This window comes from Streptomyces sp. NPDC026673, from assembly GCF_040638135.1.
Lineage (GTDB): Bacteria > Actinomycetota > Actinomycetes > Streptomycetales > Streptomycetaceae > Actinacidiphila.
Genome location: NZ_JBEZXR010000016.1, coordinates 1 through 114,784, shown reverse-complemented (window position 1 = coordinate 114,784; position 114,784 = coordinate 1). Strand labels below are relative to the sequence as shown.

Sequence of the window (114,784 nt, the reverse complement as noted above, 5' to 3'; positions counted from 1 at the left end):
CACACCGAGATCGCCGAGGTGGCCAAGGGCCTCGCCGACCGGTACACGGAGGACAAGATCGGCCTGTCCCTCCCCTCCACCCGCGTCGACGCCTTCAACATCGACCTGGCCAACGAGCTGACCCGCAACGGCCGCCGGTCCGGACTCACCTTCGCCCCCGAGGGCGGCTCCGAGCGCATCCGCAAGGTCATCAACAAGATGGTCTCGGAAGAGGACCTGATCCGCACCGTCGCCACCGCCTACGGCAACGGCTGGCGCCAGGTGAAGCTCTACTTCATGTGCGGTCTGCCCACCGAGACCGACGAGGACGTGCTGCAGATCGCCGACATGGCGAAGAACGTCATCCAGAAGGGGCGCGAGGTCACCGGCCAGAACGACATCCGTGCCACGGTGTCGATCGGCGGCTTCGTGCCCAAGCCGCACACCCCGTTCCAGTGGGCCCCGCAGCTCGGCGTCGAGGAGACCGACGCCCGACTGGAGAAGCTGCGCGACGCCATCCGCGGCGACCGGAAGTACGGCCGGAACATCGGCTTCCGCTACCACGACGGCAAGCCCGGCATCATCGAGGGCCTGCTCTCCCGTGGTGACCGCCGCGTCGGCGCCGTCATCCGCGCCGTCTACGAGGACGGCGGCCGCTTCGACGGCTGGCGCGAGCACTTCTCCTACGACCGCTGGATCCGCATGTGCGAGGAGGCGCTCCCGGAGCAGGGCGTCGACCTCGCCTGGTACACCACGCGCGAGCGCACCTACGAGGAGGTCCTGCCCTGGGACCACCTGGACTCCGGCCTGGACAAGGACTGGCTCTGGGAGGACTGGCAGGACGCCCTCGACGAGACCGAGGTCGAGGACTGCCGCTGGACGCCGTGCTTCGATTGCGGGGTGTGTCCTCAGATGCAGACCTCCATTCAGATCGGGCCTACGGGGAAGAAGCTGCTTCCGCTGACCGTGGTGAAGTAGCCGGGCGCCGCACCCGCGCTTCGGCCCCGGCCGAGGCCAACGAGCAGAGACCGCGACGACGCCGGTCCCGCCTCCGGGCGGGACCGGCGTCGCCGTTGTTCGGGAGACCGGGCCGGAGCGGGGGAGCGGCAGCGTCCCGACCGTCCGGGTGCGCGCCTCGTACGTCGAGGCCGTGGAGGAGTGGCGCGCGGAGGGCCGCGGCGGGGGCCGGTGAGGATTTCCTCGGGCGGCTCTCCGGACGCCGCCATCTCGCGCCGCCCTGGGGCGAGTTGCTCGGCCACATCGGCGCGGGCACGCCGCGGGGCTGCCGCCGGCGCGTGAACCGGGCCTCGGGCGGGCGTTGGTCACCTGCGACGGCGGCAACACCGCGCCCCGGAAGGTCATCGGGGCCCGCGGCGGAATACGCGCCGACCGGCGGGAGGGCAAGTTGCGCTTCTGGGCGTAACGTTCAGGCATGCAGGAGCGGGGGAGCGCCGGGGGGTACGGCGGTGAGGGAGACGGCTGCCTGACGGTGGCGATCAGGATGCCGGTGCGCATTGTCGCGCTGGTGGTGGTGTTGCCGCTGCGGATGGCGTGGGACGCGCTCCGTGCGGCGGGCCGTTTGGCGGGGCGTGTGCTGGGCCGCGTTGGGGGGTGGCTGGTCCGGGTGCTGCTGGTCGTCCCGGCGGTGGCGTTGTGGCGGTTCGTGCTGGTTCCAGTGGGTCTTGGGGTGGTGTGGGCGGCGCGGGGGCTGTGGCGGTACCTGGTGGTCGTGCCGGGGGTGGCGCTGTGGCGGTATGTGCTGGCTCCGGTGGGCCGGGCCGTGGGCGTCGCCGTGGCGTGGGCGGTCTCCGTGCTGGTCGTGCTGCCCGCTGTGGCGCTGTGGCGGTATGTGCTGGCCCCGCTGGGCCGGGCGGCCGGTGCCGGGGCGGTCTGGGTCGTGCGGGTGCTCCTCGTGGTGCCGGTGGCGGCGCTGTACCGCCATGTGCTGGTGCCGGTGGCCGCCGGGGCGGTGTGGCTGGCCCGGTGGGCGGTGCGGCTCCTCTTCGTGATCCCGGCCGTCGCGGTGTACCGGTATCTCCTGGTACCGGGCGCGGCCGGTGTGGTGTGGCTGGTGCGGTGGCTGGTCGTGGTCCCGCTCGTCTTCCTCTGGTGCCGGGTCGTCGTGCCGGTGGCCCGGGAGGTCTGGGCCGCTCTGGTGGTCGGCTGGCGGGTGGCCGGGTATGTCTCGCGGGCCGTGGGCCGCGCGCTGAAGTGGCTGGGCACCGTGGTTCTGGTGCTTCCGGTGGTCTGGGTGTGGCACACCGTCGTGCTGCCGGTGTGGCGGCCGGTGCGGCGTGTGGCGGCCGAGGCGGGCCGGGCGGTGCGTGGTGCGCTGGCCGTGGCGCGGGAGACGGTGCGCGGAGTGCGGGCCGATATCCGTACCGCGTTGTTCGGCGCGCCGCGACCGGTGGAGCGCGGTGGGCCCCGTACGGAACCGGAAGGCCGGAACCCCAGTAACCTGGAAGACGACAGGCAGCCCCATCCGGGGTGACCAGACGTACGAAGGACTGAACGACACTGGGCAAGCGACAGCCCGAAGGCCCGCCGCCCGCACCCGCGGTGCAGCGCATCCGACTGCGCTACACCAAGCGCGGCCGCCTCCGGTTCACCAGCCACCGCGACTTCCAGCGCGCATTCGAGCGGGCCCTGCGCCGCGCCGAGGTGCCCATGGCCTACTCGGCGGGTTTCACCCCGCACCCCAAGGTGTCGTACGCCAACGCCGCACCCACCGGCGTGGGAAGCGAGGCCGAGTACCTGGAGATCGCGCTCGCGGAGGCCCGCGAGCCGGAGAAGCTGCGCCTGCTGCTGGACGAGTCACTGCCGGCCGGCCTCGACGTGGTCGAGGCCGTCGAGGCCCGTACGTCGGGGCTCGCCGAGCGGCTGGAGGCGTCCGTGTGGCAGCTGCGGCTGGACGGTGTGGAGCACGCCGAGGCCGAGCGGGCCGTGGCGGCGTTCCTCGCCGCCGGGGCCGTCGAGGTCCAGCGGATGACGAAGAACGGCGTGCGGACTTTCGACGCGCGCGAGGCCGTGACCCGGCTCGAAGCGGTCGATCCGCAGGTGGCCGGGGCCCAGGACGGCATTCTCGAACGGGATGCCGATAGGCCGACACCAGGAGCTTGTGCGATACTGCGGCTGGTTGTTCGGCATGTGACACCTGCTGTACGACCCGACGACGTCCTGTCCGGCCTCCGCGCGGTGGCCGACCTCGCGCCGCCGGTCCCCGCTGCGGTGACCAGGCTGGCGCAGGGGCCGCTCGATGAGGAGACCGGCACGGTGACCGATCCGCTCGCGCCTGACCGCGATGCCGCGGCGGCGCCGGAGGGTTCCGCCTAGGAACGTCGTCGTTGTGCGGCCGACGCATCCGGGGAAACCCGGGTCCGGCAGCACGCATCAGACGAGACTTTCGTCGGCCCGTCAATGCGGTGCCGACGAGCTACACGACAGTTCCCGTGTGGCGCCCGCGCCCCCGGGCGGCGGCCCCGCTGAGACGCGGGCCGTCGCGTACCGGACCAGGACGCGGCGCCCGGGAGCGCGACGGGAGAAATGCCCGCATGCTCGAGACCAACGAGCCGAACGAGGCGCCCGAGAGCGGCGCCACCGAAGCCGCCTCCGGCGGCACCGACACGGAAGGCACGGCCGCTCCGCGCCGCCGTCGCCGAGCGGCCAGCCGCCCCGCGGGACCGCCCGCGGCAGGCGAGGCCGCCCCGGACGCGATCTCCGAGGCCCCCGCCCGGTCCGCCGAGGCCGCCGAATCGCCGGCCATACCGGCTGAAGCCCCCGCGGCCGAGGCCGCGCCCGCGCGCACGCGTCGCCGGGCCACCCGCAAGGTCTCCGCTCCGGAGCCGCAGACCGGTGACACGGCCGACGCGACGGCCGAGGGCGCTCCCGCCCCGGCGCGCCGTCGCGCGACGCGGAAGGCGGCCGCCGCCGCGACCGCCCCCGAGGCCCCCGCCGCCGAGACCTCCCCGGCCCCGGAGGCGGAGCAGGCCGAGCAGCCGGCCACTCCGGCGCGTACCCGGCGCCGTGCCACGCGGAAGGTCGCCAGCCCCGAGCCGGTGCCGGCCGAGGCGGAGTCCGGTCCCGCGGCCGCCGCCGACACGCAGGCGAAGGAACTCCAGGCCGACCTGCCGCTGCACGCCGAGGCCGCGCCCGAGGCGGAGCAGGCCGAGCAGCCGGTCGCTCCGGCGCGTACCCGGCGCCGTGCCACGCGGAAGGTCGCCAGCCCCGAGCCGGTGCCGGCCGAGGAGGTGGCCGCGGCCGCCGCCGACGTCCCCGCGAAGGCGCTGCAGGAGGAGCCCGCACCGAAGCAGAGGCGGGGGAAGACCGAGCAGTCCAAGGCCACCCGTTCGCGCGGCAGGCGTACCGCTCCGTCGGCGTCCTTCCTGGCCGCCGACGACGGTTCGCGCCGTCTGAAGCCGGGCGCGCTCGCGCCGCGCGACGAGGAGTCGGCCCAGGCGCCCGCGGAGGGCGCTCCGGAGCGGCGCAGCTACTCCGCCAAGGCCGTCCCGGACGGTTCCGGCTGGGCCGTGGAGGTCGAGGACGCCTACGAGATCCGGGGCTACGGCGACACCGTCGACGCGGCCCGCGCGGCCGCGGTCGTGGCCGTCGCGGAGGCGTTCGGCGTCCCCGCGGACTCGGTCGTCATCGAGGTGCAGGAGGCGCAGGGCGCCGAGACCGCCCCCGAGGTGGAGCCCGAGCCCGAGGCCGAGCCCGAGGCCGCTCCCGCGCGGGGCCGCCGCCGGGTCGTGCGGCCGCCCATGGCCGTGTTCCAGGCTCCGGTGTTCCAGGCCCCCGGCGTGGTGCAGGCGGAGCAGCCCGCCGAGCGCGAGCAGCCCGCCGAGCGCGAGGAGCCGGAGGAGCCCGAGGCGGACGAGTACGCCGCCGAGACCGGTGGGCGCCGTCGTCGTCGCCGTCGGCGGGGGGAGCCCGTGGAGGCCGCGGAGGCGGCCGTGACCGAGCAGGTCCACGAGGAGCCCGAGGCCGCGCAGGAGGACGAGGCGGAGGCCGAGGCCGAGGCCGAGGAGTTCGAGGCCGACGAGCACGAGGGCGAGGGCGGCGAGCGGCCGTCGCGCCGTCGGCGCCGTGGTGGCCGTCGCCGTCGTCGTGGCGAGGCCGTCGACGGCGAGGAGGGCGCGGTCGGCGAGGACGAGGAGGCCGAGGGCGAGGGCGCCGGCGAGGAGTCCGAGGAGGACGAGGACTCGGCCGAGAGCAGCAGCACCAGCCGTCGCCGTCGCCGTCGCCGCCGTCGTGGTGGCGAGGGTCCGGCCGAGGAGAGCCTGGGCGAGGACGCGCCGGAGCGCACGGTCGTGAAGATCCGTGAGCCGCGCAAGGCGTCCGAGCCGGTCGACGAGGTGCAGTCCATCAAGGGCTCCACGCGCCTGGAGGCCAAGAAGCAGCGCCGCCGTGAGGGCCGCGAGCAGGGCCGCCGGCGTGTGCCGATCATCACCGAGGCCGAGTTCCTGGCCCGCCGCGAGGCCGTCGAGCGGGTGATGGTCGTCCGCGAGAACGGCGACCGGACGCAGATCGGCGTGCTGGAGGACGGCGTCCTCGTCGAGCACTACGTGAACAAGGAGCAGGCCACCTCGTACGTCGGCAACGTCTATCTGGGCAAGGTCCAGAACGTGCTGCCGTCCATGGAGGCCGCGTTCGTCGACATCGGCAAGGGCCGCAACGCGGTCCTGTACGCCGGTGAGGTCAACTTCGAGGCGCTGGGCATGGGCAACGGCCCGCGGCGTATCGAGGCGGCCCTCAAGTCCGGCCAGTCCGTGCTGGTCCAGGTCACCAAGGACCCGATCGGCCACAAGGGCGCCCGCCTGACCAGCCAGGTCTCGCTGCCCGGCCGCTACCTGGTCTACGTGCCCGAGGGCTCGATGACCGGCATCAGCCGCAAGCTGCCCGACACCGAGCGTGCCCGGCTGAAGCAGATCCTCAAGAAGATCGTCCCCGAGGACGCGGGCGTCATCGTGCGCACCGCCGCCGAGGGTGCGAGCGAGGACGAGCTGCGCCGCGACGTCGAGCGGCTGCAGTCGCAGTGGGAGGACATCCAGAAGAAGGCCAAGAGCGGCAACGCCCCGTCGCTGCTCTACGGCGAGCCGGACATGACCGTCCGCGTGGTCCGCGACATCTTCAACGAGGACTTCGGCAAGGTCATCGTCAGCGGTGACACCGCCTGGGAGACCATCCACGGCTATGTCTCGCACGTCGCGCCGGACCTGGCGGACCGGCTGAGCCGCTGGACCTCCGAGGTCGACGCCTTCGCCACGTACCGGATCGACGAGCAGCTGCTGAAGGCGCTGGACCGCAAGGTCTGGCTGCCGAGCGGCGGTTCGCTGGTGATCGACCGGACCGAGGCGATGGTCGTCATCGACGTCAACACCGGCAAGTTCACCGGCCAGGGCGGCAACCTGGAGGAGACGGTCACCAGGAACAACCTGGAGGCGGCCGAGGAGATCGTGCGCCAGCTGCGGCTGCGCGACCTGGGCGGCATCATCGTGATCGACTTCATCGACATGGTGCTGGAGTCCAACCGCGACCTGGTCATGCGGCGGCTGCTGGAGTGCCTGGGGCGGGACCGCACCAAGCACCAGGTGGCCGAGGTCACTTCGCTGGGCCTGGTCCAGATGACCCGCAAGAGGGTGGGCCAGGGCCTGCTGGAGTCCTTCTCCGAGACCTGCGTGCACTGCAACGGCCGTGGCGTGATCGTCCACATGGAGCAGCCTTCGGCGGTCGGCGGTGGCGGCAAGCGCAAGCGCCGTCGCGGCGGCGCGGCGGAGGAGCCGGCGGTCGCGGAGACGGTCGCCGTCACCGAGGCCGAGGAGGCCGCGGAGGAGGTTCCGGAGCTGGAGCCGGTCGCGGTCGCCGAGGCGGAGCTGGTGCCGGCGGTCGGCGGGGACGAGGAGTGGTACAGCAGCCCGGCCGAGGCCGAGGCGGCGGCCGGGCGTCGTTCCCGGCGGCGTGCCTCGCGGCGGGTCACCGCGCCGGTGAGTTCGCCGGACGCGACGGCCGAGATCGTCACGGTCGTCCCGTCGGTCGCGCCGGTCACCGAGCCCCAGGCGGCGGAGTCCGCGACGGCCACCGCCGTCGAGGTGCCCGAGGTCGTCGTCGGTACGGCCGAGGTGGCCGAGGAGCCGGTCGCCCCGGTCCGCACCCGGCGCCGGGCGACCCGCAAGGCCACCGCGCCGAGCGCTCCGGCGGGCGAGGCGGCGACCGTGGTCGTGCCGGCCGCGGCGGAGCAGGCCGCCGAGGCGCCGGCCCCGGCCCCCGAGCCGGAGCCCGTCGCCGAGGTCGAGGAGCCGGCGCGGCCGGCCCGCCGCCGGGTCACGCGCAGGGTGTCCGCTCCGGCGGGCGCGCCGTCCTCGGCCGAGGAGGCCGCGGTCGTGGTCGTCGCGGGTACCGAGGCGCAGCCGGCGGAGGCCCCGGCGGCCGGTGAGCCGGAGGCCGTCGAGGAGGAGCAGGCGGAGCCGAAGAAGCGGGCGCCGCGCAAGACGGCCGCCAAGAAGGCGCCGGCCAAGAAGGCGGCCGCGAAGAAGACGGCCGCGAAGAAGACCGTGGCCAAGAAGACCGCCGCCAAGAAGACGACGGCGAAGAAGACCGCGGCCAAGGCCACCGCCGAGGCGCCCACCGAAGGGTCCTGACCCCGGGTCACCGCACGCGGGCCGTCCCCCACCGGGGGGCGGCCCGCGGCGCGTCCGCCGGTGGGCCCACCCCGGTTTGACCCCATCGGGGCGGCCCCGTAACCTTGACCTTCGGCGTTTTAGCGCCCATTCCTGAGCAGATCCCTTCCGGCCCCGGCCGGGAGAGGCCCCCCACGCACCACAGGGACGGCTGGCGTCAGGAGTGACGATCCGAGCGAGAGAGTGAGTTCCGCGTGTACGCAATCGTGCGCAGCGGTGGCCGCCAGCACAAGGTGGCCGTCGGCGACATCGTCGAGGTTGACAAGATTTCCACTGGCAAGGTTGGCGACGCGGTCGAGCTCTCGACGCTGCTCGTCGTCGACGGCGACGCCGTCACCAGCGACCCGTGGGTGTTGGCCGGGATCAAGGTCCAGGCCGAGATCGTGGACCACCACAAGGGCCAGAAGATCGACATCCTGCGGTACAAGAACAAGACCGGCTACCGCCGTCGTCAGGGTCACCGCCAGCAGTACACGGCGCTGAAGATCACCGGCATCCCCGCCGCTGCGAAGTAAGGGACTGAGGAGAGATGGCACACAAGAAGGGCGCATCGTCCACCCGGAACGGTCGCGACTCCAACGCCCAGCGGCTCGGCGTCAAGCGCTTCGGCGGCCAGGTCGTGAACGCCGGTGAGATCATCGTCCGCCAGCGCGGCACCCACTTCCACCCCGGCGCGGGCGTCGGCCGTGGCAAGGACGACACGCTGTTCGCCCTCGCCGCCGGTGCGGTCGAGTTCGGCACCAGCCGTGGTCGCAAGGTCGTGAACATCGTTCCCGTCGCCTGAGCGATCGGCGGCGATACGACTTCACCGAGGGCGGACCCTGTTTCCCGGACCGGGAAGCAGGTCCGCCCTCGGCGCGTTAACCCACAGACATTCCCGTACGCATCAGGAGGAACATCCGCATGACCACCTTCGTGGACCGCGTCGAGCTGCACGTCGCCGCGGGTAACGGGGGCCATGGCTGCGCCTCCGTGCACCGGGAGAAGTTCAAGCCGCTGGGCGGACCGGACGGCGGCAACGGCGGCCGTGGCGGCGATGTGACGCTGGTCGTCGACCAGTCGGTCACCACGCTCATCGAGTACCACCACCACCCGCACCGCAAGGCCACCAACGGCAAGCCCGGCGAGGGCGGCAACCGTTCCGGCAAGGACGGCACGGACCTGATCCTGCCGGTTCCGGACGGCACCGTCGTCCTGGACAAGCACGGCAATGTGCTCGCCGACCTCGTCGGCCACGGCACCACCTTCGTCGCCGGACAGGGCGGCCGCGGCGGCCTCGGCAACGCGGCGCTGGCCTCCGCCCGCCGCAAGGCGCCGGGCTTCGCGCTGCTGGGTGAGCCGGGCCAGTCCGGGGACGTCGTCCTGGAGCTGAAGACCGTCGCCGACGTGGCGCTGGTCGGGTACCCGAGCGCGGGCAAGTCCTCGCTCATCTCGGTGCTGTCGGCCGCCAAGCCGAAGATCGCGGACTACCCCTTCACCACCCTCGTCCCCAACCTGGGCGTCGTGACGGCCGGTTCGACCGTCTACACCGTCGCCGACGTCCCCGGGCTCATCCCGGGCGCCAGCGAGGGACGGGGCCTGGGCCTGGAGTTCCTGCGGCACGTCGAGCGCTGCAGCGTCCTGGTCCACGTCCTGGACACCGCCACCCTGGAGTCCGAGCGGGACCCGCTGACCGACCTCGACGTCATCGAGGCGGAGCTGCGGGCGTACGGCGGTCTCGAGGACCGGCCGCGGATCGTCGTCCTCAACAAGATCGACATCCCGGACGGCCAGGATCTGGCGGACATGGTCCGCCCCGACCTCGAGGCGCGCGGCTACCGGGTCTTCGAGGTGTCGGCGGTGGCCCACAAGGGCCTCAACGAGCTCTCCTACGCCCTCGCGGGCATCGTCGCCGAGGCCCGCGCGGCCCAGCCCGTCCAGGAGGCCACCCGCATCGTCATCCGGCCCAAGGCCGTGGACGACGCCGGCTTCACCGTGACCGCCGAGGACGGCTTCTACCGGGTCCGCGGCGAGAAGCCCGAACGCTGGGTCCGCCAGACCGACTTCGCCAACGACGAGGCCGTCGGCTACCTCGCCGACCGGCTGGCCCGCCTCGGTGTCGAGGAGCAGTTGGTCAAGGCCGGTGCCCGGGAGGGCGACGAGGTCGTGATCGGCGACGAGGACGACGCCGTCGTCTTCGACTGGGAGCCGTCCGTGGCGGCCGGCGCCGAGATGCTCGGACGCCGTGGCGAGGACCACCGCTTCGACGAGCCCCGGCCGGCCGCACAGCGCCGAAAGGACCGGGACGCCGAACGGGACGACGTCCAGAAGGAGTTCGAGGGCTTCGACCCCTTCGACTCCTGATCCGCGAGCGCCACGGACAAGGGCCGGCCCCCTCACCGAGGGGGCCGGCCCTTGTCCGTGCACGGCCGGCCGGGGGGACCGGCCGGCGTGCGGTTCAGCTCATGGACGTCTGCAGGGGCGGCGCCGCGCTGTCGCTCTCGTGGTACGACCGGGCCTCCTCCTCGAGGTCGGCCATCACGTGCTCGAAGTCGCGCGTGGAGAGCAGCAGCTTGTAGATGATGGCGAACTCGAAGATCAGCAGCAGTGCGGCCGCGGCGATGGTGGTTCCGATGATGGCGCCGGTCAGCGGCGCGATGATGAAGACCGCCATCTGGAACTCGATGCCGCTGATCAGGTGCGGCCGGACCCGGTGGCTGATCAGGAAGTCGCGGAAGGCCGCGTAGGGGCCGAAGCGCTTCTTGAAGGTCTCCTGGAGGTCGATGACCCGCCCGGGCGCGGGGTCGGCGTCCTGGGCGTCCTGGGCGGCCTGGTCGGCCGGGTCCGCGGCGTGCGCCGTGACCGTGGCGGCCGGCCGGACGGCGTCGGGACCGGTCCACTGCGCGGGGAGGATCCGCGGGGACGCCCCGGTCTCCGCGTCCGCCTCGGCCTCCGTCTCCGCCTCGGCCTCGCTCCTGGCCTCCGCCTCGGCCTGCGTCTCGTCCTCGGACCGCTCGCGCAGCAGGTCCTCCATGAAGGCGTGGGGCTTCGCGGAGTCGACCGCCTGGAGCCGCTTCTGGATCTTCTTCCGCATGCCGTGCCGCACCTTGAAGATCTGCAGCGCGTCGAGATACCGCAGCGCGTCGAGGAAGATCACCGCGAGGGCGAGCCACATGTAGACGGGGTTGTCCGTGCGATAGAACTGCCCGCCCATAAGAGCCGCGGCGCAGCAGACCACGCGAACGCGGTCGAAGATGTAGTCGAGCCAGCCGCCGAATTCGGAGCCCTTTCCGGTGAGTCGGGCCAGCTTTCCGTCCATGCAGTCCAGGATGAAACTGAAGTGGTACAGCACGGCGCCGATGATCAGCCATTTCCAGTCGGCGAGCGCGAAGCAGGCCGCGGCTCCCAGGCCGAGGAAGAGGGCACCCCAGGTGATCTGGTTGGGGGTGAGCCGGGTCCGCATGGCCGTCCAGCGCACCAAGGGGGTCGCCACGGGGTCCACCAGGAAGACGGTCCACCAGGCGTCCCGCTTCTTCTCGGTGAGGCGCCGTACTTCCGCGAGCGGCGGTATTTCCATGGACCAGAACCCTTTCGACGCGAATGGAGAGAACACCGAACCGGCTTCCGGTTCGGTGTTGGCGGGAGAGAGATGCGCCATTGCGGACGGCTGTCACATCCACCGCTGGTACGACCCGCGGCGACCGGCAAGGGTTGTACGGATGAATGGAAAGCAAACAGAAAGTTCGCGGACGGTATCTCTCGGCTCCATCCGTCGCGGGCGGGGCCGCGGAACCGTTCCGGAAGCGGCGGACCGTGCCGGCCTGGCAGGTTCTCGTTCCCTCCGCCGGGGAGGTCCTCAGGACGCCGGGCGGCGAACGTGACAGAGGACACCCCGTGCGCGACGTCGTCCGCGTCGGGGGCGGGGGCGGGGGCGGGGGCGGGGGTGTCGGCTTCGCCCGGGACAGCCCTGTGCCCGCCCCCCCGGAACGGGCGGCGGGCACAAAGAAGGAGGCCCCCGGCGGAACGTGGTCGTTCCGCCGGGGGCCTCCTCGGTGGTTCAGCGTGCCCCGGTCACAGGGCGCCGGCCCGCTGCCGCGGGACGACCTGCGCGGTGCCGCGCGCGGCCTTGGCGCGCCGCTCGTCCACACGCGCCGCGAGGGCGTGCACGGCCACCTGGAAGCGCTCCGCGGAGGTCGGCACGGCCGGGCCCAGCAGATACTCCCGCAGCTCCTCACGCGCCGTGGCGAGGGTGTCCTCGGCGGTGCCCCGCGCCACCTTCAGCAGCCCGTCGAGCCCCTTGCCCTTCGGGGTCAGCACGGTGCCGGCGCGGACGGTCGGGAAGGTCTCGCGGAAGCCCTCCTCGGACAGGTCCGTGGTGTTGGTGACCGCGTAGGGCTTGCCGCTCACCATGAACTCGGAGATCACGCTGGACACGTCCGTGATCAGCACGTCGGAGTGGTTGAAGCAGGAGTAGAGGCCGGGCTTCTCCGCGGTGAGCACCTGGTGCTCGGTCGCGGGGCGCGCCGTCCAGTAGACGGCCTCCCATTCCTCTGTCGCGCGCCTGATGGCCTCGGTGACGCTGAGTCCGCCGGTCACGCCCTGGTCGGCCACGGGCTCCAGGTCCTCCGAGGCGCCCAGCGACCAGGCGGCGGTGAGCCGGTCGAGCTCGCGCTCGGTCCGCTCCAGCAGGGCGAGCTGCTCGGGCGACGCGCCCGCCTGCGGACGCGACTGGTTGGCTTCCTCGATGAGCTTGATGATGCGCTGGTTGGCGGCGCCGGCCCGCGGGTCGACGGACCCGGTCAGGGGGTGCGGCCGGTAGAGGAGCCGGACCCCGGGGTCGGCGATCAGCTTGCTGACGAGCTTCTCGCCCGCCAGGACGATCGAGGTGTTGCCCGGGTCGTCGGTCCATCCCTCCCAGGTGGGCGCGTACAGGACCGTCACCGGCTCCCCGTCCCGCACCGGACCGGAACCGCGCTCGACCCCGGCCAGCTGGGGACGGCCGACCTCCACGATGTCCTCGTCCGCCACGCCGACGGCGGCGAGGGCGTACCGCTCGCGGGCGGCGGGTCCCGCCACCCAGACCTCGTCGTAGGCCTTCGCGTACGGGTTGCAGCTGGACAGCTTGTCGCTCTCGCCGTGGTTGACGAAGGCGTGCATGATCGACGGGATGCGCAGCACCTGGGAGGTCTTGGGCGCGTTGGCCGGGTGGAGCAGCACCTTCAGGCTGGTGTCGCCGAGCCGCATGAGGTCGGCGACCTTCGGCAGGCACACGATGGGGAGGTCGGTGGGGCCGATGCGCGCCACCATGCCCCGTTCACGCAGCACGATCACGGGCCGGCCGTCGAGCTTGGCCAGCGCGGACAGCCACATGTTGGCCTGGTACGCGGAGCTGCTGCCGCCGGAGAAGTACATGCCGACGGTGGGCTGGTAGTCCCGCAGCCACGCGTCGAACCACTCCATGACCTCTTCCGGCTGCGGGGCGCGCCGGCCGCGAAGGACGGCGGCGGCGAGGACCGCCAGGGCCACGGCCGCGATCACCACGGACAGGGCGACGCCGGCGAGGGCCCACACGGTGTGCCCGGTGGCCGCGGTGACCGACAGCCCCGCGACGGCGGTGAGCTGGATCAGCAGCATCCGCAGCCCGGGCCGGCGGGTGATCACCGACGGGGGCGGGGACGGCAGGCTGAGGGCGGAGGTGTCGATGTTGCGGGTGACGACCGGCAGCCTCCGGCCCCGCTGCACCAGGACGACGCCGGCCTGCAGCGCGATGTGCGCGCCGTGCACGGTCAGCAGACCGCCGAGGCAGAGCAGGAGGAACGACGTCGACGGCCCGTCGTCCAGCCGCAGCAGCCCGATCACGAGGAGCAGGTCGCGCAGCGCCTGCCGGGTGACCGCCTCGGCCTGCAACTGGCCGAGGATCTTCGGAGGGGCGCTCTTGCCGGAGTGCAGGCAGAGGTCGGCGGCGTAGCCGATCACCGCGGCGCCGACCAGTAGCGCCGTGCCGGGGAGTGCCACACCCACGATCTGGGCGATCAACGCGCAGGCCTGCAAAAGCAGCAGCGCGAAGTGGATGGTCTCCGTCCTGGTCCCAATGGTGCGTTTCACAGCGGGCAACCTACCATTCAAAACGATGAGGTCATTTGGCTCGAACGGCCGTGCAACTTCCCTGCTGGGGAGGTGCGGTGGCCGGGGAGCGCAAGCCGTGTACACACTGTCCCGTGTGAGATGTCACAAGCGAATTGCTCCTCTTGATCGCATAGGCCGCCTGCGCGCGGTCTGAGCGCTTCGGCGGCAATGGTTCATGCTATGCGGATTTCCCGCCCCTCCCTCCGGGCCTTTGGTCCCGGGGCGGCGGTGCTTCCGTCCCGTCCGGTGGGTGGAAGCCGACGGCGCCGGTCCGCCCGTGTGACGTAGATTGCGGAGCCGGGAGAGGAAAGGGACGGACGTGGCGAGCGCGAGGCAGGACGTGGTGGACGCCCGACGGGTCGTGGTCAAGGTCGGTTCGTCCTCGCTGACGACGGCGGCCGGGGGACTGGACGCCGACCGGGTGGACGCCCTCGTCGACGTGCTGGCCAAGGCGCGCGGGGCACAGGACGGCGCCGCCGCCAAGGAGATCGTCCTGGTCTCCTCCGGCGCCATCGCCGCCGGCCTCGCACCGCTCGGGCTGGACCGGCGGCCCCGGGACCTGGCACGGCAGCAGGCCGCCGCCAGCGTCGGCCAGGGCCTGCTCGTCGCCCGTTACACCGCCTCCTTCGCCCGGTACGGCGTGCGGGTCGGCCAGGTGCTGCTCACCTCCGACGACATGAGCCGCCGGGCGCACTACCGCAACGCGTACCGCACGCTGGACAAGTTGCTCGCGATGGGCGCCATGCCGATCGTCAACGAGAACGACACGGTGGCCACCGACGAGATCCGCTTCGGCGACAACGACCGCCTCGCCGCTCTCGTCGCCCACCTGGTCCGCGCCGACCTGCTCGTCCTGCTCTCCGACGTCGACGGGCTCTACGACGGCGACCCCGGCATCCCGGGCAGCGCGCGGATCGAGGAGGTCCACGGCCGGAAGGACCTGGAGGGGGTCTCCATCGGCAGCGCGGGCAAGGCCGGTGTCGGCACCGGTGGCATGGTCACCAAGGTCGAGGCCGCCCGGATCGCCGCCGGGGCCGGGATCCCCGTCGTGCTCACCTCCGCCTCGCAGGCCGCGGACGCCCTTGCCGGACGGCGCACCGGAACCCACTTCCACGCCACCGGCAAGCGCTCCGCCGACCGGCTGCTGTGGCTGGCCCACGCCTCCACCCCGCTCGGCGCGCTCATCCTCGACGACGGCGCCGTCCAGGCGGTCGTCAAGCGCCGCACCTCACTGCTGCCGGCGGGCATCGCGGGGGTCGAGGGGCACTTCACGGCCGGCGACCCGGTCGAACTGCGCGACACCTCCGGCCACGCCGTCGCGCGCGGCCTGGTGAACTTCGACGCCAACGAGCTGCCCCGGCTGCTCGGACGCTCCACCCGCGAACTGGCGCGGGAACTCGGCCCCGCCTACGAACGCGAGGTCGTGCACCGGGACGACCTCGTACTCCTGCACCACTGAGGCCAACCTCCTTCGTGGTTACTTCGTGAAAACCGCCCCGCGGCCGCACGCGGACTGCTGGACTTTGAGGGCGGGGCACGACATCCGGCCAGGGACGCGACGACAGGGACGACAGGGAGGCCGCCGGTGAGACGAGGGCGCCCAGGGGCATCGTCGTCCCGAGGGACGGCGGAGCGGACGCTGGTGAGCGTGGCGAGCGACGACACCGCCCCGCAGACGCGGGAGCGCCCCGTGTCCCGGCTCTGGCACGTGACGCTCAGTGTCTCCGGGCCCGAGGCCCCGCTCGCGGAGGTGCGGCGCGCGCTGGAGCAGCTGGCCCACGACCACCCCTTCCTGCTCACCAGCCGGTACGCGGCCGACCACGCCGAGATCCGGTACTGGGAGGAGGCCCGCGACCTGCACGACGCGGCCGCCATCGCGCTGCGGCTGTGGGGCGAGCACCGCTCCTCCGCCAAGCTGCCGCCCTGGGAGACGGTCGGCCTGGAGGTCATCGACCGGGACACCTACCACCAGCGCCTCGCGGAGGGCTACGGCCCGCCTCCCGCGGCGCCCGTCGGCGTGCACCCCTACTGAGCCGCTCCCGCTCCCGCGCCGCTCCCGCTCCCGCGCCGCACCCGTGCCCGCTCCCGCTCCCGTTCCTGCAGCCGCTCCCCGGCCGCGTCCGAGGCGGGTCCGGCCCTCGCCCCGTCCGGGTCTCACCCGGTGGAAAGCCGACCCGCCGGCCGGCGCCCACGCCGTACCCTGGCGGCTATGAGCAGCCGCAGCCACAGCAACGACCTCGCCGCTTCCCTGCCCTCGCCGTGGCCGAAGAGCCCGGTGCTGCAGGCCGCCTACCGGGCCCGCGCGGCCGCCGAGGACCTCGCGCCGCTGCCGCGCTCGGTGAAGGACGACGCGCTGCTGGCGGTCGCCGACGCCCTGGAAGTCCGTGCGCGGGAGATCGTCGAGGCCAACGCCACGGACGTGGCTCGCGCCCGTGAGGCGGGGACCAGCGAGGCGATCGTCGACCGGCTGACGCTGACCCCCGAGCGGATCCGCGCCATCGCCTCCGACGTGCGCGACGTGGCCGGGCTGCCCGACCCGGTCGGCGAGGTGGTGCGCGGCTCCACCCTGCCCAACGGGCTGGACCTGCGCCAGGTCCGCGTGCCGCTGGGCGTGGTGGGCATCATCTACGAGGCCCGGCCCAACGTGACCGTGGACGCCGCCGCGTTGTGCCTGAAGTCCGGCAACGCCGTTCTGCTGCGCGGTTCCTCCTCCGCCTACCACTCCAACTCCGCGCTGGTGACGGTGGTCCGCGACGCGGTCGGCGGTGCCGGACTGCCCGCCGACGCCGTCCAGTTGGTGCCGGGGGAGAGCCGGGAGTCGGTGCGCGAACTGATGCGCGCCCGCGGCATGGTCGACGTGCTCATCCCGCGTGGCGGCGCCTCCCTCATCAAGACGGTGGTCGAGGAGTCCACCGTCCCGGTGATCGAGACCGGCACCGGCAACTGCCATGTGTACGTGGACGCGCAGGCCGACCTCGACATGGCCGTCTCGATCCTGATCAACTCCAAGGCCCAGCGGCCGAGCGTGTGCAACGCCGCCGAGACGCTCCTGGTGCACCAGGACATCGCCGCCGACTTCCTGCCGCGCGCCCTGGACGCGCTGGCCGGGGCCGGGGTCACCGTGCACGCCGACGAACGGGTGCGGGAGCTGGCCGAGAAGTGCGGCACGAAGGCCACGGTCGTCCCGGCCACCACGGAGGACTGGGAGACCGAGTATCTGAGCTACGACATCGCCGCCGCCGTGGTGGACTCGCTGGACGCCGCGGTGCGGCACATCCGGCTGTGGTCCTCGGGGCACACGGAGGCCATCGTGACCACCTCGCAGCCGGCCGCCCGGCGATTCACCCGGTTGGTGGATTCCGCCGCCGTCGCCGTCAACGCCTCGACCCGCTTCACGGACGGGGGTCAGTTCGGCTTCGGAGCGGAGATCGGGATCTCCACCCAGAAGCTGCACGCGCGCGGCCCCATGGGGCTGCCGGAGCTGACCTCGACCAAGTACGTCTTCACCGGGGACGGGCAGATCCGCGGCTGACCGTCCCGCGCGGACGGACTTTCCCGAGCGGCCTGCCCAATCCGAGTCATCGGCCCTATTCTGGACGGGTGCCGGACGAACTGGGGGGCAAGCCGTTTCCGGACGGCGAGGACCACGGTGGCGCGGATGACGAATTCGCGTCCGTGGTGCTCGACGAGGCCTTCATACGGGCGGCCGCCTTCCACGAACCCAGCGCGCACGAGCGCATGCTCGCCGCCGCCACGGCGCAGGCCGAGGCGGAGGCCGCGTCGCGCCCCCGCGTCCTGGGCGGCGAGGACGGCACCGGTCCGTACGACGACGAGGACGACGAGGATGCCGAGCGCTCGGCGGAGGACGAGGAGTACGAGGACCTCTACGCCCAGCGCCGGCCCTACCAGGGCCACGGTCGCTGGCATCGCACGGTGGCCTGGGTGCTCGCCGTGGTCATGGGCATCGGCGTCGTCGCACTGACGTTCGCGGCGGTCTACCGCGGCGCCGGTGGGGCCCGCCAGCCCTCCGTCCCGCCCGCCCCGACCGGCCGTATCGGAGCTCCCTCCCTACCCCCGGTGGCGGTCAGCCACACCCCCTGAGCCCGGCCGTAACTTGTCTCGTACCAGGACGTTTTAAAGGGCCCTGACAGACCTACGCTTGTTGTATGGCAGGGCCTGGTGACCCACCGGAGGGGAACCCCGAGGGCTCCCCGGGAAGTGGTGAGGACGAGTACCGATCCGTCGTCTTCGACGAATCGTTCGTCCGCGCTGCCCGAATACAGGAGTTCTCCGCGCGGGAGCGGCTGGACGGCTCCGCCCGCTCGGTCCGCACCCGCCGCTTCTGGGCCCGCGGCGGGGCCCCGCGGCAGGCCCTGGTCCTCGTCCTCCTGATCGCCGTGGCCTTCGGCACCGCCGTCTACCTGGGCATACGCAATCCGTACGCCCCGCCCGCCCCGCCTGTGGCGGAACCGCTGCGGATCACCCTGCTGCCGCTCACCCCCACGGCCGCGGTGGCCGCCGTGGACCGGTCGCAGCCCTTCGCCGGACAGCGCGCCGACACCTACCGGGCCGGCGGCGCGGGCTACACGCTGCCGCCCGCGCGCCGCACCGCTCACTTCAGCGAGAGCCAGGTCATGCAGGCCCTGCTCTCCGCCAAGGAGTACCTGGTCGCCTCCTCCGCCGTTCCCGCCGCCCTGACCGGCGGGGACATCCGCACGGTGCGCACGATGCTGGACCCGGGGCAGCTCGACCAGTTCGACCACAGCCTGGAGCGGCCCGCCGACGACGGGCGCCACGCGGCGACCGGCTGGCTGGTGCGCTTCGACCCCACCCGCGTCGCCCTCGCCGACGACGAGGTCAAGGTGCGCGGCACCATGGCCGTGGCCGAGGCGGGGGAGGCGCTGGAGGTCGTGACCGACCACACCCTGGTCTACGTCGTGCAGGCCGCCACCGGGGGCAGCGGCCAGGCCTCCCTGTTCACCGTCCGGCGCGAGATGCGGCTGCGCTTCGACCGCGAGGACCTGCGCGACAAGCACGTCGAACTGCTGCAGGCGGCCGTCGAGGCCGGCCCGCTGTCCTGCGTGAGCGCCCCGGTGGCGCACTTCCTGCCGCTGCTGGCCGGGCAGCGGCCGCCCGTGCAGCCGGGAGTCGACCCGTACGACCACGGCCACCCGATCGGCTCGGTGTGCGGACTGCTCGCCCCGGCTCCGGCCGGGCCGGGGCTCAGTTCTCCGGCGGGGAGTCCGGCGAGTCCTTCGGCGAGCGCGCCGACGACCCGGAGCCTGCGCCCGAGCCCGACGTCCCGGTGAAGCGGTCGCGCAGCCGGCCGCCCATGTCGCCGGCCCCCGACCCGATGTCGGAGAGCAGTTTCATCAGCGGATCCTTGCTCGTCTTCACCGTTTCGGCGTAATGGCTCGCGGATTCCTTGAAGGAGTCGTAGACCGAGGTGTCCCGGTCCTCGCTGCGGCGCGGGTAGTGGCCGTCCATGATGCGCTGGTGGTCGCGGCTCGCGGCCCACTTCTTCAGCTCCGCGGCCCGCACGGTGGTGAAGGGGTGGCTGCGCGGCAGCACGTTGAGGATCTTCAGCACGGAGTCGCGCAGGTCGCCGGACTCCTCGTACTCCTCGGCCTGCTTCAGGAAGGCGTCCACGTTCATCTCGTGCAGGTGGTTGCCGCCGGCGATCTTCATCAGGCCGCGCATCGAGGCCTGCAGATCCTGGCCGACCAGGAGTCCCGCGCGGTCCGCGGACAGCTCCGACTTGCGGAACCACTCGCGCAGCGCGGTGACGATCGCCATGATCGCGAGATTGCCGAGCGGTATCCAGGCGACCCGCAGCGCCAGGTTGGTGAGGAAGAGCAGGATCGTGCGGTAGACGGAGTGGCCGGACAGGGCGTGGCCCACCTCGTGGCCCACGACGGCCCGCATCTCCTCCTCGTCCAGCAGCTCCACCAGCCCGGTGGTCACGACGATGATCGGCTCGTCCAGGCCGATGCACATCGCGTTGGGCCGCGGGTCCTGGGTGACGTACATCGCCGGGACCTTGGGCAGGTCGAGGATGTAGCAGGCGTCCCGCAGCATGTCGTGGAGGTGCGCGAACTGCTGGTCGCCGACGCGCACCGAGTCGGAGAGGAACAGCAGCCGCAGCGAACGCTCCGGCAGCAGGCCGCTGAGCGCCTTGAAGACGGTGTCGAATCCGCTGAGCTTGCGCAGCGCCACCAGCGCGGAACGGTCCGCCGGGTGTTCGTACGCGCGCGAGGAGATGCCCTCGAAGCGCCGCCGGTTGCGCCCGGGCAGCCGCTTCCCGCCGTCCGCTCCGCCGTTCACACCGCTCGAATCGTTCGGACCGGACATATGCGTCCCCGCCCCCCTGCTCGCCCGTCGCGTCCTCAGTAAGGACGCGCGGAGCCACCGCGAAGTTCCGCCCCGACCGCCCGTACGATGTTGCCGAGTTCTTCCGCCCGCCGACATTCCTCAAAGCCATCAAGGGATCAGCCGAATGACCTCCTACGCGACCGCAGCCGTCCTGACCACGCTCGCCGAGGGCGAGGGTGGCGGCAACCACGAGAGCCTCAGCCCGTACCTCACGGGCGGCGGTGCGCTCTTCGCGCTGCTGCTCCTGCTCTTCATCACCACCCGCTTCAACCGCGACCGCTGAGCGCGATCAGGCGATGCGGGTAGGGTCTATCCGCATGAAGAAGCGAATCGGTGTGATGGGTGGGACGTTCGATCCCGTCCACCACGGCCACCTCGTGGCGGCCAGCGAGGTGGCGCACCTTTTCCAGCTGGACGAGGTGGTCTTCGTGCCCACCGGCCAGCCCTGGCAGAAGAGCGCCCAGAAGGTGTCGGCGGCCGAGGACCGCTATCTGATGACGGTGATCGCCACCGCGTCGAACCCGCAGTTCTCGGTCAGCCGCAGTGACATCGAGCGCGGCGGCCGCACGTACACCATCGACACGCTCCGCGATCTGCGGGCCGAGCACCCCGAGGCGGAGCTGTTCTTCATCACGGGGGCGGACGCGCTGGCCCAGATCTTCTCCTGGCGCAAGGCCGAGGAGCTGTTCTCGCTGGCGCACTTCATCGGCGTCACCCGCCCCGGGCACACCCTGTCCGACCCCGGCTTCCCGGCCGGCGGGGTCTCCCTGGTGGAGGTGCCCGCGCTGGCGATCTCCTCGACCGACTGCCGTCATCGGGTCGCCAAGGGGGAGCCGGTCTGGTACCTCGTGCCCGACGGCGTCGTGCGCTACATCGACAAACGCAGGCTGTACCGGTAAGTGATCAGCGGCTGATCGGCAACTGGAGGGGTCCCCAGTGAACGACTACCCCCGATGGCAATACGCCGAGGGAACACCCGAGCAGGGCGGTCAGGACCCTTACGGAGAGGACCCCTACGCACAGCAGCGGGGTGACTACGCAAACGATTACGCGGGTGAGTACGGCAACGAGTACGGCTCCTACGACCCGTACGCCCAGCAGTCCCCCCAGCAGCCCTACCAGGACCAGCAGGGGTACCAGGGGCAGCCGTACTACCCGCAGGAGCCGCAGCAGTACCAGCCGCCGCCGCAGCAGCCGGCCCAGCAGGCGCAGCAGACCCAGCAGTATCAGGGCTGGATCCCGCAGCAGCCGCAGTACCAGGAGCCGTACTACGAGCAGCAGCAGTACGGCCGGCAGCCCGCGGCACCGGATCAGGCCGCGCCTGCGCAGGCCGCTCCGCAAGCCCCTCCGCAGGCGCCTCCGGCCCAGCGGCAGCCCGCGTACGAGGAGCCCCCGGCCCGGCCCGCCGCAGGGCATGCCCCGGCGGCCGAATCCGACTACCACACCGGCCAGTTCTCCTTCGTGGACGAGGAGGCCGAGGAGTCGGAAGAGGTCATCGACTGGCTGAAGTTCACCGAGTCGCGCACCGAGCGCCGCGAGGAGGCCAGGCGCCGCGGCCGCAACCGCGTGGTCGCCCTGGTCGTCGTCCTGGCGCTGGCCGCCGTCGGCGGGGTCGGCTACCTGTGGAAGGCCGGCAAGATCCCGGGCCTCGGCGGGGACGCCGGGACCGCCCAGCAGGCCGCGGGCGGCCAGAAGCGCGATGTGATCGTGCTCCACCTGCGCCCGGTGGGCAGTGACACGACTTCGACCGCGCTGCTGGTCAACAACTCGACCACCAAGAAGGGCACGACGATCCTGCTGCCCAACTCACTCGCCGTGAGCGCCGACGACGGGGGCGGCACCACGCTCGGCAAGTCCGTGGTGGAGAACGGCTCCGCCCCGACCCGGGAAGCCCTCGAGAGCCTGCTCGGCACCAAGATCAGCGGCACTTGGCGGCTGGACACCCCCTACCTGGACAACCTCGTCGAGTCCCTCGGCGGCATCCTCGTCGACACCGACGCCACGGTGAAGGCCGGCAAGAAGAAGGACGACAAGACCCTCGTCAAGCCGGGCAGGCAGCAGGAACTGGGCGGCCAGGCGGCCGTCGCCTACGCCACGTACCGGGGGCCGGGCGAGGCGGCGGACAAGCAGCTGGCCCGCTTCGGGCAGGTCGTCCAGGCCATGCTGAAGAAGATGTACAGCGACTCGGACCTGGCCACCAAGACCATCGAGGGACTCAACCAGGTCATCGAGCCCCCGCTGACCGAGAAGGACCTCGGCAGCAGCCTCGCCGCGCTGTCGGAGGAGGCCAAGGGCGGCGACTACGCCACCGAGACGCTGCCGGTCCAGCCCGACGGGACGCTGAGCGAGAAGGCCACCGATGAGGTGGTCAAGAAGGTGCTGGGCGGTACCGTCACCAACACCGACTCCGACGGCATCCCCCGGGTCGTCCTGCGGAACGGCTCCGGCGTCGCCGACAACACCGGCGAGGCCCAGGTCCAGATCGTCGGCGGCGGCTACACCTTCGTCTCCGGCGCCACCGCGGGCACCCAGGCCGCCTCGCAGGTCCTGTACGCCGACGCCGACCAGAAGGCGAACGCGGAGGAGCTGGCCAAGACGCTGGGCCTGTCCGCCAAGGTGGCCAAGAAGGGCACCGTCCCCTCCAACGCGGACATCACGGTCGTCCTCGGTCAGGACTACGCCCCGCCGAAGATCGGCTGACCGGGGCGGCGCATAACCGGTCGGGGACCGCGGGCGGTCCGTGAGACCCTGGACGTACGACGTCCCCGACCGGAAAGCCGCACCTGTGACCGCCACGGACCGCTCCATCGAGCTCATCCAGACCGCCGCCCAGGCGGCAGCCGACAAGCTCGCGCACGACATCATCGCCTACGACGTCAGCGACGTCCTCTCCATCACCGACGCGTTCCTGCTGGCCTCCGCGCCCAACGACCGCCAGGTGAAGGCCATCGTCGACGAGGTCGAGGAGCGGCTGCTGAAGGAGCTCGGCGTCAAGCCGGTGCGCCGCGAGGGCGAGCGCGAGGGCCGCTGGGTCCTGCTCGACTACATCGACATCGTGGTGCACGTCCAGCACTCGGAGGAGCGGGTCTTCTACGCGCTGGAGCGGCTGTGGAAGGACTGCCCCGAGCTGGAGCTGCCCAAGGACGCCGTCGCCACCCGCGGCAAGGCCGATGAGCACGCCCGTGCCACCGCGGCCGCCGACGAGGACGGAGAGCTGATCTGAACGGGCACGCGCGAGGTCGCGGCCGCCGCGTCGTCTTCTGGAGGCACGGCCAGACCTCCTGGAACGTGGAGGGCCGCTTCCAAGGCTCCACGGACATCCCGCTGACCTCCACCGGCGTCGCGCAGGCCAAGCGCGCGGCCCGGCTGCTGGCCGCCCTGCAGCCGGACGCGATCGTCTCCTCCGACCTGCAGCGGGCCGCCGACACCGCCGCCGAGCTGGCCGCCGTCACGGGCCTGGACATCTCCTACGACGAGGGGCTGCGGGAGACCTACGCGGGCGTCTGGCAGGGCCTGACCCACGAGGAGATCACCGAGCGGTACGCCGAGCAGTACGCGGCCTGGAAGCGCGGCGAGCCCGTGCGCCGCGGCGGCGGCGAGCTGGAGACCGAGGTCGCCGACCGGGCAGCCCCCGTGGTGGTCGCCGCGGCCGACAAGCTGCCCGACGGCGGTGTCCTGGTCGTCGTCAGCCACGGCGGTGCCATCCGCACCACCATCGGGCGGCTCCTCGGGCTGGACCCGCGCAGCTGGGAGGCGCTCGGCGGGCTGTCCAACACCTGCTGGTCGGTTCTCGGCGAGGGCGCCCGCGGCTGGCGGCTGCTGGAGCACAACGCCGGCACCCTGCCCGAGCCGGTGCTCGGCGACGACGACTGACGGGTCCCGGACGCCCGGGGCGGGGCCGGTCCGGAGCCGGCCCGGAGCCGATTTCAGGAATCCGGCCCCGACCGGCTAAGCTTCTTCTCGTTCGGAGGGCGGAAAGCCCGAGGACAGCGGGGCTATAGCTCAGTTGGTAGAGCGCTTGCATGGCATGCAAGAGGTCCGGGGTTCGAATCCCCGTAGCTCCACAGAAGCACCGGATCCCGTCTCCCCCAGGGGAGGCGGGATCTTCGCGTTCCACCCGCCGCCGTGCCGCGCGCGGGCCGGTGAACGACCGAGGCGGCGCGAAGTGGCCTGCCCCATGGTCCTGTTGGGGGCCGGCCCCGCGCCGGACGGCTCAGGCGGGGGCCGGGGCGGGGTCTCTCCGGCCGCGCCACGCGACGACCGCCGCGAGGCCCAGGAACGCCGCCCCGGCGGCCGGGTAGACCGCGGAGAGGGCCATCTGGGCCGCGGACTGGTGGAGTTCGGGACGTGAGACCCCGTCGCCGTGCGGCGTGAGCCACAGCGCGTACGAGCAGAAGACCAGGCCGAACAGCGCGGCTCCGCCCCACCGGAGCGCGGGCCGGCGGCCGCGCGGGGCACGTCCGGCGAGGAACACGGCCAGGGGAACCGCCCACACCCAGTGGTGCGACCAGGAGACCGGGCTGACCAGGAGCCCCGTCACGGCACAGCACAGCACCGCCCAGGCGTGCTCCCCGGCCCGCAGGTGCGCCGTGGCGACGGCCAGGCCCGCACAGGCCGCGACAACGGCCGTGACGAGCCACCAGCCGCCCGGGTCGCCGGTGTGCAGCGCCCGCGCGAGCACTCCCCGCAGGGACTGGTTGGCGGTGTCCTCGGCATGGCCGGCGCGGTCGGCGGAGAAGACCACCCCGGTCCAGAAGCGACCCGAGTCGCGCGGCAGCACGAGCGCGGAGACGCCCACGGTCGCCGCGAAGGTGACGCACGCCACGGCGGCCTGCCGCAGCCACGGGTTCCACCGTTCCCGCCGCCGCCAGGCCACCGCCGCTCCGCCGACGGCCAGGAAGACCACGAACAGCAGCGGGGTCAGCTTGATCCCCGCGGCGATGCCGATGCCGATCCCGGCCGCCCGGTTCCCGCGCCGGGTGAGGTCCCACAGCACCAGGACCGCGAGCAGCAGGTTGATCTGCCCGTACCGCAGCGTCGTCCACACCGGCTCGCACCACACGGCCGCCGCCGCCACGCCGAGGGCGGCCGCCGCCGGGGGGAGCCGCCGCGGCAGCCCGGCCAGCCGGAGCGACAGATGGCCGAGCGCCGCCAGCAGGCCCAGGTTGAGCAGGGTCGCCGCGATCCGGCAGGCACCGGTGCCGAGCAGTGTCAGCGGCGTGAAGAGCAGCGCGGCGAACGGGGGGTAGGTGTTGGGCAGCTGGGCGTGGGTGACGCGCATCGCGTACAGGTCCCCGCCCTTGCGCACCGTCCAGCCCTCGGCCCGGTAGACGGTGAGGTCGATCATCGAGACGTGCGCGGCGCGTTGGGCGGCCCAGAAGGCCGTGAAGGAGACCAGGCAGGCGAGTGCCGCGACGAGGACGGCCCGCCGCGCCGGAAGGGTCCGGGGCGCGTCCTCGGCGGCGGCCCTGGGCTGTGTCGCGGTCACGGCGGCCTGCTCCGCTCTCGGTCGGGGAGGGGTCAGCCGACAGTACCGGGAGCCCTGTCGCGTCGGCCAGGAATGGATTTGGCGAACCGCCCCCATGGCCGTGTAATGTATGCCAGGTCGCCGGGGGAACCCGGGGGAACGACAGCACGGGGCTATAGCTCAGTTGGTAGAGCGCTTGCATGGCATGCAAGAGGTCCGGGGTTCGAATCCCCGTAGCTCCACTTCCACAGTGTGACGAGAGCCCGTCCGATCGCCTCGATCGGACGGGCTCTTCGCGTTCCGCGGCGGCGGTCTCAGCCGGCGGCCGCGCGCCCGGCGAAGGCCAGCACCCTGCGCCAGGCGTCGGCCGAGGCGTCGACGTGGTCGCCCTGCTTCACGTCGAAGAAGCTGTGCGGGGCTCCGGGGTAGGTGACCACCTCGTGCTCGATCCCCGCCTCGGCCAGGGCGCGCTCGAAGGCGTCGACGTGCCCCTGCGGGATGCCGGGGTCGTCACCCGCCATCAGCGCGAGCACCGGAGCGGTCAGCTCGCCCGCCCGCTGGGTGGGGCCGGGCGCGCCGTCAGGGCCGGGGGCGGGCCAGCAGTAGAACCCCACCGTCCCGGCGAGGCCGTGGCCCGCCCTCTTGGTGCCCGCGAGTACGGCCAGCCGGCCCCCGATGCAGAAACCGGCGGTGACGATCCGGCGCCGCTCGCCGCCCTCGGGGGAGCGCAGGTGCGCCACCGCGGCGGACAGGTCGTCGTACAGGCCGCGCGGGGTCAGCCGCACCATGTGCTCGCTCACGGGGAAGTCCGCGTCGCGCTCGCCCACCCCCGCGGTGCGGCCGTAGTAGTCCACGACCACCGCGTGGTGGCCGTGCTCGGCGAAGCGCCGGGCCAGCTCGATGTAGAAGCGGTAGAGCCCGCGCACATCGGGGAGGATGACGACGCCGAGGCCGGAGGGGTTCTCCGGTACGGCCTCGAAGGCGGCGAAGCGGGTTCCGTCCCGCGCGGTGAGCGTGATCCGGTGGTCCCGGGCGAGGGCCTGCGGCCCGTGGGGCACCGGAGGCGCGGAATCGGCGTCGAAGCACATGGTGCGGCTCCCTGGGGGTTCTCGCGGGTCAGTTCTCGAGGCCGGGCGTGGCCATGGCGGTGAAGGGGGGCGTGCTGGTGCCCTCGACCCGCATCCGCTGCCACAGGTCGGGGTCGGAGAGCTCGCCCTCGGCCCGGCCGTGCGGGGTACACACGGTGACCGGGACCGGCCGGCCGGCCACCAGCGCGGACAGCCGCGCGTCGGGGGCCAGCCGGCCGTACCAGTGGTAGCGGCCGTCGAGGGGCTGGAAGTAGCCGGTCAGCCGGATCTCGACGTCGAGGGTCCGGCCGGCCACCAGCAGGGTGGCCGGTCCGGCGTAGCCGTCCTCGTCGTGGTCGTGGTCGGGCACGTTGTCGTGGTCGGGGCCGTGGTCGTGGTGGGGCCCGTGGTCCGACTCGTGGCGGTGGGCGGTCACGACAGCCAGCCGGCCTCGCGCCAGACCTTCTCCGTCGGGCCGCCGATCAGCCCGATCTGCCGGTAGTACGCGGCGATCCGCTGGCCCCCGTACTTCGCGTTCTCGATGTTGTTGGGGTTGGCGCGGGCCGCCGCGATCGCGGTCTTCGGGTCGAGCCCGGCCCGCTGGTACATCAGCGGGTTGTAGCGGTCCTTGCGCATGCCGGCGACGATCCCCGCGAGCAGCCTGCGCAGGGCGCCGAGCCGGGCTTTGGACAGGGTGGGCACGAACCGCTCGAGCTCGGTGCGGGCGAAGGAGATGTGCCGGGCCTCCTCGACCACGTGGATGCGGGCGACCGCACGCACGACGGGCTGGATGGTCTCGTCATTGGACTGCTCGCGCTGGAAGCGGTCGAAGAACTCCTCGGTGAGCAGGATCAGTGCCCACAGCGCCGGCACCGGCGCGAAGGTCTTGAGCAGCAGGCCGCTGCGGAGGGTCTTCGGCGGGGTCGGGTAGATCTCGGCGCCGATCTTCTCCACCAGCTTGGCGAACATGATCATGTGCCGGACCTCGTCCGCGACCTCCGTCAGGGCGAACTGCACCTGCGGGGTCGACACGTCGCGCTTGTAGACGTACCGGGAGACCAGGTGGAGCAGGACGTGCTCGGTCCACACCCCGACGGCGACCGAGGCGGCCAGCTCCTCGCGGCTGAGCAGCATCCGCTGCTCGGCGCCGAGCGAGTCCCACAGCTCGGTGCCGTAGAGCGAGCAGCGCTTCTCCGCGAGGAACCACTTGCCCTCGACGAGCGGCGCGTCCCAGTCGATGTCCACCATGGGGTCGTACGAGTGCCGGGCGGACGCGACGAGCAGCTGGGCCGCCTTCTTCGTCTGGCGGGCGACCGGATCGGCCTTGAGATCGGGCTTGAGCAGTTCGGACGTCATCTCTTCCTCCTAGGACTGCGGTCGGACAATCTGGTGGACGTCCAGCGACAGCGCCTCGCGGACGGGACGGCCGGCCAGCACCTCGACGACATAACGGGCCGTCAGAACGCCGAAGAGCAGCGAGGTGTAGACCAGCTGCGGAACGCTGTAGTCCGGCTCGTCGCGGTGGGCGCGCACATCGGCCAGCAGGTCCTCGGGCACCAGCTCGCGCGGCACGATCCGCAGCAGCAGCTCCCACACCGACTCGGCGGCGACCTGCTCCGCGGTGACCTCGCCGGCCAGCGGCGGCAGCCCGAGGCGGTAGTCGTAGTAGCGGATGTACTGGGTGCCGGACATGTCGTAGCCGGAGACGACGGGCCGGCCCTGGGCCGCGGCCTCGGCGTGCAGGGCGTACTTGGCGTGCCAGCCCTCCGGGGTGGTCACGTCGACGCCGTCGACGACGATGTCGCAACCGCCCAGCAGCGCCGCCACGTTCTCGGGCCGGATCCCCTCCGGGCGCACCTCGGCGACCGCGTGCGGATTGACCGCGCGGACGCGCTCGGCGGCCACCTCGGCCTTGTTGCGGCCGATGTCGGCGTGCGCGGCGTGCTGGCGGTTGAGGTTGTTCAGCTCGTACGCGCCGGGCTCGGCGAGGACGAAGTGCTGGACGCCCAGCCGGGTCAGCGGATCGACGGCCGCCCCGCCCGTCGATCCGCACCCCGCGACGAGGACCACGGCCGTCCGCAGCGCCCGCTGCGCGGCGTCCGGGATCAGCCCGCGGTTGCGTTCGGTGAACGCGGCGTAGAACGCGTCGGGGGCGCCGTCCGTCCCCGTGGCGGCGGTCGCCGCGCCGACCGGGACGGGCGCGGTCGTGTGGATGCCGGTCATACGTGAACCCTCCGCAGGCGGCCGCCGACCGTCTCCACCAGGCCCTTGAGGGCGTTCAGCGGATCGCGGTCGGACAGGGCGCGGTCGATGTGTCGGATCAGTCGCTGCAGTTCCTCGCCGTGCGGAGCCCGCGCCACGAAGGGCTTCACCACGTCGCGCTGCGTGTAGAGCGGGAACATCAGGTCGTCGGCGGGCAGCGAGGGCCGGGTGCCCTCCAGCACCGTGATGTCCTTCAGGCTGCGCAGCAGCCTGCGGATCGCGATGCCCTCCTCGCCGTCCCCCACGAGCACCTCGGGGGCCGGCTCGATCCGGCCGAGCGCGGTGTAGAAGCCGAGCATCAGCTCCAGCGTCAGGCGGAGCCGCGCATCAGCGCTGGAACGATTCTCCTCGGCGCGGTGCACCAGCCGCTTGACCTCCCACACACGGCTGGTGTCGAGGTCCCCGTCGCACTCCACGTGCTCGAAGAGATTGACCCCGTGGGCGACCTCGCACGGGAAGAGCGCCCGTGCCGGGTCCTTGAGGTGCCGGGGCACCGGGTCGGTCGAGCCGACCAGCGAGAGATAGCGCAGGATCGCGCCGCTCGGCGCGTCGAGGGCGAGCACATGGATCTCGTTCCGGTGGCCGCCGTGGGGCTCGGTCACCAGTGAGCGCTGGAAGGCGAGATCCGCGCTGGCGAACCTCAGGCGGAGGTACTGGGCGAGCCGGAAGCCGTAGATGCCGTGGCGGTACGGCTCCGGCAGCCCGTCGTTGCGCACGGCGAGGACGGTCGGGCCGCCGGGCCGCTCGCAGTGGTAGAGGAGGCTGTCCGCGGGCACCTGGGCGGCGAGCCCCGTGAAACTGGTCAGGCTGTGCACCATCTGCACCTCGGAGGCGTAGACGTCGGTGCTCCGGGCCCGTTCGATTGTGCGTTCCATCGCGATGACTCCCCCCTGGCGGATCGTGGATCAGGCGCGGTGGCCGTAGAGCGCGCCCGTGACGGCCAGCGCGAGGACCTCGGGGGTGCCCTCGTAGATGCGGGCCCCGAAGGACTCGCGGACGAACTTCTCGACGTTGTACTCGCGGCAGTAGCCGCGGGCGCCGAGCATCGACATGGCCTCCTCGGCCACCTCGATGGCGATCCGGTCCGCGTAGAGCTTGGCGGCGGCCGGGCCGTAGGTGGGGGCGGGCAGCATGTTGTCGGCCTGGTGGGCGGCCTGGAGGTAGAGCAGCCGGGCGGCGTCGATCTTCACGGACATCTCGGCGAGCTTGCGCGCGCTGAACTGGTGCCGGTACAGCGGCACCCCGGCCTGGACGCGCTCGCCGCACCACTGCCTGGCGATCTCGAACGCGCCCCGAGCGACGCCGGTGGAGATCGCGGCGACGGTGGTGCGGGCCTGGTTGGACTGCATGGTGAGGAAGTTCCAGCCGTTGCCCTCGCCGTGCACCACGTTCGCGGCGGGCACGCGGACGTCCTCGAAGACCAGGGTGGTGCCGAGGCAGGCGCGGTAGCCCATCTTGTCCGCGACCGGGCCGCGGGTCACGCCCTCGCTGTCCAGCGGGACGACGAAGGTGGTCAGGCCGTCCGCCCCGGCATGTCCTTCGAGGTTGGCGAAGACGGTGCACCACTGCGCGACCTTGCCGTTGGTGATGAACCGCTTGACGCCGTTGAGGACGTAGGTGTCGCCCTCCCGGCGGGCGGTGGTCACCTCCTGCGCGTGCGGGGAGTTCTCCGGGATGAGCAGGTCGCAGCCGGCCACCTCCTCGGTGATGGCGTTGCAGGCGAGCACCGGCTCGGTGCCGAGGAACCCGGGGATGAACCGGGCCTGGAGGTCGGGGTCGCCGGAGGCGAGGACACTGCTCTGGCCGAGCAGCGACGCGCCGAAGATCAGCGCGGTGCTGGCGCAGACGGCGGCGAGCTCCTCCAGGGCGACGGCGACACCGAGCACCCCCACGCCGCGGCCGCCGAACTCCCGGGGCAGGGTCATCCGCAGCAGCCCGAGCTCGTGGCCCTCGCGGACGATCTCCCAGTCGAAGTCGTCGTGCGGCGCGAGGTCGTTGTCGAGCACCCGGGGCTGCACGACGGTGCGCGCGAACTCGCGGACCTCGTCGCGCAGCCGTTCCACCTCGGGCGGCAGCGTGAACAGGGAGGGCATGGCGGCCGCGCTGAGGGCGGCCGCGTCGGACAGGGTCGGCGCATTGGTCACGATGCCGGTGCTGACGGCGGCGGTCATGGCGGTCATGCCTTTCTTCGGTGTCGTACGGTCGTCGAACGCGTCACGGAGGGGGTCAGGCGGACAGCTCGGCGTACTTGGCGCCCACCGCGGGCAGCAGGTCGGCCAGCTGCCGGACCTGGGCGACCGGGCCCTTGATGGTCAGCCGGCGCTCCACCACGGCGTTCATCAGCGGCAGCCGGCCGCTCCACACCTCGTGGGCGGTGTCCGGCCCCATCTCGAAGCGCAGGGTGGGAGGGAAGGGCGGCTCGCCCGTCACCACACCGTCGGAGGAGACGAAGACGGCGGCGCCGGGCTCGGGCTGGACGAAGAACAGCGAGAGACCGCGGTCCTTCAGCTTGGCGGTGAAGTCGTCGTCGGCGAGCAGGGCGCCGAACAGCGTCCGGTGGTCCACGGTCATGGCGGATGGCCTCTCGGTTCGTCGGGCTCGGATCAGGCGGTGCGCAGCAGGTCGGCCGCGCGCTCGGCGAGCATCACGGTCGGGGCGTGGGTGTGCGCGCGGGGGACGACAGGAAGTGCGCTGGCATCGACGACGCGCAGTCCCGCTGTCCCCCGCACGCAGAACAGGGGATCCACGACCGACGCCTCGTCCGCCCCCATGCGGCAGGTGCCCACGGGGTGGTAGAGCGTCTCCGCGTGGCGTCGCACGAGGGCGGCCACGGCGTCGGCGGAATCGTCCAGGACCCCGGCCACCAGCGGCTCCCCGAGCCACGGTGCCAGCGGTTCCCGGCGGAGGATGTCCTGGGCCCGGCGGACGCCCGCGGTCAGCGTGGCCAGGTCGGCCCCGCCCGGGTCGGTCAGATAGCCGGGGTCGATCAGGGGCGCCGCGGCCGGGTCGGCGGAGCGCAGCGTGATCCGGCCGCGGCTCTGCGGCTGCAGCAGGACGACGCTGAGCGTCACCCCGTGCCCGGGGTCGCCGCGTCCGTGGTCGAGGAACGGCACCGGCATCCACAGCAGTTCGACGTCCGGGGCCCCGGGCCGCTCGTCGGTGCGCAGCCAGACCACGGCCTCGGCGAGGTTTGAGCTCAGCTTGCCGGTGCGGTCGCGGAAGTACCGCATCACGTCCTCGGCCTGGTCGCCGATGCCCGGCGAGACCGGTTCGCGGGCGGCCAGCGCGAGCGGCGCGAAGAGGTGGTCGCTCAGCCCCCGGCCCACCGCCGGCAGTTCCACGGCGACCGGGACGCCGTGCGCGCGCAAGTGCTCCGGGTCGCCGACGCCGGACAGCATCAGCAGGTGCGGGCTGCCCACCGCGCCCGCGGAGAGGATCACCTCGCGGGCCGCCGCCACCGTCCGTACGCCCTCCGGCGTGGCGACCTCGACGCCGACCGCGCGGGTGCCGTCGAGCACGACCCGCCGGGCCTGCCCGGCGGTGAGGACGGTCAGGTTGTCCCGGCCGAGGGCGGGGCGCAGATAGGCGTCGGCGGTACTCCAGCGGCGGCCGTTGCGCTGGGTCACACGGATCGGCCCGCAGCCCTCGGGCGCCGTCCACTCGGTGTCGCCCATCGGGGGGACGCCCGCCTTGGCGCAGGCGGCGAGGAAGTCCGCGGTGGTCGGGTTGGGATCGCGCAGGTGCCGGACGCCCAGGGTCTCCTCGGCCCGCCGGAAGTACGGTTCCACCTCGGCGAAGCCCCAGCCGGTGAGGCCGGCGGCGGCCCAGTCGTCGTAGTCCGCGCGATGACCGCGCGTCCAGATCTGGGCGTTGAGCGAGGAGGAGCCGCCCAGGGTCCTGCCCCGCGGCCAGAAGACCTCACGGCCGCCCAGGGCCGGCTGGGGGGCGGTGGAGAACGCCCAGTCGTACTCCGTGCCGAAGAGCTTGGGGAACGCGGCCGGGATGCTGATCTCCGCCTTGCGGTCGGGTCCGCCCGCCTCGACGAGGACGACCCGCACCGAGGGGTCCTCGCTCAGCCGCGCGGCGAGGACGCAGCCGGCCGAGCCGGCGCCGACCACGACGTAGTCGGCGCCGGCGACCGAGGCGGCGGGCCCGGTCACGCGATGTCCTGCGCGAGGTTGCGGACGATCTCGGACGCGAGCACCGCGTGCCCGTGCATCGAGAAGTGGATCCCGTCCCCGCTCATCAACGTGGGCTCGTTCCGGACCGGATGCCGCTCCATCTCCACGACGGTGGCGCCGTAGCGGCCGGCCACGGCCCTGATCCGCTCGTTCAGCGCGGCGATCCTGGTGCGGAACTCGGCCAGTTCGGGGAAGGCGTCGAAGATGTCGGCGACCGTGAAGGCGAAGATGTGCGCCTTCTGTTCGCGCAGCGCCCGGTAGATGGCGTCGAGGTCGGCCTCGACCGCGTCCAGGTCGGGCTCCGGCACGAAGAGGTCGTTGCCGCCGGAGGCGACGTTCACCAGGTCGGGGCGGAACGCCAGCACCCGCTCCAGCTGGGTCTCGCGCACCTGGGCGGTGCGCAGCCCCATCTCGCCGGTGTTGAGGTACTCCAGCCCCGGCCGGGTGGCCCGCAGGGCGCCCGCGACCCGCTCGGGCCAGGGCACGTCGGCGTAGCCGGGGCACGGGCCGCCCACGCCCTGGGCGAAGCTGTCGCCCATCACGGCGAACCGCTGCCAGGGCGCGGGGCGCAGCAGCTCCGCGGCCGCGTCCTCCGCCAGGCAGTGCCGGTCGGCGCGTTCCCTCGTCGGTGTCACGGCGGCGCTCACGCGGCGTCGATGGGGGTGGCGAGGGCCTGCACGACCAGCTCCTCGACGTCCTGGACGGTGGTGATGTCGGGCACCGTCCCCTGGCTCACGGAGCTGAGGCCGAAGGCGGACTCGATCTGCAGCGACAGCTCGATCACGGCGAGGGAGTCATAGCCGAGGTCCTCCACCAGGAGGTCCGAGGGGGCGACGTCCCGCTTGCCGCTCGGGCTCATCTCGCCGACGATCTCGCGGACCTTGGCGCGTGTGGACTCGTTGGACATGCCGAACTCACTTTCTGAGAGGGGTACTGACGGGTGGGTCACCGGGCGGCGGCGCGGGCCGCGGCGGCACGGATCGGGTGCGGCGCCGACCACCGCTCCTCGTAGGCGGACAGCGCCTTGTCGATCTCCTCGCGCCAGGCCCGCCGAGCGCGCTCGGCCAGTTCGGGCAGACCGATCAGGCGCAGCTGCTTGACCAGCCGCTCCTCGCCGATGTCGACGGAGCCCTGCAACTGCGCGGCCCGGCTGGCGAGGGCGGCGGGGATGGCGGGCGAGGGGTTGTGCCGGGCCGGGCCGACGAGCACCCAGGCCGCCATCCCTATCGCCTCGAAGTGGGCGTCCTCGACCACCCGGCCGAAACCGCGCGCCACGCCGTCCTCGGCGGCGCGCAGCCCGAACGAGACGTGCCGGGACTCGTCCCGCGTGACGTTGGTGAGCCCCTCCTCCAAGGCGGCCAGCCGCAGCCGACGGGCGAGGAAGCGGGTGGTGCGCAGCGCGGTGGCGGCCAGCACGCCCTCGGTGATCAGGTGGTAGTAGACCAGGGCGCGGTACCAGGACTCGGTGTCACCGCTGCGCCGGACCTCCGAGGTGACCCTGGTGAGCTCGGGGGCGAAGACCTTGGCGTAGTCGGCCGCCGCCTCCAGGTCGCCGCCCTCCGCGGCGTCGAGGTCGATGCCGCAGGCGTCCTCCAGGTAGGTCTGGAAGAACCGGACGTGACGGGCCTCGTCGGCGAGCTGGGTGCACAGGTAGATGCGGTCGTCCTCGGTCGGCGGGCTGTCGATCAGCGTGCCGAGGGTGTGGGTCACCGCGACCTCGCCGACCTCCAGTTCGGCCAGCGCGCCCAGCATCTGCTGCCGCATGAACGGGGTGAGGGCGTTCCAGCGCTCGGTGTCGCGGGCCGGCCTGACCTCGGCGACGCTCCACTGCTGCCGTTCCCAGCGGCGGTAGAGGTCGGCGGAGGTGGCGAGCCGGCCCTGCCGCTCCTGGCCGGTTCCGTGCTCGTCGGTGCCGGATTCCGCGGTGATGTCGGGGACGTAGCCCTGGCCGGGGCCGGTGTCCGTGGTGGCGGCGGTGGTCATTGCACTCGTCTCCTTGTGGGAACTCACGTCGTCAGGGCATGCGTGACCGCGGCGGGAACGCGGCGGAATTCACGGATGACGGAAAGGAATTGCTGCGACTTTGACGGCGACTGCGGCTGCGGCTGCGGCTGCGGCTGCGGCTGCGACTGCCCCTGTGGCACGCGTGCCGGGAACGCCGGGCGCGCCGGATGCGTGGGACGCGCCGGGTCAGCCGGTGACGGGGGCGGCGGGAGCCGTGCCGTGCACGACCTCCCCGATGGCCTCCCCGTCCTGGAAGCGGCGCCAGAGCAGGCGCCGGCGCGGCTTGCCGCTGGAGGTGCGGGGGATGCCGCCCCGCGCGGCGCGGACCACGGTGACCCTGACGGTGTCGTCGGTGGCGGCGCGGACCACGGCGAGCGCGCCGTCGAGCCAGCCGGCCTGCCCCGATTCGACGACGGCCACCACGTGGTGGGCCTCACCGGTCGTGCCGAGGGCGACGGCACAGCGCCCGGACGGAATGCCGTCGATCCCGGTGAGCGCGGTCTCGAGGTCCTCCGCGTGCACCTTCCGGCCGCGGACCTTGATGCTGTCGCCGACCCGGCCGACCACGAACAGCTCGCCGTCCAGCAGGAATCCGGAGTCGCCGGTGCGCAGGCCGCCGTCCGTGAAGTTGGAGGAGGCGTCCGGTACCGAGGACCGGTAGCCGCCGGCCACGGACGCCCCCCGGACACGGATCTCGCCGAAGTGCCCCTCGGGGAGCGGCGTGCCGTCCTCGTCGACGATGTCCACGCCGGCGCCCGGCACCGCCGGGCCGCAGGACGTCAGCCAGTTCGCCCCGCCGTCGGGGTGCGCGGTCCCGAGCCGTCCCCGGTCGGTCGCCACGACCGGCCGGCCGGTGTGCAGTCCGCCCTCCAGCCGTACGGTGCGCGCCCCGGTGCCCGGCGTGACGCCCGAGACGGCGAGGGTGGCCTCGGCGAGTCCGTAGCAGGGGGCGAAGGCCGTGGCCCGGAAGCCGTGGGGGGCCAGCAGCGCGTCGAACGCGGTGGCGGCCCGGGGGTCGATGCGCTCCGCGCCGTTCATGGCGACCCGCCAGCCGGAGAAGTCCATTCCCTCCAGATCCCGCGGACGGACGCGTTTGGCGGTGTAGCCGTACCCGAAATTGGGGGCGGTGGTCACGGTCGCGCCGTGCCTGCCGTGTGCCTCCAGCCAGCGCAGCGGGTCCCGTACGAAGTCCAGGGGCGACATGAGCCACAGGTCGATCTGGGCCGTGAGCGAACCGAGGAACGTTCCGATGAGCCCCATGTCGTGGTAGAGCGGGAGCCAGGAGGAGCAGGAATCGGCGGCGGTTATCCCCAGCCACTCGTGAATGCTGCGGACGTTCGCCGCCAGATTGTCACGGGAGACCCGGACCCCCTTCGGGGTGCCGCTGGAGCCCGAGGTGAACTGCAGGAGTCCGAGATCCGCCGGGGTGCGTCGGGCGGAATCCTCGATCGGTAATTCGGCCGATCCCTCGAGAAGTACCACGGATCCGCGGCCCAGTTGCGCGGAGGTTTTCTCCGCTATTTCCGCGAGGGGCGCGTCGGACAGTACCAGGGCCGGTTCCGCGACCTTCAGGATGTCCGTGACGTGCTCGGTGTACCGGTCATTCCCCTGGAAGGTGAGGGGCGAGGCGATCGGTGCCGGTGTGAGGCCGGCGAGCATGGTGCCCAGAAAGGCGGGCGCGAAGTCACGTACTTCGCTGACCAGCAGAGACACCACGTCGCCGGGCTGTGCGCCGTGGGCGTGGAGTAAGGAGGCCACTCGGTGCGCCTCGCCGGCCAGTGTGGTGTAGGAGACGAACGACCAGCCGGTACCGGAATCCGAGAAATGGATTCCGCGATCGTCGGCGGCATGGTCGAGCCAATCGAGAACGGTGTGCACCAGGTCCCCCCGCGGTCACTGATCTACGAGCCGGAACATGGTCGTTTTCGAAGTTCCGGCCCTGCCGCGACCGAGTCTGCCATGGGGAGGGGTTGACTGCAAGAAAATTATTTGAGTCGACCCGCCGGTAATGATCGGCGAGAGCGGATTGGTTTATTCCTTGAATTCTTTCCGGAATGATTGGATCCGCCGTGCGGTGAGTATTCGTGGGGAATGTTGGCGGAAAACGGGAGGGCGACGGCCGGGAGAACGATTCAACGTTCTCCCGGCCGTCGTTTCTCCCGGCTCCGGGCGGGGGTGTCAGGAGCCGGAGACCTCCGCCGGTGCCGGCGTGCCCGCCTCCTGCCGCGGGGCGGCCGCGGGAGCCCGGTCGGTGAGCCCGAGGGCGGCGAGCGCCGCCACGACGGTCACGGCCGTGCACACCCGGTACAGGTCGTGGAAGGCGTCGATGCCCGGCGCCGAGTGCGCGGCCATGACGGCGGCCAGCGTCGCCGTCCCCAGGGCGCCGCCGATCTGGCGCGCGGTGAGGTTCATGCCCACGCCGGCCGCGAATTGCAGCGGCGGGAGCGCGGTGGCCGCGATGGATGACAGCGAGGTGACGGCGAAGCCGAGGCCGCCACCGCCCAGGAGCCCGGTCGGGACCCAGGCCCCCCAGAAGTCGGGCTCGGCGCCGAGGAAGTCACTGCCCATCAGCGCGGTGCACGCGGCGAACATCAGCGCGCCGAGGACCACCAGCCAGCGGTGCGTCGCCGGTTGGGAGACCCGGCCGGCGATGGTCGAGGTGATCATCGAGGCGACCGCGCCGACGCTCATCGCCCCGGCGGCCTCCATGATGCTCCAGTGCCACACCCCGGTGGCGAAGAGCGCGCCCGCCAGCAGCCAGGCGAACATCGACACGCCGAAGACCGCGGAGACGCCGTTGACCACCGCGTACTTCCGGCTCTTCCACAGGTCGGTGGCGATGGCCGGGGACGCGTGCCGCCGCGACCTCAGCACCGCGAACGCGCCCAGGGCCAGTCCGCCGGCGAGCAGGCCGAGCGTGCGGGCGCTCGTCCATCCCCAGGAGTCGCCCTCGGTGAGCGAGGCCACGACCAGTCCGATGCCGAGCGCGAGCGCCGCGGTGCCCACGATGTCGGGAAGCCTGCTGCCCGCCGCGGGCTGGTGGCGGGGGAGCGCCCTCAGTCCGGCGACGGCCAGCAGGACGCCGATGGGCACATTGATGTAGAAGACCGCGCGCCAGCCGAACTGCTCCACGAGCACGCCACCGATGGCCGGGCCGACGACCGCGGAGAAGCCCGCCACCGCCGACCAGGTGCCGATCGCCTTGATCAGCTTCTCCAGCGGGGTCGAGGACATGATGAGGCTGAGCGCCGAGGGGATCATCCCCGCCGCGAGCGCGCCCTGCGCGAACCGCGCCACGATCAGCCACTCCGGGCCGGTGGCCGCGCCGCAGGCCAGTGAGGCGAGCGTGAAGCCGGTCAGCGACCAGAGGAAGACCTTGGTGCGTCCGACGGTGTCGGCCAGCCGTCCCGCCGGGGTCAGTACGGCGGCGAACATCACCGCGTAGCCGCTGACCACCCAGGTCAGCGTGGTCATCCCGGTGTCCGGGAACTTTTCGATGATCTTGGGGAACGCGATGTTCACGACGGACAGGTCGAGGAACGCCATGAAGGTCGCGCCCGAGCAGAGGAGCAGCACCAGGCCCGGATTGACCTCGGGCTCTCCCTGCCCACTCCTTAAGCGATCGGACATAGTGCGGCACACCTCCGGTGAGCGGGTACGACGGAACTGCTGCGGACCGGCCGTCTCGGGTAAGATGGACAGGGTCCTTACGTTCTCAGCCTGCCAAGAACGTAAGGTTCCTGTCAATGCGAGGGGAGACCTGGGTGGACGCCGACATCGATGAGCTCTGCCTGAGCTTCCTGGTCCGTCAGGCGTGGCTGAACATGCGCGGGGCCATGGACGGCGCGTTGTCGGGGCTCGGGCTCTCCGTCGCCCAGTACGCGTCGCTGCTCGTGCTGGCGGACCAGCCGGGCATCACCATCGCCGACCTGGCCCGTGCCGTCGCCAGCACCCGGCAGTCGGCCAACGAACTGCTCGCCGGGCTCGCGGACCAGGGCCTGGTCGAACGCCGACGGCACCCCACGGACGGCCGCAGCCAGCAGGTCTTCCTGACCGACGCCGGGCGCGAACGCCTGGACGAGGCCCGGCCCGTGGTGCGCGAGCGCGAACGGGAACTCGAGGCCGGATTCAGCGACGAGGAGCGCCGGCTGGCCCGGCAGTGGCTGCGTCGCATGACCGGAGACCGCGCGGAGTGAGCGCGGGGTGCCGGCCCGGCGGCCGGCACGGACGTACGAGGGGCCCGGCACCGTGATGGTGCCGGGCCCCTGGTGTGACCGCGGTCAGCGGCGGCCGCCCTCGTCCATGCGCAGCGCCAGCGCCGGGCAGCGGGCCACCGCGCGCTGCGCGGCCGCGTCCAGGTGCGGCGGGACGGGGGTGCCGGCGATGTCGGGGTAGCCGTCCCGGTCCAGCCGCACGATCTCGGGCAGCACGCCCGCGCACAGGCCGTGGCCCTTGCACAGCGTCCAGTCGACGTTCAGCCGCTTGGTGCTGGTCTGTGCGGCCGCGCCGGCGGGGGCGCCGCCGCGCAGCCCCGGCGGGTCGGACTTCAGCAGCGGCAGCACGCCCACCGTGGGGCGGCCGCAGCCGCCGCCGAGGACGTGGGCGGCGAGGTCGTCGGTGAAGGCGTTGATGGAGGACATCACGAAGCGCATCGAACCGTCGGGGTGCTTGCACACCCCGCGCCCCTTCACCGCCACCGCGGTCTGCCGCAGTTGCTCCAGCGCGGCCTGGCCGCCGCCGTTGAGCACGTCCTGCAGCAGTCCGGCCATGCGGGGCAGCCCGAGGCGGCACGGCCCGCACTGCCCGGCCGTCTCGGCGGCCAGCCACTGCGCGACCCGCAGCGACTCGCCCAGCGGGCACAGGCCCGGGTCCAGCGGGAGCAGGGCGCCCGCGCCCAGGGTGGCCTTGTGGGCCTCCAGGCTCTCGCGGGCGATGGTCACCATCGAGGCGACGCTGGGGTCGATCCAGTTGCCGTGGTAGCCGCCGACGAGCACGCCCTGCCCGGGATTGCCGCCGCACATCTGCAGGATGTACGACATCGGCACGCCGGTCGGGGTCTCCACGACCGTCTGCCGGGGCACCGAGCCGGACACGGTCAGCATGGCGGTGCCCGGCTCGCCGGGTGCGCCCGCGGAGCCGAAGCGTATGGCGCCCATGCGGGCGCCGATGGCCAGCTGGGTGAAGGTCTCGGTGTTGGAGAAGAGCGTCGGCAGCCCGCCGATGCCGGACTCGCTCGCGCTCACCTTCTTGCCGGGCGGCAGCGGCAGTCCGCCGTTGGCCGCCGAGATGATGCCGGAGGACTCGCCCGACACGAAGCGCTCCGGCATGCGCACGATCCGGGCCCTGAGCTGGCGGCCGCGCTTGGTGCCGAGACCGCGTTCGGCCAGGGCGTCCCGGACGGACTGCTCATTGGTGTCGCGTGTGACGCTGATGACCAGTTCGCGGGCGCCGAGGATCTCGGCGCACAGCAGGGCCCCGTCCAGCATGAGGTGCGGGGCGCGGCGCAGGATGACCGCGTCCTTTCGGCAGGCGGGCTCGCCCTCGCAGCCGTTGACCACCACCGCGGTCGGGGAGCCGCGCCGGCGGGCGGCCTCACCGACGGCCTTGAGCTTCTTGTAGAACGGGAAGCCCGCGCCGCCGCGGCCGCGCAGTCCCATCAGCTCGGCGAGGTCGAGGAGTTCGCCCTCGGTCATGCTCGGCATGGAACCGTGCACATTGAGGTGGGTCACCCGGTCCAGGCGCTCCACCTCGTCGAAACCCGCGGTGACCCGGGGCAGCCCGACGGTGCGAACGTCGGGGAGCACGTCACCCGCCCCTGAGCGAGGGGCGGGTGAGCGGTCCGGTATGGCGGGAACGTTCATCGTTGTCCTTCATAGGGCCCGGGCGTGGACTGCTGCCAGGCGATCGGCTGGAGCCGGTCGGCCCCCAGTGGGTCCGCGTCCTGTGCGCCGCCCGGCATCGGAGTACCCCATGCGGGGGTGCCGTCCCAGGTCTGCTGGGGCTGTTGCTGGTACGGCACCTGCGGCTGCTGCTGGTACGTCGCCTGGGGTTCGGCGGGTACCTGCGGCAACTGCATCGTGGCGGCCGCGGGATCCATGCCGAGGGTACGGTCCGGGGCCGGGGGAGGAACAGCCGTGTACTGCTGGCCGGTGGGGAAGTTGGGCAGCGGCGGCAGCGGTTCGCTGTAGGCGCTGGCCAGGCTGGGCCCGTTCTCCTCGCGCGGCACGGCACGCCGGCGCCCGCCCGAACCGCCCCGGGACGCGGCCCGTTCGCCGCCGAGCTTGCGGAAGGAGGCCGAGCGCTCCCGGGTCTCGGGGAAGAGCGCCTCGCCGCGGGTCCTGCGGAGCCGGTAGATCAGGCCGATGGCGACACCCACCAGGCAGATCCCGTAGGCCACGATGATCCAGGTCTTGGCGGAACGACCCGACTGCAGACCGTGGATGAGCGCCATGCACCATGACGCGTAGGCGGTGCTGTGCAGGATGCGCCACCGCACCGGGTGGCGGTTGGCGGCGAAGACGCTGCGCATCGCGCCGGTGGCCGCGGCGAGGATCATCAGGTAGGCCGCGATCACGCCGAGCGAGATGAGGCCGTCCCGGCCGGTGACGCCGAGGGGGAGGAAGGCCCCGGCGGTGACGACCCGCGCCTCGACGACCTTCGTCGTCACGTGCAGGATCAGGAATCCGATCGCGGCGACGCCCAGACCGCGGTGGATGCCCTGGGTGAGCAGCCGTTCGCGCGGCCCGAGGAAGACGGTGTCGGTGGACACCAGGCCCCAGATGACGGTGCAGCTCAGGGAGACGAGGGTGAGCACGCCGGCGCCGAAGTCCAGGAAGGCCCGCAGGTACGGGCCCGCGGTGACGGCGAGGACGAGCAGGGCGGCGGCGGTGCCGGCGATCGCCCAGGCGCGGGGCGACCGTGCGGCGCGAAGGGCCCCGGACAGGATGTCGGCCGCCGGGACGGGGGGAGTCCGGCGACTGTCCGAGGACTGACGGTTGGTGCGCATGCGCCAGACGCTAACCCGTACGGGTACCCAGTTCGATCGTCTTTCGACAACCCGGGATGCGGATCATTACGAACTGCTAACGTTGGTTTGTTCGGGCTCCGTTCGGCAAGGATGATCGCTCCTTCGCCGGGAGTGTCCGCCCTCCGGCACCTTATGTCCGCATTCCGGAGCGGATCGCCGCCCCAATGGGCCTTTCGTGGCGCTTCCTTGGGTCCTTCTTGGCGAACGCATGTACCTGGCATGAGCTGTTCACCGCGAGAGTGGCGTGGCGGTCTACGCGCGCTGCCGGTTCCGGCGCGCCGCCATTCCGCGAGAACTTCACACAGCAGGGGGTTACATGAGCTCAACCCGCTCCAGAAAGCGGGCCGGCCTGGCCCTGGCAGCGACACTGCCACTGGTCGCCGGTGCCTTGGCGATGGGCATACCCGCCGCGCAGGCCGACGCCCCGCACGGGCGCCACAGCCTCGCCGGCAGCAAGCCGGTCTGGGCCACCGCCAAGGCCGACAAGGGAGCCACCGCCGACTCGGCCAAGGTCACCCTCCGGGTGTACCTCGCCGGCCGTGACGCCCAGGGCCTGGCGGAGTACGCCAAGGCCGTGTCCGACCCCGGTTCCGTCTCGTACGGCACGTTCCTCTCGGCGAAGCAGGCCAAGGCCCGCTTCGGCGCCACCGCGCAGCAGGTCGCGCAGACCCGGCAGTGGCTGGAGTCCTCCGGGCTGAAGGTCACCGGCGCGAGCGACCACTACCTGACGGTCACCGGCGACGTCGCCGACGCCGAGAAGGCCTTCGGCACCCAGCTCCACAACTACGCCAAGGGCGCCAAGACCTACCACGCCCCGAGCGCCACCGCCTCCGTCCCGGCCTCCCTGGGCGGCGCGGTGCTCACGGTCACCGGCCTGGACAACTCCCCGCGGCGCGCCCGGCACCAGGACACGCTTCCGCCGCCCGGGGCCGTCTTCAAGAACTCCGGCCCCTTCTCCACCTATTACGGGTCGAAGACGAACAAGAGCCTCCCGGTCGCCTACGGCACGCACGCGCCGTACGCCATCAAGGGCTACACGGGCAAGCAGCTGCGCGCCGCCTACGGGGCGGGTTCGTACAACGGCAAGGGCGTCACCGTCGCCATCACCGACGCCTTCGCGTCGCCGACGATCGTCGCCGACGCCAAGAAGTACGCGGCCCGCAACGGCGACGCCCCGTACAAGCGCGGCCAGCTCTCCCAGGTGCTGCCGGCCGACTACCGCTACACGAGCCCGGACGAGTGCGACGCGTCCGGCTGGTACGGCGAGGAGACCCTGGACGTCGAGGCGGTGCACGCGGTCGCCCCGGCCGCCGACATCACCTACGTGGGCGCCTCCTCCTGCACCGACGACGACCTGCTCGACGCGCTCGGCAAGATCGTCGACCACCGGCTCGCCGACATCGTCTCCAACTCCTGGGGCGACCTCGAGAGCAACGAGACGCCGGACATCGCCGCCGCGTACGACCAGATCTTCCAGCTCGGCGCGGTCGAGGGCATCGGCTTCTACTTCTCCTCCGGCGACGCGGGCGACAACGTCGCCAATCCCCTGGGGACCGGGGCGAAGCAGGTCGACACCCCGGCGAACTCCCCCTGGGTCACCTCGGTCGGCGGCACCTCGCTCGCCGTCGGCAAGGGCGACACCTACCAGTGGGAGACCGGCTGGGGCACCCTGAAGACCACGCTCGCGGCCGACGGATCGAGCTGGACGGGCTTCCCCGGCGGCTTCACCTCCGGTGCGGGCGGCGGCACCAGCAAGCTCTACGGGCAGCCCTTCTACCAGCGCGGCGTCGTCCCCGACTCGCTCGCCCTGGCCAACGGCGGCAAGGTCAAGCAGCGTGTCGAGCCCGACATCGCGGCCGTCGCCGACCCGAACACCGGCTTCCTGGTCGGCCAGACCCAGGCCTTCCCGGACGGGTCCTTCCAGTACAGCGAGTACCGGATCGGCGGCACCTCGCTGGCCGCGCCGGTGATCGCGGGCGTCCAGGCGCTGGCGCAGCAGGCCCGGCACGGCGTGCCGATCGGCTTCGCCAACCCGCTGATCTACGACCGCTACGGCACGCGTGCCTACCACGACGTGACCGACCACCCGCTGGGCCGCGGCAAGGACCTCGCGGTGGTCCGCGTGGACTACGCCAACGGCTTCGACGCGGCGGACGGCACGATCACCTCGCTCCGCAGCCTCGGCAAGGACAGCTCGCTGTCCGCGGTCGTCGGCTACGACGACGTGACCGGCGTCGGCACCCCGGCGCGCGGCTACCTCGACTCGTACAAGCCGCACCACCGCTGAGCACGGCCGGAAACGGCACGGAAGGGCCCGCACCGGGGGGAACCTCGGTGCGGGCCCTTCCCGCTCTGGGGTAACCTGACCCCATGCGTGCCGTACGCCTTCTGCTTAGCAAGCCGCGCTGACCACGATCGATGTCAGTGCGGCGCCCCTCCTGTGCGAGGGGCTTTTTCGTTTCCGCGGTACCGCGGTTCCGCAGGCAGATGTCCGTACGGCGGCCGGGCCGCAGGCCGTCATGACAGCGATGGAGTACGAAGGACGATGAGCGAGACCACCCCCGCCGCCGAGGCGGCTGCGCCCCACCGCTACACGGCCGCCCTGGCCGCCGACATCGAGAGCCGCTGGCAGGACTTCTGGGACGAGAACCAGACCTTCGCCGCCCCGAACCCCACCGGCGACCTGGCCGGGGACGGCGAGCTGGCCAAGCCCAAGAAGTTCATCATGGACATGTTCCCGTACCCCTCGGGCGCGGGACTGCACGTCGGCCACCCCCTGGGCTACATCGCCACCGACGTCTTCGCCCGCTTCCAGCGGATGACCGGGCACAACGTGCTGCACACCCTGGGCTTCGACGCCTTCGGCCTGCCCGCCGAGCAGTACGCGGTGCAGACCGGCACCCACCCGCGGGTGTCCACCGAGGCCAACATGGAGAACATGAAGCGGCAGCTGCGCCGCCTGGGCCTGGGTCACGACACGCGCCGTTCGTTCGCCACGATCGACCCGGACTACTACAAGTGGACCCAGTGGATCTTCCTGCAGATCTTCAACTCCTGGTACGACGAGCAGGCCGGCCGGGCCCGCCCGATCGGCGAGCTGATCGAGCAGTTCGAGAAGGGTGAGCGCGCCGTGCCCGGGGGCACCTCCCAGGCCGGAGGCTCTGGGGAAGGGCGCGCCTGGGCCGGGCTGAGCCCCGCCGAGCGTGAGGCCGTGCTGGGCGAGTACCGCCTGGCCTACGCCTCGGAGTCCCCGGTCAACTGGTGCCCGGGCCTGGGCACCGTGCTGGCCAACGAAGAGGTTACCGCCGACGGCCGCTCCGAGCGCGGGAACTTCCCGGTCTTCAAGGCCAAGCTGCGCCAGTGGATGATGCGCATCACCGCCTACGCGGACCGCCTGCTGTCCGACCTGGACGCGCTGGACTGGCCCGAGGCGATCAAGCTGCAGCAGCGGAACTGGATCGGCCGCTCCGAGGGCGCCAAGGTCGACTTCGCGGTCGAGGTCCCCGCCGGACGGGCAGACAGCCCGATCACCGTCTTCACCACGCGTCCGGACACCCTGTTCGGCGCCACCTACATGGTGCTGGCCCCCGAGCACCCGCTGGTCGACACCGTGGTGCCGGCCGCCTGGCCGGAGGGCACCAAGGACGCCTGGACCGGCGGCGCGGCCACCCCGGCCGAGGCCGTCGCGGAGTACCGCAAGCAGGCCCAGGCCAAGTCGGACGTCGAGCGGCAGACCGAGGGCAAGAACAAGACAGGCGTTTTCAGCGGCGCGTACGCGGTCAACCCGCTGACGGGCACCCGCATCCCGGTCTTCGTCGCCGACTACGTCCTGATGGGCTACGGCACCGGCGCGATCATGGCCGTCCCCGGCCAGGACGAGCGCGACTGGGAGTTCGCCACCGTCTTCGACCTGCCGATCGTCCGCACCGTCCAGCCCCCGGAGGGCTGGGAGGGCGAGGCGTACACCGGCCAGGGCCCGGCGATCAACTCCGCCAACGACGAGATCGACCTGAACGGCCTGGAGGTCGCCGACGCCAAGCGCAAGGTCATCGCGTACCTGGAGCAGCGCGGCATCGGCGAGGGCACCATCAACTTCCGCCTGCGCGACTGGCTGTTCAGCCGCCAGCGGTACTGGGGCGAGCCCTTCCCGATCGTCTACGACGAGGACGGTGTCGCCCACGCGCTGCCCGAGTCGATGCTGCCGCTGGAGCTGCCCGAGGTCGAGGACTACTCGCCGCGCACCTTCGACCCGGACGACGCGAACACCGAGCCCGAGACCCCGCTGTCGCGCAACGCGGAGTGGGTCCACGTCGAGCTGGACCTGGGCGACGGCCGCGGCGTGCGCCCGTACCGCCGCGAGACCAACACCATGCCCAACTGGGCCGGTTCCTGCTGGTACGAGCTGCGCTACCTGGACCCGCACAACGACCGGCAGATGGTCGACCCCGAGATCGAGCGGTACTGGATGGGCCCGCGCGAGGGGCAGCCGCACGGTGGCGTCGACCTGTACGTCGGCGGCGCCGAGCACGCCGTGCTGCACCTGCTGTACGCGCGCTTCTGGTCCAAGGTGCTGTTCGACCTGGGCCACGTGTCGTCGGTGGAGCCGTTCCACAAGCTGTTCAACCAGGGCATGATCCAGGCGTACGTCTACCGCGACAGCCGCGGCTTCCCGGTCCCGGCCGCCGAGGTCGAGGAGCGGGACGGCGGCTGGTGGTACGGCGGCGAGCAGGTCAAGCGCGAGCTGGGCAAGATGGGCAAGTCCCTGAAGAACGCCGTCACCCCGGACGAGATCGCCGCCGAGTACGGCGCCGACACCCTGCGCCTGTACGAGATGGCGATGGGCCCGCTGGATGTGTCCCGCCCCTGGGACACCCGTGCCGTCGTCGGCCAGTACCGGCTGCTGCAGCGGCTGTGGCGCAACGTCGTCGACGAGGCGACGGGCGAGGTGACGGTGACCAGCGCCGAGCCGGACGAGGACACCCTGCGCGCCCTGCACAAGGCGATCGACGGCGTCCGCCAGGACCTGGAGGGCCTGCGCTTCAACACCGCCATCGCCAAGATCACCGAGCTGAACAACCACCTGACCAAGTCGGGCGGCGCCGTGCCGCGCTCGGTGGCCGAGCCCCTGGTGCTGCTGATCGCGCCGCTGGCGCCGCACATCGCCGAGGAGCTGTGGCGGCGGCTGGGGCACGACGGGTCCCTGGCGCACGAGGACCTGCCGGTGGCCGACCCGGCGTACGTGGTGGACGAGTCCGTCACCTGCGTCGTCCAGATCAAGGGCAAGATCAAGGCCCGGCTGGAGGTGCCGCCGACGATCTCCGACGCCGACCTGGAGGCCCAGGCCCTGGCCGATCCGGCGGTCGTCGCCGCGCTGGCCGGGGCGGGCGTCCGCAAGGTGATCGTGCGGGCTCCGAAGCTGGTCAACATCGTTCCGGCCTGATCGCCGCATCGGGTGATCACCTGATCGTTCGACCGCCCGGTCGTTTGACCGCCCGGTCGTTTGATCACCGGGCCGTTCGACGTCCGGGTCGCCCGATGGATGTCAGGGGCGGGTAAGGGTTCTCCCGGAACCCTCGCCCGCCCCCGTCCGTTTACGGTGGGCATACAGCCGATCGAGACAGATCGGGCCGGTCGGACGGACCGGCCCGGCCGGGCAGAGGAGCCGCCGTGGATGTCGCCGTCGCCGTGATCCTGCTGCTCTTCGCCTCCTTCGTGGCCCTCGGCGTCGTCGCCACGGTCAGGACCGCGCGGGCGGTCAAGCGCGGGGTGGAGCGCACCAGCATCGAGGCCCGCCGGGTGGTCGAGGAGACCGGTCTCAAGGCCCGCCGCTACAGCCGGCCCGGCCCCGCCGGGAAGCTCGCCGAGCTGCGCCTGGCGCTGCGGACGTCCGTCACGAGCACGGGAGAGGCGCTGGAGGGGCAGGCCGCCGCCGACCCCTCGCTGAGTGAGGCCGTGGCCCTCCTCGGCCGCCTGCGCTCGCACGCCAAGGAGCTCGACGCGGAACTGAGGCTGCTGGAGCGCGAGCCCGACCGCGCCCGGATCGCCGCGCGGATCGGCGAGCTCGAGGAGCGCACACGGCGCATCACCCACTCCGCGGACTCGCTGCGCTGGGCCGCCCAGGACCGTGCCCGCCGCTTCGCCGACGACGACCTCGCGGCCCTGGGGCGCGACATCGACCTGGAGGCAGGGGCGTTGCGGCACTGGGCACCGGCGGCGCTGCCCGAGCCGGAACCGGAGCGCGAGCGGACACCGGAGCCCGGCGCGGGCCAGCCGCCCAAGGCTCTGTGAGGGGCCGCGCCGAGCCGGTGGTGATCACCCCGGTTCACCTCAGGGGAGCCGTACTGTCGTCCGGCCTTCGGCGCGGGTAACCTCCCGCACATGTCGTCCCATGTCGCTATCGTCACCGATTCCACGGCCTACCTGCCGCAGGAGGCCCTGACCCGGCACCGCATCACCGTGGTGCCCCTGGCGGTGGTGATCGGCGACGAAGCGCTGGAAGAGGGCACCGAGGTCTCGGCGCCCGCGGTCGCCCGCGCCCTGCAACGCCGCAAGCCCGTCACCACGTCGCGTCCGAGCCCCGAGGAATTCGCCGCGGCCTACCGAGCGGTGGCCGCGTCGGGCGCGACCGAGATCGTCTCCCTCCACCTGTCGGCCGAATTCTCGGGCACGTACGACGCCGCGCTGATGGCGGGGGCACAAGCGCCGGTACCGGTCCGCGTCGTGGACACCGCGATGGTCGCGATGGCGCTCGGCTTCCCGGTGTTGAGCGCCGCGGAGGCGGCGGAGGCGGGCGGGTCCCCGGACGAGATCGTGGCGGCCGCGGAGAAGCGGGCGTCGGACACGTCGGCGTACTTCTACGTGGACACGCTGGACTACCTGCGGAGGGGCGGGCGCATCGGAGCGGCGCAGGCGCTGCTCGGGTCGGCGCTCGCGGTGAAGCCGCTGCTGCAGCTGGACGAGGGCCGTATCCAGCTGCTGGAGAAGGTCCGTACCGCGTCGAAGGCGCTGGCACGGCTCGAGGAGATCGTCGTCGAGCGCGCGGGCACCCGTCCCGTGGACATCGCCGTCCACCACCTGGCGGCCGCGGACCGCGCCTCGGCCCTGGCGGAGCGGCTGCGCGCGCGGGTTCCGGGGCTCAACACCCTGATCCTCAGCGAGGTCGGCGCGGTCATCGGCGCCCACACGGGCCCCGGGCTCCTGGGGGCGGTCGTCTCCCCGCTGTGACGGGGTGCCGGGCGGGCACCGGTTTCCCGGTGTTCCCGGTGTTCCGGGTGCTCCCGGCGCTTCTGGTGCTCCGGGCCGGCCCTTTCGGTGTTCCCGGGCCTCCCGGCCTCCCGGCCTCCCGGCCTTCCGGGCTTTTCGGCCTTCCGGCCTTCCGGGCTTTTCGGCCTTCCGGCCTTCCGGCCTTCCGGGCTTTTCGGCCTTCCGGCCTTCCGGCCTTCCGGGCTTTTCGGCCTTCCGGGCTTTTCGGCCTTCCGGGCTTTTCGGCCTTCCGGCCTTCCGGCCTTCCGGCCTTCCGGCCTTCCGGCCTTCCGGCCTTCCGGCCTTCCGGCCTTCCGGGCCTCCCGGCCTCCCGGGCCCTGTCCGGGGTGTTCCCGGCCGTGACGTGCGCGTCCGCGGTGGCGCCCGGCCGCCGTGCGCCAACTTCTTTCGGGTGACAGGGATATCCACAACCCCCGGGTAATCCACAGAACTCAGGCAAGATCATCTTGCGTCGCCCGATCGCCCTACCGTCCCTGACATGGGACCTACGACCGCAACTCCCCGTCACCGCAGGCACACTTCCGCCACGGCGCCGACCGCCGTCCGGGAACGGGCCGCGGCCCTCTTCGACCCCCCGCCCCGTTCCGCGGCCCGCGGCGCGGCGGATGCGCCGCCACCGCCCGCGCCGGACCCGCCGGCCCCATCGGTCCCACCGGTCCGACCGCCGTCTCCGCGGCGACCGGCCGCGCCGGATCCACCGGGGCGCCGTGCCGGGAGCTCCTGGCGCCTGGCCCTGACCGAGCGCCTCCCCACCTGGTTCTCCGTCCGCTGCGGCGTCGAGCCGAAGACGGCGGCCGCCCTCGCCGTCGTGCTCCTCGTCGCCCTCGCCTTCGCGGCGCACCACTTCCGGACGGGCAGACCGCGTACCGTCGCGGTGCCGCCGACCGTCTCGGCGCTGCCCGCCGCGGCGCAGGCAACCGTTCCCGGGGAACCGCGTGCTGCGGCACGGACGCCCCGCCCCGCGCCGGGGGCGAGAGCGGTGCTGGTCGTGGACGTCGTCGGCAAGGTCAGGAAGCCGGGGTTGCGCCGCCTGCCCGCGGGATCCCGTGTGGCGGACGCCTTGGACGCCGCCGGGGGAGCGCTGCCCGGCACGGACACGAGTGCCCTGAATCTCGCCCGACCGCTGGCCGACGGCGAGCAGATCGCCGTGGGCCGCCCCGCGGCGCCGGCCGTCGCCGGGGTCCCGGGAGGTGCCGCCGCGACGGGCCCCGTCAGCCTCAACACCGCCACCGCCGAGCAGTTGGACGCCCTGCCCGGAGTGGGGCCCGTGCTCGCCCGGCACATCATCGACTACCGCAGCCGGCGCGGCGGTTTCACCTCCGTCGAGCAGTTGCGCGACGTCAACGGCATCGGGGACCGCAGGTTCTCCGATCTCAGGTCGCTGGTCACCCCATGAGCACGCCGCGCCCGGCGGTGCACGCCGCGGCCGCCTCGCCCCGCGGCGCGTCGAATCCGCGCCAGGAGGGGCCGCCGGACCTCCGGTTGGTGGCGCCCGCCCTCGCGGCCTGGCTCGCCGCGGGCGTCGCCCTCGCCGTGCCGGGGGCAGGCGTGGCGTGGGCGTGCGCGCTTCTGGCTTTCGTGGCGCTCGTGTCGTTCGTGTGCCGGTGGGCGACGGCCGCCACCGTGTTGTTGTGCGCGGCGGCGTCCGCCGGGATCGCCGGTCTGCACGCCGCGGATCTCCATCGGGGGCCGGTACCCGTGCTCGCCGCCGAACACGCACACGCGACATTGGAGTTGAGGCTGACCGCCGATCCCCGCATGATCCGCCCGCAGGTGAGCGGTGCCGTCCGGGCACCCGACGCGGTACTGCTGGAGGCGGAGGCCGCGCGGGTGACGGCGAGGGGCACGACGACCGCCGTCCGCACACCGGTCCTGGCCATCGCCCGGCAACCGGTCGGCCCGTGGGCGGCGTTGCTGCCCGGCACGCGTGTCACCGTGGAGGCCCGCCTCGCCCCGCCGGCGGGTCCGGGCGACCGGATCGCCGCGGTCCTCTCGGTCAACGGTCCGCCCCGCGTGGTCGGTCCGCCGAGCCGCGCGCAGCGGGTGGCGGGCGACCTGCGCGCGGGGTTGCGCGAGGCCACCGACGGCCTGCCGTCCGACGCCCGCGCCCTCCTCCCGGGGCTGGTCGTCGGCGATACGTCCCGTATCCCGGTGGAGTTGCACGACGCCTTCGAGGCCACCGACCTGACCCATCTGACCGCGGTCAGCGGTTCCAACCTCTCGCTGGTCCTGATCCTGCTGATCGGCCCACCCGGTGTCGCCCTCCGTGCCGAGCGGGGCGGCCTGGCGCCGCGGCTCGCCCTCTCGCTCCGGCTGACGGCCGTGCTCGGGGGAGTGCTCACCGTCGGGTTCGTGGTCGTGTGCCGTCCGGATCCGAGCGTGCTGCGCGCGGCCGCCTGCGGGCTGATCACCTTGCTGGCCATCGGCACGGGGCGCCGCCGCAGCCTGCTTCCCGCGCTGTGCGGGGCCGCCCTCCTGCTGCTCCTCCACGATCCGTGGCTCGCCCGCTCGTACGGCTTCGCCCTGTCCGTGCTGGCCACCGGTGCCCTCCTCACGCTCGCGCCGCGCTGGAGCGCCGCCCTGAGGCGCCGACGCGTGCCGCCGCGACCGGCGGAGGTCCTGGCCGCGGCGGCGGCCGCACAGGCGGTGTGCGCGCCGGTGGTGGCCGTGCTGGCCGCCCATGTCAGCCTGGTCGCGGTCCCCTGCAATCTGCTGGCGGAGCTCGCCGTGGGCCCGGCCACCGTCCTCGGATTCGCCGCCCTTGCCGCCGCGCCGCTCGCCATGCCCGTGGCCAAGGCCCTCGCCTGGATCGCCGCCTGGCCGGCGGGCTGGATCGCGGTGGTGGCCCGGCGCGGTGCGGCGCTGCCCGGCGCGACGCTCGACTGGCCGGGCAGCTGGGCGGGCGCCCTGCTCCTCGCCGCCGTCACGGTGGTGGTGATCGCCGTGGGGCGCCGTCTGCCGGGCCGGCCCTGGGTGTGCGCTGCGGTCGTGCTGCTGCTGGTGGCGGTCGTCCTGCGTCCCGCCCCGCTTCCCCGCGTGGTGACCGGCTGGCCGCCGCCGGCCTGGCGGCTGGTGGCCTGCGACGTCGGCCAGGGCGATGCCCTGGTGCTGTCCGCGGGCGGCGGTTCCGCCGTGGTGGTGGACACAGGGCCGGAGCCCCGCCTGATCGACCGCTGTCTGCGCTCCCTCGGGGTCACCACGGTCCCGCTGCTCGTCCTCACCCACTTCCACGCGGACCATGTCGCCGGCCTCCCCGGGGTCCTGCGCGGCCGTGCCGTGGGCGCCATCGAGACCACCACCCTCGACGAACCCGCCGACCAGGCCGCCTTCGTGCGCCGCCAGGCGGCCGCCGCCGGCGTCCCCCTGCTGCGCGCGGCAGCCGGCGAGCGCCGCCGTACGGGCTCACTGGAATGGCGCGTCCTGTGGCCCGCCGCCGCTCCCGCTCTCACGGGCACCGACGGCGCCAACCCCAATGACGCCAGCGTCACCCTGCTCGTCCGCACGGCGGGGCTCAGCGCGCTCCTCCTCGGCGATCTGGAGCCCGCCGCCCAGCACGCGTTGCTGGCCGCCAACCCGGACCTCCCGCGCGTGGACGTCCTCAAGGTCGCCCACCACGGCTCCGCCTACCAGGATCCGGTTCTGCCGGCCCGTCTGCGCCCCCGTCTCGCACTCGTCAGCTGCGGCGCGGACAACCCGTACGGCCATCCCTCGCCCCGCACCGTCGCCGCCCTGCGCGCCCTGGGCACCACGGTCCTGCGCACCGACCGGGATGGCACGATCGCCGTCCTGGGCGGCGGGGAGGGCCTGCGGGCCGCTGTGACCGGTCCGTCGCCCGGTGCGGAGCGTGCGGCCCGGGGACGGCGAAGGGCCCGCACCGGTTCGCGACCGGTACGGGCCCCACAGGTTCCGGGGAGGGGCGGCTCAGGGCTTCTCGAGCCCCATCTCCTCCTCCGGCACCGAGATCACCCAGCGGGTGCTCTGTCGCGGCCGAAGGTAGAACAGCCAGTAGGCCAGGGAGGCGGCGACGATCACACCGGTGATCACCAGATCCTGTGCCGTCTGCTGGGTCAGCACGTACGCCAGCACGACGATCAGCAGCAGCGGCACCGCAGGCCACAGCGGCATGCGCCAGGCCGCTCGCTCCTTGTGCCCGCCGCGGCGGGAGCCGAGGGCGGCGAGGGCGACGACGATGTACATCGCGGCGACCGCGACACCCGTCACCCCGCTCAGCGTGTCCACCGGCACGAAGCACAGCACCGCGCCCGGCACGCCCACCGCGAGGGTCGCGATCCACGGCGCCCCGAACCGCTTGCTCAGCGTGCCGAAGGCCTTGTTGACCGGGGTCGGCCAGGCACGGTCCCGCGCGGAGGCGTAGAGGACGCGGGAGTTCTGAATGACCATCACGATGCCCGCGTTGATGATCGCCAGCGCGATGCAGAGGCTGATGAAGGTGCCGACCGCCGAGTTGCTCCACCCTCGGACCAGCGCGGAGAGGTCACCGGCCATCAGGGAGTTCATGTCGGGCGCGCCCAGCGTGATCGCGATCGTCGGCACGATCACCACCAGCGCGCCGATGCCGAGCGTCCACAGCACGGTCCGGGAGACCGTGCGCCGCGGGTTCTCCATCTCCTCGGACAGGTACACGGCCGTGCTGAAGCCCTGCAGCACGAAGAGCGCGATCGCCAGCCCCGCGATGATCGTCCCGGCCGTGACCGCCGAACTCACCCCGTGCCCGGCCTCCGTCACCGGGTGGATCAGCACGGAGGCCGAACGGGAGGTGTGGGAGAAGCCGAGGAAGGCCACGAGACCGGCCGCCACGACCTCCAAGACCAGGAAGATGCCCGTGATCCAGGCGTTGGCCCGCAGGTCCAGCAGGCCCATGACGGTCGCCAGCAGCATCACCGCGGCGCCCGCGATCTTCGGGTCGATCTGCATGATCGGCGCCAGGTACTCGCCCGTCCCGAGGGCGATGATCGGGGGCACGATCATGACCACGATCAGGGAGAGCACGAACACGATCCACCCGGCCAGCCGCCCGATCAGCGTGCCCACCATCGCGTACTCGCCGCCGGCGCTCGGGATCAGCGTCCCCAGTTCCGAGTAGCAGAAGGCCACCGCGACGCAGAGGATCGCCGCGATCACGATCGTCAGCGCCGTTCCCGTTCCCAGGTCGGCGAAGAGCGGAGGCACGATGACGAACAGCGACGACGCGGGGGTCAGGCACGAGAGCGTCAGCAGCGTTCCGCCGACGACGCCGATCGACCTCTTCAGGGACTTCGGCGCTTCTATGGGCGGGGCCAGTGGCGAGTGCGGGGCCGTCGGAGGGTGGAGCGTGTCGGTCATGCGCGCATCCGATCGGGTCGGGCTGAGGGGGCTACCGCCTCCGGTCCAGGGAAACACGAAGCGGAATATTCACTTCCGTTGCCGAGGATGAAACCGCGCACGTCAAGCCGCCGTCAAGAGGCTTCGGACAACGAAATCCGAAGATCAACACGCCATCGCTCGACGCAAATCCAAGTGATATGCGTCTCGCACTGTGTATATCAGCGCTTGCGGATCAGAAGGGTCACGCCCCCTGCTTCGTCGGGTCCCGGTCCCGCATCTTGGGCGGCGTCCCCAGGCTCAAAGCCATCCGCCTCTGGTGTGCGCACCGCCGTCTCCCCAAGACTGGCCCCATGGACGCATCCCAGGCCGACGCCTATCTCCACCGCATCGGCGCCTCGCGCCCGGCCCGCCCCGATGCGGCGGCCCTTCACGAACTGCACGTGCGCCATCTGATCGCCGTCCCCTTCGAGAACCTCTCGCTCCACCTCGGCGAGGGCGTCTCCCTGGACCCCAAAGCCCTCTACGACAAGATCGTCACCGCTCGCCGCGGCGGCTTCTGCTACGAGGTCAACGGCAGCTTCGGCGCCCTGCTCACCGCCCTCGGCTACGACGTCACCCTCTACGCGGCCCGCACGATCAACGGCGGACGCCTCGGCATCCCCTTCGACCACATGGCGCTCCGCGTCCGCACCGGCGACGGCGCCACGCTCCTCGCCGACGTCGGCTTCGGCCGCCACGCCCACCACCCCCTCGATCTCACCCCGGACGTCGACCAGTCGGACCCAGGCGGCGTGTTCCGCTTCACCCCGGCTCCGTACGGCGATCTCGACCTCCACCACGACGGCGACCCGGTCTTCCGTCTCGAGCCGCGCTCCCGCGCCCTCGCCGATTTCGAGGTCGGCTCCTGGTATCAGCAGACCTCGCCGAAGTCCCATTTCACGCGGTCCCTCGTCTGCTCCCGCCTCACGGAGGACGGTGGCCGGCTCACCCTCTCGGGCCGCACGCTGATCACCACCGCCGCGGACGGCTCCCGCCACGAGGAGGCCCTGGACACCGATGCCGCCGTCCTCGCCGCTTACCGTGACCGCTTCGGCCTCACCCTGGACCGCGTTCCCGAGGTAAAGTAAGAATCAATCTACGTAAGATCCGCTCTACCTTAAGAGGGGTCTTCACGCTGTCGCGAGGGCATGCCGATGGAATTCACGGGCCGTGGCGCCGACCTCGAGCGCCTCACCCACCAGCTGCGCCTGGTCGCCGACGGCGCGGCCGCCACCCGCGGACAAGCCGTGATCATGTCGGGCCGGCGCCGTGTGGGGAAGTCCCGCCTCGTCCAGGAGTTCTGCGACCGTTCGGGGCTGCCGTACGTCGTCTTCCAGGCCACCCGCGGCCGGAACCCCGCGGCGGAGCGGGCGGACTTCGCCGCCGCCCTCGCCCAGTCCGCCCTCCCGGGCGCCGACCTCGTCGCGGGTCTCCAGGCGGGCGACTGGAACCAGGCGCTGCGCGCGCTCGCCCTCGCCGTCCCCGACTCCACGCCCAGCATCGCCGTCATCGACGAGGTGCCCTGGCTGGTCGAGCAGGATCCGGAGTTCGAGGGGGCACTGCAGACCGTCTGGGACCGCCACCTGTCCGCCAAGCCCGTCCTGCTGGTCCTGGTCGGCAGCGACATGTCGGTGATGGAGGCCCTCCAGACCTACGGCCGTCCCTTCTTCGGCCGCGGCACCAAGATGACCGTGCGCCCGCTGCACCTCGGCGATGTGCAGGCGATGACCGGGCTCGGTGCCGCCGACGCCGTGGACGCGCTCCTGATCACCGGAGGCTTCCCGGAGATCGTCCAGTCGTGGCGGCCTGGCACCCCCCGGACGGCCTTCCTGCGGGAGGCCTTCGCCACCCCGCTCTCCCCGCTGCTCGTCGCGGGGGAACTCTCCCTGCTCGGCGAGTTCCCCGAGGCCTCCCACTCCCGTGCCGTGCTGGAGGCCGTCGGCAGCGGAGAGCGCACCTTCTCCTCCATCGCCGCCCACACCGGCGGCGCCCACCCGCTGCCCTCGGGCACCCTGTCGCCCCTGCTCGGCACCCTGCTGACCAAGCGCGTCCTGGCCGCCGACCTCCCGCTGTCGACGAAGGCCGACACCAAGAACAAGCGCTACCGCATCGCCGACCCCTACCTGCGCTTCTGGCTCGCCTTCGTGGACCGCGCCCTTCCGCTGATCGAGCGGGGCCGCGGCGATCTCGCCCTCGAGCGCTTCGAGCGCTCCTGGTCCGCCTGGCGCGGCCGCGCCGTCGAGCCCGTCGTCCGCGCCTCCCTGCTCCGACTGCTCCCCGACGACGCCTGGGCCCGCACCGAGGCCGTCGGCGGCTGGTGGAACCGCCAGAACAACCCCGAGGTCGACCTCGTCGGCGCGGACCGCGAACCCGTGGCCACGCAGGTCCACTTCGTCGGCTCCGTCAAGTGGTTCGACACCCATCCCTTCGGCCGCCACGAGTACGACGCGCTCGTCCGCGACGCGTCCGCCGTGCCCGGCGCGGGCCCGGCCACCCCCCTCGTCGCCGTCTCCCGCTCCGGCTTCACCCGGGGTCTGCCGCTGGCCGCCCGCTGGGGTCCCGAAGACCTGGTCCGCGCCTGGCACGGGTGAGCTCCACGCCGAGGATCACGGCACCACCGCCGTCGCCGTGATCTCCACCAACTGCCCGGTGTAGCCGAGGCAGCCGACCCCGAGCAGCGTCGACGTGTGGGGCCCGCCGCCCAGCCCCGAGGCCCGGACGACCTCCCAGACCCGGGAGAGTTCGGCGGGGTCCGACCCGACGACGTACACGGTGTCGGCGACCACATGCTCCAGGCCGCTGCCCACGGCCCGCAGGGCCTCGTCGAGATTGGCGATCACCTGCCGTGCCTGCGCGACCGGATCACCGGGCCCCACCAGGGCGCCCTCGGCGTCCAACGGCACGGAACCCGCCATGAAGGCGAGCCGCTGTCCGGCCTCGACGACCGCGGCGTGCGCGTAACCGGGCGGGGGGAACAGGGTCGGGACGATCGTGCGGTGCACCACGGGGCCTCCTGGCTCGAACCGGCTGACCCGGCGATCGTGCACAAGCACGACGAGGGCGTCATCCGGTTTTTGCGGTCCCGCGAGCCGGGAGTCCCCCGAGAAGTGCAACCGCCGTGTCACGGCTTGCCCATGGCTCCGTCTCGGCGGGCATGAAGGGCGGGAGGCCGTGGCAGGTTGACGGCATGACCATCATCGGCTGGATCGTACTGGGGCTCCTCGCGGGCGCCGTCGCGAAGATACTGCTCCCCGGCAAGGACCCGGGCGGACTGGTCGGGACGACCCTGATCGGCATCGCGGGCGCCGTGGTCGGCGGCTGGATCTCGGCGAAGTTCCTCGACCATCCCATCACCAAGGACTTCTACGACCTGCCCACGTGGGGCGCGGCCATAGGAGGCGCGCTCGTCCTCCTGATCATCTACCGCATCCTGTTCGGCGACTCCCGCTGACCGCGGGCCCGGCCGCGGGCGCGGGCAGCAGCCGTACGTCCTCGCGGCGTACGGACAGGGCCTGCGAACGCCGCGGGTCCCACAGCCAGATCCAGTCCCCGGAGGCCCCGAAGGACAGGACGGCGCGGCCGTCCGGCACCGGGCCGTTCTCGACGGGGATGGGACCCTCGCCGACGGGCGCGACGCACATGAGGGCGCCCCGCAGCCCGAAGTACGTGTGCGGGGCCCGACCCCACCGGGCGTCGGAGGCCGTGTCCCGGGCGGCCGAGTCCGCCGTGCGGACGCCGACCGCGAGCGAGGTGACCGCGAAGCCGGCGGAGAGCAGCACCGCGACGGCGACCAGGGCGAGGCGGTTGTCGCCCTTGGCGACGTGCAGGTGCCGCAGCCAGCCCGTCACCGCGGTGACGAACAGCACGAACGCCAGGGCGAGGCCCAGCGGTTCGGCGGCGGCCGCGTACTGCCCCAGGCCCTCGGCGGAGCGGACCGAGCCGGACGGGATGCCGAACCGGTCGAGGTAGAACGACTGCATGAGCCGGCCGAGCCAGCTGACCAGGGACCACCCCACGGGCAGGGCGAGCGGCACCAGCCAGACCGCGTTCCGCGAGAACCACGAGTCGCGCAGGGCGAAGTACACCCCCGGCGCGCAGAAGGCCGACAACGCCGGGAGCCACCAGAGGAGTTCCACGCCCGAAGGGCCCCACGCGCCCGCCCCGCCCGAGGAGTGCCAGGGGGAGGCCGTACGGCCCAGCAGCAGCGCTCCGGCGACCAGTGCCGCGCCCGCGGCGACACGGACGGCGGGCTCGGGCGACGGCTGCCAGGGTGCCCGCGCAACCGCCGGCCAGGCGAGCACGACGACCAGGACGGCCGCGGCGGCCGCGGCGCCCGACAGCCCGGGCAGCAGAAAGCCGCTCGCCACGACGGCGACGAGGCCGACCGCGCCGGGCAGCGCCCGCACCCGGGACGCGGTACGGCTGGTCCGGGCGGCCGCCTCCTGCTCCGTCTCGGGCGGGGCGGGGCGCAGTTCGTACGCGTCGGGGGTGAATCCGCCCCCGCCCAGGGGGCGTTCCGCCAGTTCCCGCTCGATCGCCTCCCGGGTGAGCCCGTTCGGCAGCCGCAGCAGCCGGTGCGTGTCGCGGCCTCCGCAGGCGGCCGACCACCGGGCGAGCCGGTCGCGCCAGGAGGTGCCGCCGCCGGGGCGGCGGATCACGCGGTACTCGGTCCGCGGGCCGTCCTCCGGCCGGACCAGGAGGGCCGCGTCGCGGACCCACAGGCCGAGCTGATGGGTCCTGGCAAGGCGTTCGACGGCGCCGCAGGCCGCCTTCTCGGCCCGCCGGCGGGAGCCGTTGAGCCGTACCTCGACGATGAGCGCGACGCGGTTCCGGCCCGCGGTGGCCGGGGCGTCCTCACGGCCCGCGCGGCGCACCGTCCAGCCCCGGGCCTCCATCAGCCCCTGCGCGAGGGCGAGCTCGTCGGGCTGGTCGACGGCCTCCACCAGGAGATGCACCCGCCGGTTGAAGGCGGCGGCCGGAAGCGCCCCGGCCGCCTCGGGACGTTCCGCTCCCGGCTCCTGCGAGCGACGGCGCTGGGCCGGAACGCGCAGCGGCACGGCCTAGTCCTCCTCCAGCCAGCCCTCGAACTCCTCCGCCAGGTCGTTGAGCGCGGCGGGGTCCAGCTCCTCCTCGTCGTCGTCTATGACGACGAGCCACTGGGCGTCCTCGGCGTCGTCCTCTCCCGCGAGGGCGTCGCGGAGGAGCAGGGGGCGGGTGGGCAGGTCGAAGCGCTCGGCGGCTTCGTCGGCGGCGTCCTCGGCGGCATCGCGGTCGGGGAGGACGAGCACATGGCGTACGTCGGTCACCGGAACATTGTGTCGGACCCGCGTGGGATGCTGGACGGCGATGGCCAGGAACAGTACGACAGACAGCCCGCTCGCCCCCGTGACGCTCGCGGTGGGGCAGGAGGACCTGCTCCTCGACCGCGCCGTTCGGGAGGTCGTGCAGGCGGCGCGGGCCGCCGACGAGGACACCGATGTGCGCGATCTCACCCCGGAGGCGCTCCAGCCGGGCACGCTCGCGGAGCTCACCAGCCCGTCCCTGTTCTCGGAGCGCAAGGTCGTCGTCGTACGGAACGCGCAGGATCTGTCCGCCGACACGATCAAGGACGTGAAGGGCTATCTCGACGCCCCCGTCGAGGAGATCACGCTGGTCCTGCTGCACGCGGGCGGCGCCAAGGGCAAGGGCCTGCTGGACGCGGCACGCAAGGCCGGGGCGCGCGAGGTGGCCTGCCCGAAGATGACCAAGCCCGCGGACCGGCTGGCCTTCGTCCGCCAGGAGTTCCGCACGCTGGGCCGGTCCGCGACCCCCGAGGCATGTCAGGCCCTGGTGGACTCGATCGGCAGTGACCTGCGGGAGCTCGCGAGCGCCTGCGCCCAGCTCGCCGCGGACGTGGAGGGCGCGATCGACGCGGCCGTGGTCGCCCGCTACTACACCGGCCGTGCCGAGGCCACCGGCTTCGAGGTCGCCGACCTCGCGGTGACCGGCCGTGCCGCCGAGGCGCTGGAGCGGCTGCGCTGGGCCATCGCGGTCGGCCAGCCGCTGCCCGGCATCACCTTCGCGCTCGCCTCGGGCGTACGCGCGATCGGCAAGCTGGCCTCCGCCCCGCGCGGGGCACGCCCCGCGGATCTGGCGCGGGAGCTGGGCATGCCGCCGTGGAAGATCGACCGCGTACGGCAGCAGATGCGCGGCTGGTCGGGCGACGGTGTCTCCGCCGCCCTGCGCGCGGTCGCCGAGGCCGACGCCGCGGTCAAGGGCGGTGGCGCGGACCCCGCCTACGCCCTGGAGAAGGCGGTCGTGGCGGTCGCCCGCGCGGCCCGCTCCCGCTGACCCCGCGCCCGCCGCTCATACGCGAAGGGCCCCGTACCGGGGAGGTACGGGGCCCTTCGGAGGCCGCACCCGCGTGGCGAACGCAGGCCGCGTGCGGCCGGAACATCAAGGGTGCCGGTGGAGGAGCGGGTGAGAGGGACCGCTGTGTCCTCGCCGACGGGTACTGCTGGTACCGCTGGAAGACTCAGCCCTGGAGGGCGGCGACCTTGAGAGCCAGCGCCGACTTCTTGTTGGCGGCCTGGTTCTTGTGGATGACGCCCTTGCTCACGGCCTTGTCGAGCTTCTTGGAGGCGAGGCGCGCGGCCTCGGTGGCCTTCGCGACGTCACCGGTGGCCACGGCCTCACGGGTACGGCGGATGGCGGTCTTCAGCTCGGACTTGACGGCCTTGTTGCGCAGGCGCGCCTTCTCGTTGGTCTTGTTGCGCTTGATCTGGGACTTGATGTTCGCCACGAAAGAGCCTTTTCAGGTTTGGTCTGATGGAGTCCGCACCTCGGGTAGAGGGCACGAGGCGCGACTGCCCAGGTTAGCAGTCGGCCGCCACGCCGCCCAAACCGGCGGCCCGCGGCGCTCCGCCCGGCCCTTCCCGGGCCGCCCGGCATGGCCGTGGGTCCCGGCCATGGGACTATGGGAGCCATACGTATCGATCCGACCAGAGGCGACAGGCGCCTCAAGAGACAGGACCCTGCGTGCCCGCGACCCCTTCGAACGTGCCGGAGCCGAGCCGTACCGACCCGGCGCTGATCCGCAATTTCTGCATCATCGCGCACATCGACCACGGCAAGTCGACCCTTGCCGACCGGATGCTCCAGCTCACCGGTGTGGTGGATCAGCGGCAGATGCGCGCCCAATACCTCGACCGGATGGACATCGAGCGCGAGCGCGGCATCACGATCAAGTCCCAGGCGGTCCGTCTGCCCTGGGCGCCCACCGAGGGCGCCGGTCAGGGGAAGACCCACATCCTGAACATGATCGACACCCCGGGGCACGTGGACTTCACCTACGAGGTCTCCCGGTCGCTCGCGGCCTGCGAGGGCACGGTCCTGCTGGTGGACGCCGCCCAGGGCATCGAGGCGCAGACGCTGGCCAACCTCTACCTGGCGATGGAGAACGACCTCACCATCGTCCCGGTGCTGAACAAGATCGACCTGCCGGCCGCGCAGCCCGAGAAGTTCTCCGAGGAGCTGGCCAACCTCATCGGCTGCGACCCCTCCGACGTGCTGAAGGTCTCGGCCAAGACCGGCCTCGGCGTCGAGGCGCTGCTGGACCGCGTCGTGGAGACCGTTCCGGCGCCGGTCGGCGTCGCCGACGCGCCCGCCCGCGCGATGATCTTCGACTCGGTCTACGACTCCTACCGCGGTGTCGTCACCTACGTCCGGGTCGTCGACGGTCAGCTCAGCAAGCGCGAGCGCATCAGGATGATGTCCACCGGCGCGACCCACGAGCTGCTGGAGATCGGCACCAACTCGCCCGAGATGCTGCCGGCCGACGGCCTCGGCGTCGGCGAGGTGGGCTATCTGATCACGGGTGTGAAGGACGTCCGCCAGTCCAAGGTGGGTGACACGATCACCCAGCAGACCAAGGGCGCCACCGAGGCCCTGGGCGGCTACAAGGACCCCAAGCCGATGGTGTTCTCGGGCCTGTACCCGCTGGACGGCTCGGACTACCCGGAGCTGCGCGACGCGCTGGACAAGCTGCAGCTCAACGACGCCGCCCTGGTCTACGAGCCGGAGACCTCCGCGGCCCTCGGCTTCGGTTTCCGCGTGGGCTTCCTCGGGCTGCTGCACCTGGACGTGATCCGCGAGCGCCTGGAGCGCGAGTTCGGCCTCGACCTGATCGCCACCGCCCCGAACGTGGTCTACCGCGTGGTCATGGAGGACGGTGCCGAACACATCGTCACCAACCCCAGCGAGTTCCCCGAGGGCAAGATCGCCGAGGTCTACGAGCCGGTGGTGCGGGCGACGATCCTGGCGCCCACGGAGTTCATCGGCGCGATCATGGAGCTCTGCCAGACCCGGCGCGGCTCCCTGCTCGGCATGGACTACCTCTCCGAGGACCGGGTGGAGATCCGCTACACCCTCCCGCTCGCCGAGATCGTCTTCGACTTCTTCGACCAGCTGAAGTCCAAGACCCGCGGCTACGCCTCGCTCGACTACGAGCCCACCGGCGAGCAGGCCTCCAGCCTGGTCAAGGTGGACATCCTGCTGCACGGCGACAAGGTCGACGCCTTCTCCGCCATCACGCACAAGGACAACGCCTACGCCTACGGCGTGCGCCTGGTGGCCAAGCTGCGCGAGCTCATCCCGCGGCAGAGCTTCGAGGTGCCGGTCCAGGCCGCCATCGGTTCGCGGGTGATCGCCCGCGAGACCATCCGCGCCATCCGCAAGGACGTCCTCGCCAAGTGCTACGGCGGTGACATCTCCCGCAAGCGGAAGCTGCTGGAGAAGCAGAAGGAGGGCAAGAAGCGGATGAAGATGGTCGGCTCCGTGGAGGTGCCGCAGGAAGCCTTCATCGCGGTGCTCTCCAGCGACGACGCCGTGGCCAAGAAGAAGTAGGTCCACGCGGCGGCACGCCGCAACAGAAGGGCGCTTGTCCGATTACCGGGCAGGCGCCCCTTCGTATGAGCGGTCCGGCATTCGGGTGATTGGCAAAAACCCCGGCCCTCGCGGTTTCTGTCGCGAGTTCGCGACGTTACTCATCGTGACAGCGGCGAAAGGCGTCGCTGTGGAAGGGGAATGTGAAGTGAAGTACTCGAAGGCCGCGGCCGTCGTCGCCGGTTCCGTGATCGCGCTGGGCGCCGCCGGTGCCGCCGCGTCCCCCGCCTTCGCCGGGGAGGCCCTCCCGCTCGGCAACGGGCCGATGAAGATCCTGGACGCCAAGGACGAGGTCGCCAAGACCGGCCTCAAGGCGGTCACCGGGAAGACGAACGAGCTGCTCGGCGGTGCGGGCAAGACCGGGGGCACCAAGGGCATGATCGGTGGTCTGCCCATCGGCGGCTGAACGGCGCATCTCCCCGCGGCGCCGCCGACGGGCGGCCGGAGCGGTGGCCGGAAGGCGGGCTCCCCGGGATTCCGGGTGGGCCCGCCACCATGTGTATATGGCACGTATCCGGTCGTCACGGTTCCATCGCGGTCGCCGCGGCCCCTTACCAAGCGGGCGCCGATTCCCTACTCTGATCACCACTCGGTAGTTACTCACGAGTCACCCAGCAAAGAGGCGGGCCCCCGGAGGTTGTCGTGACCGACACGCAGACTTTGATCGAGAACCGGCCGCCCTCTGTGGCGAGCCTGTTCCTGGAGCGCGTCGAGGCGACGCCCGATGCCGAGGCGTACCGCTACCCGGTGCCGTCGGCCGACGGCGGCCCGGACTCATGGAGGTCGCTCACCTGGAAGCAGGCCGCCGACCGGGTCTACGCCGTCGCCGCGGGCCTGATGGACCTGGGTGTGCGTCCCGAGGAGCGGGTGGCGATCGCCTCCGCCACCCGGGTCGAGTGGATCCTCGCCGACCTCGGCGTCCTGTGTGCCGGAGCCGCGACCACCACCGTGTATCCGAGCACCAACGCCGACGAGACGGCCTTCATCCTGGCCGACTCCGGCAGCCGGGTGCTGATCGCGGAGAACGCCGTGCAGCTGGCCAAGGCCGTCGAGCGCCGGGCCGAGCTCTCCGAGCTGGCCCACGTCGTGGTCGTCGACACCGAGGGCGCCGACCTCGGGGACGACGGCTGGGCGCTCTCGCTGGCCCAGCTGGAGCAGCGCGGCAAGGTCTACCTGGAGAAGAACCCCGAGGCGGTCCGCAAGGCCGTGGGGGAGATCACCAAGGACCAACTGGCCACCCTCATCTACACCTCCGGCACCACCGGCCGTCCGAAGGGCGTACGGCTGCCGCACGACTGCTGGGCGTACATGGCCCGCGCCATCCAGGCGAACGGACTGCTGGAGGCGGACGACGTCCAGTACCTCTGGCTGCCGCTGGCGCACGTCTTCGGCAAGGTGCTCACCGCCGGCCACATCACCATCGGCCATGTGACCGCCGTCGACGGCCGCGTCGACAAGATCATCGAGAACCTGCCGATCGTGCAGCCCACCTACATGGCCGCCGTCCCGCGCATCTTCGAGAAGGTCTACAACGGCGTCGCCGCCAAGGCCCGCGCGGGCGGCGCGGCCAAGTACCGGATCTTCAAGTGGGCCGCCGAGGTCGCCCGCGAGTACGCCAAGGCCACCCAGGACAACCGCCGCCGCACCGGCAACGCGAGCGCGCCCTTCGGGCTCGCCGCCAAGCACGCCGTCGCCGACCGCCTGGTGTACGCCAAGCTCCGCGACGCCTTCGGCGGCAAGCTGCGCGCCTGCGTCTCCGGTTCGGCCGCGCTCGCGCCGGAGATCGGCTACTTCTTCTCCGGCGCCGGCATCCACATCCTGGAGGGCTACGGCCTCACCGAGTCCAGCGCCGCCAGCTTCGTCAACCCCGGCGAGGCGTACCGCACCGGCACGGTCGGCAAGCCGCTGCCCGGCACGGAGGTCCGGATCGCCGAGGACGGGGAGATCCTGCTGCGCGGCCCCGGCATCATGCAGGGCTACCACGGGCTGCCCGAGAAGACCGCCGAGGTCCTCGAGCCGGACGGCTGGTTCCACACCGGTGACATCGGGGAGCTCTCCGCGGACGGCTTCCTCACGATCACCGACCGCAAGAAGGACATCATCAAGAACTCCAACGGCAAGTACATCGCGCCGGCCGCGGTCGAGGGCCAGTTCAAGGCCGCCTGTCCGTTCATCAGCAACATCCTGGTGATCGGCGCCGACCGCAACTTCTGCACCGCCCTGTTCGCCCTCGACGAGCCCACCATCCTCGGCTGGGCGAAGGAGAACGGCCTGGAGGGCCGGAGCTACGCGGAGGTCGTCGGCTCCGAGCAGGTGCGCGCCCTCATCGACGGCTACGTGCGGCGGGTCAACGAGGAGCTGCAGCGCTGGCAGCAGATCAAGACCTTCCGCATCCTCCCGCGCGACCTGGACGTCGAGCACGGCGACCTCACGCCGAGCCTGAAGCTCAAGCGGCCCGTCGTGGAGCGTGAGTTCAAGGACCTGATCGACGACATGTACGCCGGTACGCGGGAGAGCTGAGCCCGCGTCAGCCGCCCACCCTGGGGCCCGGCAGGTCCGCGCCGCGCAACGCGCGTTCCAGCCGGGCCACGCGGTGGGCGAGCGCGGTGACGTCCGGCCGGCCGTCGGCGGCGAGTTGCCGCTCGACGGCCGCCAGGCGCTGCTCGATGGCGTCCAGCCGGTCCCGGTCGCGCTCCAGCAGGCCCCGCAACTGGCGGGTCTTGTGGTGCAGGTCCAGGAAGACCGTCACCTTGGCCCGCAGCACCCAGGGGTCGAAGGGCTTGGTGAGGTAGTCCGCCGCGCCGGTGGCGTAGCCGCGGAACGCGAAGGTGGTGTCCAGGTCGTTCCCGGTCAGGAAGATGATCGGGATGTCCTTGGTCTGGTTGAGGCGCTTGATGTTCGAGGCGGTCTCGAACCCGTCCATGCCGGGCATCAGCACGTCGAGCAGCACCACCGCGAACTCCTGGCGCAGCAGCGCCTTCATCGCCTCCTCACCGGAACGGGCGCGGACCAGCGGCCGGTTGAGCGTGCCGAGGATGGCCTCCAGGGCGACCAGGTTGTCCTCCATGTCGTCGACGAGGAGGATGCCCGCGGAGCCGGCGACCGTCCCTGTGGTGCCGGGGTTCACGACGCGGGCCTCGCGGGGTCGTCGGGGCCGGTACCCGGGCGTTCGCCGTCCCGCGCCGCCTCGGGGTCGAGCAGCCGGTGCGCCGCGTGCAGCAGGCGGTCCACGTCCACGGGTTTGGGCACGTAGTCGTTGGCGCCGCAGGCCATGGAACGCTCGCGGTCGCCCGGCATCGCCTTCGCCGTGAGGGCGATGATCGGCAGTTCGGCGAAGCGCGGGGTGCGGCGGACGGCCTCGATCGTCTCGTACCCGTCCATCTCCGGCATCATGATGTCCATCAGCACGAGGGCGATGTCGGGGTTCCGCTCCAGTGCCTCGATGCCCTCGCGGCCGTTCTCCGCGTACAGGACGGGCATCCCGATCCGGCCCAGCACGTGGGTGAGGGCGAAGACGTTGCGGATGTCGTCGTCGACGATCAGCACGCGATTGCCGGACAGGACCCGGCCGGCCCGGCCGTCGCGCCACTCGTCGATCCGGCTCGAGGTGGGCCATGTGCCGTCATGACCGTCCTGCGCGCCCGGCCCGGGCGGTCCGGGCGCCCTGCCGTCCCCCTCGTACGCCGCCGGGAGGGGCGAGGGGCCGCCCCCGGCCTCCCCGGGGCCCCCAGGGCCGCCGGCCGGCGCGTGCTGCGGCTCGGGCTCGCCCGCGCCGCCATGGCCCGGATACACCGCCGGGACGTAGAGCGTGAAGGTGCTGCCCCTGCCGGGCTCGCTCTCGGCGACGATACGGCCGCCGAGCAGCCCCGCGATCTCCCGGCTGATGGACAGACCCAGCCCGGTGCCGCCGTACTTGCGGTTGGTGGTGCCGTCGGCCTGCTGGAACGCCTCGAAGATCACCGGGAGTTTGTCACCGGCGATGCCTATGCCCGTGTCCCGTACGGCGAAGGCGATCCGGTCGTCGCCGCCCTCGCAGCGCGACACGCGCAGCTCCACCCGTCCCTGGGAGGTGAACTTGATCGCGTTGGAGAGCAGGTTGCGCAGCACCTGCTGGAGCCGCTGCTCGTCCGAGTACATCTCGCGCGGCACGTCCTCGCCGACCGTGACGTCGAAGACCAGGCCGCGGTCGAGGGTGATCGGGCGGAAGGTGGCGTGCACGTAGTCCAGCAGCTTGATCAGCGGCAGCTTCTTGGGGCGGAGGTCCATCCGGCCGGCCTCGATCTTGGACAGGTCCAGGATGTCGTTGATCAGTTGCAGCAGGTCCGAGCCGGAGCGGTGGATCGTGGTGGCGAAGTGCACCTCCTGCTCCGACAGATGCCCGTCGGGGTTGTCGGCGAGCAGCCGGGCCAGGATCAGCAGCGAGTTGAGCGGGGTGCGCAACTCGTGCGACATGTTGGCCAGGAACTCGGACTTGTACTGCGAGGAGGTGGCCAGCAGGGCCGCCTTCTCCTCCAGTTCGGCGTTGGAGCGCTGCAGCTCGGCCTGCTGGCGCTGGAGCTCGTCCGAGCGCTCCTGCAGCTGCTGGGCGAGCCGCTGGGACTCCGACAGCAGGGACTCCGTGCGCGAGTTGGCGATGATCGTGTTGATCGCGACGCCGATGGTGGTGACGAACTGGTCGAAGAACGCCAGGTGGACGTCGGAGAAGCGGGAGAAGGAGGCCAGTTCGATGACGCCGAGCAACTCGTCCTCGAAGAGGATCGGGATGATCACCACGCTGGCCGGGGCGGCCCGGCCGAGGCCAGAGTTGATCGTGATGTAGTCGGGCGGCGCCTCCTCCACCAGGATGCGCTTCTTCTCCATCGCCGCCTGCCGTACGAGACCGTGGCCGGGCATGCCCGGGGTGTCCACGGTGGCGCCCTGCGCCGATCCGTAGCCCGCGATGAAGGCGAGGCCGCGCGGGGCGCGCAGCTGGGCGGCGCCGCCCCGCGCGGCGTCGGTCTCGGCGAGGAAGAAGGCCCCGTACTGGGCGTTCACCAGCGGGGTCAGCTCGCGCAGGATGAGGTCCGCGACCTCCATCAGATCCCGGTGCCCCTGCATCAGACCGGCCAGCCGTGCCAGGTTGGACTCCAGCCAGTCCTTGGCGCGGGTCGTCTCGCGGAGGTTGGCCACCATCAGGTTGATGTCGTTCTTCAGCTCGGCGACCTCGCCCTGCGCCTCGACGGCGATGCTGCGCGACATGTCGCCCTGGGCGACGGCGGAGGCCACCTCGGCGATGGCGCGCACCTGGGTGGTGAGGTTGGACGCCAGCTCGTTCACGCCGGTCGTCAGGCGCTTCCAGGTGCCGTACACGCCCTCGACGCGGGCCTGGCCGCCCAGCTGACCCTCGCTGCCGACCTCGCGGGCGACCCGGGTCACCTCGGAGGAGAAGGACGACAACGTGTCCACCATGGTGTTGATGGTCGTCTTCAGCTCCAGGATCTCGCCGCGCGCGTCCACGTCGATCTTCTTCGACAGATCGCCCTGGGCGACGGCGGTGGCGACCTGGGCGATGTTCCTGACCTGGGAGGTCAGGTTGTCGGCCATGAAGTTGACGTTGTCGGTGAGGTCCTTCCAGACTCCGGAGACGCCGCGGACCTGGGCGCGGCCGCCGAGCCGGCCCTCGGTGCCGACCTCGCGGGCCACGCGGGTCACCTCGTCCGCGAAGCCGCGCAGCTGGTCGACCATCGTGTTGATGGTGTCCTTCAGCTCCAGGATCTCGCCGCGGGCGTCGACGGTGATCTTCTTCGACAGGTCGCCGTTGGCGACCGCCGTCGTCACCTGGGCGATGTTGCGGACCTGGGAGGTGAGGTTGGACGCCATGAAGTTGACGTTGTCGGTGAGGTCCTTCCAGACTCCGGAGACGCCGCGGACCTGGGCCTGACCGCCGAGGTTGCCCTCGGTGCCGACCTCGCGGGCGACGCGGGTGACCTCGTCCGCGAAGGCGGAGAGCTGGTCGACCATGGTGTTGATGGTCGACTTGAGCTCCAGGATCTCCCCCTTGGCCTCCACCGTGATGGTCTTCCCGAGGTCTCCCTGGGCGACGGCGGTGGCGACCTGGGCGATGTTCCTGACCTGGGAGGTCAGGTTGTCGGCCATGAAGTTGACGTTGTCGGTGAGGTCCTTCCAGACCCCGGAGACGCCGCGGACCTGGGCGCGGCCGCCGAGCTGTCCTTCGGTGCCGACCTCGCGGGCGACGCGGGTGACCTCGTCCGCGAAGGCCGACAGCTGGCCCACCATCGTGTTGATCGTCGACTTCAGCTGGAGGATCTCACCCTGCGCGTCGACGGTGATCTTCTGCGAGAGGTCGCCGTTGGCGACCGCCGTCGTCACCTGGGCGATGTTGCGGACCTGGGAGGTGAGGTTGGACGCCATGAAGTTGACGTTGTCGGTGAGGTCCTTCCAGACCCCGGAGACGCCGCGGACCTGGGCGCGGCCGCCGAGCTGTCCTTCGGTGCCGACCTCGCGGGCGACGCGGGTGACCTCGTCCGCGAAGGCCGACAGCTGGCCCACCATCGTGTTGACGGTGAGCTTGAGCTCCAGCAGTTCACCGGTCGCCTCGACCGTCACCTCGCGGGTCAGGTCGCCCCGCGCCACCGCCGTCGTCACCAGCGCGATGTCACGGACCTGCGCGGTCAGCCGGGCCGCCATCGTGTTGACGGCCTCGGTCACGTCCCGCCAACTGCCCGACAGCCCGCGCACCTTGGCCCGACCGCCCAGGCGGCCGTCCGTGCCGACCTCGCGGGCGACCCGGGTCACCTCCCCGGTGAACAGCGACAGCTGGTCCACCATGCGGTTGACCGCCCGGCCGAGCCTGCGCAGGTCCCCGCGGAGCGGCCGGCTGCCGTCGTGCAGATCCACCCGCTGCGTCAAGTCGCCGCCCGCCACGGCGTCCAGTACGCGGGTGGCGTTCGCCGCCGGGATGACCAGCGCGTCGATCAGGGAGTTCGCCGCCTGCACGCTCATCGCCCAGGAGCCCTGCCCGGGGCTCTCCGCGAGCCGCTCGTCCAGCCTGCCCCGGCGTACGACCTCCCGCTTGACCCGGGCCAGTTCGGAGGACAGGTGCTGCTCCCGCGCGACGATCCGGTTGAACGTTCCGGCGAGTTCGGCCAGCACCCCGTCCGCCCCGTCGCCCAGCCGTACGCGGAAGTCGCCGTCGCACAGCGAGCGCATCGCCGTCAGCAGCGGCCGCAGCTCCGCCGCCCGTATCCACTCCCCGTCCGGCGGCGGGTCGACGACACGCGGACGGCCGGGAGCGGCTGTTTTCGGGGCGGGAACAGCCGATTTAAGAGCCATGACGGCCTTCTTCGGTGACTCGGCGCTTATGAGCGCGCTCAGTCTGTCACGCTGGACCTGCCGTTAAGGGCGCAATGCCGGATCTGCTCGGGAGCCGCACAGTGGGGCCAGATTCCATGCCACGGGAGTTCGTTTCCCGGACCAGCCTGCCGGGGAATCAGCTCGCGGCGTGCGCGGCGCGGAAGTTCGTCCGCGCGGCCCTGGCCGAGTGGACCACGGAGGAGCCATGGCCGGCCGAGAGCATCGGCGACCACCTCGTGGACGACGCGGTGCTCCTGGTGAGCGAGCTCGTCACCAACGCGGTCATCCACGCGGGCACCACGGTCGAGTTGCTCTGCCGGCTGGAGAGCGCGGGACCGCGAGGGGACGAGGAGGGCGGTCTCGTCGTCGAGGTCTCCGACCACCACCCCACCCGCGTCGTGCGGGACCGGGCCGAACTCGCCCGCGAGGGCCGCGACGGCGGGCGCGGACTGCAGCTCGTCTCCGCGCTCTCCGAGGAGTGGGGCATCACCTACCGGCGCGACCGCAAGACCATCTGGTGCCGGCTGGCCGCGGACCGCGAACCCGGCGGCGTCCTTCCGCCGGCCCCCGAGGCCGACCGCGCCCTGTTCCGCGGACTGCGCGCGACCGAGATCCTGTCGCCCATGCCGCACCGCGGCCTGCGGCGGCACGACAGCGAATGGATCAGCCGCGGCTCGCTCTCCTTTCTCGCCGAGGCCTCCGACCTGCTCGCCGGACAGCTCGACGAGGACATGATCGCCTCCCTCGCCGGGCAGCTGCTCGTCCCCCGGCTCGCCGACTGGTGCGCCGTCTGGCTGTCCGGGGACGGACCCGAGAACACCGAGCCGCGGCTGGCCCGTGTCTGGCACGCGGCGGAAAGCCGCATCGACGGGCTCCGCATGGTGCTGGAGAAGGAACCGCCGCCCCCGGGCACCCGCGCCGGCGCCGTGCCCTGGCCGTGGCCCGCGACCGCCCACGGCGCGGACGCGGCCGGCGCGGCGCTCGCCTGCCCCCTGGTCACCGGCGGCCGCTGCCACGGCACCCTGCTCCTCGGGCGCACCGGGCTGATGCGCTTCCCCGACGAGGTCATCGGCCTCATCGAGGACTTCGCGCGGAGGGTCGCGCTCGCGGTCGGCACCGCCCGCCAGTACGCGCGGCAGGCCATGATCAGCAGGGTCCTGCAGCGCGGCCTGCTGCCCGCCGGGATCGGCGCCGTGCCGGGCGTCGACACGGCCGTGGTCTACGAGCCGACGCGCGCGGACGTCGTCGGCGGAGACTTCTACGACCTCTTCCCCGCCGGCGGGGGCCGCTGGTGCTTCGCCCTCGGCGACGTCCAGGGCAACGGGCCCGAGGCCGCCGCGGTCACCGGTCTCGCCCGGCCCATCATGCGGCTCCTCGCGCGTGAGGGGTACGGCGTCGCGGAGGTCCTCGACCGCCTCAACCGCGCGCTCGCGGACGAGGCCGCGGCGGCCACGCTCGGCGACGCCCTCGGCCCGGGGTGGGACCCGGGGCCGCGGTTCCTGTCCCTGCTGTACGGGGAGATCGTGCCGGAGGGGGGCCTCTCCGAGGGACGCCTCTCCGAGGGACGCCTCTCCGAGGGGGGCCTCTCCGAGGGGCGCCTCTCCGAGGGGGGCTTCCCGGAGGGGGGCTTCGCGGCGGGTGACGTGGAGGCGGGCGTGGGCGGCGGTGGTGCTCTGTGCACCCTGGCGAGTGCCGGCCACCCTCTGCCGCTGCTCCTCACGGTGGGGGGCACGGTGCGGCCCGCGGCGGCGCCGCAGATACTGCTGGGGATCACCGACGACGCGCGGTACCGCAGCGAATCGTTCCGCCTGGCGCCGGGGGACACGCTGCTGTGCGTCACCGACGGGGTGACGGAGCGGCGCAACGGGAGCCGTCAGTTCGACGACGACGACGGGCTGGCGGCCGTGCTGGCGGCTTGCGCGGGGCTGGGGGCGGCGGGGGTGGCGGAGCGGATCCGGCGGGCGGTGCACGAGTACGACGTGGCGCCGCCGGATGATGATCTCGCGTTGCTCGTGCTTCAGGCCCAATGAGGGTGCGGCGCCGTTGTGTGCGGGGGTCGCCCCTTGAGGCCGGTGGTTGTGTGCGGGTCGTTTGCGCCTGCGGCGGGCTGTCCCCCGCCCGCCCTCCCTCCCCCAGCCTTCGGCCGGGGGTGCCCCCATCCGGCGCGGTCGGTGCGGGCCTCGCGCGTGTGTGGGTGGGCCGGGTGCGGGGCCTCCGGGGCTGGGCATTCTGGACGCATATTTACGTGCATGGCGGGCACCTGCTCTCCTTGCCCCGGGTGCCGCACACAAATACGCCCAGTGTCCAGAACGCCCACCCCTACGACCCCGTCCCCTCCGTCTCGTAGCGCGCCTGATCCCCGGAGGGGGTGAGACGGAAAGGGGCCCCTCCGCCGACCTGAGCGCGCCGCCACATCGGGGCAGCGCGGCGCCCGCGGGAAGGGATCGCACAGGGCCTACTCCGGCGGAACAAGGGTGTAGTTGGGCACGGGCTTCTCGCGCTCTGCGGCGCCCCGGCTCCAGAACTTGCCGGTCTCGGTTCTGTGGCATCCCCAGATGGATCCCATGAAGACCAGGTTCAGATCGGCGCGTTCGCAGTGTGGACAGGTGTGGCCTGCGAGCGTGGAGCCGTCGGTCCACGCCGCCTCGTAGATGTCGAGCCATCGTGAGTGCGAGTGCCGGGTTCCGGTGTTCCGGCGCGTTGTCGTGGCGGAGGGGTGTTCCCCCTTTGACCCCCCTCCGGGGATCAGGCGCGTAGCGAGACGGAGGGGGCGGGGTCGTAGGGGTGGGCGTTCTGGACACTGGGCGTATTTGTGTGCGGCACCCGGGGTGAGAAGAGCAGGTGCCCGCCACGCACGTAAATATGCGTCCAGAATGCCCAGCCCCGGAGGCCCCGCACCCGGCCCACCCACACATGCAGCGGCGCGGTGCCTGACTGCGCCGGGCAATCGGGAGGGCGGGTGGGGGAGAAACCCCAACCGCAACCACAAACGGCGCCGCAGACGAGGCACGGGCCGCAAGGGGCACCCCCCGCCGCGGCGCAGCCCCCCGTGGGGGATGACGGACAATGGGGGGCATGCCATCCGTACTGCCCGACGGCGAGCCCATGCCCGAGGACGGGGCGCTCCCGCCCGCCGCCCTCCGCGGCGCGGAGTCCCGCCCGCTGGGCTTCTACCTCCACGTCCCCTACTGCGCCACCCGCTGCGGCTACTGCGACTTCAACACCTACACCGCCGCCGAGCTGCGCGGCACCGGCGGTGTGCTCGCCTCGCGGGAGAACTACGCGGACACCCTGATCGACGAGATCCGGCTGGCCCGCAAGGTCCTCGGCGACGACCCCCGCCGCGTCGAGACGGTGTTCGTCGGCGGCGGCACCCCCACCCTGCTGCCGGCCGCGGACCTCGTCCGCATGCTGGGGGCGATTCGCGACGAGTTCGGCCTGGCGGAGGGCGCCGAGGTCACCACCGAGGCGAACCCGGAGTCCGTGGACCCCGCGTACCTGGGGGAACTGCGGGCCGGGGGGTACAACCGGATCTCGTTCGGGATGCAGAGCGCCCGCCCGCACGTGCTGCAGGTGCTGGACCGGCGGCACACGCCCGGGCGCCCGGAGCAGTGCGTGGCGGAGGCCCGGGCGGCGGGGTTCGAGCACGTTAACCTGGACCTGATCTACGGCACGCCCGGGGAGTCGGACGACGACTGGCGGGCGTCGCTGGACGCCGCGATCGGCGCGGGCCCGGACCATGTGTCGGCGTACGCGCTGATCGTGGAGGAGGGCACGCAGCTGGCCCGCCGGATCCGGCGCGGCGAGGTGCCGATGACGGACGACGACGTGCACGCCGACCGCTACCTGATCGCGGAGGAGCGACTGGCGGGGGCCGGATTCGGCTGGTACGAGGTGTCGAACTGGGCCACCTCGACGGCGGCCAGGTGCCGCCACAACGAGCTGTACTGGACCGGCGCGGACTGGTGGGGCGCCGGCCCGGGGGCGCACAGCCACGTCGGCGGGGTGCGGTGGTGGAACGTGAAGCACCCGGCGGCGTACGCGGCGGCGCTCGCCGAGGGGCGCAGCCCCGGAGCGGGGCGCGAGGTGCTGGCCGACGAGGACCGCCGGGTGGAGCGCATCCTGCTGGAGCTGCGGCTCTCCGACGGCTGCCCGCTGGACGTCCTCGCACCGGCGGGCGCCGAGGCCGCGGAGCACGCCGTAAGGGATGGCCTCCTGGATCCCGGTCCTTACCGTGAAGGCCGCGCGGTCCTCACCCTGCGCGGCCGCCTGCTCGCGGACGCGGTGGTCAGGGACCTGGTCGACTGAGGCTCACCCCGGCGCCGTGACGAAGTCGATCAGCTCCTCCACCCGGCCCAGCAGCTCCGGTTGCAGGTCCTTGTAGGAGTGGACGGAGCCCAGGATCCGCTGCCAGGCGGCGCCGGTGTTCTCCGGCCAGCCCAGGGCGCGGCACACGCCGGTCTTCCAGTCCTGGCCGCGCGGGACGGACGGCCAGGCGGGGATGCCGAGGGAGCCGGGCTTCACGGCCTCCCAGACGTCGATGTAGGGGTGGCCGGCGACCAGGACGTGCTCGCCGGTGACCTCGGCGGCGATACGGGACTCCTTGCTGCCCGGCACGAGGTGGTCGACGAGCACGCCGAGGCGGGCGTCCGGGCCGGGGGCGAAGGAGGCGACGATGGCGGGGAGGTCGTCGACGCCGTCGAGGTACTCGACGACGACGCCCTCGACCCGCAGGTCGTCGCCCCAGACCCGTTCGACGAGCTCCGCGTCGTGGCGGCCCTCGACGTAGATCCGCCCGGCCCGGGCGACCCGGGCCCGGGCGCCGGGGACGGCGAGGGAGCCGGAGGCGGTCAGCCGGGGGCCCGCCGGAGGGGCGGCGGCGGAGGGGCGGACGAGCGTCACGACGCGGCCCTCCAGGAGGAAGCCACGGGGTGCCATCGGGAACACGCGGTGCTTGCCGAAGCGGTCCTCGAGGGTGACCGTGGGGCCCTCGGCGGTCTTCTCGCAGCGGACGACCGCGCCGCAGAAACCGGTGGACACCTCCTCCACGACCAGGTCCCGCTCGGCCGCGACCTCGGGGGCGGGCGTGGCGGGCCGTTTCCAGGGAGGGGTGAGGTCGGGGTCGTAGCTGCGGCTGCGCATGCCAGGGATCGTATCCGTGCGGCCGAACGCTCAGGCGGATCCGAATCGGGCCGTCAGCGCGTCCCGTTGGGCGCGGACGAAGCGCGCGTCGACCACGGCGCCGTGGCCCGGTACGTAGAGCGCCGTCTCGCCGCCCAGCCACAGCAGGCGGTCGAGGGTGCCGGGCCAGGCGTGCGGCGCGGCGTCGGGACCGGCCTGCGGTTCGCCCGACTCCTCGACGAGGTCGCCGCAGAAGACCACGGCCGGCGTCCCCGGCACGACGACCACCAGGTCGTGGGTGGTGTGCCCGTCACCCGGGTGGACCAGCAGGACCTGCCGGTCGCCGCCGAGGTCGAGCTCGTACGAGCCGTCCACGAGATGACCGGGGCGGACGAGGGCGTCCGCCGCCTGTGTGGACTCGGCCTCGCCGGCGCCGTGCCCGACCGCGTCCCGGCCCAGCGAGAAGCGCTCGCGGTCCAGGTAGGCGTCGAGGGCCATGTCCCCGAAGACCTGGACGCCCTTGAAGGCGGCGGTGCCGAAGACGTGGTCGAAGTGACCGTGGGTGAGTGCGATGTGGGTCACGTCCCGCCCGGTCAGTTCGCGGACCTGCCGGCGCAGCAGGGCGCCCTCGGCGACCGAGGACCCCGTGTCGACCAGGAGCACGCCCTGGTCGCCGACGACGACCCCGACCGTCACGTCGAGGAAGGGCAGCCGCCGCCGGGCCACCCCCGGTGCGAGCTGCTCCCAGCCGGGGGAGTCCGGCGCGGTCGGTGTGTTCTCCACAACGTGACGGTATCCCCGCGGGACGCCCCGCGCCCGCTACGGTGGCGGGGCGAGGGCGCCTTGGGCCGGACCTGTGGACGGCCCTTGCCGAGGTCTTGCCACCCCGCCGTACACTGACTTGGGGAAAACTGGCACTCAGGGAAGTGGAGTGCCAGGCCGCGGGGGGCGACACGACCCGCACGGTGACCGAGCGACTGGAGGTGCGCGATGCTCAGTGAACGACGGCTGGAAGTGCTGCGTGCCATCGTCCAGGACTACGTGGGCACCGAGGAGCCGGTCGGCTCGAAGGCGCTCACCGAGCGGCACGCCCTCGGCGTGTCCCCGGCGACCGTCCGCAACGACATGGCCGTGCTGGAGGAGGAGGGCTACATCCAGCAGCCCCACACCAGCGCCGGCCGCGTGCCGACCGACAAGGGCTACCGGCTCTTCGTCGACCGGCTCACCAGCGTCAAGCCCCTGTCGGGCGCCGAGCGCCGGGCCATCGGGAACTTCCTGGACGGCGCCGTCGACCTCGACGACGTGGTGGCCCGCACGGTCCGGCTGCTGGCGCAGCTCACCCGGCAGGTCGCGATCGTCCAGTACCCGTCGCTCACCCGCTCGACCGTGCGCCACGTCGAACTGCTCGCGCTCGCCCCGGCCCGGATCATGCTCGTGCTGATCACGGACACCGGACGGGTGGAGCAGCGGCTGGTGGACGCCCCCGCACCGGTCGGCGAGACCGTGCTGGCCGACCTGCGCGCCCGGCTGAACAGCCGGGTGGTGGGGCGCCGGTTCAGCGACGTCCCGCCGCTGGTGCAGGAGCTTCCCGAGGGCTTCGAGCCCGACGACCGGCCCTCCGTCCAGGTGGTCCTCGCCACACTCCTGGAGACCCTGGTCGAGGAGACCGAGGAGCGGATCATGCTCGGCGGCACGGCCAACCTGACCCGCTTCGGGCACGACTTCCCGCTGACGATCCGCCCGGTGCTGGAGGCGCTCGAGGAGCAGGTGGTGCTCCTCAAGCTGCTGGGCGAGGCCAAGGACTCTGGCGTGACGGTGAGAATCGGTCACGAGAACTTCCATGAGGGCCTGAACTCCACATCGGTCGTCTCCGTCGGCTACGGTTCGGGCGACGAGGCGGTGGCGAAACTCGGCGTGGTCGGACCGACCCGCATGGACTACCCCGGAACGATGGGAGCGGTACGCGCAGTGGCACGTTACGTCGGACAGATCCTGGCGGAGTCGTAGTGGCCACGGACTATTACGCCGTGCTCGGCGTGCGCCGCGACGCAAGCCCGGACGAGATCAAGAAGGCATTCCGCCGTCTCGCGCGAGAGCTGCACCCGGACGTCAATCCGGACCCGAAGACGCAGGAGCGGTTCAAGGAGATCAACGCCGCTTACGAGGTGCTCTCGGACCCGCAGAAGAAGCAGGTCTACGACCTCGGCGGCGACCCGCTGTCCGCCAACGGCGGCGGGGCCGGCGCGGGCGCCGGCTTCGGCCAGGGCTTCGGCAACTTCAGCGACATCATGGACGCCTTCTTCGGCACGGCGTCCCAGCGCGGTCCGCGCTCGCGCACCCGGCGCGGCCAGGACGCGATGATCCGGCTGGAGATCGAGCTGGACGAGGCGGCCTTCGGCACGACCAAGGACATCCAGGTCGACACGGCCGTCATCTGCAACACCTGCCACGGCGAGGGCGCCGCCCCGGGCACGTCCGCGCAGACGTGTGACATGTGTCGCGGCCGCGGTGAGGTCTCGCAGGTCACGCGGTCCTTCCTCGGCCAGGTCATGACCTCCCGGCCGTGCCCCCAGTGCCAGGGCTTCGGCACCGTCGTCCCGACCCCGTGCCCGGAGTGCGCGGGCGACGGCCGGATCCGGTCCCGGCGCACCCTGACCGTCAAGATCCCGGCCGGTGTCGACAACGGCACCCGCATCCAGCTCGCGGGCGAGGGCGAGGTCGGCCCCGGCGGTGGCCCCGCCGGCGACCTCTACGTCGAGATCCGGGAACTCCCGCACCAGATGTTCCAGCGGCGCGGTGACGACCTGCACTGCACCGTCACCATCCCGATGACGGCCGCGGCACTGGGCACCAAGGTCCCGCTGGAGACCCTGGACGGGCTGGAGGAGATCGACATCCGGCCCGGCACGCAGTCCGGCCAGTCGATCCCGCTCCACCAGCGCGGCATCACGCATCTGCGGGGCGGCGGCCGGGGCGACCTCATCGTGCACGTCGAGGTGCAGACCCCGACCAAGCTCGACCCGGAGCAGGAGGAGCTGCTGCGCCGCATGGCGAAGCTGCGCGGCGAGGAACGGCCCACGGGGCAGTTCCAGCCGGGCCAGCAGGGGCTGTTCTCCCGGCTGAAGGACGCGTTCAACGGACGCTAGGCACGGCCTGGACGTCCGCGGGCCCGTGGGCCGGGGGGAAACACCCCGGACCACGGGCCCCTTCGCGTCGTGAAACGATGGGCGCATGGCCGCACCGACCGACCTCCGCGCACGGACCGCGCCGTGACCGCCCCCGTCTTCGTCGTCGACCCGGAGGCGCTGGGCCCGGACCGCATCACGCTCTCCGGCCCCGAGGGCCGGCACGCGGTCGCCGTGCGCAGGCTGCGCGTCGGCGAGGAGATCGTCCTCACCGACGGCCTCGGACGCGGCGCGTACGGCACCGTGGCGGCCGTCGACGGCAAGGACACGCTCGAGGTCGCCGTCGCGGACGTCCGGGAGGAGCCCGAGCCCCGGCCGCGGATCACGGTCGTCCAGGCGCTGCCCAAGGGCGACCGCGGTGAACTCGCCGTCGAGACCATGACGGAGGTCGGTGTCGACGCGGTCGTGCCCTGGGCCGCCGCGCGCTGCATCACCCAGTGGAAGGGCGAGCGCGGCGCCAAGTCCCTCGCCAAGTGGCGTTCCACCGCCCGGGAGGCCGCCAAGCAGGCCCGGCGGCTGAGGTTCCCCGAGATCGCCGAACCGATGACGACCCGCCGGCTGGCCGCGCTGCTGTCCGGGGCCGCGTTCGCCGCCGTCCTCCACGAGGAGGGCTCCGAGCCGCTCGCCACCGCCCCGTTGCCGCCCGAGGGCGAGATCGTCCTGGTCGTCGGCCCCGAGGGCGGGGTCTCCCCGGAGGAACTCGACGCCTTCGCCGCCGCCGGTGCCAAGCCCTACCGCCTCGGCGCGAGCGTCCTGCGCACCTCCACCGCCGGCGTCGCCGCCACCGCCCTCCTGCTCGGCCGCACCGGACGCTGGGGCTGACCGGCACCCGGCGGCCCGGGGCGGCCCGGAATCCCCCTCGGGGCAATGAGATCGAAAACCCCTGACCACCGGAGCACCGGGTGGTTAATGTGACGGCGTGACGCAGCCTTCGCACCCCGCGTACCTCCGCTTCCCGCACCTGCACGGTGACCTGATCACCTTCACCGCCGAGGACGACGTCTGGGCCGCCCCGCTGGACGGCACCGGTCGGGCCTGGCGGGTCAGCGCGGACAACATGCCGGTCGGCCATCCGCGGTTCTCGCCCGACGGGGCGCGCATCGCGTGGACCTCCACACGCGACGGCGCACCCGAGGTGCACGTCGCGGCCACCGACGGCGGGCCGTCGAAACGCCTGACGTACTGGGGCAGCCGCACCTCCGTGCGCGGCTGGACGCCCGGCGGCGACGTGCTGGCCGTCAGCACCTCCGGGCAGGCGTCGCTGCGCCGCAGTTGGGCGCGGGCGATCCCGGTGGACGGGGGTCCCGCGCGGACGCTGCCGTACGGGCCGGTCGGGGACGTCGCCTACGGGCCGGACGGGGCCGTGCTGCTGCTGTCGGCGACGATGGGCCGCGAGGCCGCGGCCTGGAAGCGCTACCGCGGCGGCACGGCGGGCAAGCTGTGGATCGACCGCACGGGCGACGGGGAGTTCGAGCGGATCCACGCCGGCCTGGACGGCAACCTGGAGTGCGCGATGTGGGTGGCGGAGAGGATCGCCTTCCTCTCCGACCACGAGGGCGTCGGCGCGCTCTACTCCAGCCTCCCCGACGGCAGCGACCTGCGCCGCCACACCGCCGTGGAGGACGGCGGCTTCTACGCGCGGCAGGCCGCCACCGACGGCACTCGCGTCGTCTACACCAGCACCGGGCGGCTGTTCGTGCTGGACGACCTGGACGGCGCCGAGGCCCGTCCGCTCGACGTCCGCCTCGGCGGTCAGCGGACCGACCTGCAGCCGCACCCCGTGCGCGCCGCCCACCACCTCGGCGACGCCCGGCCCGACCACACCGGCCGCGGCAGCGCCGTCGAGATCCGCGGTACCACGCACTGGGTCACCCACCGCGGCGGCCCGGCGCGGGCGCTGTCCGCCGAGCCGGGGGTGCGCACCCGGCTGCCGCGGGTGTTCGGCGGCGAGGGCGACCAGCAGGTGGTGTGGGTCACCGACGCCGAGGGCGAGGACGCGCTGGAGATCGCCCCCGCGGCGGGCACCGGCACGGCCGCGCCCCGTCGGCTGGCCGCGGGACGGCTCGGCCGGGTCCTGTCCATGACCGTCTCCCCGGACGGCCACCGGATCGCCGTCGCCTCGCACGACGGCCGGGTGCTGCTCGTCGAGGCGCAGACCGGCGAGGTCCGCACCGTCGTCGAGGGCGAGCACGGCCACGCGAGCGGCCTCGCCTTCTCGCCCGACTCGGCCTGGCTCGCCTGGTCCCACGCCGGGCCCGACCCGCTGCGCCAGCTCAAGCTCGCCTCGACCGCGGACCTCACGGTCGTCGACGCGACCCCGCTGCGCTTCCGGGACTACTCGCCCGCCTTCACCTCCGACGGAAAGCACCTGGCGTTCCTCTCCGAGCGCTCCTTCGACCCGGTCTACGACGAGCACGTCTTCGACCTCGCCTTCCTCGGGGCCTGCCGCCCCCACCTGATCACCCTCGCCGCCACCACGCCCTCGCCCTTCGGCCCGCAGCGCCACGGGCGGCCCGTCGACTCCTCTGCCGAGGACAAGGACGGCGACGACCGCGGCCAGGAGGAGGGCAAGAAGGACTCCCGCAAGGAGGACGGCGAGGACCGGCCCCGCACCCCCGTCACGAAGGTGGACGCCGAGGGCCTGGCCGACCGCATCGTCCCGTTCCCGGTCGAGGCGGCCCGCTACTCCACGCTGCGGGCCGCCAAGGACGGCGTCCTGTGGCTGCGCCACCCCCTGCAGGGCGTCCTGGGCGCGAGCCTCGCCTCGCCCGAGGCCGAGCCGCCGTCCAGCGCGCTGGAGCGGTACGACCTCAAGCAGCTGCGGGTGGAGGACATCGCCGACGACACCGACGACTACGCCGTCAGCGGCGACGGCAACAAGGTGCTGGTGACGTCCGGCCACCGGCTGCGGGTCGCGGCGGCCGACCACAAGTCGGCGCCGTCCGACGACGAGACCGACAGCAACGTCACCGTCGACCTCTCCCGCGTCCGCGTCACGGTGGACCCGCACGCCGAGTGGCGGCAGATGTACGACGAGGCCCACCGCCTGATGCGGGACAACTTCTGGCGCGCCGACATGGGCGGCGTCGACTGGGACGGCGTGCGCGACCGCTACCGGCCCGTCCTGGACCGGGTCGCCACCCACGACGACCTCGTCGACCTGCTCTGGGAGGTCGCGGGCGAACTGGGCACCTCGCACGCCTACGTCACCCCGCCCGGCGGCCGCGGCGACTCCCTGCACGGCCAGGGCCTGCTCGGCGCGGACCTCGCCCGCGACGCGGACGGCGTGTGGCGCGTGGAGCGGGTGCTGCCCTCGGAGACCTCCGACCCGCGCGCCGGCTCCCCGCTGGCCGCGCCGGGCGTCGCGGTCCGTGCCGGCGACGCGATCCTCGCCGTCGACGGACGGCCGGTCGACCCGCTGGCCGGCCCGGGTCCGCTGCTCCTCGGCACCGTGCGCAAGCCCGTCGAACTCACCGTCGCCCCGGCCGACGGAGGCGCGGTGCGCCATGTCGTCGTGGTGCCCATCGCGGACGAGGAGCCGCTGCGCTACCACGACTGGGTCGCCGGGCGCCGGGCCCACGTGCACGAGCTGTCCGGCGGACGGCTGGGGTATCTGCACGTGCCCGACATGGTCGGCTCCGGCTGGGCCCAGATCCACCGCGACCTGCGGGTGGAGGTCGTCCGGGAGGGTCTGGTCGTGGACGTGCGGGAGAACCGCGGCGGCCACACCTCCCAACTGGTCGTGGAGAAGCTGGCGCGGCGGATCGTGGGCTGGGACCTGCCGCGCGGGATGCCCGCCTTCAGCTACCCGCTGGACGCGCCGCGCGGGCCCGTCGTGGCCGTCGCCAACGAGTTCTCCGGCTCGGACGGCGACATCGTCAACGCGGCCATCAAGGCACTGGGGATCGGGCCCGTGGTGGGCACCAGGACCTGGGGCGGCGTCATCGGCATCGACTCCCGCTACCACCTGGTCGACGGGACGCTGGTCACCCAGCCGAAGTACGCCACGTGGCTGGAGGGCGTGGGCTGGGACGTGGAGAACCACGGCGTCGACCCGGACGTGGAGGTCGTCCACACCCCGCAGGACTGGGCCGCCGGGCGCGACCCGCAGCTGGACGAGGCCGTCCGCATCGCCCTGGAGGCGCTGGAGGCCAACCCGGCCCGGACCGCGCCCCCTTTGCCGCCCTTGCCGTAGCGTCCCCCTCCGCCGTGGCGGCGGAGGTGCCGCCGGGCCCCGGAACCGGGGCCCGGCGCGACCCGCCCCGCGCCGGCGCGTCGGCGCGGCGGGCACCGGTAGCATGCGGACGTACTGATCAACCCCTGGACGGAGGCGTCAGGTGGCGGGAGAGCCGCAGGCGGACTGCCTGTTCTGCAAGATCGTCGCGGGGAGCGTGCCCGCGACCGTCGTGCGGGAGACCGCGACGACCGTCGCGTTCCGCGACATAAACCCCCAGGCGCCGACCCACGTCCTGGTGATCCCCAAGGCGCACTACCCGGACGCCTCGACGCTGGCCGCCGAGGCGCCCCAGCTCGCCGCGGACGTGCTGCGGACGGCGGGCGAGGTCGCGGCCGACGACAAGGTGGACGACACCGGCTACCGGATCGTCTTCAACACCGGTGCCGGGGCGGGCCAGACCGTCTTCCACGCGCACGCCCACGTGCTGGGCGGCCGCGGCCTCGAGTGGCCGCCCGGATAACCCCCTGTGTCCGCACGTGAATTGGTCGTGCTCGGCACGGCCAGCCAGGTTCCGACCCGGCATCGCAACCACAACGGCTACTTCCTGCGCTGGGACGCCGAGGGCATCCTCTTCGACCCCGGCGAGGGCACCCAGCGCCAGATGCTCCGCGCCGGTGTCGCGGCGCACGATCTGACCCGGCTGTGCGTGACCCACTTTCACGGGGACCACAGCCTGGGTCTGGCCGGCGTCATCCAGCGGATCAACCTCGACCGGGTGCCGCACCCGATCACGGCCCACTACCCGGAGTCCGGCCGGCGCTTCTTCGACCGGCTGCGGTACGCCACCGCCTACCGCGAGACCGTGGCCCTGCGCGAGGAACCGGTGAAGGGCGAGGCGGTCGTGCTGGTCGATTCCGCCGCCTTCCTGCTGGAGGCGCGCCGCCTGTCGCACCCGGTGGAGGCGTACGGCTACCGGCTGGTCGAGCCCGACGGGCGCCGCATGCTGCCGGAGCGCCTGGCCGCGCACGGCATCACGGGCCCGGCGGTGGGGCGGCTGCAGCGCGAGGGCGAGGCGGACGGGGTGACGCTCGCCGACGTGAGCGAGCCGCGCCCGGGGCAGCGCTTCGCCTTCGTGATGGACACCCGGCTGTGCGACGCGGTGTACGCCCTGGCGGACGGCTGCGACCTGCTCGTCATCGAGTCGACCTTCCTGGACGAGGACGCCGCGCTGGCCGAGGAGCACGGCCACCTCACGGCGGGTCAGGCGGCCCGGGTGGCGGCGGAGTCGGGCGTACGGCATCTGGTGCTCACCCACTTCTCGCAGCGCTACACCGACCCGGCGGACTTCGAGCGCCAGGCACGGGACGCCGGCTTCGAGGGCGAGCTGACGGTGGCCCAGGACCTCGGCCGGGTCGCCGTGCCGAAGCGCCGCCAGACCTAGCCAAACGTCTCTGACCTGTACGGTTGCGGGGTGAGCATCCCGAAGGCCGAACTCCATCTGCACATCGAAGGCACCCTCGAACCCGAGCTCGCCTTCGCCCTCGCCGAGCGCAACGGGGTCGACCTGCCGTACGCCTCGACCGAGGAGCTGCGGCGGGCCTACTCCTTCAGCGATCTGCAGTCCTTCCTGGACCTGTACTACGCGCTCATGGCCGTGCTCCGCACCGAGCAGGACTTCGCCGACCTCGCCGACGCCTATCTCGCCCGGGCCGCCGCGCAGGGCGTGCGGCACGCCGAGATCTTCTTCGACCCGCAGGCGCACACCGCGCGCGGCGTCCCGATCGGCACCGTCGTCGAGGGTCTGGCGCGGGCGCTGGAGCGCGGCCCCGAGCGGCACGGCGTCAGCACGCGGCTGATCATGTGCTTCCTGCGGGACGAGTCGGCCGAGTCCGCGATGGAGACCTTCGAGGCAGCCCGGCCCCATCTGCACCGCATCAGCGCCGTCGGTCTGGACTCCGCCGAGGTCGGCCACCCGCCGTCGAAGTTCCGCGCGGTGTACGAGGCGGCCGCGGCGGCCGGCCTGCGCCGGGTCGCCCACGCCGGCGAGGAGGGCCCGCCGGCATATGTGTGGGAGGCGCTGGACGTGCTCGGCGTCGACCGGATCGACCACGGCATCCGCAGCATGGAGGACCCGGAACTGGTGGCCCGGCTGGTCCGCGACCAGGTGCCGCTGACCGTCTGCCCGCTGTCCAACGTGCGCCTGCGCTGCGTGGACACCCTCGCCGACCACCCGCTGCCCGCCATGCTCGACGCGGGGCTCCTGGTCACGCTCAACTCCGACGACCCCGCCTACTTCGGCGGCTACGCGGGCGACACCTTCGACGCGGTGGCGGGCGCGCTCCCGCTGGGCGAGGACGCCCTGCGGCTGCTCGCCCGCAACTCCTTCCGGGCCGCCTTCCTCGACGGCGACGAGGACCTGCGGGACCGGTACCTCGCCGAGGTGGACGCGTACACGTTCTGAGTGCGCCCTGAGTGCGTCCGCGCGTGCCCGTCTGAGTACGCGCACTCATGCGGACCGTGCCGCGCGGGCGGAGCATGGAGTCATGCGCAAGCACCTGATACGGCCCGCAGCGGCCGTCACGCTGATCGTGACCACGCCCGTCGCCGTCTGGGGGCTGATGGGCCGGCAGGACGCCGCCGGCTTCGCACCCTCCGAACTGGACTACATGGTGCGGCCCTTCGCCATTCCGGAAGGGGCGGAGACCGCGATCGGCGCGGCCGCGGCCGTGCTGGCCACCGGTGCGGCCGTGCTGCTGGGCCGGGCCTCCCGTCCCGGGCCGGACCGCTTCGACGGCCGGTGGTGGGAGGTCATCGGGCCGCTGCTCGCGGCCGGGCTGCTCATCGGCGCGATCTGGCGGACGGTGACCGCCGGGGTCATCGGCGCCAACATCGGCGCCGGGCTGGCGATCCTGCTCGGCGGGCCCGTGGTCGCCGGGCTGGTGCTGTGGTCGCTGGGCCGGGGCCTGTGGCTGGCCCGCGCGCGGCGCCGCGGCACCCGTCCTCCGCGCGGGGGGACGGGCACCGCGGGCTGGCGGCCCGCCGCCGGTCAGGGCACGTAGTACATCGGGTTGGGGAGCTTGAACGACTTGTCGGCGTGACCGCCGCTCAGGTCGCTGTACTGGTCGCCGAAGTTGGCGATGATGTCGTACCCCTGCGCCTCGATGTGGGCCCGGGTGCCCGCCTTGTAGTCGACGGTGGAGCAGGTCCAGGTCGGGGTGGAGCAGGGCAGGTAGTCGGTCGCGACCTTGTTCTTCAGGAAGAAGTGGGCCGGGTCCGCCGCGGAGGTGTAGCCGGCGGTCCCCAGGTTGCGGACGCTCGCGGCGCGCTGCGTCTCCGGGCGGCCGGTGATCCAGAAGACCGTCACACCGTGGTCGGCGGCCCAGTCGGCCAGCTGCGGCATGCCGAAGACCGGGGCCATGTCCTTGTTCTGGATGTACGCGTCGTTGGAGGCGGGCGTGTAGTTGAAGCCCACCTCCAGCTCGTAGTTGTACGTCAGCAGGGACGTGTCGTCGACGTCGAGGACGATCGCCGGCTTGCCGTGTCCGTGGTGCGCGGACTTCTTCAGGGCGTCCTGCAGATAGCCCTTGGCCTTCTTCTCGATGCCGGCGACCTGCTTGGCGTAGTTGCTGTCGGCGGCGGACTGGTGCTCGCCGGAGGCGTCGACGGTGTCGCCGTAGTACGCCTTGATGTCGGTGACCACGTCGGTCAGGTTGGGTATCTGCTTGTCGCTGCGCGGCACGGACGTGTCCGCGGTCGCCGCGCCGACCCCGTAGAGGGTGGCGGCCGCCGCCACCGCGGCGACGGCGGCGGCGAGGGTGCGGGTGCGCCCGCGGGTGAACACGGACGGTCTGGCTGCGGGCATCTGGGGGGCTCCTTCGATCCGGCCGGAGTGCACGCACGGCCGGGCCCACGCGCTTCGGGGGAATGCCCGGCCCTGCGGGGCTCGTTGACGCGGCGACGCTAGGGGTCCTCGATCGCGCTGGTCAAGGGCTGTCTACGCGCGATGACCCCGAATCGCCGCCCGAGGACGAATCAGCCCAGGTCGCCACGTGCGGAAAGGACCGGCAAAGCTTTGGTATGCCGCCGCGGCGGGGTCCCCCGCCGCTCGGGTCGCACCCGGCCGCGGGTCAGTGGCGGTGGCGTCCCGGACGCCGCCGCCCCGGCGCCGCGTCCCGTCTGCGGGCGGCCCTCGACAGGGCCGCGCCGACCGCGCAGAGCAGTGCCCCCGCCCCGAACGCGGTGAAGCCCAGTGGTGCCTTCGGCAGTCCCCACAGCGTCTCGGCGAACGGGTCGGGCGGGGCCTGCGCGCTGCCCACGCCGCCCAGCAGGCTGAGGATCAGTGACACCCAGACGGCGAAGCCGGCCAGCGCCACCAGCACCCCGGCGGCCATGAGCAGCCGGCCCGGCCCCCGCACCCGGAAGAGTCCGGTGCAGGCCTCCTCGGCGGCACCCGGGTCCGCCTCGTGCCCGTCGCCGGGTTCGCCGCCGCCGTAGCGCCGGCGCCCGACCAGGTACTGGGCGCGGCCGGACGGGTAGCGGGCGCCGTGGCGGGTGCCGGACCGGTCGCGGGCGTCCCCGAGGTCGTGGACGACCGTCAGGGGCGGGGGAGCGGCCTCCCCGGGCTCCCCGGCCTCCCCGGCCTGTCTGGCCTCCCCGGGCTCCCCGGGTTCCGCGGCCTGCCCTGCCTCCCGCGCCCCTGCGGTCCCCGGGGTGTCCGCCTCCTCGGCGTCCGGTCGCGCCGGTCGCGCCGGCCGGGCCGACTCCACCGACAACCGCAGCTCCACATGGCCGATGCGCAGCAGGTCGCCGTCGTGGAGGGGACGCGGCGCGTCGAGCAGGGCCCCGTTGAGATAGGTGCCGTTGGTCGAGCCGAGGTCGCTGAGCACGACATGGCTTCCGGCACGGTTCACCGCGGCGTGCCGCCGGCTCACGCCCTCCTCGTCGAGCCGGATCCCGCTGCCGGGGTGCCTGCCGATCTCGGAGTACCCGGCCGGGATGGCGTGGGCCGTGCCGGCGCCCGGCCCCGTGGTCTCGATCAGTTGTGGCGGTGCGGGCGCGTGTCCGGGCATCTCCAGCCCCTGGGGGTCATCCGCTTTCCCTCAGCATCCGTCCGCGCCAGCGTGCGGACAAACGCTGGTCACGGCGCCGGGCACGCGTACGATCGACCGGAACGACACCAGGTCGGGAGGAAGCCCGGGTGGAAGACCAGCCCGTCCTCGATCCGCTCGCGGCGGTGCGCGCGCCGGACGACCCGGAGACCGATGTGTATCTGACCGGCACGGTCTTCCTGGACATCATCTTCACCGGTCTCGACAGCGCGCCCGTGCGCGGCACCGAGTCATGGGCCCGCGGCATGGGATCGAGCCCCGGCGGGGTGGCCAACATGGCCACGGCCCTCGCCCGGCTGGGGCTGCGCACCTCGCTCGCGGCCGCCTTCGGCGACGACGTGTACGGGGACTACTGCTGGGACGCCCTCGCCGCCGGGGAGGGCATCGAGCTGGGCCTGTCCCGCAGGATCCCGGGCTGGCACTCGCCGGTCACCGTCTCCATGGCGTACGAGGGCGAGCGCACCATGGTCAGCCACGGCCACGAGGCACCGCCGCCCGAGGACACCGCTCCGGCGTGCCCGCCGCCGAGCCGGGCGTGCGTGGCCTCGCTGGTGCCAGGCGGGCCGCGGCAGGAGTGGATCGGCGGTGCCGCCCGGCAGGGCAGCCGGATCTTCGCCGACGTCGGCTGGGACGACAGCGGCCGCTGGGACCCGGCCGATCTCGCCGACCTGGCGCACTGCGAGGCCTTCCTGCCGAACGCCGCCGAGGCCATGCGCTACACCCGCACGGACTGCCCGCGGGCCGCCGCCCGCAAGCTGGCCGAACTCGTCCCGCTGGCGGTGGTGACGCTCGGCGCCGAGGGCGCGTACGCGGTGGACTCGGGCAGCGGGCAGGAGGCCGAGGTCCCGGCGCTGTCCGTGGAGGCCCTGGACCCGACCGGGGCCGGGGACGTCTTCGTGGCGGGCTTCCTGACCGGCACGCTGGCCGACTGGCCGCTCGCCGACCGGGTGGCCTTCGCGTGCCTGACGGCCGCGCTGTCGGTGCAGGAGTTCGGCGGTTCGCTGTCGGCGCCCGGCTGGATCGAGATCGCCGCCTGGTGGCAGCACGCCAAGGCGTACGACGACCAGGACCGCTCGGCGCTGCGCCGCTACGCCTTCCTGGACGACCTGCTTCCCACCGGCACCCGCCGCTGGCCGCTGCGCCGCGCGGTGCCGACGATCGGCTTCCGCCCGCCGCCGCTGCGCTGACGCGGTGGCGCTCAGGAGCCCGGCGGCACGCCGTCGCCGCCGGTGAGGTGCTCCGTGGAGAACTCCACCGGCGCGGAACGGCCCGTGCGGCCCCGGGCGCCGTTCGCGGGAGGCGTGCGTGCCTCCTCGGCCAGTTGACGCAACAGGTAGGCGTCGAGGGACAGACCGGCCTCGGCCGCACGGCGCCGGAGCGTGCGGTCCACGTCATCGGGGACGTCCCGGATCCAGATGTCGGGCATGCCCGTCAGTATGCCGCCATGCCGCCGTCAGACCCGGCGCTCCAGGATGCGGCCCGGCCAGGGGTCGCCCTCGGCCTGGGGCACGGTGAAGGGCTGGGCGCGGGTGAAGCCCAGGGCCTCGTACTGCCGCACCAGGCGGCCGTCGCCGCCCGCGTAGCAGTCGACGCGCAGCAGGGAGATGCCCCGGCGGCGGGTCTCGGCGACGGCGTCGTCCACCAGGGCCGCGCCGATCCCGCTCCCGGACAGCGCCCGGTCCGTGACCAGCAGCCGCAGATACAGTTCGCGCTCGTCCACCGGCGGGGCGTACTCGGGCCTCTCCTCGGCCAGCACGCACACACCGGCCACCCGGCCGTCGACCTCGGCGGCGCGCAGCAGGTACTCCTCGGCGTACCGGGCGACCCGCTCCACCGCCGGGGGCCGGGAGGACCAGGGGCGGGTGCCCCACTGGCCGGTGCGGCCGCGAGCGGTCAGCCAGGCGACGGCCCCGTCCAGCAGGGCGAGCGTCGCGGGCAGGTCCCCGGGTCCTCCGGTACGGATCTCCATCCGGCAGTTCTACCCGGCGCGTGACGCAGCGTAAAACCCCTCGGAACCCCAGCCGCACCGACGTACCCTTGAACCCCAAGCCCAGTGGCATGTCGAACAGCAGAAGGCGGGATGAGCAGGCCGTCGAGCCTGGCCCATGACTCAGACACCGACAACGCAGCAACCGCAGGCGAGCGCCCACTTCGTCGTACCGGCCAAGCACCCCATGGTGACGGTCCTCGGGTCCGGCGACTCGCTCCTGCGCGTGATAGAGCAGGCGTTCCCGGCCGTCGACATCCATGTACGAGGCAATGAGATCAGCGCGAGCGGTGAACCCGCGGACGTCGCGCTGGTCCAACGCCTCTTCGACGAGATGATGCTGGTGCTCCGCACCGGCCAGCCGATGACGGAGGACGCAGTGGAGCGGTCGATCGCCATGCTCCGCCAGGACAGCGGAACCGACGGCCTGGAGGAGACCCCCTCCCAGGTGCTCACCCAGAACATCCTGTCCAGCCGGGGGCGCACCATCCGCCCCAAGACCCTCAACCAGAAGCGCTACGTCGACGCGATCGACAAGCACACGATCGTCTTCGGCATCGGCCCGGCCGGCACCGGCAAGACCTACCTGGCCATGGCCAAGGCCGTCCAGGCCCTGCAGTCCAAGCAGGTCAACCGGATCATCCTGACCCGTCCGGCCGTCGAGGCGGGCGAGCGGCTCGGCTTCCTGCCGGGCACGCTCTACGAGAAGATCGACCCGTACCTGCGGCCGCTGTACGACGCGCTGCACGACATGATCGACCCCGACTCGATCCCGCGCCTCATGGCGAGCGGCACGATCGAGGTCGCTCCGCTGGCGTACATGCGCGGACGCACCCTCAACGACGCGTTCATCATCCTCGACGAGGCGCAGAACACCAGCGCCGAGCAGATGAAGATGTTCCTCACCCGGCTCGGCTTCGACTCCAAGATCGTCATCACCGGCGACGTCACCCAGGTCGATCTCCCCGGTGGCACGAAGAGCGGGCTGCGCCAGGTCGTGGACATCCTGGAGGGCGTCGAGGACGTGCACTTCTCGCGCCTGACGAGCACGGATGTCGTACGCCATAAGCTGGTCGGGCGCATCGTGGACGCCTACGAGCGCTACGACGACCTCAACGGCAACCGAAAGTAGCCACCGAAGCACTATGGCGATCGACGTCAACAACGAATCCGGCTGGGACTTCGACGAGGCGGCGGTGCTCGACATCAGCCGCTACGCCCTGCAGCACATGCGCATCCACCCGCTGTCCGAGCTCTCCGTCATCGCGGTCGACGCCGACGCCATGGAGCAGCTGCACATCCAGTGGATGGACGAACCGGGCCCCACCGACGTCATGTCCTTCCCGATGGACGAGCTGCGTCCCGGGAAGGACGACGAGGAGCCCCCGCAGGGCCTGCTCGGGGACATCGTGCTCTGCCCCGAGGTGGCCAAGAAGCAGGGCGACGCGGCCGTGACCAAGCACTCCATGGACGAGGAGCTGCAGCTGCTCACCGTCCACGGAGTGCTGCACCTGCTCGGTTACGACCACGAGGAGGCCGACGAGAAGGCCGAGATGTTCGGCCTGCAGAAGGCCATCCTCGACGGCTGGCGCGCCGAGCGCGGCATCGAGGGGCCGTCCCCGGCCCCGACGACCACCCACTGATCGCGATGGTGGTCTTCGCCGTCCTGCTGGTCGTCGTCGCCTGGCTCGCCGCCTGCGCCGAGGCCGGCATCGCCCGCACCTCCCGCTTCCGGGCGGAGGCCGCGGTGCGTGCCGGCCGGCGCGGGGCGGACAAGCTGCTGGCGGTCTCCTCGGACCCCACCCGCTACCTCAACGTCGCGCTGCTGGTCCGGGTGGCCTGCGAGATGGCGGCGGCGGTGCTCGTCACCGTCGTCTGCGTCCGGCACTTCGAGGAGACCTGGCAGGCGGTCCTCGTCGCGGTCGCCGTCATGATCGTGGTCTCGTATGTCGCGGTGGGCGTCTCGCCCCGCACCATCGGCCGCCAGCACCCGCTGAACACGGCCACCGCGGCGGCGTACGTGCTGCTGCCGCTGGCCCGCGTCATGGGGCCGATCCCGGCGCTGCTGATCCTCCTCGGCAACGCGCTCACCCCCGGCAAGGGCTTCCGCCAGGGGCCCTTCGCCTCCGAGGCCGAGCTGCGGGCGCTGGTCGACCTCGCCGAGAGCGAGTCCCTGATCGAGGACGAGGAGCGCCGCATGGTGCACTCCGTCTTCGAGCTCGGCGACACCCTGGTGCGCGAGGTCATGGTGCCGCGCACCGAGCTCGTGGCCATCGAGCGCTACAAGACGATCCGCCAGGCCATGACCCTCGCCCTGCGCAGCGGCTTCTCGCGCATCCCGGTCACGGGCGAGAGCGAGGACGACATCGTCGGCATCGTCTACCTCAAGGACCTCGCCCGCCGCGTGCACATCAACCGCGACGCGGAGACCGACCCCGTCTCCTCGCTGATGCGCCCGGCCTTCTTCGTCCCCGACACCAAGAACGCCGGCGACCTGCTGCGCGAGATGCAGCGCGAGCGCAACCACGTGGCCGTCGTCATCGACGAGTACGGCGGAACGGCCGGCATCGTCACCATCGAGGACATCCTGGAGGAGATCGTCGGCGAGATCACCGACGAGTACGACCGCGAGGTGCCGCCCGTCGAGGAGCTCGGCGAGGGCCGCTACCGCGTCACCTCCCGCCTCGACCTCGGCGACCTGGGCGAGCTCTACGGCGTCGACCTCGACGACGAGGACGTCGAGACCGTCGGCGGTCTCCTGGCCAAGACCCTCGGCCGGGTGCCCATCCCCGGCGCCTCCGCCGTCGTCGGCCTCCCCGAGACCGGCTCGGCCCCCGGCGCCCCCGCCGCCCTGCGGCTCACCGCCGAGGCCCCCTCGGGACGCCGCAACCGCATCGGCGCGGTCCTCGTGGAGCCGGTCGCGACCGTCGCGGACGAGGACGGCACGGGCCCGGAGCCGGACGGGGCGCTGCACGGCGGCTGAGGCCCCGCCGGGGCCGGGGCGGCGACCCCGCGGCCGCGGACGCCGGCGTGTGCCTCCCGGACCCCCGAGGGGAACCCCCGGGGCGGATACGCTGACCGCATGAGCGACGAGCTGCACCCGGAAGACCGCAAGATCATTACTCTGGCCCGCTCCGCCCGTGCGCGCAACGGCGTCCCCGAAGGCGCCGCCGTGCGCGACGAGACGGGGCGTACCTATGTGGCGGGCACCGTCGCCCTGGAGTCGCTGTCGCTCAGCGCGCTGCAGACCGCGGTCGCGATGGCCGTCGCGAGCGGTGCCACGTCCCTGGAGGCGGCGGCCGTGGTCTCCGAGACGGACGCGGTGGCGGACGCGGACCGCGCGGCCGTGCGCGACCTGGGCGGTGCGGACACCCCCGTCCTGCTGGCCGGGCCCGACGGCGCCCTCCGCGCGACGGTCGCCGCGGGCTGAGCCGACCCCGGCTCAGCCGCCGGCGCGAACGCCGCCGCCCTTCGCGAGGCCGGGCCGCCGGTCGTCCGGCCGTCACGCCAGGGCGAGTTGCGCGGGCGCCGCATCCCGTGCGGGGCGGGCCACGGACCCGCGAGGGGGGCGCGCCCGTGTCGTTCTCCCGCGCCGCGCGGCAGGCCCGTGAACGGCTCGCCGCGCCTTCCCGGCGGCTCCGCGCCCGCGGAGGAGCACCGGACGACGCCCCGGTGGGCGGCCCGCCCGGCCCGGGAGAACGACCGCGGGAGACCGGTTCGCCGGGCCCCCGAAAGGCGCCGGACGGCGGCTGCCGCGCGCGGGCGTCAGCCGGGCCCGGTGGATCAGGGACAATGGTCGCCATGAGCGTTCGCACCGAGACGACCCCCGCCCCCGCCCACCGGGCCGGCTTCGCCTGCTTCGTGGGCCGCCCCAACGCGGGCAAGTCCACTCTGACCAACGCTCTCGTCGGTACGAAGGTGGCCATCACCTCCAACCGCCCGCAGACCACCCGGCACACCGTGCGCGGCATCGTGCACCGCCCGGACGCGCAGCTCGTCCTCGTCGACACCCCCGGCCTGCACAAGCCGCGCACCCTGCTCGGCGAGCGGCTCAACGACGTCGTCCGCACCACCTGGGCCGAGGTCGACGTGATCGGCTTCTGCCTGCCCGCCGACCAGAAGCTCGGCCCCGGCGACCGCTACATCGCCAAGGAGCTGGCCGAGGTCCGCAAGACCCCCAAGGTCGCCATCGTCACCAAGACCGACCTGGTGGACTCCAAGCGGCTCGCGGAGCAGCTCGTCGCGATCGACCAGCTCGGCGCGGAACTGGGCATCGAATGGGCCGAGATCATCCCCGTCTCCGCCGTCGGCGACCGGCAGGTCGACCTCCTCGCCGACCTGCTGGTGCCGCTGCTTCCCGAGGGCCCGGCCCTCTACCCGGAGGGCGACCTCACCGACGAGCCCGAGCAGGTCATGGTGGCCGAGCTGATCCGCGAGGCCGCGCTGGAGGGCGTACGGGACGAGCTGCCGCACTCCATCGCCGTCGTCGTCGAGGAGATGCTGCCGCGCGAGGGCCGCCCGGCCGAGAAGCCGCTGCTGGACGTGCACGCCAACATCTACATCGAGCGCCCCAGCCAGAAGGGCATCATCATCGGCCCCAAGGGCGCCCGGTTGAAGGAGGTCGGCACCAAGTCCCGCCGCCACATCGAGGCGTTGCTCGGGACACCGGTCTTCCTCGACCTGCACGTCAAGGTCGCCAAGGACTGGCAGCGCGACCCCAAGCAGCTGCGCAAGCTGGGCTTCTAGGACGACACGGCCCGGGACGACACCGTCCGGGGCCGCTGCCCGACGAGCGGGTCCGGCGCCGTCCCGGCCTGCCGCGCCCCCGGCGACATCGCCCTGCGGGACCTCGGGGCGCGCCGGTTCACGGAACGTGACGGCGTCCAGGACCGGCGGGAAGGGCGAGCCGGCCCTGGCGTCGCCCCCGGCCGTCGGGCCGGTGTCCGCGGCGGTGCTCCCCGGCCTCGGAGAGCGTGGGCCCACCGCGCGGCAGGACGCCGTCCGGCCAGTCGGGTATCCGGCCCGTCACGGGCAGGCCGGGGAGGTCCACCGCGTCGGTCGGGCGGCGCAGCCCGGTGGCGTGCCCGCCCATCGGCTAGGCGCCCTCCTTCAGCACCAGCCGGACCAGTTCGCGCTGCTCCTCGGTCAGCCGCGGGTCCGCGCAGTGCACCGTGCGGCCGTCGATCGTGATCTCGTACCGGAAGCCGTCCGGCACCCCCTGCGGGGGCGAGGCCGGGCCCGCGGCGAGGACGTCGCGGGCCAGGGCGTGCAGGCGGAAGGCGTCGGGCCGGCCGGCGGTGTCCAGTGCGGCCCGGCGCTCGATCCCCGCGAAACCGCCGGAGCGGATCACCTCTATGCGCATGGCGGACGTCTACCCCTGTGCGGGCGGCCGCGCACCTTCCGGCGCCGGGGACTGGCGCGGCAGGTCGCCGCCGACCACGGCGGTCGGGATGCCGACCTCCGACCAGGCCTTCACCACCGCCGCGTGCTCCTCGCCCTCGCCGAAGCGCGCGGCGGCCGCGCCGACCGTCGCCTGCGCGAACTCCGCGAAGGTCGCCCGCGGTGACAGCTCCCCGCCGGTCAGCACGTCGTACCAGATCCGGCCGGCCCGCTCCCAGGCGTAGCCGCCCAGCGCGGTGGCGAGCAGGTGGAACGCCCGGTTGGGGATGCCGGAGTTGATGTGCACGCCGCCGTTGTCCCGTGAGGTGCGGACGTAGGCGTCCATGTGGCCGGGCTGCGGGTCCCTGCCGAGGACGTCGTCGTCGTAGGCGGTGCCCGGGGCCTTCATGGAGCGCAGCGCGACCCCCGTGACGCGCGGGGCGAGCAGGCCGGCGCCGATCAGCCAGTCCGCCCGGTCGGCGGTCTGGCCGAGCGCGTACTGCTTGATCAGGGAGCCGAAGACGTCGGACATCGACTCGTTGAGGGCGCCGGACTGGCCGAAGTAGTCGAGGTTCGCCGTGTACTGGGTCACGCCGTGGGTGAGTTCGTGGCCGATGACGTCGATGGGGAGCGTGAAGTCGAGGAAGATCTCCCCGTCGCCGTCCCCGAAGACCATCTGCTCGCCGTTCCAGAACGCGTTGTTGTAGTCGCGGTCGTAGTGGACGGTGGCGTCCAGCGGCAGGCCGGCGTCGTCGATGGAGTGACGGCCGTACGCCGTCAGGAAGAGTTCGAAGGTCGCCCCGAGGCCGTCGTAGGCCCGGTTGACCGTCGCGTCGTCCGAGGCGGCGTCGCCCTCGCCGCGGACCTTCCGCCCCGGCAGGTCCGTCCGGTGCTCCGCGTCGCTGATCGTGCGGCGCGGCAGGTCGGACGGCTCCGCGCCGATCACCGGGAGGGCGCCGATGACGGTGGTCAGCCGGCGGCGGGTGCGTTCGGCGGCGTCGCGCTCCAGGGTGCGGCGGGCGGGCTCGGCGAGTGCGCGGTCCTCGTTGCGGGCGACCTTGTCGAGGACGTGCGGCGGCACGATCGTGCAGAAAACAGGTGTCTGCTCCATGCAGGGCAATGTGGCACGGTGCTCACTGTCTGTCACTAGCTGTGACCATGATCCACGAAAAGGAGGGAAGATCTACGTTTTTCATGTCATCGTGGGCGGTCTTGCATACTGAGAAGAACGCCGCAGCGGCTGCAGGCCCCACGGGGCCTCGGCTATGGTCGACAGCATCATGCGTTTCGGGTTGCTTCTTCTTAGCTGCCGCGGCGAGGGCCTGTAGTCCAGGTCGACTCCCTCCCCGCGGAGTTTGGCGTTGTCGGAGAACCAGCGCCGGTCGGCCGTTTCGAAGCCGCAACCGAGGAGCACCCCCGCAGATGTCCACCCCGAACGCCGTCGGCCGCCCCACGCCCATCACCGCCGCGTCCGTACGCCAGCGGCCCACCGCGATGCCGGTCCACAAGTACAAGCCCTACGAGGCCGTGGAGATCCCGGACCGCGGCTGGCCGGACCGGCGGATCACCAAGGCCCCCCGCTGGCTGTCGACCGACCTGCGGGACGGCAACCAGGCGCTGATCGACCCGATGTCGCCGGCCCGCAAGCGCGCGATGTTCGACCTGCTGGTGACGATGGGCTACAAGGAGATCGAGGTCGGCTTCCCCGCCTCGGGTGAGACCGACTTCGCCTTCGTGCGCTCGATCATCGAAGAGGGCGCGATCCCCGAGGACGTGACGATCTCCGTACTGACGCAGGCCCGCGAGGAGCTCATCGAGCGGACCGTGGAGTCCCTGCGCGGGGCCCCGCGCGCGACCGTGCACCTGTACAACGCGACGGCCCCGACCTTCCGCCGGGTGGTCTTCCGCGGTTCGAAGGAGCAGATCCGGCAGATTGCCGTGGACGGCACGCGGCTGGTCATGGAGTACGCGGACAAGATCCTGGGCGACGAGACCGTCTTCGGCTACCAGTACAGCCCGGAGATCTTCACCGACACCGAGCTGGACTTCGCGCTGGAGGTCTGCGAGTCGGTGATGGACGTCTGGCAGCCCGAGGAGGGCCGCGAGATCATCCTGAACCTGCCGGCGACCGTCGAGCGCTCCACGCCCTCCACCCACGCGGACCGCTTCGAGTGGATGTCGCGCAACCTGAGCCGCCGCGAGTTCGTCTGCCTGTCCACGCACCCGCACAACGACCGCGGCACCGCCGTGGCCGCCGCCGAGCTGGCCGTGATGGCCGGCGCCGACCGCGTCGAGGGCTGCCTGTTCGGCCAGGGCGAGCGCACCGGCAACGTGGACCTGGTCACGCTGGGCATGAACCTGTTCAGTCAGGGCGTGGACCCGATGATCGACTTCTCGCAGATCGACGAGATCCGCCGCACCGCCGAGTACTGCAACCAGATGGAGGTCCACCCGCGCCACCCGTACGTGGGCGACCTGGTCTACACGTCCTTCTCCGGCTCCCACCAGGACGCCATCAAGAAGGGCTTCGACGCCATGGAGGCCGACGCGGCCGCCCAGGGCAAGACGGTGGACGGCATCGAGTGGGCGGTCCCGTACCTGCCGATCGACCCCAAGGACGTCGGCCGCTCCTACGAGGCCGTCATCCGCGTGAACTCGCAGTCCGGCAAGGGCGGGGTCGCGTACGTCCTGAAGAACGACCACAAGCTGGACCTGCCGCGCCGCATGCAGATCGAGTTCTCGAAGATCATCCAGGCGAAGACCGACGCCGAGGGCGGCGAGGTCACGCCGAAGGAGATCTGGGCGATCTTCGAGGACGAGTACCTGCCCACCCCCGGCAACGCCTGGGGCCGCGTCGCCCTGCGCTCGGCGCAGACCTCGACCAGCAGCGACGGCACCGACACCCTGACCGTCGAGGCGGTCGTGGACGGCGCCGAGACGGTCCTGACCGGCACCGGCAACGGCCCGATCTCCGCGTTCTTCGACGCACTGGCCTCGGTCGGGGTCGACGCCCGGCTGCTGGACTACACCGAGCACACCATGAGCGAGGGCGCCAGCGCCCAGGCCGCCTCGTACATCGAGTGCGCGATCGACGGCAAGGTCCTGTGGGGCATCGGCATCGACGCCAACACCACCCGCGCCTCGCTGAAGGCGGTCGTCTCCGCCGTCAACCGCGCGACCCGCTAGTCACCACGGACGGTGAACCGGCCACGGCGTCCGAGCGGGCGCCGTGGCCGATTCTTGTATTCGGTCCTCACGTGGTACTGACTCCGCCTCGCTCATGTGGCTAACATCACGTCATTACGGCGCCGTTGCCGGAGCGTTACCCACGCCTACGGCGCGTAATGGGACGAACCGATCTACATCGGGATGGCGGCCGGAGGGTGCGAGGTGCTCCAGATCAAGGGCTTGTGCATCTTGGGCGTGCGGACGGTCTGGCACACCGAAGGTGACGGGGAGTTCTTCTGCGCCGGTTGCGGCGGCGACCGCGGCTACCGGCGGCGCACCGGCACCCGGCGTCTGACCGTGCTGGGTCTGCCGCTGCTGCCGCGCGGTTCGGCCGGCACGATCGTGGAGTGCGTGGTGTGCCGCGCGCACTCCGGGCCCGAGGTCCTGGAGCAGCCCACCACCACCGTCTTCTCCGCCATGCTGCGCGACGCCGTCCACACCGTCGCCCTCGCCGTGCTCACCGCGGGCGGTGCCATGGGCCGCGGCGCCCGCGAGGCGGCAGTCGACGCGGTCCGCTCGGCCGGCTTCACCGACTGCACCGAGGACCAGCTGCTGGGGCTGCTCGCCGCGATCGTCGCCGACGAGGGCCGATTCCCGGGCGCCGCCGACGCCCTGGACGCCGAGGGGATCGCCGACGCCCTCGACGGCTGCGGCAGCTGGCTGTCCATCGAGCTCCACGAGGCCCTGGAACCCCTCTCCCGCCATCTCGCCCCCCAGGGCCGCGAGCACATCCTGCTCCAGGGCGCGCTCATCGCCCTCGCCGACGGCCCCTACCTCCCGGCCGAACGCGAGGTCCTGGGTGCCGTCGGCCGCTGCCTCGGCCTCGTCGGGGAGGACACCGACCGCATCCTGGAGGCGGCGGCCCGTACGCCGTCCTGACCGCGCCGGCGGCGGCCCCCGCGGGCCCCGCGGGGGCCGGGCGGGGGTGACGGCCTCCCGGGCCTTCATGGCCCCCTCACACGGCCGCGGGGGCTCCCGTGCCGCCCGGTCCTTCCGGCCGTCGGACCCGCCGCGCGCACGCCGGGGGTCAGCGGCCGAGCATCCAGGCCACGATCACCGCGGCGACGGCGAAGCAGGCGAGCATGACCCACAGCGTCGAGCCGAGCGTCTTCCGGTCCGCGGCCATCACGGGCGCCGCCGAGGCGCCGTGGGCCCGCGACAGGTGGGCCAGGGCCCTGTCCCTGGCGCCGCCCCAGGTGATCTGCTCGCGCCACTCGCAGTGCCGGCACTCGAGCATCCGCCGCTGACGGTCCGCGTAGCCGTACAGCACCTCCAGGACGGTGCCGTCGGGGCCGGTCGCGGTGATGTGGTGGGTGACGGAGTCCATCAGTGCGCCGCCAGCACCAGGGCCAGCGCGACGAGGGCCGGCACGGTCTGCACGAAGAGGATGCGGCGGCTCGCCGTCGCGGCGCCGTAGACCCCCGCCACGGCCACGCAGGCCAGGAAGAACACCTTCGCCTGGAAGCCCACCGGGTCGGACGCCACCGCGCCCCACACCAGCCCGGCGGCCAGGAAGCCGTTGTAGAGGCCCTGGTTGGCCGCGAGCGTCCTGGTCTCCTCCGCGAACTCCGCGGTGGTCCCGAAGGCGGCCCTGGCGCGGGGGGTGGTCCACAGGAACATCTCCAGGACCAGGATGTAGACGTGCAGGGCCGCTATGAGCAGCACGGCGACGGTTGCGGTGATCGACATGGGCCGTAGCGTACGACCCGGACCGGGCCGGGCGCCGCGTACGGGAGAATGGGCGCATGAGTCTGTTCCGCGACGACGGCATCGTGCTGCGCACCCAGAAGCTGGGCGAGGCGGACCGGATCATCACCCTGCTCACCCGCCGGCACGGCCGGGTGCGGGCGGTGGCCCGCGGCGTGCGGCGCACGAAGTCCAAGTTCGGCGCGCGGCTGGAGCCCTTCTCCCATGTGGACGTGCAGTTCTTCGCGCGAGGGGGAGAGCTGATCGGCCGCGGTCTGCCGCTGTGCACCCAGGGCGAGACGATCGCCCCGTACGGCAGCCGGATCGTCACCGACTACGCCCGCTACACCGCGGGCACGGCGATGCTGGAGACCGCGGAGCGCTTCACCGACCACGAGGGCGAACCGGCGGTGCAGCAGTACCTGCTGCTGGTCGGGGGACTGCGCACCCTCGCCGACGGTGAGCACGATCCGCGGCTGGTGCTCGACGCCTTCCTGCTGCGCTCGCTGGCGGTCAACGGCTACGCGCCCAGCTTCGGCGACTGCGCGAAGTGCGGGATGCCCGGGCCGAATCGGTTCTTTTCGGTCGCGGCGGGAGGAGTCGTGTGCGGCGAGTGCCGCCCGCCCGGAAGCGTCGTACCCTCACTTGAGTCACTGGAACTCCTCGGCGCGTTGCTGGGCGGGGACTGGGAGACCGCCGACGCGTGCGAACCGCGCCACTGCCGCGAGGGCAGCGGACTGGTCGCCGCGTATCTGCAGTGGCATCTGGAGCGCGGCCTGCGCAGTCTGCGCTTCATCGAGAAGTAGCGACATCGGGCGGCGTTCCGCGGCATCGAGACGCGAAGCACAGGAAGTGGAGAGCAAGGGCATGGCAGTACGCGGGATTCTGAGCCGTCCCAAGCGCGAGTACCGGGCTCCCGACCCGCACCCGTCCGGCGCGCAGCCCCCGAAGATCCCGGGCGAGCTGGTTCCCGAGCACGTCGCCATCGTCATGGACGGCAACGGCCGCTGGGCCAAGGAGCGCGGCCTGCCGCGTACCGAGGGCCACAAGGTCGGCGAGTCCGTCGTGCTCGACGTCCTCAAGGGATGTCTGGAGCTGGGCGTCAAGAACCTCTCGCTGTACGCCTTCTCCACCGAGAACTGGAAGCGCTCGCCCGACGAGGTCCGCTTCCTGATGAACTTCAACCGGGACGTCATCCACCGCCGCCGCGACGAGATGCACGAGATGGGCATCCGGATCCGCTGGGCCGGGCGCATGCCGCGGCTGTGGAAGTCCGTGGTCAAGGAGCTCCAGGTCGCGGAGGAGATGACCCGCGACAACGACGCGATGACGCTGTACATGTGCGTCAACTACGGCGGCCGCGCCGAGATCGCCGACGCGGCGGCGGCGATGGCGCAGGACATAAAGTCGGGTCGTCTCGACCCCTCCAAGGTCAACGAGAAGACCCTGGCCAAGTACATGTACCACCCGGACATGCCGGACGTGGACCTGTTCGTCCGCCCCTCCGGCGAGCGGCGCACCTCCAACTTCCTGATCTGGCAGTCCGCCTACGCCGAGATGGTGTTCCAGGACGTCCTCTGGCCCGACTTCGACCGCCGGGACCTGTGGCGCGCCTGCCTGGAGTACGCCTCCCGCGACCGCCGCTTCGGCGGCGCCATCCCGAACGAGCAGCCGCCGGCGACGGAGAGCGGCGCGGACACCGAGTAGTCACCCCGCGGTCGTCCACGGGCGGCGGGGGACACGGGGGCGGGGCATGCACGGCACGGACCGGGACGGGGCGCGGAGGACGAGCGTGGCCGCCGAGCGCGGCTGCGGTGCGGCGGCGCTGTTCGGCCTCGCCCTGTTCCTCGTGCTGGTGGCCTTCGCGGGTACGACGGAGATGGAGTCGTTCCCCGGTCTGCGGGATAACCGGGTGCAGTTCGTCGTGTACACGTGCGCGATCGCCGTCCTGGCCGCCGCGGGCGTGTTCGGTGTCCTGGGGCGCCGGTCCCGGGCCGCACTCGTCCTGGCCGTCTGCGTCGCGGCACTCGTGGCCTGGCGTCTGTGGACCATCGCACCCGCGTTTCCCTGCTGGTCCCACGACACGGTCAGCCGGGACGACGACGGCTCGTACCGCTGCCTGGACCGCTGGTCCGGCTGAGGCGGTACGAGCGCGACGGCGGGCGGGCCCGGGTCAGGCTCCGGCGGCCTTGCCGCAGGACGCGCAGTCGGCGCAGGTGCCGAAGATCTCCACGGTGTGGGCGACGTCCACGAAGCCGTGCTCCCCGGCGATCGCCTCCGCCCACTTCTCGACCGCGGGGCCCTCGACCTCGACGGCCTTTCCGCAGACCCGGCAGACCAGGTGGTGGTGGTGTCCGCTGCTGCAGCGGCGGTAGACGGACTCGCCGTCGCCTGTGCGCAGGACGTCGATCTCGCCCGCGTCGGCGAGCGACTGCAGCGTGCGGTAGACCGTCGTGAGGCCGACCGAGTCGCCACGGTGCTTCAGAAGGTCGTGCAGCTCCTGGGCGCTGCGGAACTCGTCGACCTCGGCGAGAGCCGCGGCGACGGCGGTGCGCTGCCGCGTCGATCGGCTGCGGACGGGGGGCTTGGCGGTCGTCACCGGTGGCCTCCTACTCGTACTCGGTCGGTTCGGTCGGTCATTCTGCCAGTCCTGGGGCTCGCACCCGGACGTCATCGTCGGTGGGACGCGCCGCGGGTACCTCCAGGGTGCACCGTGTTCCGTCCTCGGCGGCCTGTCGTGCGCGCTTTTTCGCCAGCGGCGCGGCCAGCAGGGTCAGGGTGACGAAGACGCCGATGGCCAGCAGCACGATCGTCGCGCCGGAGGGCACGTCGGCGTAGTACGAGGTGACCGTCCCGGAGAAGGCGACGGCCACGCCGATGACCACCGACAGGGCGAAGGCCATGGCGAAACTGCGGGCGATCTGCTGCGAGGCGGCGACCGGGATCACCATCAAGGCGCTGACCAGCAGCAGCCCGACGACGCGCATGGCGACCGTGACCGTGACCGCCGCGGTGACCGCGACCAGCAGGTTGAGCAGGCGCACCGGCAGGCCGGTCACCCGCGCGAACTCCTCGTCCTGGGAGACGGCGAACAGCTGCCGCCGCAGGCCCACGGTCACCAGCACCACGAAGCCCGCCAGCAGGCAGATCGCGGTGATGTCCTCCGGGGAGACGGTGGTGATGGAGCCGAACAGATAGGTGAGGAGGTTGGCGTTGGAGCCGTTGGGGGCGAGCGAGGTGAACATGACGCCCGCCGCCAGGCCGCCGTAGAACAGCATGGCCAGGGCGATGTCACCGCGGGTCCTGCCGTACCAGCGGATGAGTTCCATGACGACCGCGCCCGCGACCGACACGGCCGCGGCCGTCCACACCGGGTTGGTGCTGAGCAGGAACCCCAGACCGACGCCGGTCAGGGCGACATGGCCGACGCCGTCGCCGAGGAGCGACTGGCGGCGCTGCACGAGGTAGATGCCGATCGCGGGGGCGGTGATGCCCACCAGGACGGCGGCGATCAGGGCCCGCTGCATGAAGGGGTAGGAGAACAGCTCCATCAGAAGAGCCCCGTCCGGATCGGCTCGGCCGCACGGTCGGCGTGCGGGTGGACATGGTCGTGGCCGGGCAGCGCGTGCTGGCCCTGGGCGCGGGGCGGAGGGCCGTCGTGGACGACGCAGCCGTCGCGCAGCACCACCGCGCGGTCGATCAGCGGCTCCAGCGGGCCGAGTTCGTGCAGCACCAGCAGCACCGTGGTGCCCAGGGAGACCTGTTCGCGCAGCGTCCCGGCGAGCACCTCCTGGCTCGCCAGGTCGACGCCCGCCATCGGCTCGTCCATGATCAGCAGTTCGGGTTCGACGGACAGCGCGCGGGCGATCAGCACCCGCTGGTGCTGGCCGCCGGAGAGCGCGTCGACGGCGTCGCCGGCCCGGTCGGCCATGCCGACGAGTTCCAGGGCGCGCTCCACGGCCCGCCGGTCCGCCTTGCGGACCAGGCCCAGCTTCGTCCGGGCCAGGCGCCCGGCGGAGACCACCTCGCGCACGGTCGCGGGGACACCGGAGGCCGCCGTGGTGCGCTGCGGTACGTAGCCGATGCGCGCCCAGTCGCGGAAGCGGTTGCGGGGGATGCCGAACAGCTCCAGCTCGCCGCGGGTCAGCGGCACCTGGCCGACCACCGCGCGGACCGCGGTGGACTTCCCCGAGCCGTTGGCGCCGAGCAGCGCGACGACCTCGCCGCGCCGCACGGTCAGGTCGACACCGCGCAGTACCGGGCGCGAGCCGAGCGAGGCGGTCGCACCCCGCAGCGCTATGACCGTGTCCATTCCTGCCTCCGTCACTTCCGGCCCCACTTCCGCGGCCTCACTTCGCGCCGAGCGCCGCGCGCAGGGCCTCGAGATTGCTGTGCTGGACCTCGAAGTAGTCGCGGCCCTTGGACTTGTCGGTGATGCCCTCGATGGGGTCGAGCACGGCGGTCTTGAGGCCGAGGTCGCCCGCGAGGGTGGCGGCCGTGCGGTCGCTGGCGAGCGTCTCGAAGAAGACGGTGCTGACGCCCTTGTCCTCGGCGAGCTGGTGCAGCGTCCTGACGCGGGCCGCGCTGGGCTCCGACTCCGGGTTGATGCCGTTGATCGCCTCCTCGACCAGCCCGTAGCGCTCGGCGACGTAGCCGAAGGCGGCGTGGGTGGTGATGAAGGTGTCCGAGGTGCGGTTCTTCAGCCCGTCCCGGAAGTCGGTGTCGAGCGCGTCCAGCTTCTTCACCAGCGCGGCGGTGTTCTTCTCGTACGTCGCCGCGTGGTCCGGGTCGGCCTTGGCGAGGGCCTTGCCGACGCCCTCGGCGACCTTGGCGTAGCGCACCGGGTCGAGCCAGATGTGCGGGTCGGCGCCCGCGTCCTCGTCGTCCTCGTGCCCGGTGTGGTTGTCCCCGGTGGTGTGGTGGTGGCCGTCGACCTCGGTGCCGTGGTCCTCCAGGGGGGTCAGCGCGGCGGCGTCGACGGTGTTCTTCACGCCGGACTGGGCTATCGCGTCGTCGACGGCCGGCTGGAGGCCCTTGAGGTAGACGACGACGTCGGACTCGCCCAGCGCCCCGGTCTGCCGCGGGGTGAGCTCCAGGTCGTGCGGTTCGGTTCCCGGCTTGGTCAGCTCGGTCACGTCGACGTGACCGCCGCCGATCTCCTCGGCCAGGAACTGCATCGGGTAGAAGGACGCGGTGACCTTGAGCCGGCCGTCGTCACCGCTCGCGCCCGCGGTGGAACAGGCGGTGAGGGCGACCAGCCCGGCGACGGCGGTGAGGGGGACGAGGGCGCGACCTATGTTCATGACACCCATTTTCAACAAAATTGGAAACGATTGTCAATTGGCCTTTGTGCCCGGCTTCCGCGGCGCCGGACCGACACCGGACTGTGGAACCGATTTGATACGGGGCCCGCACCCGCCGGTAATCTGAGGTATTCGCCGGACCGCACGCGACCCGGCGGATCCCACCGACCGCTTCGTCGTCTGAAGAGAGCACCGTGGCCGCCGACAAGATCGACACCATCGTCAGCCTGAGCAAGCGCCGTGGCTTCGTTTTCCCCTGCAGCGAGATCTACGGCGGCCAGAAGGCCGCCTGGGACTACGGGCCGCTGGGCGTCGAACTGAAGGAGAACATCAAGCGCCAGTGGTGGCGTGCGATGGTCACCTCCCGGGAGGACGTGGTCGGCCTGGACTCCTCGGTGATCCTGGCCCGCGAGGTCTGGGAGGCCTCCGGTCACGTCGCCACGTTCACCGACCCGCTCACCGAGTGCACCTCCTGTCACAAGCGCTACCGCGCCGACCACCTGGAGGAGGCGTACGAGGCCAAGCACGGCCACCTGCCGGCCAACGGCCTGACCGACCTCAACTGCCCGAACTGCGGCAACAAGGGCACCTTCACCGAGCCCAAGCAGTTCTCCGGCCTCCTCTCCACGCACCTGGGCCCGACCCAGGACTCCGGCGCGGTCGCGTACCTGCGCCCGGAGACCGCGCAGGGCATCTTCACCAACTTCGCCCTGGTGCAGCAGACCTCGCGCCGCAAGCCGCCGTTCGGCATCGCCCAGACCGGCAAGTCCTTCCGCAACGAGATCACGCCCGGCAACTTCATCTTCCGGACCCGCGAGTTCGAGCAGATGGAGATGGAGTTCTTCGTCAAGCCGGGCGAGGACGAGACCTGGCACGAGTACTGGATGCAGCAGCGCTGGGACTGGTACCGGGGCCTCGGCTTGCGCGAGGAGAACATGCGCTGGTTCGAGCACGCCAAGGAGAAGCTCTCCCACTACTCGAAGCGCACCACCGACATCGAGTACCGCTTCAACTTCGGCGGCACCGAGTTCTCCGAGCTGGAGGGCATCGCCAACCGCACGGACTACGACCTCAAGGCCCACAGCCAGGCCAGCGGCCAGGACCTGTCGTACTTCGACCAGGAGGCCGGTGAGCGCTACTTCCCGTTCGTCATCGAGCCCGCGGCGGGTCTCAACCGCGCCATGCTCGCCTTCATGCTCGACGCGTACAACGAGGACGAGGCCCCGAACGCCAAGGGCGTGATGGAGAAGCGCACCGTCATGCGCCTCGACCCGCGCCTGGCGCCGGTCAAGGTCGCCGTCCTGCCGCTGTCGCGCAACCCGGAGCTCTCGCCCAAGGCCAAGGGCCTCGCGGCGGACCTGCGCCGCCACTGGAACATCGAGTTCGACGACGCCGGTGCCATCGGCCGCCGCTACCGCCGTCAGGACGAGATCGGTACCCCGTTCTGTGTGACCGTCGACTTCGACACCCTCGAGGACAACGCGGTCACCGTGCGCGAGCGCGACACCATGAAGCAGGAGCGCGTCTCGCTGGACCAGGTCGAGGCCTACCTCGGCGGCCGCCTGCTCGGCTGCTAGGTCGTGTCGTCACATGCCCGCCTGCCCAGCGGCGCCTGGCACGGCACCTCGCTGCGTTGTCGAATCGTCCGAGTAGCCCACTACGAGGACGACTCTCCGCCCTGCGATGCACCGCACCTGGGGGCACCTCCCAGCGCCAGCTGGGGGAGCCGCTGGGCCCGCCCTTCGGGCGGCCGACGCTCATGTGACGACATGACCTAGGTCCGGATTCCGCGATACGCGAAAGGCGCCCGGCCACCCCTCGCGGGGGTGGCCGGGCGCCTTCGTGCGTCCGCGGGGCGGGCGCTCAGGCCTCCAGGCCGCGCAGGATCAGGTCGTTGACCGCGGAGAACGCGGCGTCGATGCCCGGGGCGAACCACTCGGCGGCGTACGCCGGGTCGTGGAAGCGGACGGTGGCGTCCCACACCGCCTGTGCGGTGGCATCGGGGTCGCCGGCGGCGAACTCGCCGGCGGTCACGCCGTCCCGGACGATCCGCGCGAGGAGCCCGACCATGACGGTGACGTGCTGGGCGACCACCGAGCTGTGTTCGACGGTGAGCGCCATGTACGTGGCGAACAGCTCGGGGTCGCCGCCCGCCTTGCGCCGCTTGGCCGCGAACAGGGCCTCCAGCCAGGCGCGCAGCCGCGCCCGAGCCGGGCGGGCGTCGTCCTGCGCTATCGCCGTCAGCTCCGCGTGGGCCTGGTCCAGCCACCGCTGGGTGACCGCCTCGCGCAGCGCGGCCTTGGTGCGGAAGTGCCGGTAGACGCTGCCGTGGCTGACGCCGAGGGCGCGGGCCACGTCGACCACGGTGGCCTTGGCCGGGCCGTAACGGCGCAGGACCTCTTCCGTGGTCTCGAGGATGCGTTCGGCGGTCAGCGTCTCGGGTGGCATGGTCGCCATTCTCCCAGGGCCGGGCGGCTGCCCGTCAGTGCCGGTGCTCACTGTCCAGGTGGGCCATCTGGGACTGCGGGTAGCGCTCGCCGGCGGCCGCGTCGGCCGGGACGGCGGTCTCGATCGCCGCCAGGTCGTCCGCGTCCAGGGTCACGTCCAGGGCGCCCAGGGCCTCGGCCAGCCGCTCGCGGGTGCGGGCGCCGACCAGCGGGACGATGTCCTCGCCCTGGGCCAGCACCCAGGCGATGGCGGTCTGGGCGACGGAGACGCCCTTCTGTTCCGCGATCTTGCGCAGGGCCTCGACCAGTCCGAGGTTGTGCTCCAGGTTCTCGCCCTGGAAGCGGGGGCTCATCGCGCGGAAGTCGTTGCCGGCCAGCTGCCGGTCCCGGGTGAAGTGGCCGCTGATCAGGCCGCGGGACAGCACGCCGTACGCAGTGACGCCGATGCCCAGCTCACGCGCGGTCGGCAGGATCTCCTCCTCGATGCCGCGGGAGATCAGCGAGTACTCGATCTGCAGGTCGCTGATCGGGGCCACGGCGGCGGCCCTGCGCAGGGTCGCGGCGCCCACCTCGGACAGGCCGATGTGCCGTACGTGGCCCGCCTGGACGAGCTCGGCGATGGCGCCGACGGTCTCCTCGATCGGGACGGCCGGGTCGACCCGGGCGATGCGGTAGACGTCGATGTGGTCGACGCCCAGGCGCTGCAGCGAGTACGCGGCGAAGTTCTTGACGGCGGCCGGGCGGCCGTCGATGCCGAGCCAATCGCCGTTCGGCCCGCGCAGGGCACCGAACTTGACGCTGACGAGCGCCTTCTCGCGGTCGGCGGGGGAGGCCGCGCGCAGGGCCTCGCCGATGAGCATCTCGTTGTGGCCCATGCCGTAGAAGTCGCCGGTGTCGATCAGGGTGACGCCCGCGTCGAGGGCGGCGTGGATGGTGGCGATCGACTCGCCGCGGTCGGCGTCGCCGTAGAGGGCGGACATGCCCATGGCCCCGAGGCCGAGCGCCGAGACGGTGGGGCCGGTGGAACCGAGAGTGCGGTTCTGCATGAGGGGGACTCCTCGGATCGGATCAGGAGGTCGTGCGGGGATGCTGACAACAGTGACACATGCGCTGACAGATTTCAATATCTGTCAGTGCATGGCTGTCATCGACCTCGCTCCGACCGGATCCGAGCCGTCCCCCGGCCCGCCGCGCCCTGTCGTCGGCCCGCGTCGGCCCGTGGTGGCCGCCGTGCCTCGTCAGGCCACGTGGCGCGGCAACCGCAGGCTGAGCAGCGCTGTCCCGGCCACCGCCGCGAGCTGCACCACCAGGACCGCGACCACCGCGTCACGCGTTCCGTGCGACGGGGCCAGGGAGAGGAAGAGCGTGCCGAGAGTGGCCACTCCCAGGGCCAGCGCCGACTGCTGGGTGGTGATCATGACCCCGCTGCCCACGCCCGCCCGTTCGGCCGGCACATCCGCCAGCACCAGCCGGAAGAGCACCGGCAGTTGCAGCCCCTGGCCGAAGCCGGCGATCGCCACACCCGGCAGCAGCGCCCAGGGGGTGAGGCCGGAGTCCCAGCCGCGGAGCACGGTCGGCACCAGCACCGCGATGCCCACGGCTTGGAGGACGCCGCCCGCGGTGACCACGCGACCGCCGTACCGGCCCACCAGGCGCGGACCGGCCAGCGAGGCCGCGAAGAACGCCACGGCCATCGGCACGAGGGTGGCGCCCGCCTCCACCGGCCCGTAGCGCAGGCCCTGCTGCAGCGCGACCGCGATGACGAACATGAAGCCGCCGAAGCCGATGCAGAACGGCACCAGCAGGGGCAGCGCGCGCCGCATCCCGGTCAGCGCGAACAGGCTCGGCGGCACGAGCGGGACCCGTCCGGCCCGGTCGGCCCGCCGCTCGACCAGGAAGAACGCCAGCGCCGCGAACGGGAAGACGGCCAGCGACGCCCAGGTCCAGGCCGGCCAGCCGGCCGCCCGGCCCTCGGTCAGCGGCGCCAGCAGGGTCACCAGCGACACCGCCAGCAGCAGGGTGCCCGGCCGGTCGACCGGCGCGGGACGGTCCGAACGGGTCTCCGGCACCGAGCGCAGCGCGAGCAGCAGGCCCGCCGCCGCGACCGGCACGTTCACCAGGAACACCGCGCGCCAGCCCGTGCCGGCGATGTCCGCGGCGACCAGGATGCCGCCGAGGACCTGGCCCGCGACCATGGACAGGCCCGCGGTCGCCCCGTACAGGCTGAGCGCCTTGGCGCGGCGGTGCCCCGAGGTGGCGGAGTGGATGGTGGCCAGCACCTGCGGCAGCATCAGCGCGGCCGACGCGCCCTGCGCGATGCGGGCCCCCACCAGCACCCAGGCGTCGGGCGCCAGGCCGCAGGCGAGCGAGGTCAGGCCGAACGCCGCCATGCCGGCGAGGAAGAGCCTGCGGCGGCCGAAGGAGTCGCCCAGCCGGCCGCCGAGCACCAGCAGCACGGCGTACGCCACGCCGTATCCGGCCACGACCAGCTCCAGCAGGGCGGCCCCCGCGTGCAGATCGGTCTCGATGGCGGGCAGGGCGACGTTGACGATGAAGAAGTCGATCAGCGGCAGCGAGGCGCCGAGCAGCACGGTGAACAGGCCCAGCGCACTGAGCGACGGTGCGGCGGCGCCGGGCGGCGCTTCGGCGGCCGAGGGCGGCGGGCCCGGGGCCGGCGCCCGGTCGTGGGTGCCGACCCGGATGACGGGCGGCCGGACGCGTGTCCGGGAGCGGAGGTGTGCGGAGACGGTGGCTTGGATGCGATCGGTCACGTATGCCACGATGTCCCCGTTCCCAAGGGGGTACCAGAGAGCGTTTATCCAGGTATCGGCACCACCTGGCAATGGGCTGGGCTCTCAGGCACTCTGGACATATGACGTCTCCCAGCGCCGCGGCGCGGAGCGAGCTCGCCTCCTTCCTTCGCAGCCGTCGTGAACGGATCTCCCCCGAGCAGGTCGGACTCCCGCCCGGCCGCCGACGCCGCACCCCGGGGCTGCGCCGCGAGGAGGTGGCGCAGCTGGCCGCGGTGGGGGTGACCTGGTACACGTGGCTGGAGCAGGCCCGTGAGATCCAGATCTCCGCCCAGGTGGCGGACTCCATCTCCCGGGCCCTGATGCTGGACCCGAACGAGCGCACCCACCTCTTCCTCCTCGCCGGGGTGCCGGACCCCAATCCGCGTGCCCAGTGCCCGGGGATGTCCGACCAGATCCGCGAGATGCTGGCGAAGCTGGAGCCGCTGCCCGCGGCCGTGCTCAACAGCCGCACCGATGTCATCGCCCACAACCGCACCTACGCGCGGCTGGTCGACGACCTCGACAGGCTCCCCTTCGAGGACCGCAACATCATGTGGCTGGTCTTCACCGACCCCGCCTGGCGCGAGGGTCTGCCCGACTGGCAGGAGACCAGCCGGCAGATGGTCGCCAAGTACCGGGCGGCGATGGCCGAACACCTCGCTGAGCCGCCGTGGAAGTCCCTGGTCAAGCGGCTCGAACAGGCCTCACCGGAGTTCCGGGAGCTGTGGGAGCGCCATGAGGTGCAGGAACCGGAGAACCGCACCAAGCGCTTCCTCAACCCCAGGGTCGGGCTGCTGACCTTCCACTTCACGCATCTGTGGCTCGGCCCCCGCCACGGCCCCCGGCTGGTCACCTACTCCCCGGCGGACGCCCTCACCCGCGAGCGGCTGGACCGGCTGTACGAGATCGCCCGCACCGCGCCGAGCGCTATGCCGATGCCGGTGTGAGCGGCCGCTGACGCGAAAACCCTTTTCGGCGGTGTCGGTGACCTCTGTTAGCTTCGTGCGGCTCGTGTGATCCACGAGCTGCAAGTACTCACAGGGGAGGGTCACTTGATCATGTCCGGAAGGTCGGGCAGGCGCAGACGGATGGTGGTGGTGGGGAGTTGCGCGGCGGCGCTGCTGGCCACGACCGCCGGCACGGCGCATGCGGTGGACAACCGGCCGCCCAAGCAGCCGCTGGTTCAGGACCTGCAGTCACAGAGCGAGGCCTGTGCGACCGGCGACGACACGCCGTACGTCTCCCAGCCGCCCAGGCTCAGTGCCGTGTTGTACGACGCCGACGAGGACAACCAGCCTCCCCAAGCCGGCCCGCTCAACGGCGAGTTCGAAGCGTGGTGGACGGACGCGGCAGGAGCGGAGCAGCGCCGTACCTTCACCACCATCACCTTGTCTTCGGGGTCGCGTTACTACTGGACGATGCCGAACGACATCCCGGCGAACACGGTCGTCTCCTGGCACGTCCGCGCGAACGACGGCAAGGCGACCTCCGCATGGAGCGATGAGGGCGACGGCGCGGTCTGTTCGTTCGTTTACGACGACGCGAATCCCGAGAAGGCGGTGATCAGCTCTCCCGAATATCCCAACCCCGAGCAGGTCTTCTGGGTGGACGGGGTGGGCGTCTACGGCCACTTCACCATGGACTCGCCCTCCGACGACGTCGTGTCCTACACGTACGGCTTCCTGGGAGGCCCCTACGGGACCGTCTCCGCGGAGCGGCCGGGCGCAGCCGTGACCATTCCCTATCTGCCGCTCACTTCAGGGCCCAATTGGCTGACGGTCCGAGCGATCGACAGGTCGGGCCGGAGCAGCGCGCAGTCGTTGTACTACTTCAACGTGAAGTCCGGGCGCGCTGCTGTAGCCCGCTGGAAGCTGGACGACCCGGCAGGCTCCCGCTCGGCCTCCGCAGAGACGGGCACCGCCGCACGTGCCGGTACCGGCGTGACCTTCGGCGGTCCGGCGCCCGCGGGCACCGGAGCCACCGCCACCGTCAGCCTTGACGGCAGCGGACACGGCTTCCTCACCCCGGACGTCCCGGCCACCGACATCAGCAAGACCTTCGCCGTCAGCGCCTGGGTGCGGCCTGCCGAAACCGGCCGGAACATGACCGTCGCCAGCCAGGACGCGGACGGGAAGCCCGGCTTCACCCTCGGGCTGCGCAGCCAGGACTCCGGCCCCGTCTGGTCGTTCGCGATCGCGGACGCGCGGGTGTCAGGCGGCGCGCCGGAGACCGGCGAGTGGGCCCATCTGCTGGGGCTGTACGACGCGGAGACGGGCCGCGCGCAGTTGTACGTCAACGGCCATGAGGCCGGCACCGCGGCAGAGGCGGCCCCCGCCGCGACGGCCGGCGCGTTCCAGATCGGACGGGCCCGCGGGGCCACCGGCTACCGTGACCGGTGGCACGGTGACATCGGTGACGTACAGGTCCACGACCGGGTGGTGGTACCGGACGAGGTGACCGAACTGGCAGGGCGTCAGCCGAAGCTGCTCGGCCACTGGTCGCTGGAGGACGCGGCGGACGGCGCGAGCCCTGAGCAGTCGGGCGGCGCGCCGCTGCGGCTCGGCACGGGGGCTTCGATCTACCGGGCCCCCGAGGACACCTGTGGTTTCGATCCCGACTGCATCCCGGTGACGCCGCCACTCGTGGGTGACGGGCACCTGCACCTGGACGGCGAGACCGGGTACGCGGCCGCGGAAGGGCCGGTCGTGGACACCGGGGACAGTTTCACCGTCGGCATCGTCGTCCGCCTCGCGGACTCCGAGCCGGCCCACCCGATGACCGTGCTCTCGCAGGCCGGCGAGCACACCGACGCGTTCAAGGTGCGCTACGAGCCGTCCACGTACGCCTGGCAACTGGTGATGCCGGAGAGGGACGAGGCCGGAGCCCCCGAGAAGGTGGTGTCCCAGATCACGGGCGCGGACGGCGGCGAGGGCCAGGGTCATCGACTCGCCGTGATCTACGACGACGGGACCGACACGATCAAGCTGTACCTCGACGGGTACACGAACGCCAAGGCGACCGCGAGCCTCCCCAACGGCTGGCACAGCAGCGGTGCCCTCCAGATCGGCCGGGCCAAGGCCGGTGACAGCTGGGGCGAGTACCTCCACGGCGATGTCGACGAGGTGCAGGCCTACTCCGGTGCCCTGCGGGACAGGGACGTGATCGGCCTGGGCTTTGGTACGGACCCCTGCCTCTGCTGATCCGTCCGTGCTGAGCCCGGAGGTCTGACCTCTCCGCGGCCCGCCGGAATCGACCAGCCGCCGGGAGCCGGGGAAGAGCCTGGTGCGGAAGTCGGTGGTGATCCCGAAGGCGAAGACGTCCAGCCGCAGGTC

The 114,784-nt window shown here is 72.5% G+C and carries 98 protein-coding genes, 2 tRNA genes and 2 pseudogenes (1 of these 102 cut by a window edge); 57 read left to right on the top strand and 45 right to left on the bottom strand.

All coding sequences use genetic code 11. From position 1 onward, the window contains the following. The 7 genes from AB0F62_RS14595 to obgE all read left to right on the top strand — a co-directional run. Positions 1-957: the 3' portion of a TIGR03960 family B12-binding radical SAM protein gene (locus tag AB0F62_RS14595; protein ID WP_361797291.1), read on the top strand. Its footprint begins 969 nt before the window's first position; the window shows 957 of its 1,926 coding nt (coding positions 970-1,926); its start codon lies beyond the left edge, outside the window; its stop codon occupies positions 955-957. A 454-nt stretch (positions 958-1,411) separates the two neighbouring features. Beyond that, on the top strand, positions 1,412-2,470 hold the full coding sequence (locus AB0F62_RS14590; RefSeq protein ID WP_361797288.1) for a hypothetical protein: 1,059 nt from the start codon (positions 1,412-1,414) through the stop codon (positions 2,468-2,470). A 68-nt stretch (positions 2,471-2,538) separates the two neighbouring features. Next, a complete protein-coding gene (locus AB0F62_RS14585; RefSeq protein WP_361797285.1) occupies positions 2,539-3,312 on the top strand; it encodes a TIGR03936 family radical SAM-associated protein in 774 nt (257 codons plus the stop codon). Between the two features lie 218 nt (positions 3,313-3,530). Continuing rightward, a complete protein-coding gene (locus AB0F62_RS14580; protein ID WP_361797282.1) occupies positions 3,531-7,613 on the top strand; it encodes an Rne/Rng family ribonuclease in 4,083 nt (1,360 codons plus the stop codon). A 233-nt stretch (positions 7,614-7,846) separates the two neighbouring features. Continuing rightward, on the top strand, positions 7,847-8,167 hold the full coding sequence (gene rplU, locus AB0F62_RS14575; RefSeq protein ID WP_018556584.1) for a 50S ribosomal protein L21: 321 nt from the start codon (positions 7,847-7,849) through the stop codon (positions 8,165-8,167). A 14-nt stretch (positions 8,168-8,181) separates the two neighbouring features. Continuing rightward, complete coding sequence (gene rpmA, locus AB0F62_RS14570) at positions 8,182-8,436, top strand: 50S ribosomal protein L27 (protein ID WP_361797278.1); 255 nt, start codon at positions 8,182-8,184, stop codon at positions 8,434-8,436. 119 nt (positions 8,437-8,555) lie between these two features. Further along, on the top strand, positions 8,556-9,995 hold the full coding sequence (gene obgE, locus AB0F62_RS14565; RefSeq protein WP_361797275.1) for a GTPase ObgE: 1,440 nt from the start codon (positions 8,556-8,558) through the stop codon (positions 9,993-9,995). 94 nt (positions 9,996-10,089) lie between these two features. Here the strand turns inward: obgE and AB0F62_RS14560 are convergent, their stop codons facing one another. Next, entirely contained in the window at positions 10,090-11,208 is a 1,119-nt protein-coding gene (locus AB0F62_RS14560; RefSeq protein ID WP_361797273.1) for a CDP-alcohol phosphatidyltransferase family protein, read from the bottom strand. A gap of 494 nt (positions 11,209-11,702) precedes the next feature. After that, positions 11,703-13,736 (bottom strand): hypothetical protein, encoded by a 2,034-nt coding sequence (locus tag AB0F62_RS14555; RefSeq protein ID WP_361797270.1) that lies wholly within the window; start codon positions 13,734-13,736, stop codon positions 11,703-11,705. 361 nt (positions 13,737-14,097) lie between these two features. On the opposite strand from AB0F62_RS14555, the gene proB reads away from it, so the two are divergent. From proB to AB0F62_RS14530, 5 genes are all read left to right on the top strand, one after another. Continuing rightward, on the top strand, positions 14,098-15,216 hold the full coding sequence (proB, locus tag AB0F62_RS14550) for a glutamate 5-kinase (RefSeq protein ID WP_361797327.1): 1,119 nt from the start codon (positions 14,098-14,100) through the stop codon (positions 15,214-15,216). A 126-nt stretch (positions 15,217-15,342) separates the two neighbouring features. Beyond that, positions 15,343-15,789 (top strand): hypothetical protein, encoded by a 447-nt coding sequence (locus AB0F62_RS14545; protein ID WP_361797267.1) that lies wholly within the window; start codon positions 15,343-15,345, stop codon positions 15,787-15,789. A gap of 177 nt (positions 15,790-15,966) precedes the next feature. Further along, positions 15,967-17,289, top strand: a complete 1,323-nt coding sequence (locus tag AB0F62_RS14540) for a glutamate-5-semialdehyde dehydrogenase (RefSeq protein ID WP_361797264.1) — start codon at positions 15,967-15,969, stop codon at positions 17,287-17,289. A 68-nt stretch (positions 17,290-17,357) separates the two neighbouring features. Continuing rightward, positions 17,358-17,858, top strand: a complete 501-nt coding sequence (locus tag AB0F62_RS14535) for a hypothetical protein (RefSeq protein WP_361797261.1) — start codon at positions 17,358-17,360, stop codon at positions 17,856-17,858. 65 nt (positions 17,859-17,923) lie between these two features. Beyond that, positions 17,924-19,066 (top strand): hypothetical protein, encoded by a 1,143-nt coding sequence (locus AB0F62_RS14530; protein ID WP_361797258.1) that lies wholly within the window; start codon positions 17,924-17,926, stop codon positions 19,064-19,066. Here the strand turns inward: AB0F62_RS14530 and AB0F62_RS14525 are convergent. After that, entirely contained in the window at positions 18,981-20,108 is a 1,128-nt protein-coding gene (locus AB0F62_RS14525; protein WP_361797255.1) for a M48 family metallopeptidase, read from the bottom strand. The two genes, AB0F62_RS14530 and AB0F62_RS14525, sit on opposite strands and share 86 nt — an antisense overlap. Before the next feature lie 145 nt (positions 20,109-20,253). Here AB0F62_RS14525 and AB0F62_RS14520 point away from each other — a divergent pair, with 145 nt between their 5' ends. The 6 genes from AB0F62_RS14520 to AB0F62_RS14495 all read left to right on the top strand — a co-directional run bounded on the left by AB0F62_RS14520 (position 20,254) and on the right by AB0F62_RS14495 (position 24,193). Further along, the gene (locus tag AB0F62_RS14520; RefSeq protein ID WP_018556595.1) at positions 20,254-20,412 is read left to right on the top strand and encodes a hypothetical protein; all 159 of its coding nucleotides are present in this window, start codon (positions 20,254-20,256) and stop codon (positions 20,410-20,412) included. A 34-nt stretch (positions 20,413-20,446) separates the two neighbouring features. Beyond that, entirely contained in the window at positions 20,447-21,028 is a 582-nt protein-coding gene (gene nadD / locus AB0F62_RS14515) for a nicotinate-nucleotide adenylyltransferase (RefSeq protein WP_361797252.1), read from the top strand. A gap of 37 nt (positions 21,029-21,065) precedes the next feature. Next, positions 21,066-22,829: an LCP family protein gene (locus tag AB0F62_RS14510; RefSeq protein ID WP_361797249.1), complete on the top strand. Its 1,764-nt coding sequence runs from the start codon at positions 21,066-21,068 to the stop codon at positions 22,827-22,829. Between the two features lie 85 nt (positions 22,830-22,914). Continuing rightward, on the top strand, positions 22,915-23,352 hold the full coding sequence (gene rsfS / locus AB0F62_RS14505) for a ribosome silencing factor (protein ID WP_361797246.1): 438 nt from the start codon (positions 22,915-22,917) through the stop codon (positions 23,350-23,352). Beyond that, positions 23,349-24,002 (top strand): histidine phosphatase family protein, encoded by a 654-nt coding sequence (locus AB0F62_RS14500; RefSeq protein WP_361797324.1) that lies wholly within the window; start codon positions 23,349-23,351, stop codon positions 24,000-24,002. The genes rsfS and AB0F62_RS14500 overlap by 4 nt, the downstream gene beginning before the upstream one ends. 118 nt (positions 24,003-24,120) lie before the next feature. Then, positions 24,121-24,193 (top strand) — tRNA-Ala (locus AB0F62_RS14495). Positions 24,194-24,342: 149 nt separating this feature from the next. Here AB0F62_RS14495 and AB0F62_RS14490 read toward each other — a convergent pair. Next, positions 24,343-25,617, bottom strand: a complete 1,275-nt coding sequence (locus AB0F62_RS14490; RefSeq protein ID WP_361797243.1) for a glycosyltransferase 87 family protein — start codon at positions 25,615-25,617, stop codon at positions 24,343-24,345. Between the two features lie 148 nt (positions 25,618-25,765). On the opposite strand from AB0F62_RS14490, the gene AB0F62_RS14485 reads away from it, so the two are divergent. After that, positions 25,766-25,838, top strand: a tRNA-Ala gene (locus AB0F62_RS14485). A gap of 72 nt (positions 25,839-25,910) precedes the next feature. Here AB0F62_RS14485 and AB0F62_RS14480 read toward each other — a convergent pair. The 13 genes from AB0F62_RS14480 to AB0F62_RS14420 form a co-directional block, all read right to left on the bottom strand. Then, positions 25,911-26,684 (bottom strand): dienelactone hydrolase family protein, encoded by a 774-nt coding sequence (locus AB0F62_RS14480; protein ID WP_361797240.1) that lies wholly within the window; start codon positions 26,682-26,684, stop codon positions 25,911-25,913. Between the two features lie 28 nt (positions 26,685-26,712). Next, complete coding sequence (locus AB0F62_RS14475; RefSeq protein ID WP_361797237.1) at positions 26,713-27,099, bottom strand: DUF4873 domain-containing protein; 387 nt, start codon at positions 27,097-27,099, stop codon at positions 26,713-26,715. Further along, the gene (locus AB0F62_RS14470) at positions 27,096-28,019 is read right to left on the bottom strand and encodes a diiron oxygenase (protein WP_361797234.1); all 924 of its coding nucleotides are present in this window, start codon (positions 28,017-28,019) and stop codon (positions 27,096-27,098) included. Before AB0F62_RS14470 ends, AB0F62_RS14475 begins: the two co-directional genes overlap by 4 nt. Positions 28,020-28,028: 9 nt before the next feature. Next, positions 28,029-28,886 (bottom strand): ThiF family adenylyltransferase, encoded by an 858-nt coding sequence (locus tag AB0F62_RS14465; protein WP_361797231.1) that lies wholly within the window; start codon positions 28,884-28,886, stop codon positions 28,029-28,031. After that, on the bottom strand, positions 28,883-29,800 hold the full coding sequence (locus AB0F62_RS14460; RefSeq protein ID WP_361797228.1) for a hypothetical protein: 918 nt from the start codon (positions 29,798-29,800) through the stop codon (positions 28,883-28,885). Before AB0F62_RS14460 ends, AB0F62_RS14465 begins: the two co-directional genes overlap by 4 nt. A gap of 30 nt (positions 29,801-29,830) precedes the next feature. Beyond that, entirely contained in the window at positions 29,831-31,105 is a 1,275-nt protein-coding gene (locus AB0F62_RS14455; protein WP_361797225.1) for an acyl-CoA dehydrogenase family protein, read from the bottom strand. Between the two features lie 46 nt (positions 31,106-31,151). Then, positions 31,152-31,496 (bottom strand): hypothetical protein, encoded by a 345-nt coding sequence (locus AB0F62_RS14450; protein WP_361797222.1) that lies wholly within the window; start codon positions 31,494-31,496, stop codon positions 31,152-31,154. A gap of 32 nt (positions 31,497-31,528) precedes the next feature. Next, the gene (locus AB0F62_RS14445; RefSeq protein ID WP_361797219.1) at positions 31,529-33,085 is read right to left on the bottom strand and encodes a GMC family oxidoreductase N-terminal domain-containing protein; all 1,557 of its coding nucleotides are present in this window, start codon (positions 33,083-33,085) and stop codon (positions 31,529-31,531) included. Continuing rightward, positions 33,082-33,753, bottom strand: a complete 672-nt coding sequence (locus AB0F62_RS14440; RefSeq protein WP_361797216.1) for an SGNH/GDSL hydrolase family protein — start codon at positions 33,751-33,753, stop codon at positions 33,082-33,084. Before AB0F62_RS14440 ends, AB0F62_RS14445 begins: the two co-directional genes overlap by 4 nt. Continuing rightward, positions 33,750-34,013: an acyl carrier protein gene (locus AB0F62_RS14435; RefSeq protein ID WP_361797213.1), complete on the bottom strand. Its 264-nt coding sequence runs from the start codon at positions 34,011-34,013 to the stop codon at positions 33,750-33,752. The genes AB0F62_RS14440 and AB0F62_RS14435 overlap by 4 nt, the downstream gene beginning before the upstream one ends. Before the next feature lie 38 nt (positions 34,014-34,051). Continuing rightward, on the bottom strand, positions 34,052-35,089 hold the full coding sequence (locus AB0F62_RS14430) for a ribonucleotide-diphosphate reductase subunit beta (RefSeq protein ID WP_361797210.1): 1,038 nt from the start codon (positions 35,087-35,089) through the stop codon (positions 34,052-34,054). Positions 35,090-35,296: 207 nt separating this feature from the next. Continuing rightward, a complete protein-coding gene (locus tag AB0F62_RS14425; protein ID WP_361797207.1) occupies positions 35,297-36,988 on the bottom strand; it encodes an AMP-binding protein in 1,692 nt (563 codons plus the stop codon). Between the two features lie 300 nt (positions 36,989-37,288). After that, the gene (locus AB0F62_RS14420; RefSeq protein ID WP_361797204.1) at positions 37,289-38,740 is read right to left on the bottom strand and encodes an MFS transporter; all 1,452 of its coding nucleotides are present in this window, start codon (positions 38,738-38,740) and stop codon (positions 37,289-37,291) included. Positions 38,741-38,856: 116 nt separating this feature from the next. Between AB0F62_RS14420 and AB0F62_RS14415 the strand changes: the two genes are divergently transcribed. Further along, positions 38,857-39,306, top strand: coding sequence for a MarR family transcriptional regulator (locus tag AB0F62_RS14415; RefSeq protein ID WP_361797201.1), 450 nt, complete (start codon positions 38,857-38,859; stop codon positions 39,304-39,306). 84 nt (positions 39,307-39,390) lie between these two features. On the opposite strand, the gene AB0F62_RS14410 is transcribed toward AB0F62_RS14415, so the two are convergent. Both AB0F62_RS14410 and AB0F62_RS14405 read right to left on the bottom strand, forming a co-directional pair. Next, positions 39,391-40,971: an NADH-ubiquinone oxidoreductase-F iron-sulfur binding region domain-containing protein gene (locus AB0F62_RS14410; RefSeq protein ID WP_361797198.1), complete on the bottom strand. Its 1,581-nt coding sequence runs from the start codon at positions 40,969-40,971 to the stop codon at positions 39,391-39,393. Beyond that, entirely contained in the window at positions 40,968-42,116 is a 1,149-nt protein-coding gene (locus AB0F62_RS14405) for a hypothetical protein (RefSeq protein ID WP_361797195.1), read from the bottom strand. The genes AB0F62_RS14410 and AB0F62_RS14405 overlap by 4 nt, the downstream gene beginning before the upstream one ends. A gap of 337 nt (positions 42,117-42,453) precedes the next feature. Here AB0F62_RS14405 and AB0F62_RS14400 point away from each other — a divergent pair, with 337 nt between their 5' ends. The 6 genes and pseudogenes from AB0F62_RS14400 to AB0F62_RS14375 all read left to right on the top strand — a co-directional run. Then, positions 42,454-44,424, top strand: a complete 1,971-nt coding sequence (locus AB0F62_RS14400; RefSeq protein WP_361797192.1) for a S53 family peptidase — start codon at positions 42,454-42,456, stop codon at positions 44,422-44,424. A 258-nt stretch (positions 44,425-44,682) separates the two neighbouring features. Beyond that, positions 44,683-47,577: a leucine--tRNA ligase gene (gene leuS, locus AB0F62_RS14395; RefSeq protein ID WP_361797189.1), complete on the top strand. Its 2,895-nt coding sequence runs from the start codon at positions 44,683-44,685 to the stop codon at positions 47,575-47,577. Positions 47,578-47,804: 227 nt separating this feature from the next. Next, entirely contained in the window at positions 47,805-48,425 is a 621-nt protein-coding gene (locus tag AB0F62_RS14390) for a hypothetical protein (RefSeq protein ID WP_361797186.1), read from the top strand. A gap of 90 nt (positions 48,426-48,515) precedes the next feature. Then, on the top strand, positions 48,516-49,361 hold the full coding sequence (locus AB0F62_RS14385) for a DegV family protein (RefSeq protein WP_361797183.1): 846 nt from the start codon (positions 48,516-48,518) through the stop codon (positions 49,359-49,361). A 517-nt stretch (positions 49,362-49,878) separates the two neighbouring features. After that, positions 49,879-50,796 (top strand): ComEA family DNA-binding protein, encoded by a 918-nt coding sequence (locus AB0F62_RS14380; protein ID WP_361797180.1) that lies wholly within the window; start codon positions 49,879-49,881, stop codon positions 50,794-50,796. Next, positions 50,793-53,216, top strand: a pseudogene (locus AB0F62_RS14375) (ComEC/Rec2 family competence protein); the annotation flags it as partial. The gene AB0F62_RS14380 and the pseudogene AB0F62_RS14375, both read left to right, overlap by 4 nt. Before the next feature lie 105 nt (positions 53,217-53,321). Here the strand turns inward: AB0F62_RS14375 and AB0F62_RS14370 are convergent. After that, positions 53,322-54,743, bottom strand: a complete 1,422-nt coding sequence (locus AB0F62_RS14370) for an APC family permease (RefSeq protein ID WP_361797177.1) — start codon at positions 54,741-54,743, stop codon at positions 53,322-53,324. Between the two features lie 332 nt (positions 54,744-55,075). Between AB0F62_RS14370 and AB0F62_RS14365 the strand changes: the two genes are divergently transcribed. Together AB0F62_RS14365 and AB0F62_RS14360 are read left to right on the top strand one after the other, a co-directional pair. Next, positions 55,076-55,852 (top strand): arylamine N-acetyltransferase, encoded by a 777-nt coding sequence (locus tag AB0F62_RS14365; RefSeq protein WP_361797174.1) that lies wholly within the window; start codon positions 55,076-55,078, stop codon positions 55,850-55,852. Between the two features lie 66 nt (positions 55,853-55,918). Continuing rightward, a complete protein-coding gene (locus tag AB0F62_RS14360; protein ID WP_361797321.1) occupies positions 55,919-57,355 on the top strand; it encodes an ATP-binding protein in 1,437 nt (478 codons plus the stop codon). Positions 57,356-57,370: 15 nt separating this feature from the next. On the opposite strand, the gene AB0F62_RS14355 is transcribed toward AB0F62_RS14360, so the two are convergent. Then, the gene (locus tag AB0F62_RS14355; protein ID WP_361797171.1) at positions 57,371-57,769 is read right to left on the bottom strand and encodes a RidA family protein; all 399 of its coding nucleotides are present in this window, start codon (positions 57,767-57,769) and stop codon (positions 57,371-57,373) included. A 182-nt stretch (positions 57,770-57,951) separates the two neighbouring features. On the opposite strand from AB0F62_RS14355, the gene AB0F62_RS14350 reads away from it, so the two are divergent. Then, positions 57,952-58,215 (top strand): GlsB/YeaQ/YmgE family stress response membrane protein, encoded by a 264-nt coding sequence (locus AB0F62_RS14350; RefSeq protein ID WP_361797168.1) that lies wholly within the window; start codon positions 57,952-57,954, stop codon positions 58,213-58,215. Here AB0F62_RS14350 and AB0F62_RS14345 read toward each other — a convergent pair. Then, on the bottom strand, positions 58,181-59,821 hold the full coding sequence (locus AB0F62_RS14345) for a hypothetical protein (RefSeq protein ID WP_361797165.1): 1,641 nt from the start codon (positions 59,819-59,821) through the stop codon (positions 58,181-58,183). The genes AB0F62_RS14350 and AB0F62_RS14345 overlap by 35 nt on opposite strands. 3 nt (positions 59,822-59,824) lie before the next feature. Continuing rightward, positions 59,825-60,070, bottom strand: coding sequence for a hypothetical protein (locus AB0F62_RS14340; RefSeq protein ID WP_361797162.1), 246 nt, complete (start codon positions 60,068-60,070; stop codon positions 59,825-59,827). Between the two features lie 40 nt (positions 60,071-60,110). Between AB0F62_RS14340 and holA the strand changes: the two genes are divergently transcribed. Continuing rightward, the gene (gene holA / locus AB0F62_RS14335) at positions 60,111-61,094 is read left to right on the top strand and encodes a DNA polymerase III subunit delta (RefSeq protein WP_361797159.1); all 984 of its coding nucleotides are present in this window, start codon (positions 60,111-60,113) and stop codon (positions 61,092-61,094) included. Between the two features lie 184 nt (positions 61,095-61,278). Here holA and rpsT read toward each other — a convergent pair whose 3' ends face one another. Then, positions 61,279-61,545 (bottom strand): 30S ribosomal protein S20, encoded by a 267-nt coding sequence (gene rpsT, locus AB0F62_RS14330; protein ID WP_361797156.1) that lies wholly within the window; start codon positions 61,543-61,545, stop codon positions 61,279-61,281. Positions 61,546-61,781: 236 nt separating this feature from the next. Between rpsT and lepA the strand changes: the two genes are divergently transcribed. From lepA to AB0F62_RS14315, 3 genes are all read left to right on the top strand, one after another. Next, the gene (gene lepA, locus AB0F62_RS14325; protein ID WP_361797154.1) at positions 61,782-63,647 is read left to right on the top strand and encodes a translation elongation factor 4; all 1,866 of its coding nucleotides are present in this window, start codon (positions 61,782-61,784) and stop codon (positions 63,645-63,647) included. 187 nt (positions 63,648-63,834) lie between these two features. Then, the gene (locus tag AB0F62_RS14320; protein ID WP_361797151.1) at positions 63,835-64,092 is read left to right on the top strand and encodes a hypothetical protein; all 258 of its coding nucleotides are present in this window, start codon (positions 63,835-63,837) and stop codon (positions 64,090-64,092) included. A gap of 236 nt (positions 64,093-64,328) precedes the next feature. Further along, the gene (locus AB0F62_RS14315) at positions 64,329-66,206 is read left to right on the top strand and encodes an AMP-dependent synthetase/ligase (RefSeq protein WP_361797148.1); all 1,878 of its coding nucleotides are present in this window, start codon (positions 64,329-64,331) and stop codon (positions 66,204-66,206) included. 7 nt (positions 66,207-66,213) lie between these two features. Here AB0F62_RS14315 and AB0F62_RS14310 read toward each other — a convergent pair whose 3' ends face one another. Both AB0F62_RS14310 and AB0F62_RS14305 read right to left on the bottom strand, forming a co-directional pair. Continuing rightward, positions 66,214-66,813, bottom strand: a complete 600-nt coding sequence (locus AB0F62_RS14310) for a response regulator (RefSeq protein WP_361797145.1) — start codon at positions 66,811-66,813, stop codon at positions 66,214-66,216. Continuing rightward, positions 66,810-70,895, bottom strand: a complete 4,086-nt coding sequence (locus AB0F62_RS14305) for a HAMP domain-containing protein (protein ID WP_361797318.1) — start codon at positions 70,893-70,895, stop codon at positions 66,810-66,812. Before AB0F62_RS14305 ends, AB0F62_RS14310 begins: the two co-directional genes overlap by 4 nt. A gap of 239 nt (positions 70,896-71,134) precedes the next feature. Here AB0F62_RS14305 and AB0F62_RS14300 point away from each other — a divergent pair, with 239 nt between their 5' ends. Further along, positions 71,135-73,069, top strand: coding sequence for an ATP-binding SpoIIE family protein phosphatase (locus tag AB0F62_RS14300; protein WP_361797142.1), 1,935 nt, complete (start codon positions 71,135-71,137; stop codon positions 73,067-73,069). Positions 73,070-74,114: 1,045 nt separating this feature from the next. Continuing rightward, entirely contained in the window at positions 74,115-75,347 is a 1,233-nt protein-coding gene (gene hemW, locus AB0F62_RS14295; protein WP_361797139.1) for a radical SAM family heme chaperone HemW, read from the top strand. Between the two features lie 3 nt (positions 75,348-75,350). Here hemW and AB0F62_RS14290 read toward each other — a convergent pair whose 3' ends face one another. Both AB0F62_RS14290 and AB0F62_RS14285 read right to left on the bottom strand, forming a co-directional pair. Beyond that, positions 75,351-76,181 (bottom strand): DUF3097 domain-containing protein, encoded by an 831-nt coding sequence (locus AB0F62_RS14290; RefSeq protein WP_361797136.1) that lies wholly within the window; start codon positions 76,179-76,181, stop codon positions 75,351-75,353. A gap of 30 nt (positions 76,182-76,211) precedes the next feature. Further along, entirely contained in the window at positions 76,212-76,943 is a 732-nt protein-coding gene (locus AB0F62_RS14285; protein ID WP_361797133.1) for an MBL fold metallo-hydrolase, read from the bottom strand. Positions 76,944-77,150: 207 nt separating this feature from the next. On the opposite strand from AB0F62_RS14285, the gene hrcA reads away from it, so the two are divergent. The 8 genes from hrcA to AB0F62_RS14245 all read left to right on the top strand — a co-directional run bounded on the left by hrcA (position 77,151) and on the right by AB0F62_RS14245 (position 86,581). Then, complete coding sequence (hrcA, locus tag AB0F62_RS14280) at positions 77,151-78,167, top strand: heat-inducible transcriptional repressor HrcA (RefSeq protein WP_361797130.1); 1,017 nt, start codon at positions 77,151-77,153, stop codon at positions 78,165-78,167. Continuing rightward, on the top strand, positions 78,167-79,306 hold the full coding sequence (gene dnaJ / locus AB0F62_RS14275; RefSeq protein WP_361797128.1) for a molecular chaperone DnaJ: 1,140 nt from the start codon (positions 78,167-78,169) through the stop codon (positions 79,304-79,306). The genes hrcA and dnaJ overlap by 1 nt, the downstream gene beginning before the upstream one ends. Positions 79,307-79,429: 123 nt before the next feature. Continuing rightward, positions 79,430-80,167: a 16S rRNA (uracil(1498)-N(3))-methyltransferase gene (locus AB0F62_RS14270; RefSeq protein ID WP_361797125.1), complete on the top strand. Its 738-nt coding sequence runs from the start codon at positions 79,430-79,432 to the stop codon at positions 80,165-80,167. A 97-nt stretch (positions 80,168-80,264) separates the two neighbouring features. Next, positions 80,265-83,540, top strand: a complete 3,276-nt coding sequence (locus AB0F62_RS14265; protein ID WP_361797122.1) for a PDZ domain-containing protein — start codon at positions 80,265-80,267, stop codon at positions 83,538-83,540. Between the two features lie 142 nt (positions 83,541-83,682). Beyond that, complete coding sequence (locus AB0F62_RS14260; RefSeq protein ID WP_361797119.1) at positions 83,683-84,042, top strand: histidine triad nucleotide-binding protein; 360 nt, start codon at positions 83,683-83,685, stop codon at positions 84,040-84,042. 6 nt (positions 84,043-84,048) lie between these two features. Then, positions 84,049-84,963: a ribonuclease Z gene (locus tag AB0F62_RS14255; protein ID WP_361797117.1), complete on the top strand. Its 915-nt coding sequence runs from the start codon at positions 84,049-84,051 to the stop codon at positions 84,961-84,963. Between the two features lie 30 nt (positions 84,964-84,993). After that, positions 84,994-85,983, top strand: coding sequence for an adenosine deaminase (locus AB0F62_RS14250; RefSeq protein ID WP_361797114.1), 990 nt, complete (start codon positions 84,994-84,996; stop codon positions 85,981-85,983). 82 nt (positions 85,984-86,065) lie between these two features. Beyond that, positions 86,066-86,581, top strand: a complete 516-nt coding sequence (locus tag AB0F62_RS14245; RefSeq protein ID WP_361797111.1) for a hypothetical protein — start codon at positions 86,066-86,068, stop codon at positions 86,579-86,581. On the opposite strand, the gene AB0F62_RS14240 is transcribed toward AB0F62_RS14245, so the two are convergent. Together AB0F62_RS14240 and AB0F62_RS14235 are read right to left on the bottom strand one after the other, a co-directional pair. Beyond that, positions 86,569-87,384, bottom strand: coding sequence for an HAD family acid phosphatase (locus tag AB0F62_RS14240; RefSeq protein WP_361797108.1), 816 nt, complete (start codon positions 87,382-87,384; stop codon positions 86,569-86,571). The two genes, AB0F62_RS14245 and AB0F62_RS14240, sit on opposite strands and share 13 nt — an antisense overlap. Positions 87,385-87,649: 265 nt before the next feature. Next, complete coding sequence (locus tag AB0F62_RS14235) at positions 87,650-88,591, bottom strand: FHA domain-containing protein (protein WP_361797105.1); 942 nt, start codon at positions 88,589-88,591, stop codon at positions 87,650-87,652. Positions 88,592-88,719: 128 nt separating this feature from the next. On the opposite strand from AB0F62_RS14235, the gene AB0F62_RS14230 reads away from it, so the two are divergent. Further along, positions 88,720-89,817 carry a PfkB family carbohydrate kinase gene (locus tag AB0F62_RS14230; RefSeq protein ID WP_361797102.1) on the top strand — a complete coding sequence of 366 codons (1,098 nt, stop codon included), beginning with the start codon at positions 88,720-88,722 and terminating at the stop codon, positions 89,815-89,817. A gap of 11 nt (positions 89,818-89,828) precedes the next feature. On the opposite strand, the gene AB0F62_RS14225 is transcribed toward AB0F62_RS14230, so the two are convergent. Both AB0F62_RS14225 and AB0F62_RS14220 read right to left on the bottom strand, forming a co-directional pair. Then, on the bottom strand, positions 89,829-90,056 hold the full coding sequence (locus AB0F62_RS14225) for an antitoxin (protein ID WP_361797099.1): 228 nt from the start codon (positions 90,054-90,056) through the stop codon (positions 89,829-89,831). 27 nt (positions 90,057-90,083) lie between these two features. Continuing rightward, a complete protein-coding gene (locus AB0F62_RS14220) occupies positions 90,084-90,599 on the bottom strand; it encodes a GNAT family N-acetyltransferase (protein ID WP_361797096.1) in 516 nt (171 codons plus the stop codon). Between the two features lie 136 nt (positions 90,600-90,735). Between AB0F62_RS14220 and AB0F62_RS14215 the strand changes: the two genes are divergently transcribed. The 5 genes from AB0F62_RS14215 (at position 90,736) to era (ending at position 95,363) form a co-directional block, all read left to right on the top strand. After that, on the top strand, positions 90,736-91,749 hold the full coding sequence (locus tag AB0F62_RS14215; protein ID WP_361797094.1) for a PhoH family protein: 1,014 nt from the start codon (positions 90,736-90,738) through the stop codon (positions 91,747-91,749). Positions 91,750-91,762: 13 nt separating this feature from the next. Next, positions 91,763-92,260: an rRNA maturation RNase YbeY gene (ybeY, locus tag AB0F62_RS14210; RefSeq protein ID WP_361797091.1), complete on the top strand. Its 498-nt coding sequence runs from the start codon at positions 91,763-91,765 to the stop codon at positions 92,258-92,260. A 5-nt stretch (positions 92,261-92,265) separates the two neighbouring features. After that, positions 92,266-93,600: a hemolysin family protein gene (locus AB0F62_RS14205; protein WP_361797088.1), complete on the top strand. Its 1,335-nt coding sequence runs from the start codon at positions 92,266-92,268 to the stop codon at positions 93,598-93,600. Between the two features lie 99 nt (positions 93,601-93,699). After that, positions 93,700-94,047 (top strand): cytidine deaminase, encoded by a 348-nt coding sequence (locus AB0F62_RS14200; protein ID WP_361797085.1) that lies wholly within the window; start codon positions 93,700-93,702, stop codon positions 94,045-94,047. A 371-nt stretch (positions 94,048-94,418) separates the two neighbouring features. Next, on the top strand, positions 94,419-95,363 hold the full coding sequence (gene era, locus AB0F62_RS14195; RefSeq protein WP_361797082.1) for a GTPase Era: 945 nt from the start codon (positions 94,419-94,421) through the stop codon (positions 95,361-95,363). A 118-nt stretch (positions 95,364-95,481) separates the two neighbouring features. Here era and AB0F62_RS14190 read toward each other — a convergent pair whose 3' ends face one another. From AB0F62_RS14190 to AB0F62_RS14180, 3 genes are read right to left on the bottom strand one after another with little or no spacing between them, the layout of a single operon-like run. After that, positions 95,482-95,709, bottom strand: coding sequence for a hypothetical protein (locus tag AB0F62_RS14190; protein WP_361797079.1), 228 nt, complete (start codon positions 95,707-95,709; stop codon positions 95,482-95,484). A gap of 3 nt (positions 95,710-95,712) precedes the next feature. Continuing rightward, positions 95,713-95,979 (bottom strand): protealysin inhibitor emfourin, encoded by a 267-nt coding sequence (locus AB0F62_RS14185; RefSeq protein ID WP_361797076.1) that lies wholly within the window; start codon positions 95,977-95,979, stop codon positions 95,713-95,715. A gap of 9 nt (positions 95,980-95,988) precedes the next feature. After that, on the bottom strand, positions 95,989-97,107 hold the full coding sequence (locus AB0F62_RS14180; protein ID WP_361797073.1) for a M4 family metallopeptidase: 1,119 nt from the start codon (positions 97,105-97,107) through the stop codon (positions 95,989-95,991). A 311-nt stretch (positions 97,108-97,418) separates the two neighbouring features. Here AB0F62_RS14180 and leuA point away from each other — a divergent pair, with 311 nt between their 5' ends. Together leuA and AB0F62_RS14170 are read left to right on the top strand one after the other, a co-directional pair. After that, the gene (gene leuA / locus AB0F62_RS14175; protein ID WP_361797070.1) at positions 97,419-99,182 is read left to right on the top strand and encodes a 2-isopropylmalate synthase; all 1,764 of its coding nucleotides are present in this window, start codon (positions 97,419-97,421) and stop codon (positions 99,180-99,182) included. 204 nt (positions 99,183-99,386) lie between these two features. Next, a complete protein-coding gene (locus AB0F62_RS14170; protein ID WP_361797067.1) occupies positions 99,387-100,103 on the top strand; it encodes a TerB family tellurite resistance protein in 717 nt (238 codons plus the stop codon). A gap of 148 nt (positions 100,104-100,251) precedes the next feature. Here AB0F62_RS14170 and AB0F62_RS14165 read toward each other — a convergent pair whose 3' ends face one another. Together AB0F62_RS14165 and AB0F62_RS14160 are read right to left on the bottom strand one after the other, a co-directional pair. Next, on the bottom strand, positions 100,252-100,551 hold the full coding sequence (locus tag AB0F62_RS14165) for a hypothetical protein (RefSeq protein WP_361797064.1): 300 nt from the start codon (positions 100,549-100,551) through the stop codon (positions 100,252-100,254). Next, positions 100,551-100,913, bottom strand: coding sequence for a DUF1304 domain-containing protein (locus AB0F62_RS14160; RefSeq protein WP_361797061.1), 363 nt, complete (start codon positions 100,911-100,913; stop codon positions 100,551-100,553). Before AB0F62_RS14160 ends, AB0F62_RS14165 begins: the two co-directional genes overlap by 1 nt. A gap of 56 nt (positions 100,914-100,969) precedes the next feature. Here AB0F62_RS14160 and recO point away from each other — a divergent pair, with 56 nt between their 5' ends. The 3 genes from recO to AB0F62_RS14145 all read left to right on the top strand — a co-directional run bounded on the left by recO (position 100,970) and on the right by AB0F62_RS14145 (position 103,050). Continuing rightward, entirely contained in the window at positions 100,970-101,716 is a 747-nt protein-coding gene (gene recO, locus AB0F62_RS14155; RefSeq protein ID WP_361797059.1) for a DNA repair protein RecO, read from the top strand. A 61-nt stretch (positions 101,717-101,777) separates the two neighbouring features. After that, complete coding sequence (locus tag AB0F62_RS14150) at positions 101,778-102,617, top strand: isoprenyl transferase (RefSeq protein WP_361797056.1); 840 nt, start codon at positions 101,778-101,780, stop codon at positions 102,615-102,617. A 46-nt stretch (positions 102,618-102,663) separates the two neighbouring features. Further along, positions 102,664-103,050 carry a hypothetical protein gene (locus AB0F62_RS14145; protein WP_361797053.1) on the top strand — a complete coding sequence of 129 codons (387 nt, stop codon included), beginning with the start codon at positions 102,664-102,666 and terminating at the stop codon, positions 103,048-103,050. A gap of 33 nt (positions 103,051-103,083) precedes the next feature. Here AB0F62_RS14145 and AB0F62_RS14140 read toward each other — a convergent pair whose 3' ends face one another. From AB0F62_RS14140 to AB0F62_RS14125, 4 genes are read right to left on the bottom strand one after another with little or no spacing between them, the layout of a single operon-like run. Next, positions 103,084-103,509 (bottom strand): Fur family transcriptional regulator, encoded by a 426-nt coding sequence (locus AB0F62_RS14140; RefSeq protein WP_361797050.1) that lies wholly within the window; start codon positions 103,507-103,509, stop codon positions 103,084-103,086. Positions 103,510-103,546: 37 nt separating this feature from the next. Further along, positions 103,547-104,461: a metal ABC transporter permease gene (locus AB0F62_RS14135; RefSeq protein ID WP_361797048.1), complete on the bottom strand. Its 915-nt coding sequence runs from the start codon at positions 104,459-104,461 to the stop codon at positions 103,547-103,549. Beyond that, complete coding sequence (locus AB0F62_RS14130; protein WP_361797045.1) at positions 104,461-105,222, bottom strand: metal ABC transporter ATP-binding protein; 762 nt, start codon at positions 105,220-105,222, stop codon at positions 104,461-104,463. Before AB0F62_RS14130 ends, AB0F62_RS14135 begins: the two co-directional genes overlap by 1 nt. A 37-nt stretch (positions 105,223-105,259) precedes the next feature. Continuing rightward, entirely contained in the window at positions 105,260-106,213 is a 954-nt protein-coding gene (locus AB0F62_RS14125) for a zinc ABC transporter substrate-binding protein (protein WP_361797042.1), read from the bottom strand. Between the two features lie 194 nt (positions 106,214-106,407). Here AB0F62_RS14125 and AB0F62_RS14120 point away from each other — a divergent pair, with 194 nt between their 5' ends. Next, on the top strand, positions 106,408-107,790 hold the full coding sequence (locus AB0F62_RS14120) for a glycine--tRNA ligase (RefSeq protein ID WP_361797039.1): 1,383 nt from the start codon (positions 106,408-106,410) through the stop codon (positions 107,788-107,790). Between the two features lie 286 nt (positions 107,791-108,076). Here the strand turns inward: AB0F62_RS14120 and AB0F62_RS14115 are convergent, their stop codons facing one another. The 3 genes from AB0F62_RS14115 to AB0F62_RS14105 all read right to left on the bottom strand — a co-directional run bounded on the left by AB0F62_RS14115 (position 108,077) and on the right by AB0F62_RS14105 (position 111,266). After that, complete coding sequence (locus AB0F62_RS14115) at positions 108,077-108,661, bottom strand: TetR family transcriptional regulator (RefSeq protein WP_361797036.1); 585 nt, start codon at positions 108,659-108,661, stop codon at positions 108,077-108,079. Positions 108,662-108,695: 34 nt separating this feature from the next. Then, the gene (locus AB0F62_RS14110; protein WP_361797033.1) at positions 108,696-109,706 is read right to left on the bottom strand and encodes an aldo/keto reductase; all 1,011 of its coding nucleotides are present in this window, start codon (positions 109,704-109,706) and stop codon (positions 108,696-108,698) included. Between the two features lie 192 nt (positions 109,707-109,898). Continuing rightward, positions 109,899-111,266 (bottom strand): MFS transporter, encoded by a 1,368-nt coding sequence (locus tag AB0F62_RS14105; RefSeq protein ID WP_361797315.1) that lies wholly within the window; start codon positions 111,264-111,266, stop codon positions 109,899-109,901. Positions 111,267-111,532: 266 nt separating this feature from the next. Here AB0F62_RS14105 and AB0F62_RS14100 point away from each other — a divergent pair, with 266 nt between their 5' ends. Further along, positions 111,533-112,399 carry a helix-turn-helix transcriptional regulator gene (locus tag AB0F62_RS14100; protein WP_361797030.1) on the top strand — a complete coding sequence of 289 codons (867 nt, stop codon included), beginning with the start codon at positions 111,533-111,535 and terminating at the stop codon, positions 112,397-112,399. Between the two features lie 111 nt (positions 112,400-112,510). After that, positions 112,511-114,652, top strand: a complete 2,142-nt coding sequence (locus tag AB0F62_RS14095; RefSeq protein ID WP_361797027.1) for a LamG domain-containing protein — start codon at positions 112,511-112,513, stop codon at positions 114,650-114,652. 48 nt (positions 114,653-114,700) lie between these two features. Here the strand turns inward: AB0F62_RS14095 and AB0F62_RS14090 are convergent. Beyond that, positions 114,701-114,784, bottom strand: a pseudogene (locus tag AB0F62_RS14090) (thymidine kinase); the annotation flags it as partial.

What these genes read in the sequence shown, in the direction of transcription:
- AB0F62_RS14520 (WP_018556595.1), top strand. Translation starts at nt 20,254, where the DNA reads ATGACCTCCTACGCGACCGCAGCCGTCCTGACCACGCTCGCCGAGGGC.
- AB0F62_RS14420 (WP_361797204.1), bottom strand. Translation starts at nt 38,740, where the DNA reads ATGTCCGATCGCTTAAGGAGTGGGCAGGGAGAGCCCGAGGTCAATCCG.
- AB0F62_RS14225 (WP_361797099.1), bottom strand. Translation starts at nt 90,056, where the DNA reads ATGCCCGACATCTGGATCCGGGACGTCCCCGATGACGTGGACCGCACG.
- AB0F62_RS14130 (WP_361797045.1), bottom strand. Translation starts at nt 105,222, where the DNA reads ATGGACACGGTCATAGCGCTGCGGGGTGCGACCGCCTCGCTCGGCTCG.
- AB0F62_RS14200 (WP_361797085.1), top strand. Translation starts at nt 93,700, where the DNA reads ATGAGCGACGAGCTGCACCCGGAAGACCGCAAGATCATTACTCTGGCC.
- AB0F62_RS14190 (WP_361797079.1), bottom strand. Translation starts at nt 95,709, where the DNA reads ATGGGCGGGCACGCCACCGGGCTGCGCCGCCCGACCGACGCGGTGGAC.
- AB0F62_RS14110 (WP_361797033.1), bottom strand. Translation starts at nt 109,706, where the DNA reads ATGCAGAACCGCACTCTCGGTTCCACCGGCCCCACCGTCTCGGCGCTC.
- AB0F62_RS14150 (WP_361797056.1), top strand. Translation starts at nt 101,778, where the DNA reads ATGGCAGTACGCGGGATTCTGAGCCGTCCCAAGCGCGAGTACCGGGCT.
- AB0F62_RS14290 (WP_361797136.1), bottom strand. Translation starts at nt 76,181, where the DNA reads ATGCGCAGCCGCAGCTACGACCCCGACCTCACCCCTCCCTGGAAACGG.
- AB0F62_RS14380 (WP_361797180.1), top strand. Translation starts at nt 49,879, where the DNA reads ATGGGACCTACGACCGCAACTCCCCGTCACCGCAGGCACACTTCCGCC.
- AB0F62_RS14435 (WP_361797213.1), bottom strand. Translation starts at nt 34,013, where the DNA reads ATGTCCAACGAGTCCACACGCGCCAAGGTCCGCGAGATCGTCGGCGAG.
- rpmA (WP_361797278.1), top strand. Translation starts at nt 8,182, where the DNA reads ATGGCACACAAGAAGGGCGCATCGTCCACCCGGAACGGTCGCGACTCC.
- AB0F62_RS14115 (WP_361797036.1), bottom strand. Translation starts at nt 108,661, where the DNA reads ATGCCACCCGAGACGCTGACCGCCGAACGCATCCTCGAGACCACGGAA.
- AB0F62_RS14360 (WP_361797321.1), top strand. Translation starts at nt 55,919, where the DNA reads ATGGAATTCACGGGCCGTGGCGCCGACCTCGAGCGCCTCACCCACCAG.
- AB0F62_RS14590 (WP_361797288.1), top strand. Translation starts at nt 1,412, where the DNA reads ATGCAGGAGCGGGGGAGCGCCGGGGGGTACGGCGGTGAGGGAGACGGC.
- AB0F62_RS14430 (WP_361797210.1), bottom strand. Translation starts at nt 35,089, where the DNA reads ATGACCACCGCCGCCACCACGGACACCGGCCCCGGCCAGGGCTACGTC.
- AB0F62_RS14205 (WP_361797088.1), top strand. Translation starts at nt 92,266, where the DNA reads ATGGTGGTCTTCGCCGTCCTGCTGGTCGTCGTCGCCTGGCTCGCCGCC.
- AB0F62_RS14305 (WP_361797318.1), bottom strand. Translation starts at nt 70,895, where the DNA reads ATGCGCTCGCTGTGCGACGGCGACTTCCGCGTACGGCTGGGCGACGGG.
- hrcA (WP_361797130.1), top strand. Translation starts at nt 77,151, where the DNA reads ATGCTCAGTGAACGACGGCTGGAAGTGCTGCGTGCCATCGTCCAGGAC.
- AB0F62_RS14245 (WP_361797111.1), top strand. Translation starts at nt 86,066, where the DNA reads ATGCGCAAGCACCTGATACGGCCCGCAGCGGCCGTCACGCTGATCGTG.
- AB0F62_RS14185 (WP_361797076.1), bottom strand. Translation starts at nt 95,979, where the DNA reads ATGCGCATAGAGGTGATCCGCTCCGGCGGTTTCGCGGGGATCGAGCGC.
- ybeY (WP_361797091.1), top strand. Translation starts at nt 91,763, where the DNA reads ATGGCGATCGACGTCAACAACGAATCCGGCTGGGACTTCGACGAGGCG.
- AB0F62_RS14160 (WP_361797061.1), bottom strand. Translation starts at nt 100,913, where the DNA reads ATGTCGATCACCGCAACCGTCGCCGTGCTGCTCATAGCGGCCCTGCAC.
- AB0F62_RS14540 (WP_361797264.1), top strand. Translation starts at nt 15,967, where the DNA reads ATGAGCAGCCGCAGCCACAGCAACGACCTCGCCGCTTCCCTGCCCTCG.
- AB0F62_RS14455 (WP_361797225.1), bottom strand. Translation starts at nt 31,105, where the DNA reads ATGACCGCCATGACCGCCGCCGTCAGCACCGGCATCGTGACCAATGCG.
- AB0F62_RS14300 (WP_361797142.1), top strand. Translation starts at nt 71,135, where the DNA reads ATGCCACGGGAGTTCGTTTCCCGGACCAGCCTGCCGGGGAATCAGCTC.
- AB0F62_RS14350 (WP_361797168.1), top strand. Translation starts at nt 57,952, where the DNA reads ATGACCATCATCGGCTGGATCGTACTGGGGCTCCTCGCGGGCGCCGTC.
- AB0F62_RS14125 (WP_361797042.1), bottom strand. Translation starts at nt 106,213, where the DNA reads ATGAACATAGGTCGCGCCCTCGTCCCCCTCACCGCCGTCGCCGGGCTG.
- AB0F62_RS14145 (WP_361797053.1), top strand. Translation starts at nt 102,664, where the DNA reads ATGCACGGCACGGACCGGGACGGGGCGCGGAGGACGAGCGTGGCCGCC.
- AB0F62_RS14465 (WP_361797231.1), bottom strand. Translation starts at nt 28,886, where the DNA reads ATGACCGGCATCCACACGACCGCGCCCGTCCCGGTCGGCGCGGCGACC.
- AB0F62_RS14365 (WP_361797174.1), top strand. Translation starts at nt 55,076, where the DNA reads ATGGACGCATCCCAGGCCGACGCCTATCTCCACCGCATCGGCGCCTCG.
- AB0F62_RS14405 (WP_361797195.1), bottom strand. Translation starts at nt 42,116, where the DNA reads ATGCGCACCAACCGTCAGTCCTCGGACAGTCGCCGGACTCCCCCCGTC.
- AB0F62_RS14165 (WP_361797064.1), bottom strand. Translation starts at nt 100,551, where the DNA reads ATGGACTCCGTCACCCACCACATCACCGCGACCGGCCCCGACGGCACC.
- AB0F62_RS14525 (WP_361797255.1), bottom strand. Translation starts at nt 20,108, where the DNA reads ATGTCCGGTCCGAACGATTCGAGCGGTGTGAACGGCGGAGCGGACGGC.
- recO (WP_361797059.1), top strand. Translation starts at nt 100,970, where the DNA reads ATGAGTCTGTTCCGCGACGACGGCATCGTGCTGCGCACCCAGAAGCTG.
- leuA (WP_361797070.1), top strand. Translation starts at nt 97,419, where the DNA reads ATGTCCACCCCGAACGCCGTCGGCCGCCCCACGCCCATCACCGCCGCG.
- AB0F62_RS14560 (WP_361797273.1), bottom strand. Translation starts at nt 11,208, where the DNA reads ATGGAAATACCGCCGCTCGCGGAAGTACGGCGCCTCACCGAGAAGAAG.
- holA (WP_361797159.1), top strand. Translation starts at nt 60,111, where the DNA reads ATGGCCAGGAACAGTACGACAGACAGCCCGCTCGCCCCCGTGACGCTC.
- AB0F62_RS14470 (WP_361797234.1), bottom strand. Translation starts at nt 28,019, where the DNA reads ATGACGTCCGAACTGCTCAAGCCCGATCTCAAGGCCGATCCGGTCGCC.
- AB0F62_RS14220 (WP_361797096.1), bottom strand. Translation starts at nt 90,599, where the DNA reads ATGGAGATCCGTACCGGAGGACCCGGGGACCTGCCCGCGACGCTCGCC.
- AB0F62_RS14415 (WP_361797201.1), top strand. Translation starts at nt 38,857, where the DNA reads ATGCGAGGGGAGACCTGGGTGGACGCCGACATCGATGAGCTCTGCCTG.
- nadD (WP_361797252.1), top strand. Translation starts at nt 20,447, where the DNA reads ATGAAGAAGCGAATCGGTGTGATGGGTGGGACGTTCGATCCCGTCCAC.
- AB0F62_RS14100 (WP_361797030.1), top strand. Translation starts at nt 111,533, where the DNA reads ATGACGTCTCCCAGCGCCGCGGCGCGGAGCGAGCTCGCCTCCTTCCTT.
- AB0F62_RS14480 (WP_361797240.1), bottom strand. Translation starts at nt 26,684, where the DNA reads ATGTGCTTCGACGCCGATTCCGCGCCTCCGGTGCCCCACGGGCCGCAG.
- AB0F62_RS14385 (WP_361797183.1), top strand. Translation starts at nt 48,516, where the DNA reads ATGTCGTCCCATGTCGCTATCGTCACCGATTCCACGGCCTACCTGCCG.
- leuS (WP_361797189.1), top strand. Translation starts at nt 44,683, where the DNA reads ATGAGCGAGACCACCCCCGCCGCCGAGGCGGCTGCGCCCCACCGCTAC.
- AB0F62_RS14530 (WP_361797258.1), top strand. Translation starts at nt 17,924, where the DNA reads ATGGCAGGGCCTGGTGACCCACCGGAGGGGAACCCCGAGGGCTCCCCG.
- hemW (WP_361797139.1), top strand. Translation starts at nt 74,115, where the DNA reads ATGCCATCCGTACTGCCCGACGGCGAGCCCATGCCCGAGGACGGGGCG.
- AB0F62_RS14235 (WP_361797105.1), bottom strand. Translation starts at nt 88,591, where the DNA reads ATGCCCGGACACGCGCCCGCACCGCCACAACTGATCGAGACCACGGGG.
- AB0F62_RS14370 (WP_361797177.1), bottom strand. Translation starts at nt 54,743, where the DNA reads ATGACCGACACGCTCCACCCTCCGACGGCCCCGCACTCGCCACTGGCC.
- AB0F62_RS14450 (WP_361797222.1), bottom strand. Translation starts at nt 31,496, where the DNA reads ATGACCGTGGACCACCGGACGCTGTTCGGCGCCCTGCTCGCCGACGAC.
- AB0F62_RS14400 (WP_361797192.1), top strand. Translation starts at nt 42,454, where the DNA reads ATGAGCTCAACCCGCTCCAGAAAGCGGGCCGGCCTGGCCCTGGCAGCG.
- AB0F62_RS14095 (WP_361797027.1), top strand. Translation starts at nt 112,511, where the DNA reads ATGTCCGGAAGGTCGGGCAGGCGCAGACGGATGGTGGTGGTGGGGAGT.
- AB0F62_RS14135 (WP_361797048.1), bottom strand. Translation starts at nt 104,461, where the DNA reads ATGGAGCTGTTCTCCTACCCCTTCATGCAGCGGGCCCTGATCGCCGCC.
- AB0F62_RS14580 (WP_361797282.1), top strand. Translation starts at nt 3,531, where the DNA reads ATGCTCGAGACCAACGAGCCGAACGAGGCGCCCGAGAGCGGCGCCACC.
- obgE (WP_361797275.1), top strand. Translation starts at nt 8,556, where the DNA reads ATGACCACCTTCGTGGACCGCGTCGAGCTGCACGTCGCCGCGGGTAAC.
- AB0F62_RS14240 (WP_361797108.1), bottom strand. Translation starts at nt 87,384, where the DNA reads ATGCCCGCAGCCAGACCGTCCGTGTTCACCCGCGGGCGCACCCGCACC.
- era (WP_361797082.1), top strand. Translation starts at nt 94,419, where the DNA reads ATGAGCGTTCGCACCGAGACGACCCCCGCCCCCGCCCACCGGGCCGGC.
- AB0F62_RS14460 (WP_361797228.1), bottom strand. Translation starts at nt 29,800, where the DNA reads ATGGAACGCACAATCGAACGGGCCCGGAGCACCGACGTCTACGCCTCC.
- AB0F62_RS14180 (WP_361797073.1), bottom strand. Translation starts at nt 97,107, where the DNA reads ATGGAGCAGACACCTGTTTTCTGCACGATCGTGCCGCCGCACGTCCTC.
- AB0F62_RS14410 (WP_361797198.1), bottom strand. Translation starts at nt 40,971, where the DNA reads ATGAACGTTCCCGCCATACCGGACCGCTCACCCGCCCCTCGCTCAGGG.
- AB0F62_RS14215 (WP_361797094.1), top strand. Translation starts at nt 90,736, where the DNA reads ATGACTCAGACACCGACAACGCAGCAACCGCAGGCGAGCGCCCACTTC.